Origin of the sequence: Flavobacterium soyae, from assembly GCF_021245985.1 — a bacterium.
Lineage (GTDB): Bacteria > Bacteroidota > Bacteroidia > Flavobacteriales > Flavobacteriaceae > Flavobacterium > Flavobacterium soyae.
This window is the reverse complement of record NZ_JAJQXA010000005.1, coordinates 173,014-288,356: the sequence shown is the minus strand read 5'-3', so window position 1 is coordinate 288,356 and position 115,343 is coordinate 173,014. Positions and strand designations below refer to the sequence as shown.

Annotated in this window: 84 protein-coding genes, 1 tRNA gene and 2 pseudogenes (1 of these 87 running past the window's edge); 50 read left to right on the top strand and 37 right to left on the bottom strand. The window is 34.7% G+C overall.

What is annotated here, in order from left to right; translation table 11 throughout:
- Positions 1 to 57: 57 nt before the first annotated feature.
- The 6 genes from LUU93_RS08925 to LUU93_RS08900 all read left to right on the top strand — a co-directional run bounded on the left by LUU93_RS08925 (position 58) and on the right by LUU93_RS08900 (position 4,722).
- On the top strand, positions 58 to 261 hold the full coding sequence (locus LUU93_RS08925; RefSeq protein ID WP_232680482.1) for a hypothetical protein: 204 nt from the start codon (positions 58 to 60) through the stop codon (positions 259 to 261).
- 95 nt (positions 262 to 356) lie between these two features.
- Positions 357 to 878: an alginate export family protein gene (locus LUU93_RS08920; RefSeq protein ID WP_232680480.1), complete on the top strand. Its 522-nt coding sequence runs from the start codon at positions 357 to 359 to the stop codon at positions 876 to 878.
- Between the two features lie 136 nt (positions 879 to 1,014).
- Complete coding sequence (locus tag LUU93_RS08915; protein ID WP_232680478.1) at positions 1,015 to 1,578, top strand: 2'-5' RNA ligase family protein; 564 nt, start codon at positions 1,015 to 1,017, stop codon at positions 1,576 to 1,578.
- 136 nt (positions 1,579 to 1,714) lie between these two features.
- Positions 1,715 to 2,638: a helix-turn-helix domain-containing protein gene (locus LUU93_RS08910; protein WP_232680476.1), complete on the top strand. Its 924-nt coding sequence runs from the start codon at positions 1,715 to 1,717 to the stop codon at positions 2,636 to 2,638.
- 310 nt (positions 2,639 to 2,948) lie between these two features.
- Complete coding sequence (locus LUU93_RS08905; protein WP_232680474.1) at positions 2,949 to 3,671, top strand: SDR family oxidoreductase; 723 nt, start codon at positions 2,949 to 2,951, stop codon at positions 3,669 to 3,671.
- Between the two features lie 286 nt (positions 3,672 to 3,957).
- On the top strand, positions 3,958 to 4,722 hold the full coding sequence (locus LUU93_RS08900) for an SDR family oxidoreductase (protein ID WP_232680472.1): 765 nt from the start codon (positions 3,958 to 3,960) through the stop codon (positions 4,720 to 4,722).
- An 89-nt stretch (positions 4,723 to 4,811) separates the two neighbouring features.
- Here LUU93_RS08900 and LUU93_RS08895 read toward each other — a convergent pair whose 3' ends face one another.
- From LUU93_RS08895 to LUU93_RS08880, 4 genes are all read right to left on the bottom strand, one after another.
- The gene (locus tag LUU93_RS08895; protein ID WP_232680469.1) at positions 4,812 to 5,336 is read right to left on the bottom strand and encodes a hypothetical protein; all 525 of its coding nucleotides are present in this window, start codon (positions 5,334 to 5,336) and stop codon (positions 4,812 to 4,814) included.
- A gap of 175 nt (positions 5,337 to 5,511) precedes the next feature.
- Positions 5,512 to 5,970, bottom strand: a complete 459-nt coding sequence (locus tag LUU93_RS08890; protein WP_232680467.1) for a PepSY-like domain-containing protein — start codon at positions 5,968 to 5,970, stop codon at positions 5,512 to 5,514.
- Positions 5,971 to 6,058: 88 nt separating this feature from the next.
- Complete coding sequence (locus LUU93_RS08885; RefSeq protein WP_232680465.1) at positions 6,059 to 6,757, bottom strand: LytR/AlgR family response regulator transcription factor; 699 nt, start codon at positions 6,755 to 6,757, stop codon at positions 6,059 to 6,061.
- Positions 6,757 to 7,794, bottom strand: coding sequence for a sensor histidine kinase (locus LUU93_RS08880; RefSeq protein ID WP_232680463.1), 1,038 nt, complete (start codon positions 7,792 to 7,794; stop codon positions 6,757 to 6,759). Before LUU93_RS08880 ends, LUU93_RS08885 begins: the two co-directional genes overlap by 1 nt.
- A gap of 162 nt (positions 7,795 to 7,956) precedes the next feature.
- On the opposite strand from LUU93_RS08880, the gene LUU93_RS08875 reads away from it, so the two are divergent.
- The 7 genes from LUU93_RS08875 to LUU93_RS08845 all read left to right on the top strand — a co-directional run bounded on the left by LUU93_RS08875 (position 7,957) and on the right by LUU93_RS08845 (position 17,685).
- Positions 7,957 to 9,342: a TolC family protein gene (locus tag LUU93_RS08875; protein ID WP_232680461.1), complete on the top strand. Its 1,386-nt coding sequence runs from the start codon at positions 7,957 to 7,959 to the stop codon at positions 9,340 to 9,342.
- A gap of 12 nt (positions 9,343 to 9,354) precedes the next feature.
- Positions 9,355 to 12,645 (top strand): efflux RND transporter permease subunit, encoded by a 3,291-nt coding sequence (locus tag LUU93_RS08870; protein ID WP_232680459.1) that lies wholly within the window; start codon positions 9,355 to 9,357, stop codon positions 12,643 to 12,645.
- A 112-nt stretch (positions 12,646 to 12,757) separates the two neighbouring features.
- Entirely contained in the window at positions 12,758 to 13,843 is a 1,086-nt protein-coding gene (locus LUU93_RS08865; RefSeq protein WP_232680458.1) for an efflux RND transporter periplasmic adaptor subunit, read from the top strand.
- A gap of 268 nt (positions 13,844 to 14,111) precedes the next feature.
- Entirely contained in the window at positions 14,112 to 15,992 is a 1,881-nt protein-coding gene (locus LUU93_RS08860) for an SIR2 family NAD-dependent protein deacylase (protein ID WP_232680456.1), read from the top strand.
- A gap of 59 nt (positions 15,993 to 16,051) precedes the next feature.
- Positions 16,052 to 16,744: a hypothetical protein gene (locus tag LUU93_RS08855; protein WP_232680454.1), complete on the top strand. Its 693-nt coding sequence runs from the start codon at positions 16,052 to 16,054 to the stop codon at positions 16,742 to 16,744.
- Positions 16,745 to 17,021: 277 nt separating this feature from the next.
- Entirely contained in the window at positions 17,022 to 17,189 is a 168-nt protein-coding gene (locus LUU93_RS08850) for a hypothetical protein (RefSeq protein WP_017495593.1), read from the top strand.
- 76 nt (positions 17,190 to 17,265) lie between these two features.
- Positions 17,266 to 17,685 (top strand): DUF4359 domain-containing protein, encoded by a 420-nt coding sequence (locus LUU93_RS08845; RefSeq protein ID WP_232680450.1) that lies wholly within the window; start codon positions 17,266 to 17,268, stop codon positions 17,683 to 17,685.
- 91 nt (positions 17,686 to 17,776) lie between these two features.
- Here LUU93_RS08845 and LUU93_RS08840 read toward each other — a convergent pair whose 3' ends face one another.
- Entirely contained in the window at positions 17,777 to 18,010 is a 234-nt protein-coding gene (locus LUU93_RS08840) for a hypothetical protein (RefSeq protein ID WP_232680448.1), read from the bottom strand.
- Between the two features lie 290 nt (positions 18,011 to 18,300).
- Between LUU93_RS08840 and LUU93_RS08835 the strand changes: the two genes are divergently transcribed.
- From LUU93_RS08835 to LUU93_RS08740, 20 genes and pseudogenes are all read left to right on the top strand, one after another.
- Positions 18,301 to 18,897, top strand: coding sequence for a hypothetical protein (locus LUU93_RS08835; RefSeq protein ID WP_232680447.1), 597 nt, complete (start codon positions 18,301 to 18,303; stop codon positions 18,895 to 18,897).
- On the top strand, positions 18,897 to 19,490 hold the full coding sequence (locus tag LUU93_RS08830; RefSeq protein ID WP_232680446.1) for a hypothetical protein: 594 nt from the start codon (positions 18,897 to 18,899) through the stop codon (positions 19,488 to 19,490). The genes LUU93_RS08835 and LUU93_RS08830 overlap by 1 nt, the downstream gene beginning before the upstream one ends.
- A gap of 126 nt (positions 19,491 to 19,616) precedes the next feature.
- Positions 19,617 to 19,958 carry a hypothetical protein gene (locus tag LUU93_RS08825; RefSeq protein ID WP_232680445.1) on the top strand — a complete coding sequence of 114 codons (342 nt, stop codon included), beginning with the start codon at positions 19,617 to 19,619 and terminating at the stop codon, positions 19,956 to 19,958.
- Positions 19,959 to 20,675: 717 nt separating this feature from the next.
- Positions 20,676 to 21,269 (top strand): TetR/AcrR family transcriptional regulator, encoded by a 594-nt coding sequence (locus tag LUU93_RS08820; protein WP_232680444.1) that lies wholly within the window; start codon positions 20,676 to 20,678, stop codon positions 21,267 to 21,269.
- 246 nt (positions 21,270 to 21,515) lie between these two features.
- A complete protein-coding gene (locus LUU93_RS08815; RefSeq protein ID WP_232680443.1) occupies positions 21,516 to 22,733 on the top strand; it encodes an efflux RND transporter periplasmic adaptor subunit in 1,218 nt (405 codons plus the stop codon).
- Between the two features lie 12 nt (positions 22,734 to 22,745).
- Positions 22,746 to 25,913 carry an efflux RND transporter permease subunit gene (locus tag LUU93_RS08810; RefSeq protein ID WP_232680442.1) on the top strand — a complete coding sequence of 1,056 codons (3,168 nt, stop codon included), beginning with the start codon at positions 22,746 to 22,748 and terminating at the stop codon, positions 25,911 to 25,913.
- A gap of 122 nt (positions 25,914 to 26,035) precedes the next feature.
- Positions 26,036 to 27,454 carry a TolC family protein gene (locus LUU93_RS08805; protein WP_232680441.1) on the top strand — a complete coding sequence of 473 codons (1,419 nt, stop codon included), beginning with the start codon at positions 26,036 to 26,038 and terminating at the stop codon, positions 27,452 to 27,454.
- Between the two features lie 256 nt (positions 27,455 to 27,710).
- Positions 27,711 to 28,316, top strand: a complete 606-nt coding sequence (locus LUU93_RS08800) for a Crp/Fnr family transcriptional regulator (protein ID WP_232680438.1) — start codon at positions 27,711 to 27,713, stop codon at positions 28,314 to 28,316.
- 71 nt (positions 28,317 to 28,387) lie between these two features.
- A complete protein-coding gene (locus LUU93_RS08795) occupies positions 28,388 to 29,146 on the top strand; it encodes a GNAT family N-acetyltransferase (RefSeq protein WP_232680436.1) in 759 nt (252 codons plus the stop codon).
- Between the two features lie 403 nt (positions 29,147 to 29,549).
- Positions 29,550 to 29,930, top strand: a complete 381-nt coding sequence (locus LUU93_RS08790; RefSeq protein ID WP_232680434.1) for a DoxX family protein — start codon at positions 29,550 to 29,552, stop codon at positions 29,928 to 29,930.
- A gap of 20 nt (positions 29,931 to 29,950) precedes the next feature.
- Complete coding sequence (locus LUU93_RS08785; RefSeq protein ID WP_232680427.1) at positions 29,951 to 30,160, top strand: hypothetical protein; 210 nt, start codon at positions 29,951 to 29,953, stop codon at positions 30,158 to 30,160.
- 79 nt (positions 30,161 to 30,239) lie between these two features.
- Positions 30,240 to 30,614 (top strand): VOC family protein, encoded by a 375-nt coding sequence (locus LUU93_RS08780; protein WP_232680425.1) that lies wholly within the window; start codon positions 30,240 to 30,242, stop codon positions 30,612 to 30,614.
- Between the two features lie 19 nt (positions 30,615 to 30,633).
- Positions 30,634 to 31,143 (top strand): DinB family protein, encoded by a 510-nt coding sequence (locus LUU93_RS08775; protein ID WP_232680423.1) that lies wholly within the window; start codon positions 30,634 to 30,636, stop codon positions 31,141 to 31,143.
- A 4-nt stretch (positions 31,144 to 31,147) separates the two neighbouring features.
- Entirely contained in the window at positions 31,148 to 31,615 is a 468-nt protein-coding gene (locus LUU93_RS08770; protein ID WP_232680421.1) for a DUF1440 domain-containing protein, read from the top strand.
- 441 nt (positions 31,616 to 32,056) lie between these two features.
- Positions 32,057 to 32,215, top strand: a pseudogene (locus LUU93_RS08765) (glycoside hydrolase family 130 protein); the annotation flags it as partial.
- Positions 32,196 to 34,466 (top strand): glycosyltransferase, encoded by a 2,271-nt coding sequence (locus tag LUU93_RS08760; protein ID WP_232680420.1) that lies wholly within the window; start codon positions 32,196 to 32,198, stop codon positions 34,464 to 34,466. The pseudogene LUU93_RS08765 and the gene LUU93_RS08760, both read left to right, overlap by 20 nt.
- Positions 34,467 to 34,744: 278 nt before the next feature.
- Positions 34,745 to 35,503: an MlaE family ABC transporter permease gene (locus tag LUU93_RS08755; protein WP_232680419.1), complete on the top strand. Its 759-nt coding sequence runs from the start codon at positions 34,745 to 34,747 to the stop codon at positions 35,501 to 35,503.
- Position 35,504: 1 nt separating this feature from the next.
- Positions 35,505 to 36,284, top strand: coding sequence for an ABC transporter ATP-binding protein (locus LUU93_RS08750; RefSeq protein ID WP_232680417.1), 780 nt, complete (start codon positions 35,505 to 35,507; stop codon positions 36,282 to 36,284).
- 23 nt (positions 36,285 to 36,307) lie between these two features.
- Positions 36,308 to 37,042 carry an MlaD family protein gene (locus LUU93_RS08745; protein ID WP_232680414.1) on the top strand — a complete coding sequence of 245 codons (735 nt, stop codon included), beginning with the start codon at positions 36,308 to 36,310 and terminating at the stop codon, positions 37,040 to 37,042.
- 90 nt (positions 37,043 to 37,132) lie between these two features.
- Positions 37,133 to 38,332, top strand: coding sequence for an NAD(P)/FAD-dependent oxidoreductase (locus LUU93_RS08740; RefSeq protein WP_232680412.1), 1,200 nt, complete (start codon positions 37,133 to 37,135; stop codon positions 38,330 to 38,332).
- A gap of 83 nt (positions 38,333 to 38,415) precedes the next feature.
- Here LUU93_RS08740 and LUU93_RS08735 read toward each other — a convergent pair whose 3' ends face one another.
- From LUU93_RS08735 to LUU93_RS08725, 3 genes are all read right to left on the bottom strand, one after another.
- On the bottom strand, positions 38,416 to 38,739 hold the full coding sequence (locus LUU93_RS08735) for a cupin domain-containing protein (protein WP_232680410.1): 324 nt from the start codon (positions 38,737 to 38,739) through the stop codon (positions 38,416 to 38,418).
- The gene (locus LUU93_RS08730) at positions 38,740 to 39,693 is read right to left on the bottom strand and encodes a bifunctional helix-turn-helix transcriptional regulator/GNAT family N-acetyltransferase (RefSeq protein ID WP_232680409.1); all 954 of its coding nucleotides are present in this window, start codon (positions 39,691 to 39,693) and stop codon (positions 38,740 to 38,742) included.
- Between the two features lie 447 nt (positions 39,694 to 40,140).
- Positions 40,141 to 41,157: a helix-turn-helix domain-containing protein gene (locus LUU93_RS08725; RefSeq protein WP_232680407.1), complete on the bottom strand. Its 1,017-nt coding sequence runs from the start codon at positions 41,155 to 41,157 to the stop codon at positions 40,141 to 40,143.
- A 184-nt stretch (positions 41,158 to 41,341) separates the two neighbouring features.
- Here LUU93_RS08725 and LUU93_RS08720 point away from each other — a divergent pair, with 184 nt between their 5' ends.
- The 3 genes from LUU93_RS08720 to LUU93_RS08710 all read left to right on the top strand — a co-directional run bounded on the left by LUU93_RS08720 (position 41,342) and on the right by LUU93_RS08710 (position 44,403).
- Positions 41,342 to 41,824, top strand: coding sequence for a DNA-deoxyinosine glycosylase (locus tag LUU93_RS08720; RefSeq protein ID WP_232680404.1), 483 nt, complete (start codon positions 41,342 to 41,344; stop codon positions 41,822 to 41,824).
- A 304-nt stretch (positions 41,825 to 42,128) separates the two neighbouring features.
- Positions 42,129 to 42,563, top strand: coding sequence for a DUF6526 family protein (locus LUU93_RS08715; protein WP_232680402.1), 435 nt, complete (start codon positions 42,129 to 42,131; stop codon positions 42,561 to 42,563).
- Positions 42,564 to 43,488: 925 nt separating this feature from the next.
- The gene (locus LUU93_RS08710) at positions 43,489 to 44,403 is read left to right on the top strand and encodes a hypothetical protein (protein ID WP_232680400.1); all 915 of its coding nucleotides are present in this window, start codon (positions 43,489 to 43,491) and stop codon (positions 44,401 to 44,403) included.
- Positions 44,404 to 44,766: 363 nt separating this feature from the next.
- Here the strand turns inward: LUU93_RS08710 and LUU93_RS08705 are convergent, their stop codons facing one another.
- The 6 genes from LUU93_RS08705 to LUU93_RS08680 all read right to left on the bottom strand — a co-directional run bounded on the left by LUU93_RS08705 (position 44,767) and on the right by LUU93_RS08680 (position 54,806).
- Complete coding sequence (locus tag LUU93_RS08705) at positions 44,767 to 46,797, bottom strand: glycoside hydrolase family 97 protein (RefSeq protein ID WP_232680398.1); 2,031 nt, start codon at positions 46,795 to 46,797, stop codon at positions 44,767 to 44,769.
- Between the two features lie 25 nt (positions 46,798 to 46,822).
- Entirely contained in the window at positions 46,823 to 48,067 is a 1,245-nt protein-coding gene (locus LUU93_RS08700) for a glycoside hydrolase family 99 protein (protein ID WP_232680396.1), read from the bottom strand.
- A 468-nt stretch (positions 48,068 to 48,535) separates the two neighbouring features.
- Positions 48,536 to 50,050 carry a RagB/SusD family nutrient uptake outer membrane protein gene (locus LUU93_RS08695; RefSeq protein WP_232680394.1) on the bottom strand — a complete coding sequence of 505 codons (1,515 nt, stop codon included), beginning with the start codon at positions 50,048 to 50,050 and terminating at the stop codon, positions 48,536 to 48,538.
- 24 nt (positions 50,051 to 50,074) lie between these two features.
- Positions 50,075 to 53,074: a SusC/RagA family TonB-linked outer membrane protein gene (locus tag LUU93_RS08690; protein WP_232680392.1), complete on the bottom strand. Its 3,000-nt coding sequence runs from the start codon at positions 53,072 to 53,074 to the stop codon at positions 50,075 to 50,077.
- Between the two features lie 120 nt (positions 53,075 to 53,194).
- A complete protein-coding gene (locus LUU93_RS08685; RefSeq protein WP_232680390.1) occupies positions 53,195 to 54,277 on the bottom strand; it encodes an antibiotic biosynthesis monooxygenase family protein in 1,083 nt (360 codons plus the stop codon).
- Positions 54,278 to 54,284: 7 nt separating this feature from the next.
- Positions 54,285 to 54,806 (bottom strand): DUF5004 domain-containing protein, encoded by a 522-nt coding sequence (locus LUU93_RS08680; protein WP_232680388.1) that lies wholly within the window; start codon positions 54,804 to 54,806, stop codon positions 54,285 to 54,287.
- A 474-nt stretch (positions 54,807 to 55,280) separates the two neighbouring features.
- On the opposite strand from LUU93_RS08680, the gene susR reads away from it, so the two are divergent.
- Complete coding sequence (gene susR / locus LUU93_RS08675; protein WP_232680386.1) at positions 55,281 to 56,879, top strand: SusR family glycan utilization regulator; 1,599 nt, start codon at positions 55,281 to 55,283, stop codon at positions 56,877 to 56,879.
- Between the two features lie 270 nt (positions 56,880 to 57,149).
- Here the strand turns inward: susR and LUU93_RS08670 are convergent, their stop codons facing one another.
- The 9 genes from LUU93_RS08670 to LUU93_RS08630 form a co-directional block, all read right to left on the bottom strand.
- Positions 57,150 to 58,373, bottom strand: coding sequence for a sterol desaturase family protein (locus tag LUU93_RS08670; RefSeq protein WP_232680384.1), 1,224 nt, complete (start codon positions 58,371 to 58,373; stop codon positions 57,150 to 57,152).
- 143 nt (positions 58,374 to 58,516) lie between these two features.
- Positions 58,517 to 59,803: a Glu/Leu/Phe/Val family dehydrogenase gene (locus LUU93_RS08665; RefSeq protein WP_232680379.1), complete on the bottom strand. Its 1,287-nt coding sequence runs from the start codon at positions 59,801 to 59,803 to the stop codon at positions 58,517 to 58,519.
- A 439-nt stretch (positions 59,804 to 60,242) separates the two neighbouring features.
- A complete protein-coding gene (locus LUU93_RS08660) occupies positions 60,243 to 61,094 on the bottom strand; it encodes an EamA family transporter (protein ID WP_232680377.1) in 852 nt (283 codons plus the stop codon).
- 173 nt (positions 61,095 to 61,267) lie between these two features.
- Positions 61,268 to 62,731 carry an AAA family ATPase gene (locus LUU93_RS08655; RefSeq protein ID WP_232680375.1) on the bottom strand — a complete coding sequence of 488 codons (1,464 nt, stop codon included), beginning with the start codon at positions 62,729 to 62,731 and terminating at the stop codon, positions 61,268 to 61,270.
- A 162-nt stretch (positions 62,732 to 62,893) separates the two neighbouring features.
- Positions 62,894 to 64,012 (bottom strand): vWA domain-containing protein, encoded by a 1,119-nt coding sequence (locus LUU93_RS08650; protein ID WP_232680373.1) that lies wholly within the window; start codon positions 64,010 to 64,012, stop codon positions 62,894 to 62,896.
- A 106-nt stretch (positions 64,013 to 64,118) separates the two neighbouring features.
- Entirely contained in the window at positions 64,119 to 64,499 is a 381-nt protein-coding gene (locus tag LUU93_RS08645; protein WP_232680371.1) for a YchJ family protein, read from the bottom strand.
- Positions 64,486 to 64,722 (bottom strand): hypothetical protein, encoded by a 237-nt coding sequence (locus tag LUU93_RS08640; protein WP_232680368.1) that lies wholly within the window; start codon positions 64,720 to 64,722, stop codon positions 64,486 to 64,488. Before LUU93_RS08640 ends, LUU93_RS08645 begins: the two co-directional genes overlap by 14 nt.
- 106 nt (positions 64,723 to 64,828) lie before the next feature.
- A complete protein-coding gene (locus LUU93_RS08635) occupies positions 64,829 to 64,969 on the bottom strand; it encodes a hypothetical protein (RefSeq protein ID WP_232680366.1) in 141 nt (46 codons plus the stop codon).
- Positions 64,969 to 65,511, bottom strand: a complete 543-nt coding sequence (locus LUU93_RS08630) for a hypothetical protein (protein ID WP_232680364.1) — start codon at positions 65,509 to 65,511, stop codon at positions 64,969 to 64,971. The genes LUU93_RS08635 and LUU93_RS08630 overlap by 1 nt, the downstream gene beginning before the upstream one ends.
- An 85-nt stretch (positions 65,512 to 65,596) precedes the next feature.
- Here LUU93_RS08630 and LUU93_RS08625 point away from each other — a divergent pair, with 85 nt between their 5' ends.
- From LUU93_RS08625 to LUU93_RS08605, 5 genes and pseudogenes are all read left to right on the top strand, one after another.
- Positions 65,597 to 65,842 carry a hypothetical protein gene (locus LUU93_RS08625; protein WP_232680362.1) on the top strand — a complete coding sequence of 82 codons (246 nt, stop codon included), beginning with the start codon at positions 65,597 to 65,599 and terminating at the stop codon, positions 65,840 to 65,842.
- A 336-nt stretch (positions 65,843 to 66,178) separates the two neighbouring features.
- Positions 66,179 to 66,619 carry a KTSC domain-containing protein gene (locus tag LUU93_RS08620; RefSeq protein WP_232680361.1) on the top strand — a complete coding sequence of 147 codons (441 nt, stop codon included), beginning with the start codon at positions 66,179 to 66,181 and terminating at the stop codon, positions 66,617 to 66,619.
- A gap of 259 nt (positions 66,620 to 66,878) precedes the next feature.
- A complete protein-coding gene (locus LUU93_RS08615; protein ID WP_232680359.1) occupies positions 66,879 to 67,640 on the top strand; it encodes a DUF4369 domain-containing protein in 762 nt (253 codons plus the stop codon).
- 18 nt (positions 67,641 to 67,658) lie between these two features.
- Positions 67,659 to 68,045 (top strand): annotated as a pseudogene (locus tag LUU93_RS08610) (peroxiredoxin family protein); the annotation flags it as partial.
- Between the two features lie 186 nt (positions 68,046 to 68,231).
- Positions 68,232 to 68,312, top strand: a tRNA-Tyr gene (locus LUU93_RS08605).
- 366 nt (positions 68,313 to 68,678) lie between these two features.
- Here LUU93_RS08605 and LUU93_RS08600 read toward each other — a convergent pair.
- The 3 genes from LUU93_RS08600 to LUU93_RS08590 form a co-directional block, all read right to left on the bottom strand.
- Entirely contained in the window at positions 68,679 to 70,202 is a 1,524-nt protein-coding gene (locus LUU93_RS08600) for a DUF1254 domain-containing protein (RefSeq protein WP_232680357.1), read from the bottom strand.
- A gap of 36 nt (positions 70,203 to 70,238) precedes the next feature.
- Positions 70,239 to 70,604 carry a DUF1214 domain-containing protein gene (locus LUU93_RS08595; protein ID WP_232680355.1) on the bottom strand — a complete coding sequence of 122 codons (366 nt, stop codon included), beginning with the start codon at positions 70,602 to 70,604 and terminating at the stop codon, positions 70,239 to 70,241.
- A 150-nt stretch (positions 70,605 to 70,754) separates the two neighbouring features.
- Entirely contained in the window at positions 70,755 to 71,357 is a 603-nt protein-coding gene (locus LUU93_RS08590; protein ID WP_232680353.1) for a DUF1254 domain-containing protein, read from the bottom strand.
- Positions 71,358 to 71,767: 410 nt separating this feature from the next.
- On the opposite strand from LUU93_RS08590, the gene LUU93_RS08585 reads away from it, so the two are divergent.
- Positions 71,768 to 72,691: a hypothetical protein gene (locus LUU93_RS08585; RefSeq protein ID WP_232680351.1), complete on the top strand. Its 924-nt coding sequence runs from the start codon at positions 71,768 to 71,770 to the stop codon at positions 72,689 to 72,691.
- Positions 72,692 to 73,230: 539 nt separating this feature from the next.
- Positions 73,231 to 77,514 carry a T9SS type A sorting domain-containing protein gene (locus LUU93_RS08580; protein ID WP_232680348.1) on the top strand — a complete coding sequence of 1,428 codons (4,284 nt, stop codon included), beginning with the start codon at positions 73,231 to 73,233 and terminating at the stop codon, positions 77,512 to 77,514.
- A 219-nt stretch (positions 77,515 to 77,733) separates the two neighbouring features.
- On the opposite strand, the gene LUU93_RS08575 is transcribed toward LUU93_RS08580, so the two are convergent.
- Positions 77,734 to 78,933, bottom strand: coding sequence for an FAD-dependent oxidoreductase (locus tag LUU93_RS08575; RefSeq protein WP_232680346.1), 1,200 nt, complete (start codon positions 78,931 to 78,933; stop codon positions 77,734 to 77,736).
- 167 nt (positions 78,934 to 79,100) lie between these two features.
- On the opposite strand from LUU93_RS08575, the gene LUU93_RS08570 reads away from it, so the two are divergent.
- Positions 79,101 to 80,075 (top strand): helix-turn-helix domain-containing protein, encoded by a 975-nt coding sequence (locus LUU93_RS08570; RefSeq protein ID WP_232680344.1) that lies wholly within the window; start codon positions 79,101 to 79,103, stop codon positions 80,073 to 80,075.
- Positions 80,076 to 80,329: 254 nt separating this feature from the next.
- Here the strand turns inward: LUU93_RS08570 and LUU93_RS08565 are convergent, their stop codons facing one another.
- The gene (locus LUU93_RS08565; RefSeq protein WP_232680342.1) at positions 80,330 to 82,768 is read right to left on the bottom strand and encodes a glycoside hydrolase family 31 protein; all 2,439 of its coding nucleotides are present in this window, start codon (positions 82,766 to 82,768) and stop codon (positions 80,330 to 80,332) included.
- Positions 82,769 to 82,922: 154 nt separating this feature from the next.
- Entirely contained in the window at positions 82,923 to 86,939 is a 4,017-nt protein-coding gene (locus tag LUU93_RS08560) for a hybrid sensor histidine kinase/response regulator transcription factor (RefSeq protein WP_232680339.1), read from the bottom strand.
- A gap of 361 nt (positions 86,940 to 87,300) precedes the next feature.
- Here LUU93_RS08560 and LUU93_RS08555 point away from each other — a divergent pair, with 361 nt between their 5' ends.
- The 5 genes from LUU93_RS08555 to LUU93_RS08535 all read left to right on the top strand — a co-directional run bounded on the left by LUU93_RS08555 (position 87,301) and on the right by LUU93_RS08535 (position 103,386).
- Complete coding sequence (locus tag LUU93_RS08555; RefSeq protein ID WP_232680337.1) at positions 87,301 to 88,923, top strand: alpha/beta hydrolase family protein; 1,623 nt, start codon at positions 87,301 to 87,303, stop codon at positions 88,921 to 88,923.
- Positions 88,924 to 88,937: 14 nt separating this feature from the next.
- On the top strand, positions 88,938 to 92,450 hold the full coding sequence (locus LUU93_RS08550) for an alginate lyase family protein (protein WP_232680335.1): 3,513 nt from the start codon (positions 88,938 to 88,940) through the stop codon (positions 92,448 to 92,450).
- Between the two features lie 131 nt (positions 92,451 to 92,581).
- Entirely contained in the window at positions 92,582 to 94,015 is a 1,434-nt protein-coding gene (locus LUU93_RS08545; RefSeq protein ID WP_232680333.1) for a glycosyl hydrolase family 28 protein, read from the top strand.
- A gap of 620 nt (positions 94,016 to 94,635) precedes the next feature.
- Positions 94,636 to 100,899: a LamG-like jellyroll fold domain-containing protein gene (locus tag LUU93_RS08540; RefSeq protein ID WP_232680331.1), complete on the top strand. Its 6,264-nt coding sequence runs from the start codon at positions 94,636 to 94,638 to the stop codon at positions 100,897 to 100,899.
- Between the two features lie 345 nt (positions 100,900 to 101,244).
- Positions 101,245 to 103,386, top strand: a complete 2,142-nt coding sequence (locus LUU93_RS08535; RefSeq protein WP_232680329.1) for a beta-galactosidase — start codon at positions 101,245 to 101,247, stop codon at positions 103,384 to 103,386.
- A 197-nt stretch (positions 103,387 to 103,583) separates the two neighbouring features.
- Here the strand turns inward: LUU93_RS08535 and LUU93_RS08530 are convergent, their stop codons facing one another.
- From LUU93_RS08530 to LUU93_RS08495, 8 genes are all read right to left on the bottom strand, one after another.
- A complete protein-coding gene (locus LUU93_RS08530; protein ID WP_232680327.1) occupies positions 103,584 to 105,182 on the bottom strand; it encodes a glycoside hydrolase family 43 protein in 1,599 nt (532 codons plus the stop codon).
- A gap of 17 nt (positions 105,183 to 105,199) precedes the next feature.
- Positions 105,200 to 106,516, bottom strand: a complete 1,317-nt coding sequence (locus LUU93_RS08525; RefSeq protein WP_232680325.1) for a sugar porter family MFS transporter — start codon at positions 106,514 to 106,516, stop codon at positions 105,200 to 105,202.
- Positions 106,517 to 106,581: 65 nt separating this feature from the next.
- Positions 106,582 to 107,826: a glycoside hydrolase family 88 protein gene (locus LUU93_RS08520; protein ID WP_232680323.1), complete on the bottom strand. Its 1,245-nt coding sequence runs from the start codon at positions 107,824 to 107,826 to the stop codon at positions 106,582 to 106,584.
- 47 nt (positions 107,827 to 107,873) lie between these two features.
- Positions 107,874 to 109,532, bottom strand: coding sequence for a glycoside hydrolase family 43 protein (locus LUU93_RS08515; RefSeq protein ID WP_232680321.1), 1,659 nt, complete (start codon positions 109,530 to 109,532; stop codon positions 107,874 to 107,876).
- 3 nt (positions 109,533 to 109,535) lie between these two features.
- Positions 109,536 to 110,735, bottom strand: a complete 1,200-nt coding sequence (locus tag LUU93_RS08510) for a BT3233 family polysaccharide utilization protein (RefSeq protein ID WP_232680319.1) — start codon at positions 110,733 to 110,735, stop codon at positions 109,536 to 109,538.
- 138 nt (positions 110,736 to 110,873) lie between these two features.
- The gene (locus tag LUU93_RS08505; RefSeq protein WP_232680317.1) at positions 110,874 to 112,010 is read right to left on the bottom strand and encodes a serine hydrolase domain-containing protein; all 1,137 of its coding nucleotides are present in this window, start codon (positions 112,008 to 112,010) and stop codon (positions 110,874 to 110,876) included.
- Positions 112,007 to 114,817, bottom strand: a complete 2,811-nt coding sequence (locus LUU93_RS08500; RefSeq protein WP_232680315.1) for an endo-acting ulvan lysase-like protein — start codon at positions 114,815 to 114,817, stop codon at positions 112,007 to 112,009. The genes LUU93_RS08505 and LUU93_RS08500 overlap by 4 nt, the downstream gene beginning before the upstream one ends.
- 102 nt (positions 114,818 to 114,919) lie before the next feature.
- Positions 114,920 to 115,343, bottom strand: partial view of a glycoside hydrolase family 97 protein gene (locus LUU93_RS08495; protein ID WP_232680313.1) — the end only. 1,499 nt of this gene lie beyond the right edge of the window; only the last 424 of its 1,923 coding nucleotides appear in the window; the start codon falls outside the window, past its right edge; its stop codon occupies positions 114,920 to 114,922.

The window sequence follows — 115,343 nt, the reverse complement described above, 5'->3', positions numbered from 1 at the left end:
TTACCAAAAAAACTAATATGAAAAATACATCCCGATTATTGATCATTTTTTCTGCAAATGCACAACAAAAAACAGTTTCCCAAAAGCTGCGATGAAACCTCTGGCGGCGACAGCTATTTATCGTCAAGATACTTACTAAATGCCAATATTCATTTAGAAAGATTCAGAACTTTTATTGAATTCCAAAGCAGTTTAGCAAATAGTAAAATTGATCCGAGTCCGGTTGATGAAAACGAACTCAATTTTCATCAGGCATATTAGATGTTGATTTTATTCAAACTAAAAATCAGCAGTTAACTTTATTTATTCAAAATATCGATTTGTATTATTTAGGTTTATGAAAAATCACGCCGTTTTTGATAACGCTATTGGCGAAGAAACCAGACATTCTACTAGGAACAAGAATTTGGAAAACAAAAGGAAACTGGAAATATGATTTTGAAGGATTGTACCAATTCGGAAAAATCAATACTCAAAATATTTCCGCGTGGACACTTTCATCTAACACATCGTATACTTTTGAAAATGTAAAATTCAATCCAGGAATTGGTTTAAAAACCGAATTCATTTCCGGAGATAAAAACAGTAATGGCAATAAATTACAGGCTTTTAATCCGTTGTATCAAAAAGGCGCTTATTTCGGTTTAGCCGGCTTAATTGGCCCATCAAACTTAATTGACATTCACCTGTCAATTGCTTTAGATTTAACCGAAAAATTAGGCTTCCAAATTGATTATGATGTTTTCCGGAGAAGTTCTATTCACGGCAGTTTATATGCCCCCAACATGCAGCTTTCATATTCTGGGGACAACACAACCGAACGTTTTATAGGAACTCAATTAATTGCAAATTTTGATTACAATGTAAATCCTTTTTAAACCGTTTCTGTTGAAGGATCCTGGTTTGATGCAGATGCATTTTTAAAAGAAACCGGATCTGGAAAAGATTATTTTTATAACCGCTTTGACAGCACAATTTAAACTCTAAATTTGTGTAACTCAAAATCCAAATATCATGGAGAAAAAGTATTCTGCTGCCATTTATCCTTCACAAGATGTCATTGATTCTATCAAAACGATGAAGAATTATTTAAAAAGCAAAATTGATTGGTACAACAGCAGTAATTCTGTTGGGCATATTACAATTTGCGAATTCACAATTACCGAATCTGAAATTGATAAATACAAACAAAAGCTTTTTAAAGTTTGCGATACTTTTACTCCTTTCCAAGTTCATTTAGATCATTTTGGTTCGTATGACAATGCCGGAGCATTTTATATAGCTCCAAATGAAGAATCAAAAAATAACCTGAAACCCATTATGAAAAAGATTCAGGAATCTTTAAAACCTTTAAAACTTAAAAAGAGTGACGATCCGCATATGTCGATTGGAAGGAAATTAACGCCTGAAAATCTTAAAATAGCATCACAGCTTTTCACTACAATCGATATTGATTTTTCATGCAAGGAAATTGTACTTCGAGAACTTGATCCTGTTAAAAAACAGTTTTTTGTAATTGATACTTTTTTATTTGGAAGTAATCCTGAGCCAGAGTTTGTTCAGGGGACTTTATTTTAACCGCAAAGTTCGCAAGGTTTTTTCGCAAGGTTCGCAAAGAAATAAAATAGCGTGCTTTGCGTAAATCTTTACGCTCTTTGCGGTTAAACTCACGAAGCTTATTTTTTCGTATATTTGAATTTTACAATTCGCACATATGAAATCCCTAGATTCATTTTACCAGGATATTACCGAAGGCTCAACGATTGAACCTAATTCACTACTGCCAAATGACATTCAAAAAGAGATTGGTCATTTTAATGTTTTTGATATAAAAGAACTTCTGGAACGACTTCAGGGAAAATCAGTTATGCCTTATGACAGAAGAGCTTATTACAAAATAAGTTTAATAAGAGGTCATAACAGAGCCGAATATGCTGATAAAATAATCGAAATAGAAAAACAAGGATTGTTATTTGCTACACCAAAAATCCCATACAATTACGTTCCGCAAGACACCAGCCAATCTGGACAGTTTTGCGTTTTTACAAGTGAATTTTTATCAAAAGCCAAAAGCGGAATCGACTTAGACGAACTTCCTATTTTTGCCTCAGACGGTTATCCTATTTTTCAATTATCAGATGAAGAAGTCGAAGAAGTTACATTGATTTTCAATAAAATACAAAAAGAAATTAATTCCGATTATATCTATAAATATGATTTAATCAGAAATTATGTGGCTGAACTAATTCACTTCGGGCAAAAATTACAGCCTATAACTGCTCTATATTCTAAACATAATTCTGCTGCGAGAGTTTCCTCTTTATTTGCAGAATTATTAGAAAGACAATTCCCAATAGAATCTCCGCATCAGCGATTAGAATTAAGAACCGCAAAGGATTTTGCTGCGAGATTATCTGTTCACGTCAATCATTTAAATAAGGTATTAAAGGAAAATACCGGAAAAACCACAACAGAATTAATCAGCACAAGATTAACAAACGAAGCAAAAATCCTTTTAAAACAAACGGATTGGAATATTTCTGAAATCGCTTATTCTCTTGGTTTTGAGGAATTAGCACATTTTTCTAACTTTTTTAAAAAACAAACTACTTTAACGCCGCTGGCTTTTAGATTGTAGAATTATTTTAGATTGCAGAGTTTAGATTTTAGATTGTCGCAAAGCTTGTCCTCCTGAGCGAAGTCGAAGGATCTCATGCTGAGTCCATACAGTACGTCCTACTTTGCGTGTCCTTCGACTTCGCTCAGGATGACATAAAATGAGAATTTTTATTTAAGCGAGTAATAATCAGAATTGGAATTTGGAATTTTAAAAAATTGGAATTTCATTTACATCTGATTTGAATTTCGCAAACATCGGTTTGATATTTACAATTCCCCAACACTACTTCACTCCTACCTTTGTCTTATCAATTTAAAAGATCGAAAAGATGAATTTATCAAACAACAAAATTTTAATAACAGGCGGTGCAAGCGGAATTGGACTTGGACTTACTGAAAGATTTATTCAGGAAAATAATACTGTAATTATCTGCGGCAGAAGAGAATCTGTTTTAAATGAAGCAAAAGCAAAATTTCCTTCCGTAATCACAAAAGTATGTGACTTATCTTTAGAAGAAGAGAGAATCGCACTTTATAAATGGATTACAGAAAATCATCCTGATTTAAACGTATTAATTAACAACGCGGGAATTCAAAAATGGGTTTCTGTTACAGATGCTGATTTCTACAAAAGCATGAAGGCAGAAATCAACACTAATATTGAAGCGCCGCTGCATTTAACTTCCCTATTTATTGAATTGAAATCTTTAACAACAGTAATGAATGTAACTTCTGGACTGGCATTTTCGCCTTTTGCAAAAGTTCCGGTTTATTCGGCTACAAAAGCATTTTTTAGATCGTTTACGCTTTCTCTTCGTCATTTATTAAAAGCTAAAAATATCGAAGTAATCGAAATTATTCCACCTGCATTGAATACAGACCTTGGCGGAGTTGGTTTACACGATGCACATCCAAGCGTAAGCAGTTTTATCGAATCTATTTTTGAACAATTAAAAGATGGAAAACCGGAACTTACTTTTGGAACCAGCGAAACGAGATTAAACGCAAGCGCAGAAGATTTGAGAAATCATTTTAATGCAATGCACTCTTAATTAATTTTTATTTAAACACATAGAAACATAGTTATTGTAAACGCATAAAAGGCATTTCATTTTATCTAAACAAACAGAGAAATAGCAACAAGAAATTATAAAGACAACTAAACACATCGCTATGAGTTAGAAACTAGTTTCTTTTTATAATCTTTTCAAATCAAAATAAAACCTATGTTTCTATGTGTTTAAAAAAAATCATACTGTGCGGGATCTTCGACTTCGCTCAGACTGACAGAAAAAAACAATTCACAATTAATAATTAACAATTTACAATTAAATAAATATGGCAGTAAATACAAAAATAGCTCTGGTTACAGGAGGAAGCAGAGGTTTAGGGAAAAATATGGCAATTGCAATTGCAAAAAAAGGACTTGACGTTATCATTACTTATAACAGCAAAAAAGAAGAAGCAGACGCAGTTGTAAAAGAAATTGAAAGTTTAGGTCAAAAAGCGGCATCACTTCAATTGAATGTAGGAGATTCTCATACTTTTGATAGCTTTTTTGAAAGTATTTCTTCGACTTTAAAAAGCATTTTCAATACTGATAAATTTGATTTTTTAGTAAACAATGCCGGAATTGGAATTCATAATTCATTCGCAGGAACTACTGAAGCAGAGTTTGACCAATTGACTAATATTCAATTTAAAGGCCCGTTTTTCTTAACTCAAAAAGCTTTGAACGTAATGAACGACGGCGGCGGAATTGTAAATATTTCAACTGGTTTAGCCAGATTTTCATTTCCAGGTTATGCCGCTTATGCTTCTATGAAAGGTGCAATCGAGACGTTAACAAAATATCAGGCAAAAGAATTAGGCGAAAGAAAAATCAGGGCAAATGTTGTTGCTCCGGGTGCGATTGAAACTGATTTTGGCGGAGGCGTTGTTCGTGATAACGAACAATTAAACAAAAACTTAGCCTCAATTACAGCTTTAGGAAGAGTTGGTTTACCAGACGATATTGGCGGTGTTGTTGCCTTTTTATGCACAGAAGATGCACGCTGGGTAAATGCGCAGCGTATTGAAGCTTCTGGCGGAATGAATTTGTAAATCTTATTTACGTTAAGAATTAAACCCGACAGTCCCCGAAACCTCGGGATAAAAACCTGTCGGGTTTGCTGTTGTAAACGAGTATTTTTTTAGCCTATTTGAATTGTTTTAATTAAGTTCCCATCTGTATCAAAAATGAGATTATAATTTTTTCCATCTTTTACAGCTTTCACCTCATAAGTTGTTTTGTTTTTAGCATCAACAACAGAATAAGCTTCTCTTACAGGTGCAGCGGGTGCTGCTTTAGTTTTAGTTTTTGACTTACTTTTTGATTTTGAACTTGATTTTGCGGTTGATTTAGCAGGGTAATTAGCATCCAGATAAGCCAGTACTGCTTGTGGTAATTTAGCGCTTGAGATCTGTTCTTTGTAAGCTTTAAAATTTGCATCACTATCATAAACTGCATATGCCTGTGTTTTGCCTGTGGTTGTAAATTTTGCTGCAAAATAAATATCATTTTCATTCTTGCCATATTCCATAGACCAAATTGGTTTTTTCTGTGGATATTGTTTTTCAAATGCCTTTACTATATTTTCTGAAGGAAGCAGGATACTTTGCTGCCCTATTAAAAAATTAAAGCATAGTAAGGTTTTAAATAATAAAAGTTTTTTCATAGTAATATTTATAAAATTAAACATAATGTAAATAAAGTAGTAAAATTACTACATTTATAATTAACTAAAAAATTAAATTATTAGAATATTTTCTAATAGAAAAAACAAAACCCAACAAGCTTTAAACTTGTCGGGTTTGCCGTTTTAAATATAATTGAATTAGTAAGTGTACTTTTTAATTTTTTTCGATGATTACATCAAAACCTCCATTTTGATCGAAAACAACATCATAAAATCTGGAGTCTTTTTCAATACCCACTTCATAAGTGGTTTTATTTTTATCATTTACTATCACAGCGATTTCCTTAATCGCTTTTGGTGCGTAATTTTTCTTTAAATAACTCTGTGCTTTTTGAGGTAATTGACTTAGCGGAATTTGCAATTCATATGCTTTTAAAATCCCTAAATTATCATAAACCGCAAGAGCTTTGGTATTCTTGTCTGTATTAAATTTTGCTTCGTACCTAATTTCGTCATTGTCATCGCCAACATAATCTATAGACCAGACAGCAGCTTTATTGGGGTATTCTTTTTCAAAAGTAAATCGTACTTTTTCCGGTGGTGTTACTACTTCATTTTGAGCACTTAAATAACTGCAGTAAAATAAAACCAGCAGTAATAATACTTTTTTCATGATCTTGACTATTAAATTAAAACCTAAATAACGTATTAAAATTATTACTTTTAAAATGAAATCCAAATATTTTTTAATAAAAAAAATGCTACTTTTTTAATCTGTCCGTCAATTCCCTTTTGTAGGTTATTCCAACAGGCAGTTTTTCATTTTTAATCATTACAAAATCTTTTTCTGTTGCTTCAATTTTGTCCAGCGATACAATAAAAGATTTATGAATTCGGATAAAATTCTTTTCCGGCAGGCATTTTTCGAGCTCAGTTGTTGTAATTGAAGCCAGATAAATTCGTTTTGCAGTATGCAGTTTCACATAGTTTCCAAAACTCTGTGCATACAAAAGCTGGTCTAATTCAATATCAATAAAATAACCGTCGACTTTAACACTTACTTTGTTTACCACTATTTCTTCTTCTTTTGTTTTTACATTTTCTGTAGAGAAAAAACGGTCAACAGCTTTTAAAAATCTGGGGAAATAAATAGGTTTCAGTAAATAATCAATTACGCCGTAATCGTAACTTTCGAGTGCAAATTCAGAATAAGCTGTCGTTAAAATTGTTTTAGGATGATTGGGAATAATCTTTAATAATTCCATTCCTGAAATCTCAGGCATATTAATATCCAAAAACATCAAATCGACTTTATTTTCCCTGAGATAATCCATTGCTTCAATGCCATTATATCCCTGAAAAACCAATTCTAACTGCGGATTTTGTTTTATATAATTAGCTAAAACATAATGCGCTGCCGGCTCATCATCAACAATAATGCATTTTTTAGGATCTCTCATTATGCAAATCTTTTCAACTGCAGTTTTAAATCAACAATATAAGTGTTTTTGTTCTCCTGAATGTCGAGTGTATAGTTTTTCCCGAAAATCAAATTCAGTCTTTCAATCGTATTTTTTAAACCAATTTTAGTCGAAACAACATCGGTTTGCTTTGTTGGAATTGAATTCACTACATGAAGATGCAGCTGTCCGTCTTCTACCGTAATAAAAATCTGGACGAAGCATTTTTCAATTGCGCAGGTTCCGTGTTTAAAAGCATTTTCAATAAAAGCAATTAAAAGCATCGGCGAAATTTTATATGCATTTTCATTGTCAACTTTAGAATCCAAAGTAATATCACAGCGATACCCAACACGCTCTTTTTCCAGCTGTACATAACTGTTTATAAACTCTAATTCGTCTTCTAAAGATACGCATTGTTTGCTGTTACTTTCTAATTGATAACGCATTAACTGCGAAACCTTCATAATTAAGTCCGGTGTTCTGTCCGGAAATTCCAGACTAATTCCGTAAAGCGTATTAAAAGTGTTAAATAAGAAATGCGGGTTCAATTGTCCTTTTAACGAATTCAACTGCATTTGGTTAAATAACAAAGCTTCTTCGGTACGTTTTCTGTGTATTCTGTAGAATTTAAAAACAATAATCGGGCTTAAAATACAAACCAAAGTTCCCAAAACGCTGGCTAATTGGTACAAATAACTTCTTTGATGGGAGTTTTGATACAAATGACAGCTGCTAAACATATCCAGCATTGTAATCTCATATAAAACAATCGAGAAAACAAGAACTCCAAAAAGCGTTAATACCAGGTAAGTAAAAGGACGACGGGTTTTAAATAATATTGGGAAAAGAAAGAAACGATTGAATTGTGCGTGCATGTACAAAATGCAATAAAAGAAAATACCCATTAAAACAGATGTTATAGAACTAAATAACATCCAGTCGTTTTTTAAAGTATATATGGTAAAGGAAAACGCGACGACGGCAATTTCCTGCCACCATTTGTTATCCAGAATATTATCAAATTTTATGCTCATTTTTTAAACTTAAATAGTTCACAAAGTACGGACAAATATTTAATTATCATTTCTAAAAAATGACCAATTGAATTGGTCATTTACTATTGCAGTACATCACTTAACATGACTTTTATCAGTACAAGAGAAATAAATTTGTGCTATAATTTCACACTTGAGTTTATGTATTTCAAAAAAATTACCTTATTATTTTTCTTGATTTTTGCATCAATCGGTTACTCTCAAACCCTTTCTTTAAAAGAAGCAGTAAAAACTGGGCTTGAAAATTACGGTTCGATCAGGGCAAAAAACAATTACACCAATGCATCAAAAGAGACTCTAAAACAATCTCGACGTGATTACCTGCCTAACCTAAATTTATCGGCACAGCAGGATTACGGAACTGTAAATGGTCAAAACGGACCGCTTTATGGATTTGGAGGTCTTGGAGTTGCTTCATCAGGATTACCGCTGCCGGAACAAAACTGGAATTCGGCTTTTGGCGCACTTTATCTGGTCAACATGAACTGGGATTTTTTCACTTTTGGAAAAACGCAGGAAAAAATCAATTTGTCTAAAATTGATGTTCAGGCCAAAGAAAAAGATTTACAACAGGAAAAATTCCAACAGGAAATCAAAATTTCTGCTGCTTATTTAAATCTATTGGCGAGTCAAAGATTGTTGATTTCTCAGCAAAAAAACCTGGATCGTGCAGAGGTTTTCAAAAAGACAGCTGTTGCGAGAGTTAAAAACGGATTATTGGCCGGCGTAGATTCTACATTGGCTACAGCCGAAGTTTCTAAAGCTAAAATTGCTTTAAACCTTGCGAAGAATTTCGTTAAAGAACAAAACAATAAACTGGTCGATTTAATGGGCGTTGCGCCTCAGGATTTTGTTACCGATACTCTTTTTGTAACTCAGATTCCGAAAGAATTAATTAAAGGAAATACAGCTGCAGATAGTCTGCATCCTTTATTGCAATTCTATAAAACGAAAATCGATTACAGCAATCAGCAGGTTAAATTATACAAACGTTTTTATTACCCAACAATGAGTGCTTTTGGAGTTTTACAAACCAGAGCTTCGGGATTTGAAAATAGTTATGCCACAGACCAGCATGCTTTTAGCAGAAATTACTGGGATGGCGTAAATCCGGATCGTACCAATTATTTGGTTGGAGTTGGAATCACTTGGAATTTAACCACACCTTTTAGATCAAGCAAACAAGTAAGCGCCCAGAAATTTGTTTCTCAAGCTTTACAGGAAGAATATAATCAGGCAGACAGAGAATTGAAATCGCAGCTGACTTTTGCCGAAGATAAGATCAAAATTACGCTTGATAATTATGCCGAAGCACCTATTCAGGTTGATGCGGCAAAAAGAGCTTACATTCAAAAATCGACTTTATACAAAAATGGTTTAACTGATTTAACCGATTTGACCCAAACGATTTACACTTTAAACCGTGCCGAAATCGATCGTGATATTGTGAACAATAATGTATGGCAGTCGTTTTTGCTGAAAGTTGCTGCAACGGGCAATTTTGACTTATTTATAAATGAATTTTAATTATAACGTCTAATGAATTTAATACGTTTTGCACTCCGCAAACCCATTTCCATATTAGTATTGGTTGCGGGTCTATTTTTCTTCGGAATTGGTGCCATCAAAGACATTAAGGTAGATATTCTGCCAAAAATGAATTTGCCGGTTATTTATATTGCGCATCCGTTTGGAGGTTATACGCCAGACCAGATGGAGGCTTATTTTGCTAAAAACTACGTGAATGTTTTACCTTTCTCGAATGGTATAAAATCGGTAGAAACCAAAAATATTCAGGGGTTAATGATTATGAAATTAACCTATTATGAAGGTACAAATATGGCTCAGGCTGCTGCCGAGTTAAGTGCGCTTTCAAACAGAATTCAGGCGGTTTTTCCACCAGGAACACAACCTCCGTTTATCATTCGTTTTGATGCTTCTTCACTGCCAATTGGTCAATTGGTTTTGAGCAGTAAAATTAGGTCAAATAACGAATTACAGGATTTAGCCAACGTTTATGTTCGTGCTTCGTTTACTTCGATTCCCGGTTTGTTATCGCCGGCTCCCTTTGGCGGAAGCCCAAGAACAATTGAGGTTAACGTAGACCCTGATTTATTGCGTTCGCATAATATGACGCCGGATCAAGTTGTTGAAGCGATTCGTTTAAACAACCAAACGGCTCCATCAGGAAACGTTCGTATGGGCGACAAAAACTATATTACGCCAACTAATAATACAATTAAAGAAGTGAAGGATTTTGAACAGATTCCGTTATTTAAAGGCGGTGTTCAAAATCTAAAATTAGGCGATGTTGCTTCTGTAAAAGACGGTGCCGATATTACAGCAGGTTACGCTTTAGTAAACGGAAAACGTTCGGTTTATATCAGCATTGCAAAAGCGGGAGACGCTTCGACCTGGGATGTGGTTCAGAAATTAAAAGCCGAACTTCCTAAAATTCAAAGTACACTTCCTGAAGATGTAAACATTACGTATGAATTTGACCAGTCAGTTTATGTAATCAATTCGGTTAAAAGTTTAATTACTGAGGGAATTATTGGTGCGGTTTTAACGGGATTAATGGTTTTATTATTCCTGGGAGATAAACGTGCGGCATTAATTGTAATCTTAACGATTCCAATTTCTATTATTTCAGGAGTTTTATTCTTGAAATTATTCGGGCAAACGATCAACTTAATGTCTTTATCCGGATTGGCTCTTGCCATTGGTATTTTGGTGGATGAAAGTACGGTTACGATCGAAAATATTCACCAGCACCTCGACATGGGAAAACCAAAGGCACTCGCCATTTGGGATGCGTGTCAGGAAATTGCTCTGCCTAAATTATTGATCTTGCTTTGTATCCTGGCTGTGTTTGCGCCGGCATTTACTATGGTTGGTATTCCGGGAGCGCTGTTTCTTCCTTTGGCTTTAGCAATTGGGTTTTCGATGGTTATTTCGTTTTTATTGTCTCAGACTTTTGTTCCTGTAATGGCAAACTGGATAATGAAAGGACATGAAAAACACGAACATGGCCCAGAAATTACAGATGATGAAGCTGAATTTAGAGACTGCGGGTTAACTCCGGAATCTGAAAAAGATTTAATCAGCCAGAAAAAAGTAATGGTTGAAAGAGAAGATTTTAATAATGACGGAAAATTGAGTCTTTTTGAAAGATTCAGGGTTCGTTTTATGAGAACTTTAGACCGTTTGTTTCCATACAAAAAAGCGACAAGTATTATATATCTGGTTTCTGCTACTGCTTTAGCCATTGTATTTATTGGTTTTATTGGAAAAGATGTATTCCCAAAAACCAATTCAAGTCAGTTTCAGTTAAGGCTTCGTGCTCCAGACGGAACACGTTTAGAAAGAACAGAAGAACAGGCTATAATCGTTTTAAAAGAATTGAAAAAAATGGTTGGTCAGGAACATATCGGAATATCTTCTGTTTATGTGGGTCAGCACCCTTCTCTATTCTCGATTAATCCGATTTATTTATTCATGGCGGGTTCGCATGAAGCTGTTTTCCAAGTAAGTTTAAAGGAATATCATGTTGATATGGATGAGTTTAAAGATGATTTTAGAGCAAGACTGAAAAAAGTACTGCCCAATACTAAAGTTTCTTTTGAACCAATCGAATTGACAGATAAAGTTTTAAGCCAGGGTTCTCCTACTCCAATCGAAATTCGAATTGCAGGAAAAGACAAAAAACGAAATGAATTATACGCCAATCAAATTATTGATAAACTAAAAGCGATTTCGTATTTCAGAGATGTACAAATTGGTCAGCCAATTCATTATCCGGCAATGAATATTGATATTGACAGAACCCGTGCGGCAGAATTAGGCGTTGATATGAATGATATTTCACGTTCGCTTATTGCTTCGACTTCATCATCAAGATATACCGAAAAAAATACGTGGGTCGATGAAAAAGCGGGATTATCATATAACGTTCAGGTTCAGGTTCCTTTGAATAAAATGAAAAGCAAAACTGATATTGGAGAAATTCCGGTATTAAGAAACTCGATTCGTCCGGTTTTGAGTGACGTTGCAAAAATTACACCCACATTTGTAAGTGGTGAAAATGACAATTTAGGGGCTATGCCTTACATTACTGTTACGGCAAACATCAACCAGACCGATTTAGGTACGGCTACAAAAGATGTGGGCAAAACAATTAGTTCTTTAGGCGAATTACCTCGTGGTTTGTTCATTTCGCCAATTGGGTTAAGTACTGTATTGAGCGAAACATTAAGTAGTTTACAAACAGGATTATTGGTTGCCGTTTTTGTAATCTTCTTAATGTTAGCCGCTAATTTCCAGTCGTTCAAAGTTTCATTGGTAATTTTAACGACGGTTCCTGCGGTTGTTTTAGGAGCTTTATTAATGCTTACGCTTACAGGTTCTACGTTAAATTTACAATCGTATATGGGAATCATTATGTCGGTTGGGGTTTCGATTGCCAATGCCGTTTTGCTGGTCACGAATGCCGAACAATTGCGTAAACGAAACGGGAATGCGTTAGAATCTGCGCGCGAAGCTGCGGCGCTGCGTCTTCGTCCTATTATCATGACATCTGTGGCGATGATTGCGGGAATGTTACCTATGGCAATTGGACACGGTGAAGGCGGCGATCAGGTTTCTCCGTTAGGAAGAGCGGTTATTGGCGGATTATTATTTTCTACTTTTGCCGTATTATTAATTCTTCCTCAGATTTTTGCCTGGGCACAAGAAAAAACATCGACACAATCTGTTTCTTTAGATCCTGAAGACGAAGAAAGCATCCATTATATCTCATCAATAAGTAAGTCGAAAGTTATAAAGTCGTAAAGTTATAAAGTCGTAAAGTTGAAAGTCGAAAGTTACAATCGTCGCGAAAACACTTCGATAAACTTTTATACTTTCCGTATACTTATAAAACATATTTATATAAAACCAAAAAATGAAAAATAATATAAAATCAATCGCAATATTGTTTACAGCTTTAGTGGCACTAAGCAGCTGTGAAAAGAAAAAAGAAGAAACTGCGAAAGCAGAAATCGAACCTAAAGTTGAAACTTTCCTTTTAGCGAAAGAAAAATTAACAACAGAATTGCGTTTACCAGCCGAATTAACTGGTTTTCAACAAGTAGATTTGTATGCAAAAGTGAGCAGTTTCGTAAAAACATTAAAAGTTGATATTGGTTCTAAAGTAAAAAAAGGACAGCTTTTAGTGGTTTTAGAAGCTCCTGAAATCAGTTCGCAGCTGGCTGCAGCCGAATCGAGATTAAAATCGATGGAAGCGATTTATGCCACCAGCAAAAGCACTTACAACCGTTTGTATGAAACAAGTAAAGTTGAAGGAACGATTTCTAAAAATGATTTAGAAATGGCAAGCGGAAAAAAGAATTCTGATTATGCACAATACCAAGCCGCAATTGCAGCTCATAAAGAAGTTTCGATTATAAGAGGTTATTTGGAGATTCGCGCTCCGTTTGATGGCGTTGTGGCGGCAAGAAACGTGAATTTAGGAACATTTGTTGGTCCGGCAGGAAAAGGTTCAGATTTGCCTTTATTGACGATTCAACAGCAAGATAAGTTACGTTTGGCGGTTTCTATTCCGGAATTGTATACAGGATATTTACACGAAGGCGACGAAATGAGTTTTAATGTAAAATCATTGCCTGAAACTTTTAAAGCTAAAATTACCAGAATGTCTGGTGCTTTAGATTTAAAATTACGTTCTGAGCGTGTTGAAATGGATGTTGTGAATACCAAAAAAGACTTATTACCTGGAATGGTTGCCGAAGTTTTATTGCCGCTTAATGCGAAAGACAGCACATTTGTGGTTCCGAAATCGGCAGTAGTGAATTCTGCTGAAGGTTTATTTGTAATTAGAGTTGTGAACCATAAAGCAAATAGAGTTGACATTAAAAAAGGAAGAGAAATCGACGATAAAATCGAAATTTTCGGAGATTTAAGCCTTAAAGATAAACTGGTAAAAATTGCCAGCGAAGAAACTAAGGAAGGCGATATCATAAACGAATAACCTGCGTTTAGTCTTCAATTTAGTGATTACCAAAAACTGTACGCATTCTTGAATGCGGCATTTTAAAATTGTTACTGATTTTAAAATGCAAATCTAAAATTTGCCTTGAAGGACGGTACTTGATATAGTGCCGTCCTTTTTTTGTTTAGTCTTCTCTTTTTCATCTTTTAATTTTGAGATGTATTTTCTGTGAGTTTTATATATAAATATAATCTTATTAATGGAATATTATTTTTAAATTGGTCAAGTATCTTAAACTTAAAAGTAAATGGCAAAAGAGAGGATTTTTGAACTTATCAGAAATGAAGAAGTTGTATTATTTGTAGGAGCTGGAATGTCTATGTATGCTGGCTGTCCATCTGGAGCAAAACTTGCAGAAATTTTACATAATGGTCTCACAGAAGAATTAAAAAAAGACATTACATTAAATTATGATCTATCAAAATTAGCTGAAGAAATTTGTAATATAAAAGGAGGAAATAAAAATTATTTATTTTCAACTTTAAAAAAAGAGTTTCAAAAAATTCCTCTATCAACCGAAACTCATCAATTATTAGCCAGAATTCCACACTTTAAAAATATTATAACTACTAATTATGACACATTGATTGAATCGACAAATAATAATATTGAAGTCATTCGAAAAAGTGCTGATTACACAATTGTTGATCCTAAAAAACAATTACTTTTTAAAATACATTCTGATCTATCTGATACAGAAAACATCATCTTAACAACTACTGACTATAATAACTATTTTTCTAAATCTAAGGAAGATAGTGTGTTTTGGAATGCAATAAAAGATAGACTTGCATCGAATCATATATTATTTATTGGATATGGAATGGAAGATTCTAATATCAATGTTTTACTCGATAAAATTATACAAGAATTGGGTCATAATAGAAAAGAAATTTTCTTTGTATCACCATCTATACCTCCAGCTAAATTAAAATATTTTCAAAGAATAGGAATTGAATATATTGAATCAACGGGTGAAAATTTTATCAATGAGATATATGAAGATTTAAGATTAAATTATTTTCCAAATTTAACAAAAGGAGTTGGTGTTGCTGGAACAGCTTTGGATTTTGCAAATGCAAATCAAATTAATGTTACGTTAAGTCAAAAAGATAAAAGGATAGAAATTGGAGATATAAAATCTACGAACGAAATTAGTGATCATAAAATTGAAGTTAAATTTGAGATGCCAACAAGTGAAGAATCAATGAATATTCTGGCTTCAATTAAAGGTAAAAATTTTGAAGATGTATATTTAGACAAAAACTCTTTAAAAGAATTTAATATGTTCTTTAAAGGTTTTCGCTTTAAAACTGAAGAAGACATTCAAAATCTTATAATAAAGAAACTACCTGTTTTTGATTTTAATATGCATATTATTTTTGAAGATGGTTTTGAAATTGATAACTATCCTTTCAAATTGTTTGTTATTTCTCCAAGTGAAAATGAGGGGCATTTAAAAATTCAACTTGAAGATTTTACAGTTATTATAAAAATTGAATTTCAAACAGAAAAAGATTCAACAAAATATAATTTAGAAATTTTTCCTAGCGAACAGATAAGATCAACTAATTCCGGTTTTAAATTCTATGAAATGCTCTATAAAATTATTTCTGGTCAGAAGTTCAAAATTTATAAGGAAAATGAAATCTTTTACAATTACATACCGAAAATCAAATTTGAAGACGATGCATTAGATGCTAAATTGTTACTTAAATATTTTGAAGATCTTAAGAAAATAGAAAAACATTTTAATTTAAAATTTTCAAAAATTAACCTTGAAAAAAAATTTGAAAAACTGATTAAAAATATATTAGCGTATATTGATAAAACATCGTTTTCAGAGCATTTTTTGGGTGAATCTTTTGGTATTGAAGGTCAAAAAAATTTTGAACAGTTAATTAGTATTGATGAAGGGAATTTATTTCTGACATGGGCTAGTAATAAAAAAACAATAATTGATTTATATGATAAACAATTTGATTTGGGCTATTTACACACTTCTATACATGATGGCTACATTGAAAATTTAAAAGATTTACAATTATCTAAAACAAAAAATATATTATTAAAAAGTAGAAGTGAATTAATTCATTTTAGATATGCCGACGATAAGAATATCATATAGCATAAATAAAGAATTAAAACATTAAAATTGAATTACTACAACAGAAACTTTTAAATAATATGTTAAAAATTGGTGAATATCTAATAATACGAGATTTTATAAAACATAAATCTTTATTATTAATGGATCATGAAAAGAAAAATCATGCAAAAACTGGTATAGCAATAAATAATTATGCAACAATTGAAATTGCTGGACGGACATACTATTTAGTTCCAACAAACATGTTTAAAGCAATTATAGAAAGAAATCTTAGAATTGCAAGTACCAAATTTCCAAAAAAATTTGGAACAGGTGATGCTAAAGATGTAATTGAAGCTATATATGATTTAGAACCTTGGTTTGATTTGGAAAGATTTATTGAAACTTTGCGAACGGAACAATTTTGTTATGCAATTGAAGTAATTAATGGCAAAATAAATGAAAAACTTCTTAGGATAGATTTATATCGTGATATAAAAGCTAACAAAAATGGTGGTTTTGATTTCATAGGTGGAATATTTCATTGCTACAAACATTTTAGTTTTGAAGGTAAACCATTATCAACAAGCAAAGAAATTAATGATATTGAGCATCCTAAAGAGCTTCTATTTAAAATAATTAAAACCTTTTTTTTAGGAAACATTACTATTGTTGATGAATTAACTTCTTATTCTGAAATTGAAATAAATGAAAAAGAAAAACTAAGATTAGTATTTTATTACGAAAAAAATACAGAAGTATTTTTTGTAAAAACAGCTCATAGAATATAAGAAATGTTATAAATTTTCTTATTACAATATTGTAAATTACTTCAGAAAATTATTTTATAGAGATATGAATAAAAAACGACACAAATTACCACCCGATAGCGCGGATTTGCAATCCGTGCCCGCAAAGTAAGGAATGCATTTTACTTGAACTCAAAAACGGCGAATAATCTAACTAAAATTAAATTATCTTATAAAATAATTTAAAAAAGGTTTTCCGTAATAATTAGATAATGATTGGTTTTAAGTTTACCAATTATTAACCCTTAATTATTAAATTATGGCATTACCATTAGGAACAACTGGCAAGACCGGTGAAACATGTCCTGAATCAGGAGTGTGGGAGGCACAATCATCTCCATCAACAACTATACCTTTAGCAAAAGGTAATCAATTTCCTCCTTACAACAACAAAGCTGTAACATGGAAGTTAATCCGATATGCTTAACAGCTTATTGTTTATTTTTAAGACTTCCAGAAATGGAAGTCTTATTTACTGGAAAATGAAAACCAAATAAAATATTATGAAAAAATCGAAAATTATACTTATAGTTTTTGCTGTTATCATTTTGGCAGCAGTTTTAACTAATCCAAGTAGTGAAGAACATAAACAAGCTGTAAAATCAGTAATAAATCAAGTTGTTCAGAATTCTATCTCAGAAAATGGTTCTGATATGGAAAAATTAGGAATTTTGTTTGGAAGTTCTTTGGCAGAAAAGTTAATTGAGAATTCTGTAACTAGAGACAATTATATACTATTTTCAATTACTAAAATTACATGGCAAGGCAAAAGTAAAAGTATTGGATATGGTCTATTTGGAAATGTTTTTCTTTCTGAAAAAGTAAATAAAGCATTTAATAATGATGAAATAAACAGCTATGAAAATACTTTAGAAGCAGTTGATACTATGGCTGTCAGTGTAGACACAATAGCTACAGAATAGCCCAATAACGCGGATTTGCAATCCGTGCCAACAAAGTAGTGAACAAAGAACTAAAACCTCGATTTTTTCAAATCGAGGTTTTTTTTAAAATTTATTCCTTCTCCAAATAAGGATTCAAAACCTCAGCCAATTCATTCAGCCAAAAAAAGCTGTTTTCTAAATTATCAATTCCGTTTTGAAGAGTTTCATGTTCTCGCATAACGCCTAAAGCAAGGATATAATTTACCTGCCTTATTGCTTTGGCCATTTCTTGCGGATCAATTTTAGTGTTGAAGAAATTTAGAAGTCTTGTTTCAGCTTCTTTTGAAAATGTGTTTGTACTCATAATTGTCGTAATATTTAGGAATATAAAAACCCTTGCATGTTAGTGCTCCTAAACGCTTACGACAGCGTTTTACGGTCGTTTCCGATACCGTACACATAATACAAGGGCAAATCTTTATCAATTTCAAAGTCGTAATATTTAGGAAAAACAAATATATGAAAATTTTACATTTTTAATATTTTTCCTACAATAAAATAACACACTTATTCAAATATAATAAATTATATAAGAGTTGCCCATTATATGATTTTGGGTTAATATTACATCAGCTAAAAACCATAAAATACCTTATGAAAAAAATTATTGCTTTACTATTTCTTGTAGTTCTTTCTTCATGCGATCAGAATCATTCGAATGAAAAATTTGAAAAGAAAACAGTCGAAAATAAATATTCAATATCTGTCCCGGAAAATCTTGGTGTTACGACAGAATTGAATGATGAAGCTTCTTTACAATTACAGAATCAGTTTGACGAATTTTATGTTATTGTAATAGATGAATTAAAAACTGATTTTGTAAATGCTATTGAAAATAATTTATTAAACACAACACCAGATCTCGATGGGTATTACAATGCTACTTTGAATAATTTAAAAAAATCCGGTTTAAAAGATTTTAAGCTCTACGATGTACAGAAAAAGAAAATTAATTCCTCAAGTGCTATTGTTTTTTCAGTATCTGGAATCACTGACGGTTTTAACGTTTTTTATCGATTTGCAATTGTACAGGGAAAAGACCGATACTATCAAATCATGTCATGGACAGAAGCCAGTAAAGAAAAACAATATACCGAAAGAATGAATAGAATTCTAGATTCTTTTAATGTAGAAGAAGCTGGTTATTCCAAAAGTAAAAACCGTTTGGCTAAAGACAGAACGAAAAAATAATGAGAGAAAACATTCTATTACTTCTTCAAATAATAACGGTAGACTTTTTTACAGCCTTTGGTTTATATTCAATTCTATATTTAATTGTTTCAATTTTTATAAAGAAACCTATTCTGTACAAAATAGATGAAGAAGCTGTTAAATTTATTTCTTTGGCTGGCGTAATTTATTTTGCTGTCTGGATAATTGGATTTTTTGTTTTTTATGCAGAAAGTAATCCAGAAGAAAAAAGCGATATGCTAAACAGAATGTTCGGAAAATATTGGATTGGATATTGGACACAGCCTATTTTATGGTTTGCTCTTACACAATTACTGCGGTTTAAAAAAGTCAGCAAAAATGCTTTATTGAGAATCGTATTCAGCTTTTTACTTATTGTTTCAATTGAACAATTTATTATTTTTATTACTAGTTTCCATCGTGATTATTTGCCAAGCTCGTGGACAATGTATCGTGATTTGGATATTTATCCTTCTAACTTTTTCCTTGCTCTTTTAATGAAAATAGTATTCTTTTTGTTTTTTGTTGGAATATATTATCTGGCAAAAAATCAAATAAAAATATTTGCCAAAACTAAGAGAATTGAGAATTAAAAATACTTTTTCTGTTGATACTCAAAAAAAACCTTATTTTATCATAATAAAAACTTTTAAGGGTATAGTAAGTAAAAACCACAGTCTTATATTTACAATACTACACCAAAATTTAAAAGATTTTATATGCCCAATACACAAAAATTAACCGAATTATTGTCAAAAAAATTCAATTCAAATATCTCTATTCATGGTAGTTTCCTAAAAAGTAAATTTACTTCTATACTTGATGTTAATAACGGAACTAACTTTATTACTTCAGAAAAACATATTTATTCCTTCAAAGATCACGAGCGCAATCGCTGGCTTACTGTTGTAAATTCATTTCACGCAAATGGAAAAGAATATTTTCCAAATATTGGCGATCACTATACTTTAGAAAGCGGTGCAAAATATAGTTTTACAACCAAAGACGAAATTATAGAAATGGCAATTGCATATTTCAGTAAACATATGTCGATAAGCTGATTTTACTTAAAAGCTCTAAAAATTGTCGATTATGATGGCGGGCCTTCGACTTTGCTCAGCCTGACAACATTGTGGCGTTTTTTTTTAGCGTGCTGTTTGTCATTTCGACGTAAGGAGAAATCGCACTAGTAACTCGACAAAGATTAGCCATTTAGATTGCGGAATTTATACATTTTTAAACTGGACTGAAGTCCAGCCCTACAATATGGGTCATTCCTTCGGAATTTTCTTTTAATGGAATTTTAATCAATTCTTATTATGCAATCTTTTACCTCGTTGTTTGTCATTTTGATTTCTATGAAAAAGAGCCAGCGGCTCGATCAATATTGTAGGGCTGGACTTCAGTCCAGTTGATATTAAGAACGGATTTCAATCCGGTTTACACATAATTATATCATTTGTATTTTTGTTTTCTAATGAAAAAATATACCTTCTCGCCTAGCCCTGATCGGAACGGCATCCTTTTGTGGTGGTCCCGATAGCTATCGGGACAAAAAAGATATAGTGAGGAGCGGGACAAATGGTCTTAAAAACACAAATTTATCTGCTACTTAAAAAAATTACAGGATTACAAACATCAATAAAATAAGGACTTCGCAAGCATTTTTAGATCAATCTATAACACGATAAGAAAATATTATGACAAAATTATTTCATAATTAGAAAAACCGCCATACATTTGCCTAACAGTGTTAAACAATTTAATACTCGAATATAATGGCTAGCAAAGATCGAATTTTAAGACAAAAAGAAGAAACAAGAAATAACATTCTTGGTGCTGCTTATGATATCGTAAAAGATGAAGGCTGGAATGGTTTGAGTATGCGTAAAATTGCCGACAGAATCGAATATACTGCTCCTATTATTTATGAATACTTTTCGAATAAGGAAGCAATACTTGAAGAATTGACAGGTAAAGGTTTTATTAAACTGACTAAAGAACTGCAAATTGCGATAGATAAGTTTGAAAAACCGGAAGATCAATTAGAAGCCATGTGGATGACTTACTGGGACTTCGCTTTTACAAATACTGAAATGTACCAGCTAATGTTTGGTGTTCAAATGACCTGCTGCGCACAGCGATGTTCGGCTCAGGAGGGACCTTACAGATTATTTACTCAGGTAATTGCTGAAGTAATGAAAGACAGCAATCCGAGTGAAGATATCATTAAACAAAAATATTTTACTTTCTTTTCTGTTATTCATGGTTTAATCGCCATCAATATCATTAACAAAAGTGATATTTTAGAAACAATAAATGCTCAAATTTTGAAAGATGCCATTGGCGGTATCATCAAATCAATACAATAGATTTTTTTTCAATTTTTACTTAACAGTGTAAAATAATTTAATTGGATAATATAAAATCCTTTTTTTTATAACCTTAACTTAACACTGTTAGAAAATTTAATAGAGTAATAAAAACTCTTTTTTTAGACTTTTGCTTAACGCTGTTAAATATTTTAATAATGATTTAGAATAGAATTGAAAAAGCTTAAAGTATGAAAGTCTGCGCACATTTACTTAACAATGTTAGATAATTTAATTTAATTAGATATGAATCCCGAGAATTCCAGAATACCTAAAAATTTAATCCGAGAAAATGTTCAACCAATTAAAACCACTATGAAAATGAAAAATGTAATTATAACCAGTTTTATTCTGGCCCTAGTATTAAGCAGCTGTGGCGACAAAAATCAGGCACCTACTGCTCCACCACCTCCGGTTTTACCTGTGTTGGCTATAACAAGTGCAAATACAACTACTGATGCTGAATATCCAGCTGCTATACAAGGAACTGTAGATGTTGAAATTCGTCCGCAGGTAAGCGGAAACCTTGACAGAATTTTTGTTGACGAAGGTGCTTATGTAAGCAAAGGACAAACTTTATTTAAAATAAACGAACGTCCATACCGTGAGCAGTTAAACAATGCTTTAGCAAGTCTTCACGCAGCTGAAGCGGCTTTAATCAACGCTAATTTAGAAGTAGATAAATTGACTCCTTTAGTACAAAACAAAGTAGTTTCTGATTATCAGTTAAAAACAGCTAAAGCTTCTCAAAAAATTGCTGCTGCAAATATCGAACAGGCAAAAGCAATGGTAGGTTCTGCTAAAATTAATTTAGGATACACTAATGTTACAGCTCCAGTGAGCGGATACATTGGAAGACTTCCTAAAAAACAAGGAAGTTTAGTTTCTGCTTCTGATGTTGAAGCTTTAACCACTTTATCAGACGTTCACGAAGTATTTGCTTATTTCTCTTTGGGTGAAACTGATTTCATCAACTTTAAAGAGCAATATAAAGGAAGTTCTCTTGGTGACAAAATCAAAAAATTACCTCCGGTTACTTTGATTTTGGCTGATAACAACGTTTATCCTCAAACGGGAAAAATCGATATGGTTGACGGTCAGTTTGATAAAACTACTGGAGCTATCACGATTAGAGCAACTTTCCCAAATGCAAACGGAACATTACGTTCTGGAAACACAGGAAGAATCCGTTTAGGATTAAACCACGACGATGCGATTTTAGTTCCACAGTCGGCTACAGTTGAAATGCAGGATAAAGTATTTGTTTTCAGCGTAGGTAAAGACAACAAAGTAACTAAAACGCCTATCACTATTGTGGGTAAAAGCGGTACTAATTATTTAATTAAAGAAGGTGTAAAAACTGGTGACCAAATCGTGTTAAGCGGTATTGACAAACTTCAGGATGGACAAGCGATTCAGCCGGAAAAATCAACTAAAGTTGCCGAAGTAACTAATAAAAAATAATTCTAAAAAACAATGTTCAAAATATTTATACAAAGACCAGTACTTGCAACCGTAATCTCCATTTTACTGGTGATTCTTGGAGTACTTGGTTTAACTAAACTGCCTTTACAACAGTTTCCTGATATTGCGCCGCCATCGGTTTTGGTAACGGCGGTATATCCGGGAGCAAACGCAGAAACGGTTTTACGTTCTGTGGCACCTTCTATCGAAGAATCTATAAATGGTGTAGAAAACATGACTTATATGAGTTCTACAGCCAGTAACGACGGTACTTTAGCCATTACAGTTTTCTTTAAACTGGGAACTGATGCCGACCAAGCTGCGGTAAACGTACAAAACCGTGTTGCGCAGGCAACGAGCCAGCTTCCTGCCGAGGTTGTACAGCAAGGTATTGTTACTGCGAAACAACAAAACAGTTTCATCATGGCAATTGGTATGTACACCGATGATGAAGCAAAATACGATCAGACTTTTGTTGCCAACTATGCACAGATTAATATTATTCCAGAACTAAAACGTATTCCGGGTGTAGGTTCTGCCAGTATTTTTGGTGGTGTAAAAGATTACTCTATGCGTGTTTGGTTAAATCCAACGCAAATGTCAACTTACAAAGTAACGCCTAGCGAAGTTATGGGCGCTATTCAGGACAAAAGTTTGGAAGCGGCTCCGGGTAAATTTGGAGAGCGAAGCAAAGAGGTTTTTGAATACGTTATTAAATACAAAGGGAAATTAACTAAACCTGAGGATTATGAAAATATTGCTATACGTTCTAATGCAGATGGCTCAGTACTTCGCTTAAAAGATGTAGCGAGAGTTGAACTTGGTGCTTACTCTTATAACAGTTTAACTCGTTTAAATGGTAAAAAAGGAATTGTAATTGGGGTTATTCAGTTAGCTGGATCTAACTCAAATGATATTCAGATTGCCATTAACAAAATGATGGAAAAGGCTTCTAAAGATTTTCCTAAAGGCATAAAACACAATATTTTCTATAGTACAAAAGTATCTCTTGACCAATCTATTGAGCAAGTTGAGCATACATTACTAGAAGCTTTTATACTTGTATTTATTGTGGTATTTATCTTCTTGCAAGATTTTAGATCAACATTAATCCCGGCTATTGCTGTACCTGTAGCAATTTTAGGAACGTTCTTCTTCATGCAGTTATTCGGATTTTCGATCAACCTTTTAACACTTTTCGCATTAATTCTGGCGATTGGTATTGTGGTCGATGATGCCATTGTGGTAGTCGAAGCGGTGCATGCGAAAATGGAGCATAAACGCTTGTCTCCAAAAATCGCAACCCATGAAGCAATGCACGAAATAACGGGTGCTATTATCTCGATTACGCTGGTAATGGCTGCTGTATTCCTGCCGGTTGGTTTTATGGAAGGCTCAACAGGAGTTTTCTATCGTCAGTTTGCCTTTACTATGGCAATTGCAATTGTAATTTCGGCAGTAAATGCCTTAACATTAAGTCCGGCGCTTGCGGCATTATTCTTAAAAGATAATCACGGAGCACACGATCACGATGCGCCTCATGAGAAAAAAGGATTCAAAGAGAAATTCTTCAGCGCTTTTAACAGCAGTTTTGAATCGTTGACAAATCGTTATGTGGGCGGACTTAAATTCTTAATCAGAAGAAAATGGTTGAGTTTGGGTGGATTAGCTTTAATTACTGTAGCAACTGTTATAATGGTAAAAACAACTCCTGCAGGATTTATTCCAACAGAAGATCAAGGATTTATTGCGATTGCAGTAAATACACCATCTGGAACATCATTAGACGGAACTCAAAAAGTAATGACCGAAGCTGAGAATACTTTAAAAGCATTAGACGCTTCTCGATTTGTAACCGCAATTTCAGGTTTTAACTTATTGACCAACTCTACAAGTCCATCTTCTGCGGTTGTATTCGTATTGCTTAAACCAAACGAAGAACGCGGCGAAGTAAAAAACATTGACGAAATCATGAATCAGGTTCGCGGCAAACTGGGTGCTATTTCTGGCGGAAGTTTCTTCGTATTCAGTTTCCCAACTGTTCCCGGATTTAGTAACGTTGAGGCTTTAGATTTAGTACTGCAAGATAAAACGGGAGGAAAACTGGATAAATTCAGTGGAATTTCTCAAAACTTTATCGGAGAATTAATGAAACGTCCGGAAATTGCAGTTGCCTTTACGAGTTTCAAGGCAGATTATCCGCAATTGCAATTGGAAGTTAATGATGAGAAAGCAAATCAATTAGGCGTAAATGTAAAAGACATTCTGCAGACTATGCAGGCTTATTTTGGTAGCGCGCAGGCATCTGACTTCAACAGGTTTGGTAAATATTACCGTGTAGTTGTTCAGGCCGATATTGAAGACAGAGCTGATCCAACAGCAATTGACCGTGTATTTGTGAAAAACAGAACAGGCGAAATGGTGCCAATAAATACTTTAGTAAAACTAACCCGTATTTATGGTTCAGAAACCGCATCACGATACAATTTATTTAACTCAATTTCTATTAATGCCATTCCAAAACCAGGATTTAGTTCAGGAGATGCCATTAAAGCAATTGAAGAAGTAGCAGCACAACAATTACCTGCAGGTTACGGGTTTGAATTCTCGGGCCAGACTCGTGAGGAGATATCATCCGGAGGACAATCCGCAACAATATTCTTACTGTGTTTGATATTCGTTTATTTCTTACTTGCTGCACAGTACGAAAGTTACATTTTGCCTTTGGCAGTAATCTTATCAATCCCTGCAGGTATTTTTGGAGTATTCGTAGCTATTGGTTTAACTGGAATTGAGAACAACATTTATGTACAAGTTGCCCTTGTCATGCTGATTGGACTTCTCGCCAAAAATGCCATTCTGATTGTCGAATTTGCCGTACAGAAAAGAAAATCGGGACAAGCGTTAATTAGAGCTTCAATCGATGCTGCAAAATTACGTTTACGACCAATTATCATGACGTCTCTTGCCTTTATTGTTGGTTTAGTACCAATGATGAGCGCAAAAGGACCATCAGCTCAAGGTAACCACTCAATTAGTATTGGTGCTGCCGGAGGTATGATTTCAGGAGTAATTCTAGGTTTGTTTATCATTCCTGTTTTATTCATCATCTTCCAGCATTTACAAGAAAAGGTTTCTGGAAAACCAGTTGCCGTAATCCATAATGAAGAAAAAGAATAAATGGAAAACTATATAACCACAGCTTTAGTAGCCATCATAATTGGCATCGCTTATATATCGTACAGAATCTCAAAAGATCTTGAAACTAAAGATACTTGTACAGAAATTTAATAAAAGAAAGAATGAAAAATCATATAACCAAAATCGTGACCTTCGCCATTCTGATCACGACCTTAATATCCTGTAAAGTTTCGAAGGATATTGAAACTCCAAAAGATGCATTTCCTGAGAATTTCAGGAATGCATCAACTTCGAGTGATACAACAAGTATTGCTGATGTGGAGTGGAAAAACTTCTTTACCGAAAAAGATATTATCAAATTGATCGACAGCGCCGTTGCGAGAAACAACGATTTGCAGATTGCCGAAAAGAACATTGAAATTGCACAATACAGATTTACACAATCAAAATGGGGAAATGTACCTCAGGTTAATTTATTTGTAAATGCAAGTACAAGCAATCCGTCAGACAATAGTTTTACAGGATTGAACTTAAATCAGGCCATTGGTGCGAAACATATTGACGATTATTCTGCCGGAGCTTCACTTTCGTGGGAAGCCGATATCTGGGGAAAAATCAGAAATCAGAAAAAAGGTGCTTATGCAGGATATTTACAATCTGCAGAAGTTAAAAAAGCATTGCAGACCAATATTGTTGCCAATGTTTCAAGAGGATATTACAACCTTTTAATGCTGGATGCACAATTAGAAATTGCCAGACAAAATCTAAAACTAAACGATAGTACAACCAATATTATCAAATTAAAATACGATGCTGGTCAGGTAACTACATTAGCGATTCAACAATCTGAAGCACAGAAATTAAACTCAGCGCAATTGATTCCATTATTGGAACAAAACATCGCGATACAGGAAAATGCTTTAAGTGTTTTAACAGGTTCTTTTCCGAATTCTAAAGAAAGAACAATTAAGTTAAGTGCTATTGAAGTAAAAAACAATACAGCAATTGGAATTCCGTCTGCCTTAGTAAGCAGAAGACCTGATGTAAAAAGTGCTGAATTAGCTCTTAAGGCCGCAAACGCAAATGTCGGTATCACAAAAGCAGATCTATATCCAACATTAAGAATTACGGCTCAAGGCGGAGTAAACTCTTTCGAAACCAGCAATTGGTTCAACATTCCGGCTTCATTATTCGGAACTGTTGCAGGAGGTTTAACACAGCCTCTTTTGAACAACAAAAGAGTGAGGACACAATATAATATCGCTGTTGCAGAAAGAGAAAAAGCGGTTTTAAGTTTTAGACAATCTGTTTTGGTTGCCGTAAGCGAAGTTTCTGATGCTTTAGTTAAAGTAGAAAAATTACAGCAGCAGGAAACTTTCTTAAAAGAAAAAGTAAAAACATTACAGCAAGCAATTAAAAACGCCAATCTATTATTCAAAAATGGTATGGCAGAATATCTTGAAGTTTTAACCGCTCAGGCAAATTTATTGCAAAGCGAACTAGAACTTGCTGATGTAAAAAGACAACAACTTACAGCCAATACTGAATTGTACCGCGCTCTGGGCGGAGGCTGGAAATAATACCCATTACCCAGTTAATTATTTATTTTTTGAGATGAAAACGCTGTGAGACCTTTGGTTTCATGGCGTTTTTTGTTTTTTTAAAAAATTTGCCGCGAAGACGCTAAGGCACGAAGTTTTTTTGTTTGCCACGAATTTCACAAATTTTCGCAAATTTCTTTTCTCTCAAATTATAAAAATAATTCGTGAAAATTTGTGAAATTCGTGGCTGTAAACTTTGTCCCTTAGCGCCTTTCTGGCAAAACCAAACGAATCTATGACTTTCAACAAAGAAACATACCTCAACAATCTAAAATTATATTTCGAAAGTTACGCTCCTATTTCTGAAAAGTCATGGAAATTGATTGAAAACTTGACACATTTCCAGACAATCAAAAAAGGAGAAATAGTACTAGAAAATGGGGAAATCTGCAAAAATCTTTATTTTATTGCAAAAGGAATTCTACGAACTTATATCACAGATGAACAAGGAAATTTCTACAACAAAAACCTTTTTCTCGAAAACAAACTTGCATGCTCTAAAGTTTCAGCAATGCTGCAAACTCCTTCCAGCTTTACGATCGAAGCTTTAGAAGATTGTATTTTAATCAATCTTAATTACAAGAAATATATACAGTTGATTAACGAAAATGATAATCTTAAAAACTTCTATATTGCATATTTGGAAAAAAACTGGATCATTGAAAAAGAACAAAAAGAGATTGCTCTGGTTATGCAAAATGCAACTGAAAGATATTTAAGTTTACTAGAGAAAAATCCAAATATAGCAGATCGAATTCCACTATTACATATTGCATCACATTTAGGCATTACGCCAACACAGTTAAGCCGAATCAGAAAAAATCTGGAAAAAGATTTGTAAATCAACATATGTAAAGGTTTTTCTAAAAGACCAGATTTATCTTTGCTTTATAATTCAAACCCGTTATTATAATGAACAATATAAACCTCATCAGTATAAACCTCATCAAAGACAACATTGATAATCTTACCACTCTTTGGAAAACCGTTGCTTCACCTCTCCATTCCTATCATGCAACTGATTTTTTAGAATTCAGTCAGATCAAAAATTCGGGCTGGCCAAACCGTTTATGGTTTCGAAAAGATATTACCGAAGAAAACCTTCCGCAGATTCTTGAAACTATTGAAAACAATCCGGGCTTAGTTGTACCGTATTGGGATATTTTCGGAAGTAATTCAAATATTTTTTTTGAGAACAACGGGTTTGCTATTCGAAATCAGCTTGTGGCAATGGCTTTGAAACTGGATAAAAAAATCACGTTTCAAAACAATCTGACATTTAAAAGAGTTTTAAATGAAGAAGATGCCAAAACCTGGTCTGATATTTATCCGTTATCTTTTAATTATATAATAAGCAAAGAAACGCTGGTTCATAACTATGAAAATGTAAAGTTCTATCTGGTTCACTTTGAAGAAAAATCAATTGGAACGCTTACTCTTTTTCAAACCGGTAAAATAATGGGAATTCATGGCGTTGGCGTTATTCCACAAATGCGCAAAAGAGGTTTTGCCGAAGAGATCATGAAATTTGCAATCAACCAAGCCATTGATGCTGATTGTGAATATGCACAATTACAAGCTTCAGCTTTAGGGAAAGGAATTTATACGAGATTAGGATTTGAAGATTTATTTTTGATTAAGAATTACTTTTTGAATACAAATTCCAATTAAAAAATTCTAAATTCCAATTAATTTGCTTTACATGTGTCATGCTGAGCGAAGTCGAAGCACTCTCATCGTACAAAAGGTCTTCGACTTCGCTCAGACTGACAGTTGCTATTAAAGCTTATGGGTAAGCACATTTTATATCATTTCGACTGAAAGGAGAAATTGCGCTAGAATTTCCACAAAGTGAGTCGCCAATCTTTGTAGAGTTACTTGTGCGATCCTTCCTTCGTCAGGATGACAAACTGCATGTTCTTCTTTCCAAAAAATCTAAAATCAACCCTCTAAAATCTAAAATCAAGAAATGTCCCAAATGCCCCTAAAATAGTCGTAAATAAGTATTTCATGAAAAAATTAAGAATAGTACATTTGTAATACATTAACTAATAACTATTTAAAAATATACCACATGAAAAAAGCAAAAATTATTTTTTGGATTACAACAATTATTATTTTTTTATTTGAAGGTGTTATGCCTGCTTTGACTTCGCAGACCGAATTGGCAAAAGAAGGAATCAGACATTTAGGTTATCCTGAATATTTTGGAAATGCACTGGTAATTTTCAAAATTCTGGGGGTTTTAGTATTAGTGATTCCGCAAGTTCCTAAAAATGTAAAAGAATGGGCTTACGCAGGATTTGGTTTCGATTTTATATTTGCTTCAATCAGTCATTTTGCAATTGACGGGGTTAATTTTCAAAGTTTCTTTCCGTTAATCTTTTTAGTGATTTTAGCGATTTCTTATATCTATTATCATAAAATAGAGCGCTATAAAAATATTGCTCTGTAAACTTATAAACTCTGGAAACGATGATAGAAGTTTTCAAAACAAATGTTCAGGAAGTCGAGCAGTCTATAATGATTGTAGGGAAACTTCTTGAACATTTCCCAAACAGCGCTATCAATTTTGATCTCGAAGATTGTGATAAAATTCTGCGAATTAATGCTTCTGCAATTTCAAACCACAAAATAATTGAGGTTCTAAATTTACATGGTTTTTACTGCGAAGTACTTTTGTAAAATCTTAATTTACTGATTTACAAAATATTAAAATAAAAATTTGTAATTTTAAAATCCTAAATTTAAAAATTACAAAAAAATGAATATACCAGCAGAACATCAAACCATAATGCCGTATTTAATTTTACAGGGTGCATCAAAATTTATTGACTTTACCAAAAAAGTCTTTGGCGCATCAGAGACCAATACGAAATCAATACGTGAAGACGGAACTATTATGCATGCCGAAATTACCTTAAATGGAAGCACCATAATGATTACCGATGAAATTACAGACTGGGCAAAGCAAACCTCAAACTTATTTGTATATGTACCCAATGCCGATGAAACCTATAAAAAAGCATTAGAAAATGGGGCCGTTTCTTTAATGGGATTAAGTGATCAGGATTACGGCAGAACTTGCGGCGTAACAGATCCGTTTGGAAATGTTTGGTGGATTACTTCGGTAAACTAAATCTTAAAAATCAATAAATATGAAGGCAGACGTTCAAAAAGATATTGTTGAAACGTTCAAAAAATTAAATGAAATACTTTTCAAATTTTCTGAAAACGAGTTAAATCAAATCCCATTTCAAGGAAGCTGGACACCAGGACAAGTCGTTCAGCATATTATTTTGGCCAGTTCCGGGTTTCCTCAATTATTTGCAGGAAAAACAGAAAAAACGTCTAGAAAGCCTGATGAAAAAATTAAAGACATTGAAGGGCTTTTTTTAAACTTCAATATAAAAATGGATGTGCCGGTATTTCTAAAACCAAAGGAAAAAGAATACAGCAAAAATGAACTTAACCTGGAATTACTGAAAATAGAATCTGAGTTATTAGATTGTGCCGAAAAATATGATTTAACATTAACCTGTTTAGATTTTCAGGTACCAGGTTTTGATAAATTTACAATGTATGAATGGATTGATTTTGCATTAGTTCATACACAAAGACATACTCACCAATTAAATACTATTTTTCAATACATAACTAAACTTTAAATTAATGAGATCTAAATCTACAACTATTTTATGCTCAGGTTTACTGGCAGGAACTTTAGATATTCTGGCCGCAATTTTAATTTACTCCGTTATATTGCATAAAACAACAGCCGAGAAAATTTTACAGTCTATTGCGAGCGGGGTTTTTAAACAGCAGGCTTATACAGGCGGCGCACAAATGGTTTTTTATGGTTTATTATTACATTATTTTATAGCGTTGGTTTTTGCTTATTTTTATTATAAAATATATCCGCATGTTCCGCTTTTAAAAAAGAATATTTTTCTTTCGGGATTTGTGTATGGAATTTTTGTCTGGATTGTAATGAATCTTATTGTGCTTCCAATTGTTTTTCCGAAACTTCCATCAAAAGAATTTGATCTTCCACTAATAATTTCAATTTTAATTTTGATTTTCTGCATCGGTTTACCAATTGCTTACGTAACTAAAAACTTCTATCATAAACATTTATAACCTAAAACCTGAAACTTAAAACAAAATCAACAATAGGGACTTCAACGTAACATAATACCATAATTTAAGTTAGAAATATAATTATTTTCTGCCTCTCAAAGCCTCTCTTTACTTACAAAAAACATTAATTAAAATACTGTATTTTTTACCACAATAATCTAAAAATCATAATTTTATCTGCCAATTTTAGAATTTCAGCCTGATCGTTATACAATTTCCATATAAATGCTTTAGAGTTAATTTTTTGATCGATTGAGTTAATTCCCGTTCTGTTCCCAAGGTAATTTTAATACAAATTAATCGGCAGCACATTTTATATGACTTACCCAATGTGTACGACAGTTTAAATTTATACAGACCTGCTGCAGCTTCAAAAGATTTGATTTCACTTAAAAAGAAAGAAATTATTATGCAGCTGGATATAATAAAAGACATGGTTATCTAAATTATATAGTTTTTCCAACCGGAACAAACATTTTTGATCGCCAATTATATACTTATTACGGTGCTGCCGATGATCAGACTGCGGTGGCTGCTTTAGATCTTAACGACTTATTAACTGAGCTAAAACAGAATCCCAATGAAGACGATATCAAATAAATCAAAAATAGTTTTTCTTTCTACATTTCCTCCAACACAATGTGGAATCGCAACTTATACTCAGGATACAATTAAAGGGATTACCAATGTTTTTGGTAAATCTATCACTTGCGAAATTTGTGAATTGGTCGATAAGCCAAAAGCAGATCCAACGCAGGCTTTTACTTTAAATACCAGGGAAAAAGCAGAATATGCAAAAGCTGCTGAAGAAATTAATAAAGATAAAAACGTAAAATTGATTCATATTCAACATGAATTTGGTTTATTTGGCGGAAATTACGGAGATCACTTACTCGATTTTTTAAATGCAATTAAAAAGCCCTTAACTTATACTTTTCACAGCGTTATTCCGAACCCGAATAATGAATTAAAGACTTTTGTAAAATTACTTTTAAGCTACAGCAATTCTGTTTTTGTAATGACAAATCAATCGAAAGAAATTTTGATAAAAGATTATGATATTGATGAAGATATAATTACAACTGTACCACACGGAACGCATATTGTAATTTATGAAACTCCAAAGCAGGCAAAAGTAAAATTTGATATTCAAAACAAAATCGTATTGTCAACTTTTGGGCTTTTGGGCGAAGGAAAAAATATCGAAACCGGTTTACAGGCTTTGGCAAAAATCGTTAAAAAAGAACCGGATGTATTGTATTTGGTTATTGGCAAAACGCATCCAAATTTAATTAAAGACGGTATTGATGCTTATCGTAATAAACTGGAAGCACTTGTAGATGAATTAAATTTACATAACAATGTTCGTTTCATCAATCGATATTTAGATATTGAGGAACTTTTAGAATATTTAAAAGCAACCGATATTTATCTATTCACTTCAAAAGATCCAAATCAGGCAGTAAGCGGCACTTTTGCTTATGCAATGAGCTGCGCATGTCCAATAGTAGCATCAAAAATTCCGCATACCAGAGAAGTTTTGACCCCGGACAGCGGTATTTTAGTCGATATTGGAAATGCAGACCAGTTTGCTAAAGCTGCTTTAAAACTAATTGCCAATGAAAATTTAAGACGTGAAATGGGAATCAATGCCTTTACCAAAATGAGGGCATCATCTTGGGAAAATGCGGGATTAATACATATGGATACTTATAAAAAATTAATTAAAAATCCATCAGATATTAAATACAGTTATCCCGACATTCAATTAAGACATATTAAAAGATTAACAACAGAACTTGGAATTATTCAGTTTAGCAAAATTTCAGTTCCTGATCTTGATTCAGGTTATACTTTAGATGATAATGCACGTGCGCTTATCGCATTTTGTATGCATTATAAATTAACGAGAGATAAAGACGATCTTCCGTATATTTTAATTTATTTGGATTTTATTGAGAGATGTCAAAAACCAAAAGGAAATTTCATCAATTATGTCGACAAGGAAAACCGTGAACATGTTGAACAAAATGCCGAAGTTAATCTTGAAGATTCAAACGCAAGGGCCATTTGGGCTTTAGGAACTGTAATTGCAAATGCTGATATTCTTCCTGAAAATATTTCTAAAAAAGCAACAAAATGCTTTCTGAATTCATTAAAATGGATAGAAAATATTCAGTCGCCGCGCGCTATAGGTTTTGCTACAAAAGGCCTGTATTTGTATCACTATGCAATTCCTAATTTATATGTTGCAGCAATCATCAATAAATTAAATGCAAAATTACTGGCAAACTACGAAGATACAGCTTCTGAAGACTGGCAGTGGTTTGAAAATTATTTAACGTATGGAAATGGAATTCTGCCAGAATCAATGTTATACGCTTATTTAATTACTAATAAAGCAGTTTATAAAAAAGCAGCTTTAGACTCATTAGATTTCTTAATGTCAAAAACATTTGTTGACGGAAATTTCAAAGCCATTTCAAATCAAAGCTGGTATCATAAAGGTTCTGAACCGCAGCAATATGGAGAACAGCCAATTGATGTAACCTATACAATCCAGACTTTAAATGCTTTTTATAATGCATTTAAAACCCCAGAATATAAACATAAAATGAAAATTGCATTTAACTGGTTTTTAGGTAAAAATCATTTAAATCAAATTATGTATAATCCTGTAAGCGGAGGCGGTTATGACGGTCTTGAAAAAGAAACTATAAATTTAAATCAAGGCGCAGAATCAACTGTATGCTACTTAACGGCAAGATTATTAATGGAAAAATTTGCCCTTTCAGAGTTAAAGATTATTCCTTTAATAAAATCCAAAACCGGAGTAGCAATCAACTTATAGAAAAAATTTCGATTTTTTAGCAATAGACTGACCAAAATTCTATTAAACCCAGAAAATCTCTTTCTCAATGAAAGGGATTTTTTGTTTTTAAGGAATTTTTTCCTTAACGCATTATTTATGCAAATATTGTAATTCTATGTAAATTATATAAGGCTCAAAAAAAGTTGTGTAAAATATTTTAACAAGTATTGAGGTAACTTTCATGTATGATTTAAAAAGTGCAAAAAACTGTTAAATAATTGATTATATAAACCATACCTAACATAAAATAAAACATTTTGATTCTCAGCTTAAAAAATACATTCGCACAAATTGGAGATGCAGCATTGTTTGCCAAGAGGTTTTTTAAGGAGGTATTTATTCCTCCTTATGAGGTAAAAGAATTTTTGAAACAATGTTATGTCATCGGTTATAAATCATTGCCTTTAGTAACAATTACAGGTTTTATTATGGGGTTGGTACTAACGCTTCAATCACGCCCGACATTGGTAAAATTTGGTGCCGAAAGCTGGCTTCCGGGAATGGTGGCGCTTTCATTAATAAGAGAAATTGCTCCGGTTATTACTGCCTTGATCTGTGCCGGAAAAATTTCGTCAGGAATTGGTGCCGAATTAGGTTCTATGAAAGTAACAGAACAAATTGATGCTATGGAAGTTTCTGCCATCAATCCATATAATTATTTGGTTGTAACCAGAATTTTGGCCTGTACATTAATGGTTCCCATTTTAGTGTTTTATGCAGATGCTATTGGAATAATTGGCGGTTATGTTGGAATAAATATTCATGGCGATGTTAATTTCTATCGCTACTTAACGCAGATTATTCAGTCATTAGATTTTTTAGATGTAATTCCGGCTGCGATAAAAACTTTCTTCTTTGGATATTTCATCGGAATGATTGGATGTTATAAAGGATTTAATGCCGAAAACGGAACCGAAAGTGTGGGACGCGCTGCAAACTCTGCCGTAGTTACAGCCTCTTTAAGCATATTTATTATTGATATGGTCGCAGTACAAATAACCGATTTATTTTTTTAAGATGATTGAGGAAGAAAAAAATACCGAAACAAAATCAAAAAATAAAAAACAGACTCCAATTATCGAGATCAGGGATCTGCACAAAACTTTTGGCAAAGACAATACGGTTTTAAAAGGCGTAAATCTTATGGTAAATAAAGGCGAAGATTTAGTTATTTTAGGACGTTCGGGCTCCGGAAAATCAGTAATGATAAAATGTATCGTTGGTTTAATTGAACCCGACAAAGGCGAAATAAAAGTTTTTGATGAAAATGTGCTCAATCTTTCTAAAAAAGAATTAAATAAGATAAGAGTCAAAATTGGATTTTTATTTCAAAGCGGTGCTTTATACGATTCAATGTCGGTTAGAGAAAATCTTGCTTTTACATTACGCGCGCACAAAAGAGAATTAACCGAAGATGTAGTAGAAAATGAAGTTATTGAAGCGCTCGAAAGTGTTGGTTTGGGCGGCGCAATCGACAAAATGCCCTCTGAATTATCCGGCGGAATGAGAAAAAGAATTGGTTTAGCAAGAACCCTGATTATAAACCCCGAAATCATTTTGTATGATGAACCTACTACAGGTTTAGATACGATTACTTCAAGAGAAATCAGTGAATTGATTCTGGATATAAAACACAAACAAAAAACATCATCGATCATTATTACGCATGATATGGCTTGCGCCAAAATGACCGCAGACCGGATTATCGTTCTAAAAGACGGCATAATTCACGCCGAAGGAACTTACGAAGAATTAGAAAAAGATGAAGACGAATGGGTACGCTCATTTTTTGATTAATGTAAAATGAAATATTAGAAATCATGGAAAAGCAATCTGAATATACTTGGAAACTAGGAATGTTTGTAACAGTTGGGCTGCTGCTTTTTATAATGGCCATTTATTTTATTGGAAAACAAAAAAATCTGTTTGGCTCAACATTCTATATCTCATCAAGATTTAAAACAGTAAGTGGTTTAGAAGTTGGAAACAACGTCCGCTTTTCGGGTATCAACATTGGTACAGTCGAAGAAATCAGATTAATAAATGATTCTTCGGTAGTAGTATCGATGGTTATTAAAGATAAAGTACGTGAATTTATAAAAACAGATGCCCGCGCAAGCATTGGTTCTGATGGGTTAATGGGAGATAAAGTGCTTATGATTTCTCCAGGAATGAAATCTCAAAAATCTATTGAAAACAATGGTGCAATTGCTTCTGTCGACGGAATAGAAATAAACGATATAATGAAAAGCGTAAAGAAAAGTGTTGATAATATTGGTATTATTTCTAATGAGCTGGCCATTTTCAGCCATAGCATGAATAACGGAAATGGAGCTTTGGCAAGATTAGTCCGTGATGATAAAATGGCAAACAGCGTTTCGAATACGCTTTCAAATCTAGAAGCCGGGACAAAAGGTTTCAGCGAAAATATGGAAGCGGCAAAAAGTAATTTCTTGTTTAGAGGCTACTTCAAGAAAAAAGAAAAAGAAAAAGAAAAAAAAGAAGAACAGCAGGAAAAAGCCAAAGAAGAAAAAACAGAAAAGACGAAAGCATAAGAACAGATTCTGCTGCCAAAGTGCATTCACAGCATGAATACAAAGATAAAACAGAACCTAACATCGTGCAGAACGAAATACAGCTAAAAAATGAAATTACGCTCTACAGAAACTTTCTGGCCTCTTAAAAATGCCATGAATACCAGTTATCCTTCAATTGACTCTGATATTAAAACTGAAATTTTGATTATTGGCGGAGGAATAACAGGGGCTTTAATAGCTTATAAATTAATTACGCAGGGAAAAAAAATAGTATTGACTGATCGTCGTGATGTATGCAATGGAAGTACAGCAGCAAGTACAGCACTGCTTCAATATGAAATTGATGTTTCACTGCACGAACTGATCAATCTTCGAGGCGAAAAATGTGCTGTAGACAGTTACAAAAATGGAAAAAAAGCCATTTTTGAACTTCGAAATATAATTGACACAATAGATAGTGACTGTGGGTTTGAATTTAAAAAAAGCATTTATTTTACATCCTACAAAAAAGATATTCCGTTTTTAAAGAATGAATTCGAGGCTCGAAAACAAAACGGTTTTGATGTTACCTGGCTGAATAAACATGATCTGGAAAAAATGGGTTTAAATGCTATTGCAGCAATCGAATCTAAAACAGCTGCTGTTATGGACCCGTTTAAACTGGCAAACGATTTATTGTATTACTGCTGTCAAAACGGCATGCAGGTTTTTGACCGAACCAATATTACTTCTGTCCAGACTCAAAAAAGAAAATGCATTGCACATACCGAAAATAAATTTACCATAACCGCAGATCACGTTATATATTGCAGCGGCTATGAAAGTACAGAAACTATTGAAGAAAAAATTGTTGATTTAAAAAGTACTTATGCACTTGCATCTGAAGTTGTTCCTGAATTACCTGCTATCTTAAAAAATGCTGTTATTTGGGATACTTCTTCTCCGTATTATTATTACCGCGCAACATCAGATAATCGAATTATTATGGGCGGAGGCGACGAAGAATTTAGAGATGCAAAAAAACGCGACAAACTAATTCCGAAAAAAGAAACCTCTTTGATGAGACAGTTTAAAAGACGATTTCCTGATGTAAAATTTAAACTGGATTATTCCTGGGCCGGAACTTTTGGCGAAACTAAAGACGGACTTCCCTATTTCGGAAAGCCAAATCCTAAAAAGAATGAACATTATGTTTTAGCTTTCGGCGGAAACGGAATCACTTTCAGCGTCATCGGAATGAACTCCATTGTAGATTCTATAAAAAATAAAAAAAATCAGGATTTGGAGTATTATCGATTTGGGAGATGAGAAAAAGTTTTGAGATGCTAAGGTTCTAAGTTACTAAGTTTTTTTCTTAGTATCTTAGTTACTCAGAACCTTAGCAGCTTTATCTACAAATAATCCTCTCTTATTGGTGTAAAAACATCTACTACTTCCCCAGCTTCAAGAATTTCAATAGAATGCTCAATATTTGCCGGAATTGAATAGGTATCTCCTTCATTTAATAAAAACTCTTTTCCATCAAATTTCAGTTTATAACTACCAGAAATAACGTAACCGCTTTGTTCATTTGGATGCTGATGAAACGGTACTGAATCAGTTGATTTGTACAGCATTTTGGTCACCATTGAATCTTTACCTATTGATAAAACCACAAAATCAACGCCTAAGAATTGTCTTGAAACAGCATTCTCTTTTTTTACAATATTTTTCATTTATTTTATTTTTAATTCCATTTGGATGTTGCAGCGTTTGTATGGGGTTTCTAAGCCAAAGACTTTCTCAAAACCAAGTTTATAATACAAGTTTATAGCAGGTTTTAAGATTGTGTTGCTTTCCAGATATATCTTTTTTGCTCCTAATTCTTTTGCTTTTGCAGCAATTGCCCGGCCTAATAACCAGCCGATATTTTTACCTTGTGCTTTTGGCGAAACGGCCATTTTTGCCATTTCAAAGTCATAGTCTGGGTTATCCATTTTGATAAGCGCACAAACACCAACGGGTTCATTTTCATACAAAGCCACAAGGATTTTTCCGCCTTTATTCAAAATATATTCTTCAGGATTATCGAGCGCTTTATAGTCAGCTTCTTCCATTTCAAAATAAGTCGAAATCCATTCTACATTCAATGCTTTAAAGGCTTCCTGATATTCAGGTTTGTATTCTACAATTTTTACGTCTTTGCTTTCGCGGATTTTTTTCTGGTCGCTTACTCTTTTAAACATAGATTTTTGCTCCAATAAAAATTCCCATTCTTCAAGTGCAGCCCAAAGATTATGCTTAGATTCAGCAATTAAACCATCTATAGCAACGTCAATATCTTTTAATTGCTGTTTAATATTTTTCGCCAGCAAGAGTCCTTTTTCCGTTAATACAACATTGTTTTTACGCTTATCATCTGTTTTCAAACTTTCCTGAACTATTCCGGCAGCAATCATCTCCTGAATAATCTTGCTTACAGAAGGCTGAGAATGTCCAATTTCATTTGCTATTTCCGTAATAGTCAATTCCCTTTCTTCTGCAAGGGTATAAAATACAGGAAACCATTTTGGTACAAAATCTGCACCATACAATTCATAAATTTTAGAAGCATCATCTGTTATAACAGCAGTCATTAAACGCAAGCGGCTTCCTAAAGCTGCTTTGCCTACTTTGTCAAAAAATTCCATATTATAATTAATTATATAACTAGTTATGCAAATGTATGAAAAAATCTTTTTTTGCAAAAAGTTTTTTTAAGTGACAAAGTTGCAAAGGTTCTAAGATGCTAAGTTTTTTTTAGTATGTGGGAGACTTAATAGTATTTATATATTGGAATTTTAATAGCTGGTGACTTATTTTCTTTTGGTTTAATACTTGAAAACTTAGTAATTAAAAACCTTAGTATCTTAGAAACTTAGAGCCTCAGCACCTTTAAAAAAAAACTAAGATTCTAAGTTTGGAGCCTCTAATTTGAATTTAGAACCTCAGCGACTCAGAACCTTAGCGTTTTTGTATATATCTTGCTTAATAGCTAACGGCATTATTTTTTTTAGAGGTTCAGAGTGACAAAGCTGCAAAGTGACAAAGTTTTAAAACCTTTGTTACTTTGTCACTCTGAACCTTTGTCCCTTTAACTACACAGCCAACGGACTCAAATTGAATTTATACTCTTTTGGACTGCAGTTGAATTTTTGTTTAAAGATTTTAGAGAAATAGCTTCTGCTTGTAAAACCAATACAATACACAATTTCAGAAATATTTAAATCTGAAGTTCTAATCAGGATTTCGGCTTTTAGAACCCGCATATGCGTGATATAATCGTTTACGGTTCTGTTATGAACCATTTTAAAACCTTCCTGAAGTTTATTTGGAGACAAGCCGGATTTTTTACTTAAAGATTTAATAGTAAAAGCCTCTTCTGGATTTGCTTTTATGGTTTCTGAAAGTTCTTTTATTTCTTTCATTTCTCTTGATGTTAAACAATTTACTTCTTTAGAAAAAGCATTTAAATCATCTGTATGCTGTTGGATTTCCATTGCCAGAACAATTTTCAAAATACCTTCTTTTAATAAATTCCTAACAATTCCGGTTTGGGTTACGGCATTTAATTGTTCTATTTTTTCACCTATTTTTAAGTTATAAGAACCGGCATAAAAGAATTCTTCGTTAAGATTTTCCTGAAAAAATGTTTCTCTCACCATTTGGCTTAAAGAACCTGCACGACAAGGTTCTGCCTGGGTTCCTACAATTATTAAAGTAATTTTTGTCTTTTTATCTTTTTCAAAATACAAAACATTATCCTGGTTTAATTTTGAAGCAGCAATTGCAGTTTGAAATGTTTTTAATTTTCGCTCCTCACCATGAATTCCAAAACTATGCGAAAGATTTCCTTTAGAACAATAGGCAAAATATAATGGCGATGTAATTCCGTTAATAATATTTAGTTTTAAATCGACTAAAAAAGTCATATCAAACTGAACGTACGAAATATTATCATTAAATGAAGCACCGCTAATAGTTCCTTTTGCAAAATTATTATTTACTTCAAGTGCATATTCATCGACATCAAAAGTTACTTTTCCGTCGAAATTTTTATTCAATTCTTCAAATATGTTTTGAATTTTCTCTGTATATATAGTAACTATTTTCATTTTGTTTTCGATTTAAATTCTGTAATTTTAAATGAAATTCTTAAACCCGCATTATTACGTTTAAAAAGCAGGTTCAAAGTTCGCTCAATCACAAACCAAAAATGTTATATAATTTTCTGCAATTGTTTTATAATTACTTCTCAATATAATTTTAACTCAAATAAAATATTTCTTAATCCAATAAATGAAAAGCTGCTCTTTCTCCCCTATAAGCTCAAAAGATTCTAACATACTGGTTTTAGGCACAATGCCCGGAACAAAATCTTTAGAATTAAATCAATATTACGGACACAATCAAAATAATTTCTGGAAGTTCTTATTTACTATTTTTAAGGAAGAATTCTCAAACGATTACGAAACCAAAAAAGCACTTTTGCTTAAAAACAAAATTGCCCTTTGGGATGTTTTACAATATTGCGATAGAGTTGGAAGTTTAGACAGCGCCATTAAAAATGAAATCGCAAATGATTTTGAGACGTTTTTAAAACAGCACCCAAAAATAAATACCATTTTATTTAACGGACAAAAGGCTGCCGCATTTTTTAAAAAGTATGTTCATTTAAAGAAGGATTATAATCTTATTACACTTCCGTCAACAAGTCCGGCAAACGCTGGTATATCTTTTCAATCAAAATTAGACCAATGGAAGATTATCAGTACGTTTTAAAATTAATTGATTAATTGTTGGCTAAAAAAACTAAATAGTTGGAATAATATAACTTTTGAACTTTAAAATATAACACGAAATTTCGTAACCTGCTATAATTTTACAACCAAGAAATCAAGGCCAGAGTTTAGAAGGATTGACGAAGAAGAGGCTTTTTTAAATTATAGATATTACTAAGACAAACTTTTTACAAGTTTTGATTATAAAGAGAACATTGGTTATGTTAGTTTATTTTTGAGAAAAAAGCTATTCTAAATTATTTAGGGTAGCTTTCTTTTTTACTTTTAACATAAAGATTCCAATTATGAAAATCCAAACCTATTATAATCATATTCGATATTACACTCCGCACCATTTTGTGTATTATCCGGTTTTAACACTGTTTCTTGCATTTAGCATTTACTTTGCTTTTACAACAAATGATTGTTTAATATGGTCTTTTATAAGTGTTGTTTTTTTATTTCTTTTTTTTCTGGCTTATATGCTGCGTCAGCATTATGCACTTATTTTACAAAACCGTATTGTACGCCTTGAACTCCGCTATCGTTACTTTACACTTACCGGAAAAAAACTTGAAGAATTTGAACACAAATTAACAGATGATCAGATATTTGCTTTACGGTTTGCTCCAGATGATGAAATCCTGCCTTTATTAGAAGATGCACTAAAAAACAACCTCAGCGGCGATGCTATAAAAAAAGCAGTCGTACACTGGCGTGCAGATTATAATAGAGTTTAAGGGAGATTTTAGATTTCAGAGTTTAGATTTTAGATTCTCTTGATTAAGCTATTTTTCATTTCGGTTTTGAAAACCTTGCAGGAACGTCAATGAATTAAATTATTTTAAAAGCCTTATAACATTTATAACTTTTTACCTTTCACATAATTAAATAAGGAATATAAAACAAAAACAGACCTGACCAAACTATTGCCACTATAATAAAAATATAGACAAAATATTCAGGTGTAGATAATTATGTTGTAGAAATAGCAATCGAGCGTCAGAAATTTTTCGTTCAGGGCTTTTCTTTCAAAGTAGTTTTCGATTCCTTCTAAACGCCTTTCCTGATTCTTGGCATACATAAAAACATCTGCAGTTAAAGTCTTTGGCTTGATAAGAGTTTCAATATTATATTTTTTGAATAAAGTATCCAGTTTTTGAAACTGTTTTGTCAGCGGATCTTGCTTGAATTTTATACAACAAATTATATCGTTTTATACCCGATGCATATTGCTGTTTTTCAATTGGCTCACCATTAACAGTAAACCACTTATAAAAAAGTGCGAAATAAAAACATCGTCATAAAACTTAAACCTTTAAAACTCAGAGCAAATATCAATTTTCTTAATTCCTTCAAAAGTAAAATAGCCATATAAAAATAAGCTAAATGAATTACTTCTAAAATTATAAAAAGATAACGAGGTGTTTTTTAAAGTTTTGTTCATGTTTTTGGGGTTATATTCAAATCATAGAAAAATGATTACAAATCCTGAAATGTTTATTGATAACAAAAAAATAAAATTTTGAGCAAATCAAGAGCCAAAATACCTAGAACCACGTTTTTCAAACAATCCTTAAATAATAATTTAAAAATTAAAAATAGATTATTATTTTTGCTAACTTTACTTGTTAATTAAAACACAACAACCTAAAAATCAATAAAATGAAAAAATTGTTTTACTCTTTAATAATTTTAATGGCCTGGCTTTATGGCAATGCACAAAGTGCTGCACCAAATCAAGAGGAAAACACCTCATTATCAACAGAAAATAATTCAAAAAAAGATCAGAGTAATATTCCTGAAGATCTTCCGTGGCATGGAAGAAGATTTAAAGCTACTGCCGGTGTATTCTTTCCATCAAACAATACTGAGGTTGAAGTTAACGGATCAGCTGGAAGAATTGGAACCGATATTGATTTTGAAAAAGATTTAGGCTTTGAAACTAATACGGTTTCCTTTTTTGGTGCTTTTGAATGGCGTGCCTCACGAAGATCCCGTTTTAATCTTGAATATTTTTATTTAAAAAGATCATCAGAAAAAACACTGCAAAAAGAAATCGAATTTAAAGACCATACTTATCCGGTCGATGCCCAGGTTTCGGCATTTATGAATAACGAAATGGTCCGATTTGCTTATGGATATGCTATAGTTTCTAAACCAAAATATGAACTGGGCTTATTAATTGGTGCACACGTACTTCTTGCTGATGTAGGTTTAAGACTGGAAGGAGTTACGGCTCAGGCAGAATATCATGACACAGTAGGCTTTACTGCTCCTTTACCTGATGTTGGGATTTGGGGTGAGTTTGTCCTTGGGAAAAAAGTGGGACTGTATGCAAATGTAAATTATTTTGCCCTTCAAATTGACGATATCGACGGTCGAATTATTAGTTATAATTTATCGGTTTTGTATAATGTTTATAAAAATTTAAGTTTAACGGCAGGTTATACAGGTTTAAATTTCAGACTTGATGTAACCAGACCAAAAATCGATGGTTTCTTTAAATGGGGTTATAATGGGCCTACTTTAGCTGCAACTTACAGCTTTGGAAATCACGTGAAGTTTTACAAACACTAAATTTAATTATGAATTATAAATTGTGAATTATTTTCAATCTTGGCGGGTATTTTTTTTAACGCAAAGCACGCAAAGGTTTTACGCAAAGGACGCTAAGTTTTTTTGATATAGATTGCATCTACAATGCACAAAGTTCGCAAAGCTTTATAGACACAAAGCTTTGCGAACTTTGCAGTTTTATAAAAAACTAATTTATCAAAAAAACTTTGCGCACTTTGCGTTAAAAAAATTATGCATTAAAAAAAAACGCAATACATTTAAATGAACTTATACAACTTATATGGTTTAAGAAAAAAAAACCGACACCTTTTTCAAGATATCGGGTTCATCCACTCAAACTTAACTCAAAATACTCTAAACTTCTTATTTCCCGATTGGAGTAAATTTTATAGCTGTTCCTCCGCCAGCAGCCAATTTGATATTTAAAACAGTTTCGTTATTTACCTTTTGTTTTGAAATTGCAACCGGATAAGGATTTGTTTTATAGTTTGCTCCTGCTCCATCGGCATAAATTTCGGCTTCGTATTCTTTACCTTTATCTAAGAAAGATAATGTTACTTTAAGATCTCTGGCGTCTTTATTTGTAATCGAACCTAAATACCAGTTTTTTTCGTCCCAGTCCTTACGAACGATTGTAGTGTATTCTCCAATTTTAGAATCTAAAACTTTAGTATCTGACCACGTACACGGAACATCTTTTATAAACTGAAATTCTGGTTTGTCAACATAATTCTCTGGTAAATCTGAAGCCATTTGCAGCGGACTGAAAATGATAACATACAATGCCAGCTGATTTGCCAAAGTTGTTTGAACTCTTGCACCAGAAGGTGTTTTATAATCAAAATTGAAATTCCCCGGTGTGTAATCAAACGGGCCTGAAAGCATTCTTGTAAATGGTAATGTTGTTAAATGCTGAGGCGTATTTCCGCCGTCTACAGACCACGCATTGTATTCCTGACCTCTTCCTCCTTCCTGTGACATAAAATTTGGATACGTACGCTGAATTCCGGTTCCTTTTATTGGTTCGTGATTGTCGATCATGATGTGATATTTGGCAGCAGTTTCGATTACTTTTCTGTAATGACGAGACGCATACTGGCTGTCGTGCCATTCTTTTTTATCCAAATATTTGTTTACATAACCTGTTTTAACTGAGTTTACACCCATTTTTTGATACAATTTAAAGGCATCTTCAAGCTGGCCTTCATAATGTTTAGAAGCACCAGCAGTTTCATGATGACCTATTAATCGAACATTTTTCATAGCAGCATATTTTGTAATTTCTTCCAGATTAAAATCAGGATAAGCTTTTACAAAACTAAAGGCGCTACCATCGGCAGTCCAGTCGCCGTCCCAGCCCTCGTTCCAGCCTTCTACCAGAACGCCGTCAAAATTGTTTTTCGCAGCAAAATCAATATATTCTTTTGTATTTTTTGTTGTAGCACCGTGTTTTGGGCCTTGTCCCCAAGTGAATTTCTCTAAGTGCATTCCCCACCAAATTCCGATGTATTTAGAAGGCGTAATCCACGAGAGATCTTCGATTTTTGAAGGCTCGTTCAAATTCAGCATAATAGTCGAAGTCGCAACATCACCCGGAGTTTTCCCAACAACAACTGTTCTCCAAGGTGTTTTAAAAGGTGTTTCGGCATATACTTTTACACCATCTGCCCAAGGCACTAAATCACTTTTGTATTGTTTATCACTTGTTTTTAAAAGTGTCATCGAAGCAAAATCAGTTAAGTTGGCTTCGTGAATCGCCACGTATAAATTCTCTTTTGTTTCAAAAGTTGCCGGAGTATTTATAGTATCTGTTTTGCTGATTGGCGTTTTGCGGTATTCACTTTCGTAATAACTGTTTTCACGGTGCACCGGAATCCACCAAACATCATTATTTGATTTAAAAGTAAACTGCGTGATTTCGTTTGAAATTTTTACTTTTCCTAAATGAGGCTGTTTTGGAAATTCATATCTAAATCCTACGCCATCATCAAAAACTCTGAAAATAATATCAACTAAACGCTCTTCTCCTTTTGCTTCTTTTAAGTGAACAATCAATTCGTTGTGGTGATCACGAACTTTTTTGAATTCTCCCCACGGCTGCTCCCAAGTTTCATCGGTAGCTTTTTCTTCAGTCGAAACCACTTCAAAACCTTCAGTCATTTTTTGAATTCCCTGAAATTCAAATCCCATTAACGAAGGTTCTATAACCGATTTTCCGTTTGAAGTAAAACTGTATTGAGGCTGACCTGAAACAGTTAATTCAAAAACTAATTCGGTTACTTTTCCCGGCGAATTAATTTTGTATGTTTTTTTAGTACCAGCACTGCAGGCGTAAATTAATATTGACGCTAAAGCAATTATACAGTATCTATATCTATATCTTATGTTTTTCATTATTTAATTGTATTAATTACAACTCTTATTTTATTTCGTTTATTAACTGTTTTGCTTTTGCGGGCTGCATGGAAACAAAATAATTAAAAGCCTGATCCAGTTTATTCTGAGCATCAGCATTGCCTTTCTTTTCTACTCGCAGGTTGTACATTTTGCTTATATCCGGAAATACCGAATCGGTATTTTTTACTCCTGCAAATGCTTTTACTTTTTCGATGTACGTGTAACCAAATTCAACTGTTGGTTCAAACATGGTTCCTTCTCCAAAGTCGTTCCACGTAATTAACTGCAGGTAGTTTAAATTGGCATTTTTAGCCATAGAAAGTGTTTCGTCCAGCGTTACGCCATTATTGTGTTCAATTGTCCATCCTATTGCTGCTCCGCCTCCGCCTTCGGCATAAAAATCTTTAAAACCAGGATAAGCACTTCCAATTGCTACAGAAAGTTTTGGTTTTGTATTGGTATAAAAATTTGTTAGATATGTACTGTTTTTATAAACCCAAGCATATTCTCCAGATGCATTTGCTCCGGCTTCTACAGATTGATCCCAAAGGGTTAAAAAAGTCGGTTTTGTCGTTATACTATTGAAAACGTTTGTCCATTCGGCAGGCGTTTGCAATACAATTGGCCCAAAATTTAACAACAATGGTTTTCCGTTTACTTTGATGTAGTTTGCATCATCAAAATAATTTTTCTCCATATAAGCTAAATCTGTTTTTGCTGCACTGGTTACAGAAATTGCTTTTCCGGCATTGACAACATTTGTCGTAACTCTGTCTTCATAAACAATGGCATATTCCAAGCCCACTTTATCCAGCATGGCAATAAGCTGTTCTGTGTTTTCTTTTACCATTCTGTAATCGTTGACATCGTAAGTTCCGTACCAGTCGATCAAAACACCATCAATTCCTGAATATTTCATCAATAATAAATGATTTTCAATCACATTTTTATCTCCCGAATGATATGGACCAATAAGAGGATAATAATAAGAAGCAATTTCCCTGCGGTTGTTTGCACCTATAGTATTCGGATTTTTGTTTGCCATTGTCCAGTGATATCCCCATTTTTTATCGGCACTGCTTTCATTGGTTTCAAACCAGGGCATATAGTGTACATAAATTTTGGTGCTGTTTGTTTTTTCAACTGCAACGGGTTTAAGTACTTCTGGTTTTACTGGTTCATTGGGACTTTTGTCATCGCTGCTGCATCCGGAAACGATTACAATGTTCAGTATCCCAAAAAACAATAATGTGATATATCTTTTCATATTGATTTAATTTTTATTTTTTGCCACAGATTAAAAGGATTAAAATGATTTTTTTTATTGTATTTTATTTGCTCACTATCTGTGATTGAATTATTTCACGCAGATTTAAATAGATTTAAGCAGATTGTGCAGATTTTTTATACATTAAAATCAGATCTGCTTTAATCTGCAAAATCTGTGTGAAACATTTTTTTTATCTTTTTAATCATTTAATCTGCGACAATTTTCTTTCTTATAAACATTTGCCCACACTATTGTGAATAAATTATTTCACGCAGATTTTAATAGATTTAGGCAGATTGTGCAGATTTTTTATACATTAAAATCAGATCTGCTTTAATCTGCATAATCTGCGTGAAACATTTTTTTTTAAATCTTTTTAATCCTTTTAATCTGTGGCAAAAATTATTCTTATAAATATGTCAGCCTTCCACGACTAACCAACATGGAAGACTGACATTTTTGAACCTAATTCAAAGGATACCCAGGATTTTGTTTCAGGTTTTTATTTGTTGTTAAAACGGTACTTGGAATAGGGAAAATTGCTTTGTAAGCTTCTGTTGTTCCTTTTTCCCACCATGGCAGGAAGAAAGTTCCAAAACGAATGTTATCTGTTCTTCTTCTTCCTTCAAAAGTAAATTCCTTAAGCAATTCTTTATCTATAAAGTTAAGATCAATTGTTGCCGGCATTTCTTCTCCTGCACGTGCTGTAACTTGTTGTACAAATGGTTTTGCTAAATCTGCAGATCCTAAACGAACGTAACATTCTGCCTGCATCATTAAAATTTCGGCATAACGAATTACAACTAAATCGTGATCACGTTCCCAGGTTTCTCCGGCTTTCATTTCGTATTTTCCTAAACGAACTCCTTCATTTTCTTTTGCATCAGCAACACTTGTAACTTCTTCTGTATACGTTAATGGTTCTCCATTATCCATTGTAATTACAGTTCCTGTTGCTAAGTTGATCTGATCTCCGGCAACCATACATTTTTTTCTTTTGTCTGTATCGGCAAATTCAGAATAAACTCCCGGCTGTGCGCACATTCCGTTTGCACTCCAAGGATAATCTCCAACTGGAGAAATTGTCAATTTATGAAGGTAATGGCAAGACATTGAACTCATGTAATTTCCAACTGTTCCTGCTTTTGAATCGTAAGGGATTGCGAAAATAATTTCAGGAGATTTCTCATTTTGAGTTGCAAAATTGGCAAAGAAATCAGGAGCTAATGTGTAACCCGAAATTTTTTGACACATGTCGATACAATCCTGCCAGCGCTCTGTTCCTATAAAAGCTTTTGAGTTTAAATATAATCTTGCTAAAAGAGCATAAGCCACATTTTTTGTCATTTTTGAATACACTACATTTCCAGTTAAATGCGGAATTGCGTCTGTTAATTCTTTTTCAACAAAATCATAAACTTGTTTTCTTGTTGAATTTGTTGGAAGTGCTGTATCTGCAAAGTCTACAACGATTGGCACATTTCCGAATAAGTCTAAAAGATTGTAATAGTAATACGCTCTTAACGCTTTTAATTCTGCATAAATTGGTGCTTTTGCATTAGCTGTCAATGACGATTTATCGATTTGATAAATGATGGAGTTGATTTTTGCAATTCCGGTATAGTTGTAACGCCAGGCCGAAAGAATCATACGGTTGTCTGCTTTCCAGGTATGTCTTTTTGCATCCTGATATTGTCCGCCATCGTACCAGTTTGTTCCTCTGGTAGGAATTACAGCTTCATCAGAAACCGTTTCGTTCAAAAAGAATACGTATTCGCAGGTTGGATAATTGTTTGAAATTCCATCTGCAAAACCTCTTAACGAAGAATACGCCCCGCCCACTAATGCATCAATTTCTTTTGGAGTATTTCCAAAATTTCCATCTTCTACTCTATCATATAATTGCTCATCCAGATCGGTACATGATGATATCGTAAAAAGCATGCTTACTAATATTGCTGCTGTTATTTTGATTTTCATTTTTTATATTTTTGAGTTAATCGCTTAGTTATTCAGCGTGAAATTTAATCCAACAGAGATTGTAGTCGGTCTTGGATAATTGTTGTACTTATCGATACCAGGCGCTGCTAATCCTGTTTGGTCAACACCATCCTGTGCATTTAAACCAATCTCCGGATCTACTCCTTTGTATTTTGTAAATACTGCAAGATTTTCTCCCATGATGTACATTCTCAATTTTGAATTTTTGAAGCCTAATGGCATTGTGTATCCAACAGAAAGAGTTTGTAATCTAAAGAAAGACGCATCTTCGATCCAGTAATCTGAATATTTAGGAGAAGAAGTGATTCCGCTTCCTAAGAAATCATCCGGCACATTGTAAGATGGTAATCTTGTTGGATCGTTCAGCATCATGTTTGTAGCATTCAACGCTTTTTGTCCAAACATTCCGTAACCTGTAATTCCAAGATCAAAATTTCCGTAAGTAAAATTCATTCCAATACCCATAGTCAAATCTGGCTGAATATTTCCTAAATCTGTTTTATCAGCATCAACTAAAGCACTTTCTGCCACAACATTTCCTCCTGCATTGTAGTACTGAATTTTTCCATTTTCATCAAGACCAGCATTTCTGAATCCCCAAAAAGTTCCCACTGGATATCCTTCTGCAATAACCTGAGAATATTGACCAGACATACCTGCTAAACCGTGTAATGAACCGCTGTAGATTACATCAGTTTTGTAAGTTGGGTTTGATAATTTTTCGATTTTTTGAACGTTGTGTCCAAGTGTTAAATTAGCATTCCATGTAAATTTATCTCCTCTTACAATATCAGCATTCAAAGTAAGTTCAACTCCTTTGTTTGACATTTCTCCCACGTTTGCAAGCATTGTTCCTACTAAATATGGTGGCTGAGGAACTTCATAAGTATACAATAAATCGTCTGTGTTTTTTTGGTACCATTCAAATGAACCTGTGATTCTGTCAAAAAGACCAAAATCAATACCCACGTTGATTTGTCTTGTAGATTCCCATTTTAAATCAGGATTTGGGTTTTGTTTTGGAGAATAAGCTAAACTCCAGGTTCCTGTAACCGGATCGTAGTAACTATCGTTTCCAACTCCTAAAATTGAAAGTGATTTGTATTCACCAATTCCGTCCTGGTTACCTGTAACTCCGTAACCAACTCTTAATTTCAAAGATCCTAACCAGTCTTTTGTACCGCTCATAAAATCTTCGTTAGAAATTTTCCATGCTGCAGATGCAGATGGGAAAGTTCCCCATTTATTGTTTTCTCCAAAACGGCTTGAACCATCACGTCTTACAGTTGCAGTAAGCAGATATTTTCCGTCATAATTGTAGTTTGCACGAGCGTAGAAAGAAACTAAATTTGATTTTCCTTTATAAGAATAAACATCTCCTAAACGATAGTTGTAACCTGCTCCTAAATTATTATAACCAAAAGCATCACTCACAAATCCGCTTCTTTGTGCTCCAAAACCTTGGTAAATATTTTCTAAATAAGAATAACCTGCCAATGCACTAACGCTGTGTTTTCCAAATACTTTAGAATAATTTACATAAAGTTCGCCTTGTGCGTTTGTATATTCTGCGTATGTTCTTTGCGCATATCCAGCCTCAGTTCTACCTTCCATAATAGCGTAAGTTGGTTTGTAAGTTCCACCTGCTACTGCATTATGTTCTAACGAAATATTAGCAACTGCCTGAAAATCGTTTAAGAATTTAACCTCAGTTTTAAAGTATCCTAAAAGTCTGTGTCTTTCGTTATCAACCGTTCTGTTAGTTAAAATCTCAACAGGGTTTTCGTAGATATTTCCTCCTACAGATGTAAAGTTTCCATTAGCATCATAAACCGGAATTGTTGGGTTTAAGTTGTAAGCACGTTCAAAAATTCTGTAATCAATAGGATGCCATTTGTCGATATTAGCAAATAAACCCATATCAAATTTTACATCTTTATTGTCTCCAAGATATTGGTAAGCACTAACGTTTCCGCTGATTCTTTCTAAACCAGATTTTTTAATAACGCCTTCGTTGTTTAAGTAAGCTATTGAAGCTCTAAAACCACTGTCAACTTTTCCAGAATTAATACTTAAAGTATGAGATTGTGAAATAGCTGTTTGTTCGATTGCTTTTTGCCAGTTTGTATTTCCGCCGTAATCAACAGCATCCATATTTCCGGTTTGACGAACATAACCTCTCCATTGGTTTGCCGATAAAAGGTCTAAATTATCAGCAGCATAACCTACACTTGATAAACCGCTGTATACTACAGAAACTCCTTTTGTTCCAGATTTTGTTGTAATAATGATAACTCCGTTTGCTCCTCTTGAACCATAAATAGCTGTTGCCGAAGCATCTTTAAGAACATCAATCGATTTAATATCTGCCGGCTGAACCACGTTGATATCGACACCAGCAATTCCGTCAACTACAATAAGCGGACTGTTGCTTGCTGTTAATGAAGTTCCTCCACGTAAACGAAGTGTTGCACCCGCAGCAGGATCTCCCGAAGGACGAATGATATTTAAACCGGCAACTTTTCCCTGCAAAACCTGTTCTGTCGAAGAAATTGTTCCTTTTACTAAATTATCTGCCGTTACCGTTGAAATAGCTCCGGTTAAATCAGATTTCTTTTGTGTTCCGTATCCTACAGAAACTACCTGAACCTCTGCCAATTGATAACCGTCATTTTGTAAACGAACTTCTAATTTTGAAGAAGCGGCTGTTATCTGCACTTTTTGAGTAGTTGACCCGATGAAAGAAACTTCGATTGAACCTCCTACGGCTACCTCTAAGCTAAATTTTCCGTCAAAATCTGTTGTTGTAGCATTTCTTGTTCCAGACTCTATTATCGATGCTCCCGGTAAAACAGTGCCTGTATTGTCATAAACGGTACCCGTTACCAGCTTTTTTCCCTGAGCAAACATTCCTGCCGAAAGAAAAAGCATGAAAATCATGAATACCAGCGATTTAGTAGTCCACATTTGATGCAGGACTATTCTTTTATTTTTACTATTCATATGTAGTTATTTATTGTTTTTCTATCAGTCATATGTAATTCGCATATCCATTATTTGTTCAACGACTAATTTTAGGATTATGCTCATTTCATTAGAATGATGTTTTAATTTGATAGTGAATTATTTGTCTAAGGTTTTAAGCGGAATCGTCGTATCTGAAATTGTTTTGTCTTTGTTGTCTTTAACTAAAACATGAATTTCACTTAAAACAGGAGAATCCTTAAGTTCTGTAACCAAATTGACAAATCCTTTTATCTCTGCAGTTCCTCCGCTAAACTCACCAGAAATTGTTTTTGCACCAGCCGTAATCGTGTAAAGTAATTTGTTTACTCCCGGCTCGTTGTTTTTTCTGTAGATACCTAAGAAATCTTTCTGGCTGATTTGTAAAGGAAAAAATCCAAATATTGGTGCCGGCGGCGGCTCATAAGCTCCTGCATATAAAACCTGATCCGGAATTGTTCCTGCCCAGTCGTCTTTTACCATAAGGAAAACTAAATTTTCCATCACGTAACCGTCAGGTGCATTGTAGTATGTTTTTGGAACAAGATCCATTTTGTAGAATCCGTTTCCTAAATCTTTTAGTTTGGTTTTTGCTGCAATGTCCGGTAACCATGATTGGTATTCTTGTTTAATATCCCAGTTGTTCAATCCGCTGTGAATGTGAACGCTTGTTGCGCCCGCAAATCCCGGAGCTAAATTGGCATTAAATAAAATACTTACGCCTTTATCAATTGTTGGTTTTGTTGGATAAGCTCTGATCAGCTCATTCGCCGTGTAAAAAGAAGAGAAATCAGTATATGGCATATTCGCCACGTCGCTTTGTTTAGATCCAGTTTTGTCTTTTAAACGAAACCAAAATCCTGCACTTGCTGCAATTTCAGCCGGGGTTTTAGAAAAATATACTGTTGGAGTTAAAGTAAAACTCCACACTTTATTTCCTTCATAGTGCAATTTTGCGAAATCAGATGAATTCTCCCAATTTCCCGCATCTGGTTCAGATGGTGACCAAATCCAGATGTATAAATCCTGATTTTCTGCAAACGTAGTTCCGGCAAGGTCAAAGTACCATGTAACTTGCTCATCATATTTGTAAACAACCGGAAATGATGACATAGGTCCCACAGCTCCCGCGTTTTCTTGTGCCTTTGTAAATGTTGGAGCCATCAAAAGGGCAAGTAAAATTGTATATAGAAATTTTTTCATATTACTTTTAATTAATAGCATTTAATTTAAATACATAAGTCACAAACGGAGTTCCTCCTGAAGAATGCACTAACTGAAATTCCATTTCGTCATTGTTTCCAGGAACTGATGTTACTCTAAGTTCATCTGTTTTTTGAGTTTTAGCAGCGTCGCTGTACAAGTAGATTTTTACTGCGCTTGCATTGGTCTGCTGGAAATCTGAGCTTAATTCCCAATAGCCTTTTGGAGCAAATAAAGGAGGAACATTGCCCGTCACTTCATAACTTGTAGGTTTGTTTTTTTCGTCTACGCTAAAATTGATTTTAAAATCTTCGTAGTTAAAAAAAGTACTCAAGTTTTCCTCGCTTGGTTCGATCTTATTTGCCTTAGCAAATTCGTCAACCATTTTTAGATTTGTTAATCCCCAATTTCCGTTTACTTTTTCATAAATCGTAATCGGATCTACATAGCTTCCGTCTTCTGTATTGTCGCAGCTAATTGCAAAAAAACACATAAACAGAGCTAACCAGTAATAACTTTTACTTCTCATAAATTTTGGTTTTTGTTAGTTTTTGATCCCTTTAAAAAGGACAGTACGAAGCTAGATGTTAAATAAATTTTAAAAAAAACATCTGTGAAAAATCAAGATATAATTCAATCTCTTTTTATATTAAACAATTGAATTACAACACATTAAAAACAAACCTGAAACATAAAAATCAAGGTCTTGTTTAGATATAAACCACCTGTAGAATAATGGTAAATATGACAATATGAAAATTTTATACGAATATTTTTCAACTATACACACATATAACTGCTTTTTATTGTATAATTGCAAATTACTAGAGTACTTTTAACATTTTAATACCTTTTAAAGACTCACACTAAGGTATTTCGAAAAAAAATCTGAAGAAGCAGCTCTCCAATTTCCAAAACTGTTAGTCATCAGTATTTAATTAATTTTGCTTTAAACGAATTCACTCAACCATAAATTATCTTACCCTAAAACCACAACCAAACCATGCAAAAAATATTTGTACTGTATTTTTTCATTGCGGGTTTTTCTCTAACTGCGAAAGAGACAAATCCAATTCTTGAAGAATTAGATAATGTACTGCTGAAAAAAGAAGTTTACTTAAAACAGAAATATCGTAAAATTGAAGCTTTAAAAAAGAATGTTTCAAAATTTACTGTCAGCCAAAATAACGAGCAATTATACAATACCTATATGTCATTGTTTGAAGAATATAAATCATTCAAATATGACTCAGCTTATTATTATTTAGAAGAAGCTAAAATTAAAGCCATAGTTTTAAAAGATCCTAAATATTTGGCTAAAAGCCGAATTAAAGAAGGTTTTGTACTGCTTTCTTCGGGACTTTTTAAAGAAGCTATTGATACGCTGAATGTTATTGACGATCAAAAACTCGATCAAAAAAACAAATTCGAATATTACAATATAAAAGCGCGTGCCTATTATGATTTAGCCGATTATAACCGCGATCAGCGTTTTAATATTCATTATGTACAGCAGGGAAATCATTTTCTTAAAAAGGCTTTAGAATTAATTGGAACGAATTCTAATGAATATTGGGCCGCCGAAAGTTTAAAACGTTTAAAACAACAAGACTGGCGCGGTGCCGAATTTGCTTTCAGCTACTGGATTAATAACTATGATTTACCGCCTGATTATTACGGAATTGCAACTTCTAGTCTCGGCTATATTTATTCGGAAAGAGGCTATACTAAAAAAGCAATTTATTATCTCGCACTCGCTGCTATTGCCGATGTTAAAAATGCGACAAAAGAAACTGTCGCGCTCAGAAATCTGGCCAACGAACTCTTTAAAATGGGTTATCTGGACAAAGCCAACGAGTATATTAATATTGCCATGGATGACGCCACTTTTTACAACGCCAGACATCGCAAAATTGAAATCTCGTCGATATTACCTATTATTGAAAAAGCGCAGTTAAACAATGTAAAAGACAAAAATGATAAACTGGAAAAGATTATTATTCTTTTGACGATCCTGACGCTGATTATTATTTTGTTCTCTATTATTATTTTCAAACAATTAAAAGAGAAAAATAAGGCAAGAAAAATAATGGCTTCATCTTACGCTCAGCTTCAGGAAATGAACATAAGACTGAGCGAGGCAAATGCAATTAAAGAGGAATACATTACTTATTTTATTAAGGCAACTTCGGCTTTTATTAATAAGATTGATCATATCCAGAAAAGTACGCTTCATAAAATCATTACCAAGAAAACAGATGAAGTTATTGCCAGCTTAAAACGCTATAATGTAAAGGAAGAAAGAGAAAATCTTTTCCATCAGTTTGATGAAATCTTCTTAAAATTATTCCCAACTTTCGTGACTGATTTTAATCATTTATTTCCGAACGATCATAAATGTATTGTGAAGAAAGGCGAGCTTTTAAACACGGAACTCCGCATTTTTGCTTTATACCGATTAGGAATACAAGACAGCAGTCAAATGGCTGAATTTCTGGAACTTTCTGTAGCTACCATTTATACGTATAAAACCAGAATTAAAAGTAAATCAGACTTTAAAGATACTTTTGAAGAGAAAATAATGGCCATTAAAACGATTTAATTTTTAGCCACAGATTTCACAGATTAACACAGATTAAAAAATCATTTAAATCCTTTTAATCTGTGGCAAAAAAATGCAGCATTCCTGCAAGGTTTTCAAAACCTTGTAGGTTTCTATATCGATTCCTAAACTTGATAAATTATACCTACAAGGTTTTGGAAATCTTGCAGGAAATAAAACCGCCACGACCCGAGCGATAGCGAATTGGTGAAGCAATTCACTAATTTGTATTTAAATAATTCGTGGATTCGTGGCGGTTTTTCTTTTATTTTACTCTGCAGATTCTAGCTGCAAAATCATATTTTGATAATATTTACTAAGCGAGAATAATTGCTCTGCAAAAATCATAATGACCAGCGGAACGAAGAAAAATATGGTTAGATCTCTTTCGTATAAAAAATACGTCGTTATTATAAAAATACGGGTATATTCTAGATAATAAATCCATTTTCGCTGTTCTAAAATAGCGCCGCAGTTTATTAAAGTGATAATTATAATCGACAATACAAAAATTTTATCATACGCCTCTAAATGATCAAAATAATACGTAAAAACGGTTAGCAGTAAAGTACAGATTCCTAATTGAATATAAAGGTAATTTCTAAAACGAAGTCTTTGGTGCGGATTGCTTTTATCTTGTAGAAAACGCTTTTCCAAAGTAGGACGAATATCCTGATCCATATGCGCAGGGCTGCCGAATACGGCTTTCCATCTTGCTTTAAATCCTTTTGAGCGACGCCACAATTCGTATATTTCAAAATAATAATGAAAATGCTGCCAAAGGAAACTATAACTTTTTAGCGGATGTGTTAATCCGTATTTTGGTTTTTCTTCTTCTTCCTGGAAAGTTCCAAAAAGGCGATCCCAAAACGTAAACATATCGCCGTAATTTTTATCAAGGTATTTTTCGTCAGATGCGTGATGAACACCATGAACAGAAGGTGTTACAAAAATATATTCGAGCCATTTTATTTTTCCTACGAGCTGTGTGTGCGTAAAAAAAGAATATGCTCCGTGAACAATAAGCATGGTAATTACCATTGTGGGATGAAACCCAACAAAAGGAAGGATACACCAAAATCCTGTTCTGATAATGGCCTGAAAAGTGGTAATTCTGGCGGCGGCCGTAAAATTAAATTCTTCACTATGATGATGTACAATGTGTGCTGCCCAGAAAAAATTGACTTCATGTCCTAATCTGTGATACCAATACCAGACAAAATCTGTGGCAAGAATTAAGGCAATCCAGACTAAAAAATTACTCGGAACATCAAAAATCCGATAATCATCATAAATCAAATAGTACAATTGGTAAAAGCTTGCGGCAACAAACAAATTAATCAATCGCTCTGCAATTCCAATACTAATATTAGAAACAGAACTTTCATAATTAAAAATTTCAGGTCTCTTTTTTCGTTGTGCCAGCTTATATTCCAGAAATAAAAACAGAAAGAAAGCGGGCATTGCAAATGCAAGAAAATTAATGTTTTTCATTTTTAAAAATTACTTTTTATCGATTTTAAGAAACTAAACAACAATTAATTAAACTAAAAAAGATATTTTCATCAAACAATATCTGATACAAATATATTGATATTAATCGATGAAAATAGTCTTAAATTTCTCTTATAAAAAATCTAGTTTTGTTTGTATTTATCGGCTTCCAGAGCTATTTCTTTAACAAATTGCGTGTCTGCCACTTTTTTCAAAGCGATAATATAAGCTGCAATTCGCGGCGTTACACTATGTTTGGCAGCAACTCTAAATACAGTTTCAAAACCTTTTTCTAATATATCTTCTAAACGTTTATTAATTTGATGTATTCTCCAGAATTCTAACAATGAATTTTGAAGCCACTCAAAATAAGAAACCGTTACACCTCCGGCATTTGCTAAAATATCCGGAACTACTAAAACATTATTCTCGTGTAAAATTTTATCAGCATCTGAAGATACCGGGCCATTTGCAGCTTCAATAATTATTTTGGCACGAATATCTTTGGCATTCTTTTGTGTAATAACATCTTCTTTTGCAGCCGGAATCAAAACATCAACATCTAAAAGCAATAAATCTTCGTGTTTGATCGCAACTGAATTTGGATAACCTTTAATAGTTTTATTATTCAGATTGTAATACAAAATCAACTCTGGAATATTAATTCCTTCAGGATTGAAAAACGCTTCAGAAACATCGCTTACGGCAACAATCTTAACTCCTTTTTCATATAAAAACAAAGCCGAATGCAAACCGACATTTCCAAATCCCTGAATGGCAGCAGTAGATCTTGCCGGTCTTATTTTTAATTTTTCAAGTGCAAGCAAAGTAATAATGCTTACTCCTCTTCCGGTTGCTTCTACTCTTCCTAATGATCCTCCAGAATGTAAATGTTTTCCCGTTACAACAGCATGAATTGTTTTGCCGTGAACTAATGAAAATTCATCCATTAACCAGCCCATTTCGTCTGGACCTGTTCCCATATCCGGCGCAGGAACATCTTTTTCGGGCCCAAAAATATCAGCTAACGCTTTTGTATAAGCTCTTGTAATCCTTTCTAATTCTGTTTTAGAAAGTGTTCTCGGATCGCAGATAATTCCACCTTTTGCTCCTCCAAACGGAATTCCCGTTACGGCAGATTTCCACGTCATCCAGGCTGCCAATGCTTTTACTTCATCAAGATTAACAGCATTATCATAACGAATTCCGCCTTTTGACGGGCCTAAAGCTGTATTGTGAATTACGCGGTATCCTTCAAAGTTTTGCTCGGTTCCATTATCTAATGTTATAGAAAAATTAACCACAATTTGTTTTTCCGGACGCTGCAGCTTCAATCTTATAGATTCATCTAATTTAAGAATATCGGCTGCTATATTAAACCTGTCAATCATAGATTGAAAGGGGTTCTGTTTTATAATTTCTGCACTCATAGTGTTTATTTTTATTTTTTTGGTTTATCGATTTGGACTTAATAAAATGTTTCTCTGAATAAAATCAGCAGCTGCACATGCAACAAGGAATTTTCATCTGGCAGCAATGCATCATACTATTTATGTTTCTATTCGATCTCATTTTATTTTTATTTAATAGTTCCTAAAAAAAGCCTTTCATGGTGCATGAAAGGCTAAAAAAAAATAACTAACAAGTACTTTCTCTATTAACGCCGTTTCATCGCATTGTTTGACATGCAGCACATCGTCAAGCTGCACACAAACGGGATGATATTTAGACTATAGTTTTTCATTGTCATTGCAAATCTATAAAATATTATTTATAAATTCTATAGAATTAGTAGAATTTATTTAAAAAAAACACAAACTTAATATTAAACCCCTTGTAAATTAATAATTTAAGAAATTAAAAAAAGTACTAAAATTGTGATTTTACGATAAAAACAATGGCGATTAAGGCCAAAACAAGCCCCAAAATATTGATTTTAGATAGTTTTTCTTTGAAGAAAAGCATTCCAACAAGACTTCCTAAAACAATTACGCCCATATTCATTCCTGCAAAAACTGTTGATGGATTTTCGGCGAAAGCTTTATGAGCTTTTAGATAAAATAATATATTTCCGAAGTTGAAGATCCCGACTAAACCTCCAAAAAGAATGTTCTTGTAATTCAGTTTTACCTTTTTTATAGCAGCATCATAAACCACAACAAGCAAAGAAACGGCCAATGCAATATCAAAAACTATAAACAATGAAGTAGTATAAGGCAAAGCTGTAAAAAGTGCGATTTGTTTAAAAAGTATATCGATAATCCCGAAACCTATAAATACAGCTGCCGGATAAATCCATTTGTTTTGATCGTTTCCTGATTGCTTTTTTAAGATGAATAACAACGCAATAAATCCTATTATCAACCCAATAACTTTATACGAATTGAATTCTTCTTTAAAAATCAGCCAGGCTGCAATTATCGGAATAAAGAGCGATAAACGCTGTGCAGCATCTGTTTTTGCAATTCCCATATGTTTTATGGAAGTGAATAAAAACAGAAAAACAATAGGCAGTAAAATACCAACTGCTGCATAAATATTCCAAGGCGCATCAGTATGAACTACATTTAAATCCGGGCTGAAAGTAAAATAGCAAAGGGATATTGCCGTTACATAATTGAAAGCTATAATTTGAATTGGATTTGCATTGTATTTACGGGTTATTTTGAAGATAACACCAACCGTTACACTGCATAAAATACTTAAAACAAGAAACAACATGGGATTAAATTTTAAGTACAAAAATAGGTTTTAAAATATCTGATTTAATATAAATCTTAGTCAAAGTTTAAAACTTTGACTAAGATCATTAAACATAAGAAACCCGACAGATTTATCCCGAGGCTTCGGGATAAATCTGTCGGGTTTAAAAGTTATAATTATCAATTGATAATTTACAATTTACTAATATAGCTTCCGTACATATCTTTAAACTGATGTCCTTGTGCAAAACGATCTTTGCTTAATTTTTTGTATTCAACTAAAGCCCATAAAATAAACTCTTTTACAAAATATCCATCTTTTTGATCTAATTGCGGCTGGTATTTTTTTAATAAAATATCTAAAGGAGTGACTTCGTCTAATGTTGCCTGATATTCAGCATCTGAAGCATCATCTAATAATTCAAAACCACTTTCTGCAAAAAACCATTCGATCAAATCAGAATAAGGTGTTTTTTCTCCCGGTTTTTCTAATTTTTCAATCTTCGGAAAAAATGCCGGAAATAAAGTCCTGATTGCTGAACCAATTAAATACTGCGCAACAACTGCTGCTCCCTCCTGCTCTCCTTCATAAACCAGTTCTACTTTTCCTGTAATTGCCGGGATGATTCCCATAAAATCAGACAAACGAAGATTTGTTTTATCAACCCCTGCTTTTAAAGCACGGCGTTCTGCAGTACTTATTAAATTTTCAAAAGCTGTAATACTCATTCTGGCACTTACACCACTTTTATTATCGATATATTCGCTTTCGCGGGCTTCAAAACTAATTTGCTCTAAAATATCTTTGGCCAAATTTGGAACATAAACGATATCGCTTTGGTCTTCATCCAGTTTTGCTTCCTGTTGTGTAATTGTTCTTGCAATTTCAACCGTTTCAGGATAATGCGTTAAAATCTGAGAACCAATCCTATCTTTAAGAGGCGTTACAATACTTCCTCTGTTGGTATAATCTTCCGGATTTGCGGTAAAAATAAACTGCATATCAAGAGGCATTCTCAATTTAAATCCGCGAATTTGAATATCGCCTTCCTGCAGGATATTAAACAATGCAACCTGAATTCTGGCTTGTAAATCTGGTAATTCGTTAATGACAAAAATACTTCTGTTTGCTCTCGGAATCATTCCGAAATGAATTACCCGGTCATCTGCATAAGATAATTTTAAATTTGCTGCTTTAATTGGGTCGACATCGCCAATTAAATCGGCTACAGTAACATCTGGTGTTGCTAATTTCTCGAAGAAACGTTCGTTTCTGTGTAACCAGGAAATTGGGGTTTCATCTACTTTTTCTTCGATTAAATCTTTTGCAAATCGTGAAATTGGATTCAAAGGATCGTCATTGATTTCTGAACCCGTTACAAATGGAATATATTCATCTAACAATTCAATCATTTTACGCGCTAAACGCGTTTTTGCCTGTCCGCGAAGTCCTAACAAATTGATATTGTGACGAGAAAGAATCGCGCGTTCCAATTCTGGAATTACGGTATTTTCGAATCCGTGAACGCCTTCAAAAACCGGTTTTCCTGATTTTATTTTTTCACGAAGGTTATTTCGCAATTCGTCCTTTATACTTATGCTTTTATATCCTGCAGCTTTTAACTGCCCTAATGTTTTTATATTGTTAATTTCCATTTTATGAAATATCTTATTTTGTTTATTGTTTTTTTTAACGGCAAATATTGTGTTGCTACTTTGGGTTAGACGCACTGCTGTGCGTCTCTACGATATACTTTGTCTATAAATTAATTTGCAAAAACCTTTGTCCCTTTGAACCTTTGCAACTTTGAACCTAAATCAACGAACCCTCTTCTTCCTATTCGTTTCATAATCTTCAAAAATCATTTCACCAAGACCTTTTAATCCGGTATAAAATGCTTTTCCCTGATTTGCTTCTGTAAAATGATTCACAAATCGCTGTAAATACGGATCGTTTGCAATCATAAAAGTCGTAATCGGAATGTGTAATTTTCTGGCTTGCTGCGCCTGCGTATAACATTTGTCTACAATATATTCGTCGAGGCCGTTACTGTTCATATAATAAGAACCATCGCGCTCACGCACACAGCTTGGCTTTCCGTCGGTAATCATGAAAATCTGCTTGTTGGTATTTCGTTTTCGACGTAAAATATCCATCGCCAACTGCAATCCGGCAACCGTATTAGTGTGATACGGACCAACTTGTAAATATGGTAAATCTTTAATTGGAATTGTCCAGGCATCGTTTCCAAAAACCAAAATATCTAGTGTATCTTTTGGATAACGGGTTGTAATTAATTCGGCCAAAGCCATTGCCACTTTTTTGGCGGGAGTGATTCGGTCTTCGCCATACAAAATCATACTGTGGCTAATGTCTATCATCAAAACGGTGCTCATTTGTGCTTTGTACTGCGTTTCTTCGACAATTAAATCATTTTCTGTCAGCATGAAACTTTCAACACCATTATTGATTTGGGCATTTCGGAGACTTTCGGTCAGTGAAATACGTTCTAAACTATCGCCAAAATTAAATTCGCGAAATTCTCCTGTATGTTCATCGCCATTCCCTGCATATTTTGTTTTGTGATTTCCGTTTCCGGAGCGCTTTAGATTTCCAAAAATCTGGTCTAACGCCTGCTGGCGAATTGCGCGCTCTGTTTTTGCAGTTATTCCAAAACCATTTGTACCGTCTTCTTTGACTTCGTCTTTTATGTAACCTTTCTTTTTTAAATCTTCGATAAAATCATCGATTGTGTAGTTCTCATCAGTTAGTTTATATTCTACATCTAACTCCCGAAGCCAGCTGATTGCTTCGTCAAAATCGCCCGAAGTATGGGTGATTAGCTCTTTGAAAATACCAAAAAGTTTTTCAAACGGAGACTGAAATGGGGCTTCGTACGACTTAAAATAAAAACCTTTTTTAAATTCGTTTTTCATAATTCTAAAATTAAGCCTTTTTAGAATTATGAAAATAGAAACGTTTATTAATTTTTAGTTAAAATATCAAAACAAAATAACCCAAAATCAATACAAATTGTGTAGTTTATTCAAACTTTCCGTCGACATAAAACCACGCATTATTTTCTAATTTAAAAGTTGAAAATTCGTAATGTATCTGGGGTTTATTGTTTGAATCTAAAAAATAAGCTTTAAACTCCACTGTATTTTCTGTAAAACTCAGGATTTCTAATTTCTGCCATTTATTGGCCGCTGCCCATTTTAGAATTTCGGCTTTCGAATAATATTTTCTTTCAGAAATATAAGTCGTTTCTAAAAGATAATCGCCATTATGAGTGGCATAAGCCGAATATCTGGAACGCATTAAAGCCAAAGCCGTGGGTGCTTTTTGATTGTTTTCGAGATACAATCCACAGCAATTTTCAAACGATAATCCTGTATCACAAAAGCATTTATTCGCCGCCATCTACCTCTTCTTCTCCATTAATTTTTACATGAAGCTGGTTTAGCAAAACCTGATATCTGCTTATTTCCCTTACTTCTTCATCTTCTTCAGCAAAATCAATCATTTCATCTAACACCTCACTTACATCTAATAATTTATTATTTGCTTCTCTGGAATCTCCTGCAGCAATCAAATCAATAATTTCCTGTACACTTGCTTTTAAAGTTTCGAATTTTGTATTCATATATGTTTGTTTTTTATTTCAGGTTTCAGGTTTCACGTTTCACGTTTCAGGTTTCACGTTCCGTTGTAACTTGAAACTTGAAACTAAAAAAACTTGAAACTATTTTCTACTCTTTATTTTCGTTGAATTTTTTCACAATTTCTTTGAGTTTTTCTTTGCGTGAAACTTCGGCTTGTTTTTTCTTCGCCTGAGCTTTGTGCAATTTGTCATTGTGAGTTTTAATATTTCGTTCGTTGTTGCGTCCCATTATATTTCTCTTTTTATTTCTTCTAAACTCCTTTCAGTAAAAATCAATTCGTTGATAATCTGCTTTCTTAAATCAGCTATATCATCATAATCAAAATATTTCGCCCACGAAGTTAATTGCTGCAGGTTTCTAACTTGTTTTAAGCGTTTTGTTGTTTCAAAACTTGTTCTCAATATCGCTTTTCCGTCATAATTCGGGTTCTTTTTATGCTGATAATTTGCCAGATTCTTTTCAAAATCTGCTTCTATATAATAAAGTTTCTCTTCTGTATTATCAGGATAAAACTCATCCCAGGCTGCAAAACCAATTTTTGTTTTCGATTCGGTTTCAGGTTCACGGGCAATTAAACGCCATTTACTGTTTGCCAGTCTTCCCCAATGATTGGAGACGCGGTACATTCCGGCTTCGGTATAATAATAGGTACTTCCTGCCTTGCTTTCAAATTGTTTTTTTAAACCTTCTATTTCATTTGGAAGCACTTCATTAAAAACACAAAAGGTATTCTTGAAAGAATTTGGATGTGGCTTAAAATTTTTCTGCATATGCAAATATACTCAGATTGTCGCGAACTCCCTAAAACAAACCTAAATTGATTAACTTTGCCTTTTTAATTTTAAACAAAAAACTATGTCTAAAGATTCACAAGGAAAAATGCCTCAAAAAGGAGTTTTTACCGGCATTATCGAAAAAGATGAAAACAACAATTATTTCTGTGGTGAATATCTTTTAGATTATAAAATCGTACATTCAAACTTTAACGTTGGCGACTGGATTACAATTAAATCTGTAATTGAAAATCCAAGTGATATCAGCTACGATAAATATCCAAAGAAATCTAAAAACTTCGATAAGGCTAATCATAAGCCGGAATAATATTTTTGTTTCAGGTTTCAGGCTGAAATGATTTTTTTAACACAAAGTACACTAAGATTTTTTTTTTCAAAGACTGCGCTTATAAAGTTCGCAAAGCTTTATCAATACAAAGCTTTGCGAACTTAGCGTTTTTATAAAAATCATACATATAAAAAATCCTTGCGCACTTTGCAGTTAAATTAATTTCATAATTAACGATTTCATAAAACAACTTTCCTTAATATTTTTTGGATGAAAACTGAAAAGTTAAAAAAAAGTGTACCTTTGCAAAAAATTTGTCGTTTTGAAGTAAAAACACTCATTTCGAACTAATAGACAAGAAGTTACCTTTTATTTATGAAAAAAATAGTTGAATACCGTAAATTACTAAACGTAGAGAAAACTGCAGAGTTAAAAGATTTAAAAACAATTTATCGTAATGCGATGAAAGAAGCGCATCCTGATAAATTTCAAGGTGACGACGCTGGTTTAAAAGCTGCGGAAGAAAAAAGTAAATCTATTATTGAAGCTTATCACTTTTTAGTAAGCATTCACCCTGATACTATCAAACTTAATTTACCTGAATACACAGAAACAATAACAGCTTGTACTATTACAGATTATAAATTTGTAGAAGGTCGTTTGATTATTGATTTTTCTAACGGAAGTGTTTACGAATACATCAGCGTTCCTAAAGCAACTTACGTAAAAATGGTAAATGCTGATTCTCCCGGAAGATTTGCAAAAAGACACATTTTGAACTCTTTTACATGGAGAAAGAAAACAAATCAAGAATAAATTTATTCGAAAATAATTCAAAAAGCACTCTTCTTACAGAGTGCTTTTTTTATGGCTTACAATTAAAAAAATTCTATATTAGCATTCAAAACAATAAATAAATAACAGTTTTAAATCAAATCAACGCTTCAAAACCCTTGATTACAGGACATTTAGACACAAAAAAACTATAACAAAATTTTAGGTTACAAAATTCTATATGTTTTATAATTTTAGATACTTTTGTTGTACAAATCAATTAACTAATTAATTTTTTATAATGAAAAAAATACTTTTTTTACTTACAGCTTCTGCAGCTATCATTTCATGCAGTAAAGTTAAAGACGGAGAATACCTAATTACAGGTACTGCAAAAGGAATTGAAAACGGAAAAACGATTATTCTGCAAGGTCAGGATCCTGCAACAAGAATGACAATTGCGTTAGATACTGTAAAAGTTGAAAATGGAAAATTTGAAATTAAAGGAAAAGTTAAAGAACCGGCTTTTCATACATTAATTCTTCAAGGTGCTAACGGACCAATCCCATTTATCTTAGAAACTGGAGAAATCAATATCGAAATTGACAAAGACAGTATCCATAAATCTAAAATTTCCGGAACTTACAATAATGATGAGTATGTAAAATTCAATGATGACCTTACAAAAACTCAAAAAAGTTTAATTGATTTCCAGAAAAAGAATACTACAAAGATGCAAGATGCCCAAAAAGCTCATGATACTGCAACTGTTAATGGCTTAATGAAACAATACATGGAAATTCAGACAGAAGTTCAGGCTAATACTAAAAAGAAATATTTAGCTTACGCTGAAGGTCATCCAAAATCTTATATCTCTGCATTGATTATTCAAAGTATGATTAATGATCCAAGCAATGATATCAAAAAAACTGAGACTTTATACAACGCTTTAGACGAATCTGTAAAAAATACTACTCCTGGTAAAGAAATCAAAACCAGACTAGGTCAAGCAAAAATGCCTGCGGTTGGTGCATCAGCTCCTCCAGTTGGCAGCGCTAAATGAAGAGCAGATTTTTCAGCACCAAATCCACAAGGAAAAGTAGTTTCGCTTAAAGAAAGTTTAGGCAAAGTAACTATCGTTGATTTTTGGGCTTCATGGTGCGGACCATGTAGAAAAGAAAATCCAAATGTTGTAGCTATTTACAAAGAATTACATTCAAAAGGATTAAATATTGTTGGAGTTTCTTTAGATAAGGATGCTGAACACTGGAAAGAAGCCATCGCAGCAGATGGTTTAACCTGGACACATGTTTCAAACCTTAAATTTTGGGACGAACCAATTGCGAAACAATATAATGTGGAATCTATTCCTGCAACTTTTATTCTTGATGCATCAGGAAAAGTGGTTGCTCAAGACTTAAGAGGTGCGGAATTGAAAGCAAAAATCGTAGAACTTTTGGCTAAATAACATCAATATTTAGAAAAAATAAAAAAATCTCCTTAGTGGAGATTTTTTTATTTTATTCAATACCAACCAATTAAAAATTAATTAAAAAATAACTTTAAATTAAGTTCAATTTTTGTTTGCAAACATGAAAAACGTTACTATATTTGCAACCGCTTAGAACAACAAAGCGCAATAGTGCTGAGATCTGGGGAGATACTCAAGCGGCCAACGAGGGCAGACTGTAAATCTGCTGTGTGAACTTCGCAGGTTCGAATCCTGCTCTCCCCACAAAAGGGTAAAAGAAGTGAAAACAAAAGTTTCTCAATCTTTTCAAAAAACGTGGTAAAACCTGCAAATCCTGGGATTCGCAGGTTTTTTTCTTTTATACTGCTTTTCAAATTTTTTAAAACTACTCAAAATCTCTGTGGCAAAATTGTAGAAAAATATCCATGGAGGGATACCTTTTTTGCCATAAAAACTAAAGTTTTTTATCCAGTTATCAATTTAAAAATTGATTTCGGCAGTTTTATGGCAAGATTACTGCTCCACGGTATTTCAAAGTAAAATTTAAGTAATTGCAATATATTTCAGTATTCAATTTAAGTATATTAAACCTTTCTAGGATTCTAATATGCCAAATGCGTATATCTAATTCTATTTCATTTCAATGATATCATCGAGTTTCCATGTTTTATCAAAGAAAGGATCAAGAGGTCCATAGAAACGCATTAAAACAAAATATCCTTTGCCTTTGACAGTCTTTATCCAGTTTTTTTCTTGCCCTTTTGGCAACTCGGGCCCAAAATAAACATCTATTGAACCGTCAGAATTACTCTTAGGTCCTGTATATTGGCTTACTGTTGGAAAAGGTCTGCCATTACGAATCATCGAACGGCTTTCTGAGTCATAAGCCACAACAGACCAAAAGTTTTTTACAGGAATATTGGAAGGGATATGCAGTTTATAATTTTTGCTTCCATCTAAGAATTCTCCATCGGCTGCTCTTGGCGTACATAAATACTGTGACCCTCCGCCTACAATCTTCAACACCATTGCAGGTGACATTCCAATTGCAATATAAGCAAATGCCGCACGTCTGTCCGTATTTACATAACCTTGTGAATCCCAAGTCGCACTTCCGCCAACAAAAGCCCACTCCCACCTTCTATCCGTATAAACTAATCTTTCAGGTTCATCAGAGGCAAAACTTTTAACTCTTGCCAAAGCAGAAGCCGTTTGTGCCGCATCATTTAATAAGCTTTTGCGATTAGCATCCAGTTTAAAGGGCTTTCCTTTTTCAATCCCTATGGAAGCCAGTAAAAACTTTTCGTTTGTCTGTAATTTATTATCAGGTTCCGTTTGAATAATTTCATTTAAATCGGTAAAAAAACTGCTGTTATCTGAAAAAATAGTATTAATCGCTTTTCCTGACCCGTTTGTAAACTCCATTACAGGAGGATTTGATACTTTTGATAATGGATAGATTTTTGCAGTTTTCATTAGAGCTACTGCCTTATCTGTTTTACCATCCTGCTGAAACCCCCGCACCCCAAAAACTACTTTATACGTTGTAGATTTTAAAACCATGTAACCAGCCGGAATAGTTCCTTTATAATCTGGCGGTAATAAAATATATTTTCCGCCTTTTCCCTTATCCATCCCCGTTGGTCCTATATTGGCTATTTCACTCTGCCAAATATCACTGAATCCTCCAAGCATCATGGCAGGTACTTCTACTACTACTGCACCGTCCCGTTTCAAATCTATCGAAGCTAACCCGTAAACCGTTTCACTATTACCTGTCAGTAAAAGCGTTTCTGCATCCATTAAAGTTTCCCAAATCACCAGTTGATTAGTTTTTCCGGCCCCTGCATTTGCAACACCTTTCCAAACTGCATACCATGAAACACCATGAATCTGATCAAGATACACTTCAATTGCCCGGTTATAAACCAAAGCTTCATTCAATTTTTTTACAGATTCTGACGTAGGATAACCATTTTTGAATTCGAAGTCTCCTAATCGTGACCTTACAGTTTCTGTACCAATCCAGCCATTGGAATTATTGCCAGATCCTTTAATATTTGCAGGCTCCGTATTTGAAGTGTTATCTTCTTTTTTAGAATTAGTACATCCTATTATAGATAATAAGACCAAAATTAATATTGATTTTTTCATAGCACAAAGATTAATTGTTTAATATATGGATAAAATTCACAATTCTTTGATCTCTCCAGACTGCCATTTTTTATCAAACAAAGACTGCAGCGGTCCGTATAGACGAAGTATAACAAACCAGTTTTTACCTGGTATAATCTGTATCCAGTTATTATCTTTTCCTTTAGGTGATTTTGGTCCAAAATAAACATCAACGGAAATGTCCGCATTAATTTCAATTTCTTTGTTCTGGTTTCCAAGACTTGGAAACTGCTGATCGGTCTGAAGCATAGAGCGGGGCTGCAGATCATAAACAACAAAGTACCAAAAATCTTTTGCCGGTATTCCGGCAGGAAGATGAATTTTATAATTTTTACTGCCATCTAATATCAGTTTTTTAGAATCTATGAAAACACCCCGCATATTGTGATCCCAATCTTGCTTTGGCAATAGACATTGCAGGGGTAATTCCTGTCGCTGCAAAGAAAAACATGCTGCGTGCTTCAATTAATCTTACATCATTATGTTCAAAAAGATAACTGTTTCCTATAAATGGATTTTCCCAAGCACTGTCTAGAAACAGATAATTCCAATAATTAAATGAGTAATAAGTAAAATATCCTTTGGGTATATCTCCTTTATAATCCGGAGGAACAAAAAGAAACTTCCCTCCTTTCCCTTATCAAGACCGGCATTACCGATATCGGCAACATAATAAAACCAGTAGTCATTTAGAAAATCCAACACATTCGGCGGCGTTTCAATTACTATTGGCCCATCTTTCAAATCCAGCCATCCAACAAGATAAACAGATTTAGAGTTGGCAGTAAAAAATAATGTTTTTGAATCCATTCTATCTTCAAAGACAACAACAGACTGGTTATTTACACCGAGACTTTTCTGTCCCTCCCGCATAGCATACAGCGAAGCAGCCGGTATAGCGGTTAAAAAAGACTGAACGCTGCGCTGGAAGTCCAATTTATCATAAATTTTCTCCACTGTCTGATCTTCAGTAAAACCATCATTGAAATTTAGTGTTCCAAGTCGGGTATCAATTTTGTCAGGAATAATTATCGATTTAGGGATTTCTGTCTTATACTTATGTCCATATACAGTGAATCCTATAAATGCTAAAATGACATAACCAATTAGTTTACTGCAGGCTTTAAAATTCATAATAATAAGATCTTTTAAAGTTAATATCTCAAAATTACCTATATATAAGATTATCGCCAGTCAAAAACTGGTTGCAGATTATAATCTGCAACAAAGTTCTTTTTGAAGTTTTCTTTAAGTTTCTACATTTTTCAAAAAAAAAAAATACTTATTTACCATTTCAAAAAGAACTATATTACTCATTTAAAAACGAATTAATAGTATCATAAATTAATCTTTTAAGTTTTGCGAGAAATCGTTTTGAGAAATGGAGACCTAGAAAAACAAAGACCTGCCAGATATTCAAATTAGAAATGCAACAAATATAAGCTTTGTCTAATTTGGGTTTGAATTTGGAAAGTTCCTAATTGTGACCTAACTTGGCAGTAAGAAGTTAATTAATAATTTTTAACGTTAAAAACAAAATGAGCATGAAACAACTGAAATCATTTATTCTGCCAATGATAATATCAGTTCTTGTTTCTTCTTGCTCAACTGTTTTGAACAGCACAAAAATTGATTATTTAACAAGCAATTACTGCCAGCCGACCATTGATTATGATTATTCTAAACTTGAAATGCCTAACAATAAAATACAAAAACAAGATAGTATTTTAAGTGCCAATTTATCCAAACATGATATCTTAATCAGCAATGCTATTGGTATTGAAACTTATTTAGCAGAATATCTTCAAATAAAAAATGATACCTTAAAAAAATTAGTTTTAAAACAAAAAATTACTGACCGCTTAATGCTTACCAGTATAGAAATAAATGCATTGGCTTCAGAATTAGACTGCAATGGTGAACGTATAAATAAATTAGCCGATTTTGTTAATGCTGTCAATAATAAAAAGAATAAAAATCTTACTGTAGCTTCAGTCACTATAGGTGCACTGACTACTGTAGCAACCGTTTTAATAAAAAATAATAATTCCAGTAATGCAGTTGGTGTGAGCGGTGGATTATTAAGTGCCGGATTAGGGGCGCTTACAATTTCTCCTAAAGGAAAAAAAATAAATTTAAAACTTCAAAGAAACCTTCTGAAAAACATTTGGTACAATGACAATTCTAACATGACATATCCAAACTCTATATGGACTATTATAAACGAGAAACAATTTAGTAATTCCGGAAAAAATGACTTACAGGAAAGCATAAAAAATCGATGGTTACAATACAATTTTGATGGAAAAATAGATTCTAAAACCGAAAAACTTTTTTTTGATGACGGTGGAATTTATACTGCAGATGATTTGTATTCGAGAGCTAATATGTTAAATGAGCTTCAAGCTACCATTCGTTCTCTGGAACAAGATTTAAAAAGTTTATCGTTAAGACTGAATGTCTTTTAATATCTGCAAAAATTTGAAGCAGATAAATTCATTTTTACCTAATTACAATAAATTTAAAGACAGTGATAAGTTAAGTGATATCATGCTTCACAAAGTAAATTATGATTTTTAATAAGGTTTAAAATCTTTTTAAACTAAAAAAGAAAGCTCTCAAATTTGAGAGCTTTCTTTTTGTATTTTTGAAACCAAACCGGTTTGCGTTTTTAGCATATTTGGTTTTTCCTATTATATATTAACCCCCATTATTTACCATTTATGAAAAAAAATATTCATCAGTTTCGTTCCGACTAGTTCACCACAACAGATCAATCTGGTTAAAAGGCTGCTCTTCTTAGTACTTACTATACTGAGAAGCAGAGTCCTGCGATTTCCTATTTGTTTACGATCGCAGACGGCTCGATTCCTTTTGTACCTCCCCTTGTTTTCTTACCCCAAAAAAACCTATTTACTTAACCTGGCCTGCTCGTTCCTCGTGGTCTTCTGCAGCCCCTTATAGAAGAACCGGATAATAAAGAACGACGGCAGCTAATTTTAAATTAATGAAAAAATTTAATCTGATTTTATTATTCGGAATTCTCTACCTGACCCTTGGTATAATACCCAGTGCCTCGGCCCAAAAAAAATTCGTACACCCGGGAATCCCCTTCACCCAGGCAGATTTGAATCAATTAAAGGCAAATATCACTAAAGAGCCATGGCTTTCTGGTTACAATGCCTTAAAGAATGATCCAAAATCCAAACTTTCATACAATCCTCAAGGTCCTTTCCCAACCGTCAGTCGAGCCCCTAATTTAAATAATATTCAATGGAAAAGCGATATGCAGGCTATCCATAACCTGACCTTCATGTACGTATTTACAGGAGATCCGGCCTATGCCAAGAAAGCAACAGACCTGCTAAATGCCTGGGCAGTAACCAATACTTCCTGGCAAGGTAATGAAAACATGCTCGATATTGGCGATTATGTACCATATTTCGTTACGGCAGCAGATATTTTAAAAAGTACCTATCCGGGATGGACTGAAACGAATACTACTAATGTAAGAAACTATTTTGCAAATGTAATTTACCCTACATCATGGGTACCCAACCCATTGAGAGACTGTAATAAAGGGGCTATCCAGCTGATGATTGGTTTAAGTGTTGCTGCCTTTCTGGATGATGAAACTAAATGGAATCAGTCTATTGAAGTCTATCGTATGGACGCCGGGGCCGCACTGCGTAACAGTACTCCCTCGGGACAGGTAGGAGATACAGGCCGTGATGACCACTGGTTTGTACAAGCCTTTTCACTGGCCTGGGGTGCAGAAGTTGCCTATAAACAGGGCGTGGATATGTTTGCGGAAATGGATAACCGTCTTTTGGCAATTGGTGAATTATACAATCATTATGCAATAGATCCATCCGGTCTTACTTATATTCCTTACGGTGGATATTCCGTATACTGGTCTCAAGGCTGGGGTATACCAAGCGGAGCCCGTAAGCAGCATCCTTTTAATAATATTATTCAGGGTGCATACTCAGTTAGAAAGGGAATGCCAACTCCCTATACGGATAAAATGCGTACTCTAACTGGAGAAAACGGATGGTCCTTTTTATATTTAAAATCCTCGGATAATTCAACAGCCACAGCAATGTCCCCGATAGTTTATCCGTCGCAAAACGTTGTTTCTGCACCCTATTTAACAAATATCGACATTGGAAATCCCGGAATTAAAGGCAGTGCAGCTTACAATGCCGGAATCTGGACAGTAAAAGGGGCCGGATATGCTCCTTCAAATTCAAACAACTTTACCTTTTGTCCTGTGAAAGGCAACGCTGCCATTGTCGCTAAAATCGAAAGTAACAGCGTCGCTGGGGCTATAAGCGGTCTTATGATTAGAGAGTCCCTGGCTGCCGGCTCAAAATTTGCTGCCATAAATTTTAATCCATCAGGTCCTGTCAATCTGAGCAGCTCCGGTGCAAGTGCATCAAACAGCGGGTATACTCATTACGCTGTCAATTCTGCATGGTGGTTGAAATTAGAGCGCGTTGGTAATAGAATATTTGCCTATCATTCACATGACGGGGTCACATGGACAAATATCGCCCTGTTTATTATGACACTTCCAGAAGATGCTTATATCGGGTTCTATACCTCATCCAAGAATGCATCTGTATTGAACACTGCAGTATTTAGCAACGTTGCAATCAATAACAATTTTGCTGCCGGATCACCTGATATTACAAGCAATAAATTTGCATCCGGAGTGGTAGGAACCCCTTTTAGCTATATCATCATTCCAGCAGCAGGTCCGGCAGCTTACACAGCATCGGGGCTTCCTGCAGGGCTTAGTCTGGACGCTGTTACAGGAATCATATCCGGTACTCCCACAACAAGAGGAACATCTGTTGTAATTGTAGAAGCTTCCAACGGAAAGGGAATCTCCAAAACAGCGGTAATTATTGATATTACCACTAATAAGGCTCCGGGTGCGGTAACTAAATTAACTGCTGCCGCTTTCAACTCCAGTATAAAACTCGAATGGCCGGGTGGTCCAAATATCACATCATATACTGTAAGCCGCGCATCAGCCAGCGGTGGGCCTTATACTGTAATACAAAATAACCTTACTAATAATTTTTTTACAGACCCTTCTCCTGCGTATGAAATAAATAATTATTACATAGTAACTGCATACAACGGAAATCTGGCAAGCAGTATTTCAAATGAAGTTTTTGCATCAATACCACCAGAAGTTCCCTCACAGCCAGCCATAACCAGCGCAAATGGACAGGTTACCCTTACCTGGAAAGCTGCTGTGGGAGCTAAAGAATATAATATAAAGCGCGCTGTAACTATGGGCGGTCCTTATACTGTAATTGGAACCGTTCCTGCTACAAACTACACTGATAAAGCCCTTGTAAACGGTGTTGGATATTATTATGTAATATCATCCGTGGGTGCAACTAAGGAGAGCGAAAACTCTGACGAAGCCTTTGGTGCAGCCGGTTCTAGTATTAGAACATGGAGCTCTAACCCTTCTTCGCAAAATTGGAACCAGAATGCTAACTGGGCTGAAGCCGTAATACCTTCAAGCCCTGCCGTCTTAAACTTCAATACTTCAACTAACACAAATCTTTATAACGACATCATAAACCTTGAAATTTCCAGAATCCTTTTTGAACCAGATGCTTATCCTTATACCATAGAAGGAAACAGCATAAGTTTAAAAAACGATATTGTAAATAATTCTTTAAATTCCCAGTCGTTAACCAATGCAGTAACTATCAATTCGCAGGCCATTATAAATCCTCATACGGACGATCTTAGACTCTCAGGAATAATCTCCGGCACTGGGGGCTTGGTTAAAACCGGAGAAAAGTTCCTGTTTATTTCTGGCATTAATACTTACGAGGGAAACACAGTAATAAACGGGCCTTCAGGAGGCTGGCCGCCGCAGCGTGCTGTCGCAATAGCAGGCCATGGAACTGGATTAGAGGGGAAGCCCGATTCCGGCCCTTTAGGAAAAGGAAAAATCATTCTCAATGGAGGTACACTTCTATCAGAGGGCGGAGATGCCACTCTGTACAATGATATAGAAGTTACCGATGGAGTTAGAAGCTATATGTATGAAACCAGTTATGCTATCAATCTTAGAGGCAGGCTGATTGGTAAAGGCACCCTTGAACATGATGGAAATACCTATGCCGGACTGCATTTATTTGGTGATAACAGCCTATTTGCCGGAACATTCTTTTCCAAACAAAGAAGCGGCAATCAGAGGGTCAGATTTGAGGTGCCGCAGTCAGGAAGCGCCAACGCGGTATGGCATCTGGATGCCAATGGTGTTGACTGTCACAGTATCCAATTTAAAACAGGCACACTGCATTTTGGTGCACTGACAGGAAGAGGATATCTGAGAAATAATGCTGGAGGTTCACCTTATATCAGTATTGGAGCCCTGAATACCGATTCTTATTTCGGAGGGACATTTGCCAATTCTTTAAATGTGGAAAAAGTAGGGACAGGAAAATTAGTTTTCACCGGAAATCATGCTTATTGGGGTATTACAACTGTCAAAAAGGGTAAATTTCAATTAAATAATGATCCTGCAACCGGAGCTTTTATAAGTCCGATAACGGTGGTAGAAGGGGCTTTAGGAGGAACAGGTGTGAGCCAGTCCTCTGCTGTTATTGGATCAGGAAGCGGATCTGGAGCCAAACTTGAACCAGGAAATGATGCTATAGGTACCCTGGCACTCTCTTCTCTGACTTTAAATGCAGATGCCGTATACAGTGTCGAACTAGATTTAAAAACCGAAGCTTCAGATAAAATGATAACTGGCAGTGTAATTCTCGCAGATAGTCCTTCCTTGGAAATTATTGGAAATACCGGCACACTGCTCTATGGCACAACATATACAATTATCGACAATAAAGGAGACGGAACTGTAACTGGAATATTTAAGAACCTCCCGGAAATGTCCCTGCTGAGGGTTGGAGACTATAGTTTCCGTATTACCTACAAAGGAGGTACAGGAAATGATGTCCAATTGCTGGACAGTCGTATTTTTGCGGGAAACGCTGACGAAACTACTGATGCAGAAGACGAAATTATTGTTTATCCTAATCCTGCAGCTATCATGTTGATGGTGAAAGTTAATACAGTGAAAAACAATACTATTCTTGAATTATACAATTCTTTAGGAATGAAAGTTAAGTCTCAGCCTTTGACAAGTAAAACAGAAACAATTCCATGTGAAAATTTGTCTGCTGGAATCTATTTCCTGAAGGTTATCAGTGCAAATAAAACTATCGTGAAAAAAATTATACGAGAATAAAAATTTTTTAAATTCTTTAGCCGCCATGTGCAGCTTCAACTGCCCCCAAATAATTCTATTTGGGGGCAGTTTTATAGAAAGATAAATCAAAAAGTCAAGTACGATTATGAATTAAGATTTCGGCAATAAACTAAGATTAATCCTGAAATATAAAAAAACTGCCGGTAATTGACTGTAGAATTCGTAACATGGGGTCTAATCTTATTTTATGTAATTGTATTAACCATTATTTTTATGCGAATAAGTCCAGCCATAAATCCAGTCAAGCTGCTGGATTTGTCTGCCGATAAAGAAACCAATTAAGCGGTCACGGAACCACGCTGCTATTGGATTCGTTTTTGTTTTAGTATCTCCTACTTTTCTAGCGCTTTTTATTATTTTTTCTACTCTGGGCTGGCGCTCGGACTGAAAAATCTGAAATGCAGTTCCGTAGTCTTTATGTGATTTTAATAACTCAGCAATTACAACCGTGTCTTCTAATGCTAATGAGGCTCCCTGCCCAATATGCGGAGAAATACCATGTGCAGCATCTCCAATAAGGCAAACTCTGCCTTTATGCCAATGCAAAATTTTGGGTACATCATAAATAGGATAGGCAATAATCTCATGACTGTTTTTGATTATTTTGGAAAATAAGGGATCATCATTTTTATGAACATCTGCTAAATGATCCTGAATTTCAGTTTTCAATGTTTTCTCTATTTCCTGCGGCTTTGGCTGCTGTTCTCTAAAATAATTATTGAACCACCAAACTTCGCCCTTATCAGAAACCGAATAGGCAAAAAATCCCCTTTCACCAAAGGTCATTCGTATTGAGTCCAGCGTTTTTGAAAGCTCTGGAATCTTTGCATAACCGCCTGTAGAAATGAGTTTTGTATATTGAATTGCTGAAACCTCTGGAAATAATTGATTCCTAACCTCAGAAAACATTCCGTCGCAGCCAATCATAATATCACCGGTAACTGCAGCTCCATCAGCAAAATAGGCTATTACCTGCTCATTTGTTTCACGATAGCTGACAAATTTTTTATTGTATTCTATTTTTATGCCGGCATCAGTTGCTGCTATCCGGGCATATTTATTGAGGTTTGCCCGTTTTAACTGAAGTGTTTCTACACCATATTGCTGTTTCTGATAAGTTGTATCCAGTTTTGCTATTTGTTTTCCTTTAGAATTGAAAAATTTCATTGAACCGGGAGTATAATCTTCTTTGAGCCTCATCAAATCAACAAATTCTTTCAATACATTCAAGCCATTAGGAGTAAGTCCCAAAAAAGCTCCCTCTTTTGTATTGTCTTCTGATCTCGATTCAAATACTTCAGACTCAAAACCTATTTTTTTCAACTGCAGAGCCAGTATTGGCCCTGCAACACCGGCACCAATTATGATTACTTTTTTACTCTCTTTTATTGCTGTCATTTGTCTTAATTTTTTAAAGTTTACTATTTTGGGTAATCATCAGTATATGGATTTTTTTCTAACTTTGATTTTATTTATTCCTTACATAATGGCACGATACAAAATTATTGCATTACCAAAAGGCAAACTTGCAAAAAGAGGAATTAGACTAGTAAATCAGGGAGCAAATGGGATTTGAGTTAAGAAATGATCAAAAGGCATTTAAAATGGCCTTTGATGAAAATGGCTCTGGCAATCATGATTTTAAAGAAGATGACTTTAAAATAAACATCCCTTTTGGACAATTAACGGCCAAACAATGGCTTTTTGATGATATCAAGATTCTTTATTCTGAAACTTATCTTGATAAACCAGCCGAATTGGATTGGAAGGGAGATACGGAATTAGTAACCATGCACTTTAATCTGCAGGGGAAAACTTCAATAAAACAGGATGGGATGAGCAATTCCTTTGAGTTGAATGGGAATCAGCATAATTTATTCTATGGCACCGCAGCTGAAGGTAAAATGAAGTTTGATGAATTGCGGATGAAATCATTTATGGTTCAATTTACAAAGGATTCTTTTTTGACGATATCAAAAGACGGGAATGAATCCCTTAAGCAGTTTGCGGACAAAATAGTCTCGGGAACACCTGTAACTTTTTCAAATTCTAATCTAAATATTGATCTGCCTATACAGACCTGTATCAATTCGATTTTGAGCTGTGATTATTCGGATGGACTAAAGAGGTTATTTCTTCTTTCAAAAACGATTGAACTACTTGTTTTGCAAGCTGAATCATTTAATAACTTTCAAAATTCAAAATCTGAGTATATAAAACACGATTACGACAAAGAAAGAATTGTATTTGCCCGTGATTATTTAGTTAAGAATATAGAGTCACCGCCTACGCTGATAGAATTGGCAAAAATAGCAGGGATAAATGAATATAAATTAAAACGGGGGTTCAAGGAAATGTTTAATCAAACCGCTTTTTCTTATTTATCTGACTTACGTTTAGATCTGGCAAAAAATGATTTGCTTGAAGGCAAAAAACAAGCTACTGAAATAGCATTTGAACTGGGCTACTGTTCATTGCAGCACTTTAGTAATTCATTCAAGAAGAAGTTTGGCATTACGCCAAGCCAGACGAGACGTTGAGGATAAAGAACAGCCAGACAAAATGTACTAAATGAAATACAAAATAAGCAGCCCTTACAGAACTTAGCATCCTTTGTGTAAAAATCGTTATCATTGACCCTGAACTCAGGAAACATTTTAAACATAGTAAAGAGTTATAAAAAAAGCGCAAAAGTCAGGGACATTTGCGCTTTTTTAAGGAAATAGTTCTTGGAACAAAGAAAAAAATATAATTGTATTTTTTCAATCTGCTTCACTCATCTTTAGGTATAGTATTAAAACTCCTCTTCTACTTTTTTACCATTATAATTGATAACCTTTTCCGAACCATTCGGCATTACAATAGTAAATTTTCTGCTGGTTAACATTCCATTATATTGACCTTTTCTATTTGAAATGGTTAATCTTTTTGATGTTTCATTCCATAAAAATTCAATTTCAGAATAAGCTCCCTTCTCATAATTATAATTATCAAACTCATCCTCATAAAGCACAAAAGAACCATCTTTACCCGGATATACTTTTATCTCCAGATTGTCCCATTTTTTCTCGGCTGCAAATTGCACTTTAGGACCAAACGGAATAATTGCCCCTTCTTTTACATAAAGCGGAATCATGTCAATGGTTGTTTTTGTTATAATTTCCTGACCTCCTTTAATTTTTTCATTTGTCCAGAAGTCGTACCAATTTGTACCAGCCGGCAGATATACATTTCTTGATTTTTTTGTTGTAAAATCTACAGTAATTTTTTCTGTATTTTTTTTATCCCCTTGTTTATCCCAGCCTGTTGCTTCATTAACTTTTACTATTTTCTCCGGAGTGTATTGCGCCTCTACAATTGGAGCTGCCAATATAGATTTACCAAACATAAACTCATCTTTAATATCCCATCCTTTTTTATCAGCTGGAAAATCCATAAACAAGGCACGCATAAAACTGGATTGTTTGCTGGTAACTTCCCATGATGTTGAATAAATATAAGGCAGAAGTGTATAACGCAGATTGATGATTTTATCTATTGCATCATAAATTGGCTCTCCTTTTTTGCCAAAATTATAAATCTCCCTTGGAACATCTGTTCCGTGAGAACGCATCATTGCATTAAAAGCACCAAATTGAATCCAGCGTACGTAAAGTTCCTGATAAAGCGGGTTTTTAGTACCTGATCCTTCATTCCATGCTTGTATATAAGCCCCCGCAAAAAAACCTCCTATATCTGAATTCCAATGCGGTATCCCCGTAAGGGTAAAATTCAAACCGGCAGGAATCTGATTGCGAAGGGTTTCCCAGCTTGAACCTGTATCACCAGACCATGTATTGGCTCCGTAGCGCTGCTGCCCAGCAAAAGCAGATCGGGTTAAAATAAATACACGTTTGTCTGCTGTAGTTTTACGCTGATGGTCGTAAACTCCGCCCACGGTCATTAAAGGATATGCATTTCGTACTTTTCTAAAAGATCCCAGATATGTTTTTGTATCATAATCTTCTGGTTTTATCTGAAGATGATCCGGTTCTGTCGAATCCATCCACCAGCCGTCAATTCCTACAGAAAGTAATCCCTTATTGGCATATTTCCAGTAAATATCCCTGGCTTCAGGATTATAAGCGTCATATACTCTCACTCCCGACGGATAATCCATATTTGGCGGCCAGATTTCTGAGCCGGATTCGGGCCATGTTTTTATATTAAATAACATTCCTTTTTGATCCATTTCCTTATAAGGTTTTGTCAATGGACCAAAAGAAGACCAAATCGAAATAATCATATGTGCATTAAGGTTATGAACATCGTCAACCATTTTTTTAGGATTTGAAAAGTCAGGATTCAAAAAATCCATCGCATTCCATAAATAATTGTTGCCCCAATATTGCCAGTCTTGTATTATTCCGTCAATTGGCACCGATAGCTCACGATACTTTTTAACGACATCGACCAATTCATTCTGACTTTTGTATCGCTCTTTACTCTGCCAAAAACCATATGTCCACAATGGAAACATTGGCACTTTACCAGTCAATTCCCTTATTTTACCAATAACCCCATCTGCATTACCTCCATACATGAAATAATAATCAACACCATCTCCTACAATCGATTTAAATGAAGTTTCACTGGCATCATCTGTAAATTCTGTTGGAGAATAATTATCCCAATAAAGTCCGTACCCTTTTATTGATTGAAAAAAAGTCACGGCATCTTCTACATTTCCCTGCTCTAAATGATATTTTTGATTTCTTTGGTTTAAATCTCCTCTTTGATGCTGTCCCAAGCCGTAAATAGGTTCGTCTTTATCTAAGATAAAAGATTGTGTGACCGTAAAAGTTTTGACTCCTGTATCATCAAAAGGTTCAAATTTTGTTCCTTCAGGTTTTTCTTTTAATAATTCCTTTTTAGAGGCTGCAAATGCAACATTTCCTGAAACAGTATTTACACTAACAGTTAATTGGTCTGATTCTAAAACGATAATATTGTCAGCCGTTTTGACACTAAAACCAGTTTTTGCAGGCTTTAAAACCACCGACAGACTTTCTTTTAAAAAAGTTTTTCCAGCAGGAAATTTAATAACCCTGACAATAGATGGACTGTAAAATTGTATTTCTATACTATTGCCATTTGCAGTAGTCTTAATTCCCTGAGTGGTTTTCTGGAAATTCTGCCCATTACTATGAATGCAAAAAAGCAGCACAGTACATAAGGAGTAAATAATTTTCATTTCAATTGAGTTAAATAGTTTATAGTAGGATAAAAATAGCTTTTGTCCTTTTTAAAGCCTTTAAATTATGTTGAAACAATTATAACTCATGTTGAAATCAAATTGTAAAAAACTACAAGACACAAATAATCAACACCTTAACAGATAATTAATTTTATCCTGTTGAAACATTTTCCTCCCTGCTTTGGCTTGGTGTTTTGCCAAAAGCTTCATGAAAGCATTTCGTAAAATAAGAAATACTATTAAAACCGACCTGATCAGATATATCTGCGATTGTGAGTTTTTTATCCAATAATAATTCGGCTGCTTTTTTAAGCCGGATAGTACGAATAAAATTTGTTGGAGAATGATCTGTAAGCGCCATAAGTTTTCGATACAAACCGGTACGGTCCATATTCATGTCCTCACTGAACTTTTCTACGGTATATTCAGAATTAGACAAATTATCAAAAACACATTGAAAAGCACGTTTTAAAAATTCCTGATCAATGGGATTATCCGTCAATGCATCAATTTTTACTTCTTTTTCTTTAATGAACATTTTTCGTCTCGTATCGTTCAGCTCCAATAATTTATTAATTCGAAGTACCAGCAGATTAATATCAAATGGTTTTATCATATAAGCATCAACTCCTGCCTCATAGCCTTCAAATCGAGCTTCATCAGAGGCCCTGCCGGTAAGCATAATAATAGGAATATGACTTATGGCAATCGTATTTCGAACGGATTGGCTTAATTGCGGGCCGTCCATTTTGGGCATCATCATATCTGTTATAATAAGATCAGGAACATGCTTCATTGCTTTCGTTAAACCGTCTTCTCCATTATTGGCAGTGATTACATCATAATACTTTTTCAATTCATCAAACAAATAACCTCTAAAAATAGTGTGGTCTTCAACAATAAGTATGCTTTTTCTTGTTGATTCTTCTCCTGCTTCAAAAGGTAGTAATTCAGCTTTTTTCTGAACCGATAACAGTACCTTAAAACAAGTTCCCTGTCCTGGATTACTTACTGCGCTGACTGATCCGCCATGCATTTCTGCATAATATTTTACCATGTACAGCCCTATTCCACTTCCGCTTGAAATCCCTTTTTGATTGTCTGCCTGATAAAAACGATTAAAAATATGATCTATTTCTGTTTTAGAAATTCCAATACCAGAATCTTCAACTAAAATTGTCAGCACTTTATTTTTACTGTCAATTACGGCTGAAAATTTAACTTTACCCCCTAAGCCTGTAAATTTAAAAGCGTTAGAAAGCAGGTTAATTATTATTCTGGTAATTTTTTGCCTGTCCAGGTACAAATCATCGTTTTGCTGGTCTATATTCCAGGTAAAAGAAATTCCTTTTTCCTCTGCAATTGGTACATACGCAGTACACAATTCCGTCAGGAATGAAAGATTATCATAAAAATTACGGTGCAGTATTTCTTCTCCTGTATCTATCTTTTTAAAATCAAGCAGCTGATTGACAGTGTCCAGCAAAAGGTCACTATTAGAACTAATCCGTAGGAGTTCTTTTTTTATTTTTTGATCTTCGACTTTTGCAAGCAGCGATTTTAAAGGTGTTATAATAAGTGTGAGCGGCGTACGCAATTCATGGCTCATATTGGTTATGAAATCTGATTTTGCTCTTTCTATAGCATAATCCTGCTGTTTTTTGCGGATTAAAATATTACGCTTTACAAGAGCTTTAGAAATTAAAGCAATACCAATACATAATAATACAAAATAGAGTATTTTGGCAAAAGCTGTATTCCATATAGGCGGTTCGATGATAATTAAAAGATTTTTTTCCCTGCCCGGCCAATGTATGCCATCAGAACTGGCTTGCACCTTAAAAATATAATGACCGGGAGTTATATTTGTATAACCAGCCTCGCCTATTCCGGATGTGAAATTTTCACTGCGCCAATTTTGGTCAACATCCTCCAATTTGTATCTGTAATAAGTCTGTGATGGGTTTTTATAATTAAGTCCGGAAAACCCAATACTAAAAAAGTTTTGATCGTACTTGAGCCTTAAAGTATCTGTTGACGATATTGCATTATTTAAAACAATATTTCCATCTATTTTCTCATCAATTATCACATTTTTTCCAAACAATTTGAAATTAAATAATATTGGATTAAGAACAAACTGATTGTCTTTAGAATCATTTTTCTGCAGATTATTCATACCGTCTATTCCGCCAATAAACAATCCATTTTTTGAAGAAATAAATGTAGCACGATCAGTAAATGGATATTCCAAAACTCCAGTATATTTATCGTGATTTATGATTCTAAAAGTAAGTCCGCTTGCTGTTCTTTTTTTTATAATATGGCTTACACCGCGTGAAGTTGTAACCCAAAATGAACGATCTTTATCTTCAACTATTGCTTTAATACTGTTGTTTACTAAACCTTTATCTGTATTTATTTCATATAACTTTTGATTTTTATTGTCCCAAACCGTCAGGCCGTTATAAGTTCCTACCCATAAATTTTGTTCAGAATCAGATAAAAGACAGCTGTATTTATGGTTCTTTTGGCTGAACATCGGCATTTTTTTATGCTCCTTTTCTAAAGGCATACTAATTTTATCGCCTGCAGCATTCATTATAAAAGGACCATTTGACGAAATACCAATCAATTTCTGATTCCATTCAGTCATTTGAAATACATTCACAGGAGAATTAATCAAAGGCAAAAGACCGAAAGACTGCAGTGATTTATTCCACTTTAAAATCCCAGTGCCTGTACAAACATATATATCACCTTGTTTGGTTTCATATACAAAACCAGCAGATTGTTTTGTATGCTGTTTTATAAAACCATCACATCCATACATATATAGGCCTTTATTGGTCGAAATCCATATTTGACCTGTAGAATCTTTGTGAAGGGAATGACAGTATAAATCTGGAATTAATACCTTGAATGATTTAGTTCGGTTAAGGGGAAGTTCAGCAGCATACAAAGCTTCATTAGTGCCAATAAGTAATTTATTATCAACAGTCTCTTCAAAACAATTTACCTGAAATTCCTCATTACTTTTTAAATTAAAATTGCTTTTTTGATAATATTTGAAACGGGAGCGGTCCGGATGCTGATAATAAATTCCTTTATTTAATGTTCCTGCCCAAAGTCCTCCCTGACGATCAAATAAAACAGTACTCACTTCGGTTTTTATTTTATGACCATCTGTCAGGGTCAGCTCAGGATAAAAAGTACCAACGGTATTTCCTGATTTAAAGTACCAAAGCCCTTGACTGCAGCTCATAAAAAAATCCCCATTATTATTGGCAGCGAAAGTATTCAGCCAATACGTATCGGCCTGTAATACCACTACTGATTGTCTTGTTTCAGTATCATATCGAACCAGCTGCCCCTTACTTATTCCAGCTCTTATTACATATATATAATTACCTACAGCCGCTGCGTGATTCCATTGTGTAAAACTACCTGATGCATCCTTGACAATGAATTCCTTATAAAGTTCTTTTGCCGATGAGCGGTCAAAACAACGAATTAATCCTGATTTGTATATTAAATAGACTTTCTTTTTGTGAAGAACCAGATCGTAAAGTATTTCATCAGCACCACCCTTTAAATCAATACTGTTTAAAAAAGTAATCACTTTTTTTGATCCTTGCTCATAGCAAAGCAGTCTGCCTGAATTATTTACAATCCAGATGTCTTTTTTTTCATCAACGAATAAATTAACTGGTGTACCTTTAAAACCTAATGAACTTAAGATTTTAAGCGGATTTACTTCACTTTTTTCTTTGGAGATATTAATCAAACTGATTTTCCCTCTGTATTTAAACCAGATACGATTGTTTTCTAAATAACTGTGATGAAAGCCCGTATATGATATAAGTGGAGCTGAATTGTCATCTTCAATTTCTATTGTCTTAAAACCTGAACCATCATACAAATTGAACATTCCTTCAGTAAAAACACCAATCCTGCCATCATGCAATTCAATAAAACTGCGGATTTTCTCTTCATTAAGCTGCTGTCTGTCTTCAATTGGAGAAAATATAAAGTCTTGCGAAAAAACGTCATGCCCATAAGAAAAAAAGACTAAGCTGATAAAAACCTGCACACGCAAAGACAAATTGAAAATACAATTTTCATTTTTTAAAATGCGTACGAAAAATTTAAATAATAATCTTTTCATTAATTTTCTGTTCCTTCTTATTAAAAAACATTTGAATATTGAGACGTAAATATACTTCCTAAATTATTAATCTAATTTACAGCTTGTAATGAAATTTAAATTATTTTTAAAAGTCTAGTGACAAAAAAACACCATATTTTATTGATTATAAATATTTTATAAAACATAATAAATAAAAAAGCAGCTGCTATACTTTAAGACGTTTAAAAAAATTAACATAGCATTAACAAACAGAACAGAACGCATTGCTTCAAATTAAAATTTACTTTTGAAATGTTAACTTAAATGGTTTAACAAAAGCTGTATATATGAAAGAGTTAAACTTTCTCTTTCGAATAAGCCTCCAAAAATTGAATTGAGTATGAAAATCAGGATAAATAGACTGGGTTTGTTAAAAGTATTATTGTATTCATTGATATGCACCCCTGCTATGGCACAATATCAGTGGTCAGTTCCACTTACAAGTGCTGTTTCTAATGAAACTAAAGGACATCCTGAAGCTTTTTTATGGATTCCTGAAAACTGCAGACAAGTACGGGCCGCTATAATTGGTCAGCACAATATGACCGAAGAAACCATATTCGAGCACCCAAAATTCCGTCAGGAAATGTCAAAATTAGGTATTGCCATTATTTGGGTAACTCCCGGATTTGATATGACATTTGATTTTAATAAATCGGCTGGCAGGGATTTTGAATCCCTTATAAATGACCTTGCCAGTGTATCTGGTTACTCTGAACTTAAATATGCGCCCGCAATACCTATCGGGCATTCGGCTTTTGCTAGTTATCCATGGAATTTCGCGGCATGGAACCCTCAAAGAACCCTCGCTGTTTTATCCATTCACGGCGATGCTCCGCTGACCAATCTTACCGGAAGCGGCAGGCCAAATCCAGATTGGGACAATCGAAACATCGATGGCGTTCCAGGTTTAATGGTCGAAGGAGAATACGAATGGTGGGAAGACAGGGTGCAGCCTGCCCTCAATTTCAAACAACGTTTCCCTCAGGCTGCAGTTTCATTTCTATGCGATGCAGGGCATGGACATTTTGATATTTCAGATGAATTGATTGATTATTTAAATTTGTTTATTAAAAAAGCCGTGCAGTACCGCTTACCATTAAAATCACCGCTGAACGAACCCGTAAAACTAATTGCGGTAGATCCGCTTAAAGGTTTCCTTAAAGAAAGATGGAAAAAAGACCTTAAGCCTGCTTATGCTTCTGCACCCTACAATCAATATAAAGGAGATAAAAATGAGGCTTTTTGGTATTTTGACAAAGAAACTGCCGATGCCGCAGAAGCTTTTTATGCCAAAGCAAGAGGTAAAAAAGAGCAGTATCTTGGTTTTGTTCAAAATGGAAATTTACTTGCTTTCAATCAAAAATCTCATGCGCGCATTCAAGGAAAATTTACACCGCAAACTGATGGATTAACCTTTACTCTTAAAGCCATTTTTACTGACTCTTTAAGAAATAAAACCACGACAGATCATGCTCAAAATAAAATAAAAATCAGCCGGATTTGCGGTCCTGTAGAGCAGATTAATGACACTACTTTTACTGTACGTTTCTACCGAATGGGGCTCCATAATGAGAAACGCACCGGCGATATCTGGCTTATTGCAAGTAACCCGGGAGATAAAAAATACAAAAGCAGTGTACAGCAATTCAATATGAAAATCCCTCTGCAAAACAAAGATGGAGCCGAGCAGCACATCAGCTTCCCTTCTATTTCAAATGTAAAAAAAGGGACTAAGTCCTTTTCTTTAAATGCTGTTTCAGACAGCCAAATGCCTGTCTATTTTTATATTAAAGAAGGCTCCGCTATAATAAAAGATGGGAAATTAGTTTTTACTAAAATACCGCCGCGCTCTCAATTCCCTATTAAAGTAACAGTCGCTGCCTGGCAGTATGGACGGGATAGCGAACCTAAAATAAAATCTGCAGAGCCTGTTGAGCAAACTTTTTACATTTTAAATTAATCCCCCCTTTTCCCATGCCACTCAAGAAAAAAATTATTACCATACTCCTGTTCATTCTATTTTTAGCTGAGGCTCTCTCTGCACAGCAAAAAATAGTCGCTTCAATTGGTGACCCCGCTTTTAAAGATTGGAAAGGGGCTGCAAATATTAAATCAGGCATTGCCACAGTTGGGATTAATCAAACTATTACTTACCAATATCCTGAAGGAAAACAATATCATATAGGTTTTAGAAATATTAGAGAGGATGTCTCGGATTGGAGTGCATTTTCAGGAATTGAATTTGAGGTTTTCTTAAAAGAAGAAAAAAACCTCCAGATCGATATTTCCTTAAAGGTACCAAAGAAAGATGCCAGACAATTGATTGAAGAAACTCACGCAAACACAAGTATTACAGGAAAAGGATGGCATACGGTATATCTTTCCTGGAATACTCTGGATATCAGCGAAGCTCAACGCTTAGGAGTTTTACGTACTATTAAAGAAGTAAATATAACACCTAAATCTTCCATAAAGGGAGAAGTTCAAATTAAGAATGTTCAGCTTAAAAAAGCACAACATACTGCTCTTTTATCTCAAATTAAAGGTAAAGCAGTAAAAAGAGGGCAAAATGCTCTATATGAGGTTCAGGTTGTCAATACAACAAACCAGACACAAGCTGTTCAATTGTCGTTTCAGCGCTATGGATGGGAATCCATGTCTGCAGCCATTAACCCTTCTACTCTGGAACTGAAACCCGGTGAGAGTAAAATTTGTAAAATGCAGGTGTCGGTTCCGCTGACAATGCCTGAAGGCAGCCGTGAAAAACAAATCCTGCGTGTGACTGCCAACGGAAAAGAAGATACTCCGCTTACTTTTATTACCGCATCTGCCCTCTCAGCTCCTAATATTCTGCATACTGCTGCACGCTGGCAGGAAATTAAAAACAATGTCGATAAGTATCAGTGGGCAAAAAAAGCCCAGCAGGAATACGAAGATATAGCCCGAAGATGGGTGGTTCCCGAAGTGGCAGCTAAACTTACCAATGACAACCCTAACCTGGGCATGCAATTATTTCAAACTCAGGAAGAATTTAATCTTATGGCTGCCGGAATTTCCTATCAGTTAACCGGAAAAGAAGAATACGCTCAGAAAATAGCTTTGTTTTTACGCCGTCTTTCTGATCCTCAAAAAGGCTACCCAAGTACTTTTAGAGGATGTCATCAGTCTTTTGTTCAGGAGGGGCATTTCTTTCAGCACATTGTAATGGCTTACGATATGATTCGCCCAGCCAAGGTACTCAGCGAAACTGATACCCAAAATCTGGAAAAAACACTTCGCTTGTTTATTGAAACTGTCGATAAAGGTCAAGGCAGTGGAGCCATCAACAATTGGTTATTGAGCGAAATTACAGGTGCGATGTATTGTGCCTTAGCCCTGCAGGACTGGGATTTAGTTGAGAAAATATTCAATGGCCCGCAGGGAGTTGTTGATCATTTAAAACAAGGTGTAATGAGTGACGGCTGGTGGTACGAATGTACTATTAGTTATAATGTCTGGTGCGCAAGTGAGTTTTCTCAAATTGCTTTAGCCTTGGAGCCGTGGGGACTTGATTTTAAAAACACACGCTATCCTATTGGAACTTCCAAATACTATTCTTTAATGCCTGAATTCAAAGAACCTGGATTATACGGAATGAACTTCGAGAAATGGGGAACGGTAACTAAAAACAGTATCAGTATAAAAGATATGTGGGATGCCATACCTTCATTTGCAGATTATCGCGGCGTAATGTTTGGGGTGAATGATGCTCAGGAAAATATGGTATCTGGACAGCCTTACGAACTTGCTTATTATCTCTACAAAGACCCCGAATATGCATCGATAGTCAATCGTGGAAATAAACGAGACTTGCTTTATGGTTTTGGAGAGCTGCCTCAAACACCTTCGGCACTTCAGACTAAGTCGGCTTTTGCTGATAATATGGGAATCGTTTTACTTCGCTCACAGGCACAGAATCGTCCGGCCAGAGAGCAATTGCAGGCAGCCATTCATTATGGAACCTTTGGAGGATATCATGGTCACTTCGACCGAACCAACCTGCTCCATCTCTCTCGCTATGGAAGAAGTTTCTATAATCCTGAAATGATATGGTACGGATATCCTTCTTATATGTATAAATTCTATGTACAAACCTCTATGTCAAAAAACATGGTTGTGGTAGATCAGAAAATGCAGGAACCTGTGGAGAGTTTTAAAACTTTATTCCACACTGGGAAATTAATGCAGGCGGCTGTTACCGAAACCAATGCACGATGGTCAAATCCTCCCTACGGAGGCATGCAGTATGACTGGGCGGGAGGTATCAGCTTTGCTGAGAAAGCTTTTCAGGAAGGAAGATCAATAGAAATACCAAAAAATGCACCTGCATACGGCGCCGTAACAGATTATACAGAACCTGTACTGCAGCGTCGTTTAATGATTATGACGGATGATTATGTTCTATTGGCCGATTATATTAAAGCTGAAAAAGAACATACTTTTGACTGGCTTTTTCAAATGAAAGGCTTCTCTGATTTAACAGCCGGTACAAAAACATTTCTTCGTCATGACAACCAAATGAATAGTGATCCTTTAGGAAGCGCCCAATTTATAACAGATTGTAACTGGTGGCAGACAAAAGGAGCAGCAAAAGCTTCTTTTGAAACCTGCTGGGGCAAAGATTGTGACAATACCGGTACCCTAGCGCCAAATAGTGAAGAAGGTGAACTTAAAATTAATGTTACCTCAGCCTGGCCATTAGAAAACGAAATCATGGCGGCCTCAGCCCCTGAAGCTTTAGACATACAAAAACAATTATCGTACAAAATAAGTGTCGATGGTAAAATACTCACAGAGGCTAAAACAGGAGCTTGGATTCTGGGTCAGGCAAACATTGATTTAACATTAAAAGATGCAAAAGAACTTACCTTAGAAACAAGCTTTACAGGAAGTAAAAAATCAAATATTTTTTGGGCAAATGCACGAGTGGTACTTGCCGATGGAAAAGAAATTAAGGTTTCTGAACTCCCGATGGTTCTCAATAATATTATTCCAAATGAATATAAAGGAAAAGATTATTATGGAGGCCCTGTTAAAATTGGCGGACAGGAATATACAGATAATATTGCTTCAATGACAGGGAACCAAGAGAAACCTGCCACAATCAAAATAGATTTAAGCGGATTAAAAGCTGTAGGTTTCAAAGCTGTATTAGGCTGTGATTTCCCTCTTGGTAATGAAACTCCACGCAGAAAAACCTATGCCGTACGTGCCAAAGGCAAAACAGCCCGATATTTAAACATCATAGAGCCTTTTGAAAAACAATCTGTTATAAAAGAAATCCAGGCCCTTGATGCCGATCATTTGAAAATCACCCTCATTGACGGGCGTGTACAAGAGATCACTATTAATAATTTTGAAGGTGAGAAAGGAGCCGCTCAAATAGGAATAAAAGAATCAAAAAACGGAAAAATAATTCGTGAAGAACAAACCATCAAAAACAATTAAAAATAGAACTTAAACAAATCGCAGTAATAAGAGGACTAATAAATAATTTGTTCTCTTCTTTGTTTGTTTAATTACCTGAATTACTATGTATTGAAAACACTAACAAAAACCAATTTTTTAAAATTAACCATATGAAAAAAACATTTATAATTTTTCTCTTAAGCTGTATGAGTTTTTCCCTCAATGCACAAGAGCTCATCACATTTCCAGCATCAGACAGCATTCCTCATAATAATGATTTCTCGGTAAAAGTACGTATCGCCGGAGGGCAGTGGCAGGAATTATACGAATATGAAGCCTTGGTAGACATGCACAATGTAACTAAAAGCTCTATGGTTAATTTTGATTTTAAAGGAACTGTCGAATTCTCTGTTACTTATAACCGCGGTAAGGTACAATCTGCCCGCATTCGCCCGCTGTCTTATGGTTTTGAGCCAAAAATAAAAGGCAATACTATTACATTCTCACTAAGCAAACCTGCCAATCTTTCTCTTGAGGTCAATGGGGATATTTTTCATAATCTGCAAATTTTTACTAATTCACCCGAAACTTTCAAACCAGATTCTAAGGATCCTAATGTTATTTATTTTGCTGCCGGGCTTCATAAAGTAAAAGATAATGTATTAAATGTTCCTAGTGGTAAAACCGTTTATCTCGCACCAGGTGCAGTTCTAAAGGCTTCTATACATTGTGAAAACGTTAAGGATATACGCATTTGCGGACGCGGAATTATTTATAAGGCCAATGATGGTGTAGGTGTAAATTTTTCAGATAATATAATCATTGAAGATCTTGTTTTTCTTAACCCCGATCATTATACGGTATCAAGCGGGCAATCTACAAATCTTACCATCAAAAATATTAGATCTTTTAGTGCCAAAGGCTGGGGAGATGGAATTGACTTGTTTAGTAATAACAATGTTGTTATTGACGGTGTTTTTATGAGAAACTCTGATGACTGTATCGCTATTTACGGACATCGCTGGAAATTCTACGGAGACTGTAAAAATATAGTAGTCAAAAATGCAGCGCTTTGGGCCGATGTCGCACATCCGATTTTAATTGGAACACATGGAAATCCTGAACCTGGCAAATCTGAAACGTTAGAAAACATAAAATTTGAGAATATAGATATCCTTAATCATGATGAATCTCAAATTAATTATCAAGGCTGTATGAGTATCAATGTCTCTGATGAGAATTTAGCCCGAAACATTTATTTTGAAAATATTCGGGTAGAAGATTTTGAACAAGGGCAGTTACTGAATCTGCGTGTTACCTACAATAAAAAATATGCAAAAGCACCGGGTCGTGGAATAGAAAATGTATTTTTTAAAAATATAACCTATACGGGTAAAAATGCAAATATTTCCATCATTGAAGGATATTCTCCCGAGAGAAGCATTAAAAATATTGTTTTTGAAGGCTTAAAAATAAACGGAACTGAAATTTCTGATCAATCTATTAAAAAAGGATATAAACAATTATCTGACTTTGCACGATTCTACGAAGGCTTATACATTGAAGGCCTTGTTTACAAATCTTTAAACGAAACGTCAAAATAACCTTTTTCAATCCTTCGGATTTGTAAAAAACTAAAGCGGTGAAAGATATATTTTATTGATTATCTTCTTCATATTAAAAAAAACAGGAATTCTTAAAAAGGGTTCCTGTTTTTTTTATCCAATTGTGTCCTGGCAAAAACTTACGTTTTTCAACTTCAAAGACAATTAAAACCCAGCAATAAACAGTATAAAAAATCACTATATACGTTTTTTATTACTAAATAATAATTAAAAAATACCATTACATCAGTATAGTTCAGAACAGTTGTGTGAATATAAAACAATAATTTTACTACAAACTTCAAAAAAAACTCATTGATTAACAATACTTTAAAACATATTCATGTAGAGTTAAAATAGTTCGGCCGACATATTATATTGAATCGATTTGTAAAACATAATAACCACTTAATAAATCGCATATGATGAAATGAAAATACGAAAAATACAGTTTCTCTTAGAGGTTTTTAAAATCAAAACCACTTCAAAAAATTAAATAAATTCAATTAATAGAAATTGAGTTTAGTTCAATAAAAGATACAATAACCACCTTAAGTTTTTTTATAAAAATAACTAAGACTTAGGAGTATCTATTTCTATAACTAACTAATCTGTAAACAATGAAAAAAAACTATCTTATTTTTATGTATGTTTTTTCGCTGCTGGCTCTTATGTTTACCCAGCGCACTGCAGCACAAAAAACTTTTGTACATCCGGGTATTCCTTTTACCCAATATGATTTAGATCAGCTTAAGATCAATATTACCCAGGAACCCTGGCTTACAGGATATAATGCCCTAAAAGCTGATTCAAGATCTAAACTCAGCTATTCAATGCAGGGTCCTTTTGCTACGGTAACACGTGCTCCTGATTTAAACAATAATGCATGGAAAAGTGATATGATAGCTGTACACAATTTGACTTTTATGTATGTCTTTACCGGCGATGCAGCTTATGCAGCAAAAGCTACCCAGATATTAGATGCCTGGGCTGTCACTAACACAACCTGGGGCGGTGGTGAAAATATGCTAGATATAGGTGATTATGCACCTTACTTTGTAACAGGAGCTGATATTTTAAAAAGTACATACCCGGGATGGACAGCTGCTAATACGACCCACGTAAATAATTATTTTGCCAATGTGCTTTATCCGGCTTCCTGGGTACCTTATCCACTTAGAGATCATAATAAAGGAGCTATACAGCTGCAAATTGCCTTAAGTATTGCGGCTTTCTTAGACGATGAAACAAAATGGAATCAAGCCATTGAAGTCTATAGAATGGATGCCGGAGGAGGTTTCCGCAACAGTCTGCCTAACGGAGAAGTTGGAGATACCGGTAGAGATGATCACTGGTTTGGGCAAATCTGGGCACTTTCATGGGGTGCAGAGGTTGCCTTTAAACAAGGTGTTGATATGTTTGCCGAACTGGATAACCGCTTATTGCAAATGGGAGAATTATACAACCATTATCGAATAGATCCAAGCGGACTAACATTCATTCCTTTGGGCGGCTATTCTACTTATTATACAGCATTTGCTAATTTATCGGCAAACGGACTGCACCAGCATCCTTTTAATAATATTATAAAAGGTGCTTATTCCCTTCGAAAAAACATACCAAATCCTTATACCGAACAAATGCGAACAATGGTAGGTGAAGGTGCATGGTCTTTTTTATATTTAAAATCATCTGATAATTCAACAGCAACAGCAATGACGCCGATAATTTATCCCTCAGATAATGGAGTACCTGTTAATTATCTCACCAACACCGACATTGGTAATCCCGGAATGATTGGAAGTGTAAGTTATAATGCCGGAACCTGGACTGCCAAAGGATCGGGAACTGCGGCTTCAAATGCTAATAATTTCACTTTTAAACCTATTAAAGGCGATGCATCTATTGTAGTAAAAATTGAAAGCAGCTCTGTCAGCAATGCTGTTTCGGGGCTTATGATCCGCGAATCCTTAGCTTCAAATTCTAATTACGTGTCTTTAAATCTTTCCTCAACAAACGGAATTACTTCAAGCGCATCAGGTCAAACTGCACAAACTGCCGGTGCTCACTGGCAGCCAAGAGCACCATGGTGGCTCAAATTAGAACGTGTGGGCAACAGAATATTTACCTTTCATTCTCATGACGGGATAAACTGGTCTAATAATGCATTATACATTATGACAATACCTGCAGATGCCTATATTGGGTTTTACACTATTTCTAATAGCACTACAGTATTAAATACTGCGACATTTACAAATGTTGCAATTAATAATACATTCCCTGTTGGTTCTCCTGAAATAAACAGTGCTGTTTCAGCAAGCACCACCCTGGGGACACCATTTAATTTTAATGTCACAGCCAATGGCACCCCAACTAATTTTGCCGCTGCTGGTTTACCGGCCGGTCTTAGTATTAATGCTTCTACCGGGGTTATTTCCGGCACACCAACTGCTATAGGCAAAAGCACTGTACTCTTAACAGCCGCAAATGCAAATGGCAGTGCTAAATCTTCCTTAATTATTGATGTTATCTCTAATGAAAATCCTGTGGCAATTAGCACTTTGGCTGCAAATTCTCTTAATTCAACTATAAAACTCACCTGGTCCGCAGCCGCAAATGCCACGAGTTATAATGTTAAGCGTTCATTAACCGCTGGAGGACCCTATACTACAATTCAAACAGGTATAAGCGGCACATCATTTATTGATCCAAACCCTGCTTATGAAGTCAATAATTACTATGTGGTAACAGCTTTAATTGGTACAAATGAGAGTGCCGCATCTAATGAAGTTTTTGCATCTATACCTCCAGCGGTACCACCCAATCTTACGGCAGTGAATCAATCCGGACAAATTACTTTGAACTGGACTTTAGCAGACGGAGCCTCAACTTATAAAATAAAACGTGCGGCAATTAGTGGAGGCCCTTATACAGAAATTGCATCAGTTTCAACAAATTCTTATACTGATACTGCCCTTACCAACGGAACAGCTTACTATTATGTTGTTTCTTCAAAAGGAACTACTCTGGAAAGCGCTAATTCAATCGAAGTATTTGGCAACCCCGGAACAAACAGCTTGACATGGAAGAATATCCCTGTCAGCAATGTATTTAATTTATCCGAGAACTGGGAAGAAAATACCACACCAGCCAGTCCCGCCATTTTAACGTTTAAAAGAACAGATAGCGGCACCTCTTTAACTAATGACATCTCAGACCTTACTGTTTCAAGAATCCTTTTCGACACAGATGCTTCGAACTTTACAATTACAGGTAATAGTATTGCTCTTAAAAGTGATCTTGTAAACAATTCGGCACAAGCTCAGACACTCAACACTCCTATTACCTTAAACGGACAACTTAGTGTCAATACAAAATCAGGCAGTATAGCACTTGGCGGAGTTATAAGCGGCACAGGCGGTATTGTTAAAACTGGTACTTCTGCCCTTATCATGTCTGGTGCCAATACCTATTCCGGCAACACCATTGTCCGCGGGGCTTCAGTTTATGCATGGGGATCAACAGACGGTATTCAAATTATTGGAAATGGAACTGGTACTCCGAGCAATCCTTTATCCGGCCCTTTAGGAAAAGGTAAAATTATTATGGAAGGCGGAGCCTTATACAGCTCCTTAGCTACTACCACGGCTGCAACACTTTATAACGATATAGAAGTACCCGCAGGTAAAAGCGGATACTTTTATGAACGTTCAGCAAGTATAAATTTATACGGAAAACTAACTGGAGGCGGAACAATCTATAATGATGGATCTGATAATTTTTCAGCAATAAACCTTTATGGAAATAACAGCTCGTTTACAGGTACATTCATCACTAAACTCAGAAGCGGTCAGCATCGTTTGGGATTCATGGTTCCTGAGGCAGGAAGCGCAAATGCATACTGGCTTTTAGATGCAGTGGGAGTAGATTGTCATCGAATTATGTTTAGCTCGGGAGTACTTGAATTTGGTGCTTTATCCGGCAGAGGAGGATTTCGTCAAAATGTTGCCGGTACACCTATTATTAGAATCGGGGCATTAAATGCAAATACTAATTTTGGCGGATCATTTGCAAATGCAAGCGGAACATTATCTATTGAAAAAATTGGTACAGGAACACAAATCTTCTCAGGAAACAGTACCCATACGGGAACAACTACAATCCTAAACGGAACTTTTTTATTAAATAACGGTTCAAATGGTTCTTACTCGAGTCCAATTGTTGTAAAAAATGGCGCTTTTGGAGGCAGTGGAAAAAGCACCGGAACCCTTACAGTTGGCAGCAGCACTGATACAAGCAGTCAAGCTTTTCTTGTACCGGGAACCGATGGAACAATAGCTGCATTCACAACCACTAACACCATCCTTAATGCTAATGCAACCTACAAGGCAGATATTAGCAGTACCGGAAGTGTTTCTGATAATCTTATTGTTACAAAAATTACCCTGAACCAGCCTACATTAATACTAAATGATATTGCTGCAGGTTCATTGCCTTTGGGTACAGCTTTTACAATTATTGATAATACAGGAACCGACCCCGTATCAGGAACATTTAAAAATTTACCTGAGATGTCACTGATAAGTATTGCCGGACATGATTTCCGTATTACTTACAAAGGAGGAACCGGTAATGATATTAAACTAGTAGACGATCGTACACAACCATTAGTGATTACAAGTCCGGAAACTGCTATTACTCTGGTTGGAAAACCATACTCTTACACCATCACGGGTATAAAATCTCCAACTAACTTTAATAGTACAGGTCTTCCTGCTGGTTTAAGCATTGATACCTCAACAGGTATAATATCAGGAACACCTTCAGAATCTGGTATTTTCCCTATTACTTTAACTGCTTCAAATGCTTCTACAACTGCTACCGCTGCATTAAAATTAACAGTGCAGAGTAATATTGTTGGCGGAGTAATAGTGAGTTCCGGAGATGCTAAAAACATCATAGAATGGGAACCTGTTATGGATTTAAATTATAATATTAAAAGATCTAATACCAGCGGCGGCCCTTACACAACTATTGGTAACAGCACAACTGCAAAATTTACCGATACAACTGTCACAAATGGAAACACATATTATTATATTGTTTCTTCTGTAGATAACAATGTTGAAAACCCAGCAAGTGATCAAGTGACGGCATTACCAAATATTGGACAAATTAGCTATTTGAAATTTGATGAACAAAACGGCACTCGTTTAATTGACAGCTGGGGAGCCCAGCACGGAACTCTTACTCCTGCTGCTGCACGAAATACCGGTAAGTATGAACAAGGTGCAAAATTTGACGGTACAGCCAATTCTTATGCGACTCTACCGGCAGATGTCGTAAGTACATTATCTGATTTTACAATATCTTCATGGGTAAAAATGGATGCTTTGGCTAATTGGATGCGTGTATTTGATTTTGGAACAGGAACATCAAAATATTTATTCTTATCTGTTCAGACAGGAAGTGCCGGATCAGTACGTTATGCTATTAAAAACGGAGGCGGCGAGCAGGGTATTACCTATAATTTTGCTATTCCGCTTAATACCTGGACCCATTTTGCCATTACTCAATCTGGTAATACCTGCAGTATGTATATTAACGGAACACTCGTTTCAACCAATACCGGGGTGAATATAAAACCTAGTACAATTGGCAGTACCAATCAAAATTATCTGGGCAAATCACAATGGAATGATCCAATGTTTAACGGTACAATTGACGAGTTCAAGATTTACAGCAGGGCATTAACTGCTTCTGAAATTGCTGAGGCTTCTAAACTGAGCCAAACTATTGCTCTTAGTCCAACTTCTGAAAAAGAATTAGGCGAAACTGATTATGATCCCGCTAAAGCCAGCTCAAACCTGCCCGTAAATTATACCAGTTCAAACACAGCGGTGGCAAGTATTGTTGAAGGGAAAATTCATCTTCTTGCAGCGGGAACTACTACAATTACTGTTTCGCAAGCTGGAAATGAAAACTACAATGCAGCCAAGAGTGTAAACCAGGAACTTACTGTTAACAAAGTATATTATATTGATGCTGATCACGATGGTTTTGGATCATCAACAACAGTCTTGTTACCTGTTAATGAAGCTCCTGAAGGTTATTCTACAAATAACTTAGATTGTGACGACACTAAAATTCTATATACAGATAATGATGGAGATGGTTTAGGAGCCAGAGATTCTGCCCCTTGCGGAGTAGAGAATAACAATGATTGTGATGATACTAATCCTATTGAATTAACATCTTCAATACCTGATATTTTCGCAATTGACAATACACAAGAAAAAAATACCCTTTATATTGGTTATGGCCCTTCTTCGCTTTCCATAAAAGCTATCCCTGCCGGTGGAACAGCACCTTATTCTTATGCATGGAGCAACAGCAATACACAGCAGACTATTACTGTTTCGGCAGCTGGGACATATACTGTAGTAATAACCGATGCCAAAGGCTGTCAAACCTCTGCTTCTATTGATATTAATACTGTAAATGTACAATGCGGAATATTAAATAATAAAGTCTCAGTATGTCATAACAATATAGAGATTTGCCTTAGCCCAAACGCTGTTCAGGCACATTTGCAGCATGGGGACAAATTAGGAAGTTGTAACAATACTCCAATATGTACTATTTTTGAAAAAGTAACGATTCATCCAAACCCTGTTACCACTACTTTGAATGTTGAAGTAAATGAGGTATACAGCGGTGCAGTTCTTGAATTATACAATATTATAGGCTGGAAAGTCGCATCTGAACCTTTAACAAACACTACCCAGCAAGTATCTATGACAGGACTCGCTAAAGGTGTTTATTTCTTACATGTCAAAAATGGAAAACATTATACTATAAAAAGTATTCTTAAAAAGTAATTAAATTGAATTAGAATGAAAGCCGTCTCAAAAAAAATAGACGGCTTTTTTTATAAGTAATACCACTTTTGTCTATTATCGAACTTTCACTCACAACCATTGTCAGCCTGGGTTTGAAATGGAAAAAACTGCCTTAAATTTGCTGCTGGCTCAGATAGAAAATAAATAAGACCGGCAAGATCTGCAGATTTTTTACTTATCATCACAAATTCTTCAAAAAGACTGAACCGAAACAATTTAACCAAATAACAGTTATTCTTTAAATATTGAGTTTTAACAAACAGTTCAGAATAGTAATTGTTCAATTAAAATATACTTTTGGAATACACATAATTTTAATTTATCATGCAACAGATAAATCAGATCTTAAAAATATTTTACGACAGTCTTATTCAAAGCAATAAGACAGCTGCAGTTATAATGCTGCTGCTCTCACAAATGTCTTTCTCTCAGAACCCGGAAGCTTTTTTTAATAAAAAAGACCTGATGCTTGTAGGAAGCTATTACTACCCTGAACAATGGCCTGAAGCAGACTGGGAAAGGGATATCAAAAAAATGTCAGAGTTAGGTTTCGAATTTACTCATTATGGTGAATTTGCCTGGTCGACAATGGAACCCGAGGAAGGAAAATACAATTTTGAATGGCTGGATAAAGCTGTTGCCCTTGCGGAAAAGTATCATCTTAAAGTGGTATTATGCACTCCAACTCCGACTCCTCCGGTATGGCTTACACAAAAACACCCCGATATACTGATGGTCAATGCAGAAGGGCGCACCATTCAGCATGGAGCCAGACAGCAGGCATCCTGGTCCAGCAAAACCTATGAGCAATACTGGTCCAAAATTGTAACACTGCTGGCCAAACGCTATGGCAGCAATAAAACTGTCTGGGGATGGCAGATTGACAATGAACCTTCTCATTATGGCGCTTCTTTTGATTATAGCGAAAATGCACAAATCTCTTACAGAGAATGGCTGAGAAGTAAATATAAAAACATTGAAAACTTAAATAAAGTCTGGGGAAATGCTTTTTGGAGTCAGGCCTATAATAATTTTGAGCAGATACGAATTCCTAATCAGAAAGAACTCGTACAACAGGCCAATCCGCATGCCATTTTAGATTTTAAACGTTTTACTGCCGATGAAGCTGCGAGGTTTATTATCTCACAGAAAAATATATTACGAAAATATATTAAACCCGCACAATGGGTAACCACCAATTTGATGCCACTGCATTCAGCCGTAGATCCGCTGAGAATGAAAGAGCTCGATTTCCAGACTTATACCAAATATCTCGCAGAAGGTTATGACTTAGGACAAGGAGTACAGGGTTTTCGTATGGGATCAGCAGCCAGTATTGGATTCTCTAATGATTTTTTCAGACCGATTAACGGCGTGAGCGGTGTAATGGAACTTCAGCCAGGGCAGGTAAACTGGGGATTGTTTAACCCTCAGACAATGCCCGGAGCCGTACGAATGTGGATGTATCATGTGATGTCAGGAGGCAATAAATTTGTATGCAATTACCGCTTCAGACAGCCGTTATCGGGAGGAGAACAATATCACTACGGTATAATGAAAACAGACGGCATCACAGTAAGCCGTTCCGGAAATGAATACATTAAGGTAATCAAAGAACTAAAAGAGCTGCGTACAGCATATAAACCTGAAGTAAAAACGCCCGAAGCACTTCTGAAAAGAAAAACGGCAGTTTTATACAATCCTGATAACCGATGGGAAATGGAATATCAGCCGCAGACCAATCAATGGGATTATATGGCACACGCTGGCCGTTACTATAAAGCACTTAAATCATTTGGCGCACCGGTAGATGTGATTGACGAAAGCAAAGATTTCTCTGATTATCCTTTTTTGATAGCACCTGCATATCAGCTTCTGGATGAAAAGCTTACAGCAAGATGGAAAACTTATGTTGAGAATGGAGGGCACCTGGTTCTTACTTGCCGCACAGGCCAGAAAGACAGGGAAGCGCATCTCTGGGAAGCTGTATTTCAAAAACCAATACTGGAATTAATTGGTGCTGAGGAAATCTATTTTGACCTCCTGCCTGTTTCTTTAATGGGAAAAATTAAAATGGATAATAACTTTTATGACTGGAACAATTGGGGCGATATTATAACCCCAAAGAATAATACTGCAGTCTGGGCAGAATATGACGATCAGTTTTATAAAGATAAAGCGGCTGTACTGCACCGACAGCTTGGCAAAGGAACTGTGACTTATATAGGAGCTGATACAGATGATGGAAAACTGGAAAGGCAGATACTTAACAAGATATTCAAAAAAGCCGAAGTACCTGTTCTTTCACTACCGGAAGGTGTACTGGCAGAATACAGTAACGGGTTTTGGTTTGGACTAAACTATTCTTCTGAAAATCAAGAAATCCCTGTACCTGAAAAGGCAAAAATATTGATTGGACAAAAAAATCTTAAACCCGCAGAGGTTGTTATCTGGCAGGAACAGTAATAGAATAAATCTAAAAGAAATAAGCCCGATATTGTATCGGGCTTATTTCTTTTAGATTTAATTATAAATTCGTCCAAAATTTTGAATGCATTATAAAATCATTGATGGAATAAAGAACGGTCTTAAATATATTAAATACTCAAAAAACTTAAACACTATTCTATCCCTTTATTCTTTTCCTTATCCAATAAAATTTATTATTTCTCTAAACGATAATTAAAATAATCTATATCTAAGTATCCTGTATCTGAATCATTATTGTATGTATAAATACCTATTCTATCACCGCGATATGAACCCCACATAAGTTGATAAGGATCACCAAATGGAATAAATTCTGATCCATCTGTACTGTAATAAAATTGGCTTATTCCGTCTAGTCCCCATATTGATTTTAACCACAAATTATTGCTCAAAATAGTATCGCCCGATACAACTGAGTTTTTAGTTTTATATTCTATTTTTTTTACCACACCATCATACACTACACCTAAAGATGCATAGTCAGGAGAACCAAAATGGGTTAATCCTGATTTTTGGCCTTTAGTCATTCCTTGTAAATCTAACTTAACAATAACTTCATTAAACGAAGTTCTAAAAGAACGCTGCGTTATGGTATTACCTGCTTTTACTATATTATTTTCCTCTAAAGGCCGAAAAGCTTTTAATCTAAGCCATCCCTTACGTTCTGTTAATGACCATTTATCAGCTCTGGGCTGATAATTCCATTCCCATTGTTGAGTAAGTTTTGTTGTATTGAAATCGTCACTTGTTTGCGGCTTTATCTTTTTCTTTCCCGAAACAGGTTTCTTTCCTGACCAAACCATTGAACCAATCTGATTACTATCCGGATTTCCTAAAATTGGCCATCCATCTATCCACAAAACGGGCAGTAAACTCATATTTCTGCCGGACCAGTCACCAGTACCGTGATGCGTCAAAAAATACCAATCTCCGTTTTGAGTTTGAACAATCCCTCCCTGATTGGGTTCATTATATTCCTTTTGAGCATAACTTAACTGCTTTGGTCCTTCATATGGGCCGTAAATACTCTTAGATCGTTCCATCATTACTACCCTTCCACTGTCTTTAACCTCAGAAAAAAAGTGATAATAAGTATCCTTAATTTTAAATAGCTTGTTGGCCTCGCTCCCTTTAGACTGATATAATATCTTATCTGATTCTTTAATCAAATTTTTACCATCAGAAGTCATTTTAAACAGATGTATTTTATATCCATCGGCAAAGTTGGTTCCTATAAAATAACCTTGTCCGTCATTATCCCAAAACGGGCAGCCATCATCCCATCCTTTTGCTGCGAGAACCTGAGTAACCGGCTCCCATGGACCTTCTGCTTTTGGCGCCGTTGTCATAAAATAGCCTTGATCGGGATCGCCAAAATAAATCCAAAATTTACTCTGATGATAACGAATAGCTCCAGCCCAAATACCTCTGCCATAAGTATTCATCTTATCCCAATTCATCTCTGGTGAAATTTTTGTAATATCATTCACGGCATGGCTGATGATACTCCAATTCACTAAATCCTGAGAATGTAAAATAACAAAACCGGGAGAATATTGAAAAGTTGAAGAAACTGCATAGTAATCCTTCCCAACCCTTATACAGTCCAAATCACTATAATCAGCCGGAATTATTGGATTCTTATACGTTCCATCGTTTTGATCTCCCCAAGTCTGCCAATCTCCCCATTTTACTTTTTCCTGCGAAAAAGCACCATTAATTCTAAACAGAAATAAACAGATGAAAAGTATAAATTTTAATCTTTTAAACATCAGCTTTTATTTTTCTGTTACTGTTTAAAAACCGTTTCCTGCAGTTCTTCCAAAGATTTTCCTTTGGTTTCCGGCATCATAAAAATGACAAAAAGCAACTGGAACACCATCATTACAGCAAAGATCAAAAACACAACCCCTGCTCCAATTGTAGAGAATAAAAATGGAATCATCGAAGGAATAATTGCTGCCAAAACCCAGTGTGTTGAGGAACCAAATGCCTGTCCGCTGGCACGTAAGTGATTCGGGAAAATTTCAGAAATAAACACCCAAATTACAGCTCCCTGCCCGATAGCATGTGAAGCAATAAACATAAAAAGAAAAATAGGCACTGCCATTCCTTCCCACTTAAGAAAGAAAGCTGCAGAGACTAGTCCCAAAGAAATAATATATCCCACAGATCCAATATACATCAATACTTTTCGTCCGAGAACATCAATAAGGAAAACCCCAAAAAGTGTAAACACAAGATTAGTCAGACCGATACCTACACTGCTCATAAGTGCGGCGCTCTCTTCTAAACCTGCTTCCGCAAAAATTCTTGGCGCATAGTACAAAAAGGCATTAATTCCTGAAAATTGATTAAATACTGCAATTAAAAAGGCTAAAAGCAGTGGGAATCTGTATTTCTTCAAAAAAATAGTTTCTCCTTTTTGATCTTCATTTTCACCAACATGCATCTCCAGCATCAAATCTTCCATTTTAGCTGATGGGTCAATTTTCTGCAGGACTGTTTTTGCTTCATCAAGTCTTGATTTAGAAAGCAGCCATCTTGGACTTTCCGGAATACCAAAAACAATTATAGTATAGAAAAATGCCGGAAAAGCCATTACTCCAATCATCCATCTCCATGCATTTTCACCAGCATCTCTCAGGAGATAATTAGATAAAAATGCTATCAAAATACCTAGCACTATATTAAATTGATACAGCGATACTAAACGCCCTCTGTCTTTTGCAGGTGCAATTTCTGATACATAAGCAGGTGCTGCAATTGTTGAGGCGCCAATTCCTAATCCTCCTAAAAAACGGAAAAAAGCAAAAGTCCAAGGGTCGTTAGCCAGTGAAGAACCTATGGCCGAACCTAAAAATAAAACTCCTATCCAGATAAGGGTCTTTTTCCTGCCGATTGTATTGGTTGGAATCCCGCCAAAAATTGCTCCTATTACTGTACCCCATAATGCCATTGCCATTACTACAGATCCATGAAAAACATCTGAAGTATGCCAAAGCTCCTGTAATTTTGTGTCAGCACCCGAAATCACTACAGTATCAAAACCAAAAAGAAAACCTGCGAGGGCGGCCGTGATTGACCATAAAAATATTTTATTCATAATTATTATTTGATTAGTTTAATTATCAACTGTATTGTGATTCATACTGCTGATACTATTTGTGGTTATTTTTTCAACGTAATTTCTTTAGCCGGAAAAAGAGGTGTAAACAAATCCTTCCCGGCCTTAAGTTTCTTTAAACGGAGCAGTGCTTCTATATAATAATAATCGGCATAAATAATAGAATAATCAATTTCGCTTTTATTAGGATAATGACCCGTTGAATGAAGCAGGAATGCCGGGTTTTTATTACCGCTTTTATATCTTTTCGTTGACAATTCCTTCAGCATGCCTTCAGCTTTACTTAAATATTCTTTTGCAAGCTCCTTATCGGCAGTATAAGTAGAAAGTTCGATTAAGCCTGATGCTGTTAAGGCTGCTGCAGAAGCATCTCGGGGTTCTTTTGTAATATTTGGGACATCAAAATCCCAATAAGGAATTAAATCTTTTGGCAGACGATCCAGATATACTTTTGTCACCTTATGAGCAAAATCTAAAAATTTAGGGTCTTTGGTTTCTCTGTAAACCATGGTATAACCGTAAATAGCCCAGCCCTGTCCTCTGGCCCACATACTTTCATCAGAATACCCCTGATGCGTAACTGCTTTTATCTTCTTCCCGGTCACAGTATCGTAAACTACTACATGATAAACAGAATTGTCAGCCCTAAACTGATTCTCCATAGTTACCTCAGCATGTTTAACTGCCATATTATATAATGATCTGCCGCCGCCGTTTTTTGATGCTTCAAACAACATTTCCAAATTAATCATATTGTCTATAATGGTATTATGAGGCCAGTTCATTTTCTCACGCATACCAGGCCAGGACAAGATTGTGCCTGCTTTAGGATTGTATAATTTAGACAATGTATCAGAAGCTTTTACGAAAATATCTTTATATTCTTTGTTACCGGTTAGCCTGTAGCCGTTTCCAAAACTGCAGTACATTTGAAAACCAAGGTCATGATCTGTTGCGGTACGCATTGCCAAAGGGGTTAAAAAACGGCTGTATTTATCTGCCTTTTCTTTCCATTTAACATCTCCTGTATATTCATAAAGATACCACAAGATCCCTGGCCAGAAACCACTCGTCCAATCCTCATATCCTACAAAACGCCATTGCTTAGATCCCGGGGCTATATTTCTGGGAATAGCTAAAGTATCTGGCATAACGGCAAGAGTTTTATTGGCTTGAGCAACGCAATAATCTAAATTTTTATCTATATCAAAATTCTTCTTCTCATCTCTTTGAAAACTGACCATTGCAATTATTACTGCAAAAAAAAGGATCTTCTTAGTTATTTTCATTTATTACAATTTTTAATTTTATTCTTTTCTTATACTTTAATTCTAATTTATTTCGAAACTTTAAACCAGTCAAAATCAGCATAACTGCCCATTCTTACATTGGCTTCACTCATTGAAAACAACCCCATTTTGGCACTGATCCATAAATCTTTCTGTGCTTTAAAACCTTCGCCTATTGGCATAAATTTTTTACCGTCTTCACTATAACTGAACAAACACGCAGCATCTGGAGCTGCAACTTCCATTCTTAAAAAAATCTCGTTTTTTTGAAGCTTTTTCTTTTCAATTACTTTCTCTTTCGAACCCTTTATCGCTTCATTGCAAATCACCTGCTTTACCCAAAAGCTTCCCTCTTCATAAGTGATTCCCGCATAAGCGTAAGATTGTCCCATCATCAGGATACCAGCTGTTTTTCCCCCGGCATCCCATTCAATATTAAGTTTCACTTTAGTGGTTGTTGTGAAATTCTCTGCCGGTAATTTTTGTAATAATAAATTTGGAGCATCCCATAAATTTGGAAGCTGCTTTTTACTAATGCAAAACAGTCTTAAATAATCAGTTCCCGGAATCTGGGCACTCCATGTAATTGAAGGATTACCATACCACTGCCATTGGATGCCGGGTTTTCCATCGTTGAAATCGTCTGATTCCTGAGGTGTAACAATAGGATATGTTTTTCCTACTGCCGGTTTTTTATAACTTAAAATAGGTTCCCCAACGCCATTACCGTCAAGATCCCTGCCCATAAGCGGCCATCCGTTTGTCCATTTAATTTCCTGCAGATGAAGAACTCTTCCATAAACTCCTTTATCCTGAAAATGCATAAACCACGAATCTCCATTTTGAATAGTGACCCATGCACCCTGATGAGGCCCGTTTATCTTGGTGCTTCCTTGTTCTAAAACTATTTTTTCTTCATAAGGGCCATATATATTTTTTGACCTTAAAACCAGCTGCCATCCTGTTTCGACTCCGCCTGCCGGAGCAAACACATAATAATAACCGTCTTTTTTATAAAGTTTAGGCCCCTCAACTGTATGGTGTTTATCATGTCCGTCAAATATGTGCCTGCCTTGATCAACTACTGCTGTTCCTTCATTGTTCATCTCATTGATCGTGAGCAGACTGTTTATGCCCGCTCTGCTTCCTGCCCATCCGTGAATTAAATAGGTTTTATCTCCATCCCATAATGGACACGGATCGATTATCCCTTTTCCTTCCATTACCAAAACCGGTGTTTCCCAGGCTCCTGCCGGATTCTTTGTTTTAACCATATAAACCCCAAAATCAGGGTCTCCCCAATAGATGTAGAATTCTTTTTTATGATATCGAATTGACGGCGCCCATACTCCTTTACTGTGCTGGGGAATATCAAAAACTTTTTCAGGAACAATTTTGTTAACTGCATAATTGATAATAGTCCAGTTCACTAAGTCCTTCGAATGAAGGATAGGCAGTCCCGGCGCACAGTTAAAACTACTTGCGGTCATATAAAAATCATCGTCAACCCTAATAACATCAGGATCAGAATAATCTGCATGCAGTATGGGATTGGTAAATGTACCGTCACCCTGATCAGACTTCCATACCTCTGACACATAAGCTGCTTTGTCAGGTATTGCTGCATTTTTAATATTCTGGCTTATAGAAATACTATTATTAAGTACCAAAATAAAAAGGGCAGAAACTATTTTTTTATTTATCATCCTTTAATGAATTTCAACTAATAATGGACTCTGAACTAATTGTGCTTGTTTTTCTAATAATGCATCCCACTCTTCAACTGAATTTACCTGACCGCTTTTGAGCCATGCAAACCCTGCATAATAAACTAATGTGCTATTTTTAGGTTCTGTAACAATTAGGATCTGGCTTTGGTCAACAGCTTTAGAATGATAGTCGAATGCTTTTTTGACAGCTTTTGGATCCATGACAATTCCTTCTCCTACATAAGAATCATCCATAGGTTCCCAATGACGGAAAATTCCTTTTTTGGCGTCGATACTTACTTTTCCTTTTTCCTGATGCAGCGTAATACCCAACGTATAATTTGGGATTTCAGAAGCTGAACTGATTTTATTTTCGAATCTTGAGAAATTAGACCCTAAATCAAGCGAAATTCTTTTGACCTCTTTAACGCCATATTTACTCCACGCTGGGTATTCTAATTCAAAAACTGTTCGTAAAGGTCCTTTGGCAATTACTCTATATTTTTGAAAATTTTTAGACGTATACAAACTGTCTTTTTCCCAAATTCCTGTTCCACCTGTACCTCTGCTGTACCCAACATGATAAGGATCATAACCTTCTCCGTGGTCAATGTGATAATATCCTGCAGCTGTAACATTTTTAGTATACCAGGAATCAATTATAGAATAGTTTACTTTTTTTAGCCAAATATCAATACCGCTTGAGAGCGTGCCTCCTTCTTTTCTTTCATCTACCAAACGCTGTGCTTCAGGGCCATAGGTTCTAAAAGCGACTTTATCATTCTCCCATGCAAAATCATCGATTCGCTCGGGAACAAAACGGGCATAAGTGGTGAGAGCAGCTGTTGGTCTTTTTAGAGCTTCTTTGGCATCAATAAAAACGGTATAGATTACTTTAGACAAAGCTGGAACTGCTGCCTGAAACAATAATTCGTCCGGAGTTCCGTCAAGATTATTATCAAGCAATTGCGTCACTAATAATTCTCCTTTTTCATTTTTCACCAATACATCATTATAATTTTTAAGAGAAGAAAAAGCTTTCGACTTTTTAAGATCTATTGAAACTATTTCTCCAATCCTGTCAAAGCCTAATTTGTTTTCAATAATTATTTTTTTATCCAAGTTTTGATGACCTTCAAAACTGGAAAACAGGCCAATGATTCCTAAAAAAAAGATGCTGTTTTTAAAATTTAATTTCATGCTGTATATTATTACCATTATATTTAATTGCTCTTTGTGCCACTCAAAGTTTCTATATTTGACATATGACGATTGTTTTTTAAAATGACCTTATGATCCTCTGATTTTTTTTCGCCATATAAAATCAGAACCGGACAGTTAATTTTCTTTGGATCGACGATCTAATACAATATCTCTGGTCATTGAAGCCATTACAGGACTTGACAGAAAAGATGAAAACCCATCTTTAGCGGCAGCCTCCGGATTAACATGCGCCAATAAAAAACCGTATATCTTATTTTTTTTATCTATCCACGGATAAGCTCCTGCCCAGCTTGGACTGCTGATTAAAATGGCTTCTTTATTTTCATTAATCTCTTCTCTCCATTCTCCCAATCCATAAATACTTTTATGATCCAGAGTGCGAACCTGCACTACATATTCGTTGTCTTTTACAAAGGCATCTTTAACCTGATCTGCCTGCATTTCTTCAATAGCTTTTTCGCTGAGTATTCTATTGTTTCTGAAAACACCATTATTTGAAATCATTTCTAAAAAATGAGCATAATCCTCTAGTGTACATCTGGCTCCTCCGGCAAGCATTGGGTTATGACCACTGGTTGAATCTACCGGTGTAAAATGCGTATTTTTCATCCCCAATGGCTGGGCTATTTCTTCTTGAAATATCTTTTCAAAATCTTTGCCTGCAGCCAATTCTGCCATTCTTCCCGCTGCCTGCATGGCAAGTCCGCCATAATGAAATTCAGTTCCAGGTGCAGTATCACAAGGCAGTCCAGCAATATGTTTTACCGCTTCTTCTAATGTCTGATAATCATCTCCATGATTTCCTTCGGGCTGATAATCCGGATACCCCGAAGTATGAGATAATAATTCTCTCAATGTGGCCTGCCCTTTTATATCTGTAAACTCTGGAAGCCATTTCACTACTTTATCATCCCAGGACAATTTTCCTTTATCTACTAATCTGGCAATAGCGGCCGCAGCAAGCCATTTACCGGCTGAGGCTATATAAACTTGTGTTTCTGGTTTATAATTCCCAAAATAATTTTGGTAGATAATCTGGTTATCTTTTGCAATTATGATACTCATCCCCGGGTAATAACCTTTTTCAATCCAGGAATTTATTTTTCCCTCAATAGGATGAAAATCATAACCTGAATTAGCTGTTTGCAAATTTGAAACAGCTTTTTGGGCATTATAAGTGGATTTACATTCAATTAACAGCATCATCAAACTAATGCCAACTCCGAGAATTATTGTGCGATTATTACTCATTTCTCTTGCCTCATTAGCGTTATATAGGTATACTTTTTATTCTCCGGCAATTCAAAAACAAAAACTTTCTTTTGATTTACTTTCTTAATTACCCCTTCAATTTCCTTTTGACCATCAGACAATATCAATTTTGGTTTTCCTTTAGCAGTCTGCAATGGAATTTGAAGTTCTACAGGACCATTAGCTGTATATCCCCATTGATTTTCAATAAAGCTGAAACCTGCAGTTGTATTGCTATTTGCTTTTAAAATATAACCATCACTTTCAATAGAGGTTCCATCTGCTAAAAAAAATGATTTTAACTGCTGTTTCTCTTTTGATATTATCCCGTATGTACCGATAACTTTCATTGTATTATACTCGAAAGGAACAGTTGATTTGGTATTGGAGAAAATAAAATTTTCTTGTCCGCTTTTTGTTTTAACTTGTATTCCTACCAGCTCATCACTGCCAAAATAATCTACTTTATCAATGGCGCTAACCTTGTTAAGAGAAGGCTCATATACTGCCACAAATGGTTTAGTCCACGCTTGTCCATCTTGTCTGACCACTAGTGTAGGGATAGGAAGACTTGCTGACTCTTTAGAGAGAATACCGTCACCAATTGCTGTAGACACAGGAGACAACACAGAGAACACTTCTCTGTTTTCATAACCTTTCATCCAGAGATTCATTGAGACCGTTTTGTCTTTCATCTCGAGATTGAATTGTCCTTTAAAATTTTGATTGGTTTGAATCGATTTTTTATCATACATATAATCGTAGGCCATTAAATCGCCATCGCCAAAAGCTAATTTGCTTGTAGGCTTTAGCTCTAATGCATTTTCTTTATCATCTAAAAGAGTAAGGCTTTGTCCTAGATTATGATAAAAATATTCGTGTTTTACATTGTTCCCTGTATTTTGTTTAGAACGGAAAATATCAATATAATATCCTGCGCCTTTGTCTGTATTCAAAATTCCCATTACTCTGCGCTGATCAGAATTGGTTTCAGGTTCTAAAAAAGTAACATCAGAGAAAGTAATTCCCGGAAAATTATCTTTATTGACACCGCTCTGCGGATAGAACGCAACAGGAGTAAAAGCATGATTGCTTTTCATTTCCGGATATTTCGATTTACCGTTTACAGCTACTGTATTATGTGCTGGAAACTGAGTGTAATACTCTGCATATTCTATAGAAAAATAACTTGATCCGTGTCCCATTTCAGGAGCCAGCGGTAATCCGTAGCCGTATAATTCCATGGCAATTCCATTAGAATGCATATGGTTTCCCAATGACCCAATCTGGCTGATCATTAAATCTTTATCAGCCCCAAAATCCCTTTGAACCAGCCAGGAAGTATTAGGAGCGTAAAATAAAGGGGAAACAAATTCAGATTGGCTTGTACCCTTAATATTAGCATCTATTTGAGTCGATTCTTTTGAGAATAAATCTTCTAATTGTTTTCCGAAGAATTTCCCGCTATAGATTTCTTTATCAAAAAGGCTTTTAAGCATCTTGGTAAAATAAACCTCATCTTCTTTTTTACCATACTTTTGGGCGTTTTCAATCATATACAATGTTGCTTCTGATGAAAGCTTTTTATAATGACCGTCTCCAAAAGATACCATATAACCATTAGGGTACAAATATTGTGGAAATGATTTTACTGCCTGCGATAAAACCGGAATCTCTTTTAGTAAGTCAATATCAAAACTACGGTCATAAAATGCTGCAAAATGAATAAAATCATTCAGGACATTTTGTGAATACCCGGGACTCTCATTCCAAATACCTGTTTTTGCATCATAGCCATAATCAATTAATTTATTCATTGACCACTGACGCGTTGAAGTCTGATTCATGATTTGATCCAGATAATAAGGCCCGCCTTTTTTGTTCTCATAATTTGAATTGTCTTCTAAAACCATTGCTATTTTAGAAATATGAGCCGCCTGTAATAAATTCCAATTATTGAAACTTACACCATTTTTGATAATCTGATCGGCCCACTTTTGCAGAGCAGCAGCATAAAGAGGTAATTTTTCAGGGTGTTTCTCTTTGATGTAATCATAGGTAAAATCATAACACTGGGATATTTCTCCCAATATATGTTCCTGAATAACTTCAAATGAAGTATAGCCAACAAGGGTTTGATGGTGGCCATGACTAAGGTCGATGGGTTCTTTGCGATAATAAATTCCCTGTAAATAAGTATCTAAAACATCATAGGCAAATTTTGCATAAATTTCATCACCAGTGTACCAGTATAAAAAGGCGGCATCACGTGATAAACCCAGTATCTGCCTGTTAATTCCTTCTACAATTTTTCCTGTTTTTGAAATTCCTGTCCATTCCCACGCATCGGGACGATCTTTATGCTGAAGATACAATCCTCTGGGATCATCCATATAAGGTATAATATCTTCTAATTTAGGCTGCTTATAATCTGTACTGTGATCTCTTGTCCCCGGAAACTTTACTGTTGCAACCGGAGCCTGGCCATCGGCTCCTGCATAGGTTCCTCCTTTAATGTAAACCTGTGTCGATTTCGTTTTCCAATACATTTGAAGTCTTGACACCAGCCAGGTATTGTCTTTTTTATAAAGTGCCAGATAAGGATCTACTCTTTGTTTGGTTTTATCTATAATATCCTGAGCCCATGGCTTATCTGTGGCTAGTTTTTTTACTTTTTCAACAGACATATCTTTCCCAAATACTCTTGGATGTTCTTTGCCCATTGTATTGGGTACAGATAATCCTTGTGCGTTTAACTGCCCAATACTTAGAACTAATAATACTATCAATTTTAATAAATTCTTCATTCTGCCAATCTCTTTTGAAAATATTTTTATAAATAAAAAAGCAAATGCCTTAAACCTAAATGGCCGCAGTAACTAAAAATTTTAATTTTTACTTACCTGTTTTTAGTTTTTAATTTCGCTGATCCAAATCGCAGCTCCTCCGGAGGCTTTTAGGTTTAATTTTAATTTTGATCCTTTTTTAATCACTATATCCTTTAAAGCAACCTGTGTTTTTGTTTTAACTTTTTCATCATCACTGTATACTCTTGCTTTGTATTTTTTATTTCCCTCAAGAAAATCAAAATTTAGTTCAAGTGTTCTGGCATCATTATTTGTTATGCTTCCTATAAACCATTCATTGCCTGATTTTCTTGCTGTAGTGATATATTTTCCTATTTCTCCATTTAAGATTTTTGTATCATCCCAAACTGTTGGTACTTTATCAAAAAATTCAATTTCGGGTTCACCATTATAATTGGCCGCGGTATCATACCAAAACAATGTTTGCAGCGGGCTGTACATCACTACCGATAAGGCTAATTGGTGT

Coding starts and splice junctions, on each gene's coding strand:
- LUU93_RS08925 (WP_232680482.1), top strand. CDS start 58: ATGCACAACAAAAAACAGTTTCCCAAAAGCTGCGATGAAACCTCTGGC.
- LUU93_RS08915 (WP_232680478.1), top strand. CDS start 1,015: ATGGAGAAAAAGTATTCTGCTGCCATTTATCCTTCACAAGATGTCATT.
- LUU93_RS08910 (WP_232680476.1), top strand. CDS start 1,715: ATGAAATCCCTAGATTCATTTTACCAGGATATTACCGAAGGCTCAACG.
- LUU93_RS08905 (WP_232680474.1), top strand. CDS start 2,949: ATGAATTTATCAAACAACAAAATTTTAATAACAGGCGGTGCAAGCGGA.
- LUU93_RS08900 (WP_232680472.1), top strand. CDS start 3,958: ATGGCAGTAAATACAAAAATAGCTCTGGTTACAGGAGGAAGCAGAGGT.
- LUU93_RS08895 (WP_232680469.1), bottom strand. CDS start 5,336: ATGAAAAAACTTTTATTATTTAAAACCTTACTATGCTTTAATTTTTTA.
- LUU93_RS08890 (WP_232680467.1), bottom strand. CDS start 5,970: ATGAAAAAAGTATTATTACTGCTGGTTTTATTTTACTGCAGTTATTTA.
- LUU93_RS08885 (WP_232680465.1), bottom strand. CDS start 6,757: ATGAGAGATCCTAAAAAATGCATTATTGTTGATGATGAGCCGGCAGCG.
- LUU93_RS08880 (WP_232680463.1), bottom strand. CDS start 7,794: ATGAGCATAAAATTTGATAATATTCTGGATAACAAATGGTGGCAGGAA.
- LUU93_RS08875 (WP_232680461.1), top strand. CDS start 7,957: ATGTATTTCAAAAAAATTACCTTATTATTTTTCTTGATTTTTGCATCA.
- LUU93_RS08870 (WP_232680459.1), top strand. CDS start 9,355: ATGAATTTAATACGTTTTGCACTCCGCAAACCCATTTCCATATTAGTA.
- LUU93_RS08865 (WP_232680458.1), top strand. CDS start 12,758: ATGAAAAATAATATAAAATCAATCGCAATATTGTTTACAGCTTTAGTG.
- LUU93_RS08860 (WP_232680456.1), top strand. CDS start 14,112: ATGGCAAAAGAGAGGATTTTTGAACTTATCAGAAATGAAGAAGTTGTA.
- LUU93_RS08855 (WP_232680454.1), top strand. CDS start 16,052: ATGTTAAAAATTGGTGAATATCTAATAATACGAGATTTTATAAAACAT.
- LUU93_RS08850 (WP_017495593.1), top strand. CDS start 17,022: ATGGCATTACCATTAGGAACAACTGGCAAGACCGGTGAAACATGTCCT.
- LUU93_RS08845 (WP_232680450.1), top strand. CDS start 17,266: ATGAAAAAATCGAAAATTATACTTATAGTTTTTGCTGTTATCATTTTG.
- LUU93_RS08840 (WP_232680448.1), bottom strand. CDS start 18,010: ATGAGTACAAACACATTTTCAAAAGAAGCTGAAACAAGACTTCTAAAT.
- LUU93_RS08835 (WP_232680447.1), top strand. CDS start 18,301: ATGAAAAAAATTATTGCTTTACTATTTCTTGTAGTTCTTTCTTCATGC.
- LUU93_RS08830 (WP_232680446.1), top strand. CDS start 18,897: ATGAGAGAAAACATTCTATTACTTCTTCAAATAATAACGGTAGACTTT.
- LUU93_RS08825 (WP_232680445.1), top strand. CDS start 19,617: ATGCCCAATACACAAAAATTAACCGAATTATTGTCAAAAAAATTCAAT.
- LUU93_RS08820 (WP_232680444.1), top strand. CDS start 20,676: ATGGCTAGCAAAGATCGAATTTTAAGACAAAAAGAAGAAACAAGAAAT.
- LUU93_RS08815 (WP_232680443.1), top strand. CDS start 21,516: ATGAATCCCGAGAATTCCAGAATACCTAAAAATTTAATCCGAGAAAAT.
- LUU93_RS08810 (WP_232680442.1), top strand. CDS start 22,746: ATGTTCAAAATATTTATACAAAGACCAGTACTTGCAACCGTAATCTCC.
- LUU93_RS08805 (WP_232680441.1), top strand. CDS start 26,036: ATGAAAAATCATATAACCAAAATCGTGACCTTCGCCATTCTGATCACG.
- LUU93_RS08800 (WP_232680438.1), top strand. CDS start 27,711: ATGACTTTCAACAAAGAAACATACCTCAACAATCTAAAATTATATTTC.
- LUU93_RS08795 (WP_232680436.1), top strand. CDS start 28,388: ATGAACAATATAAACCTCATCAGTATAAACCTCATCAAAGACAACATT.
- LUU93_RS08790 (WP_232680434.1), top strand. CDS start 29,550: ATGAAAAAAGCAAAAATTATTTTTTGGATTACAACAATTATTATTTTT.
- LUU93_RS08785 (WP_232680427.1), top strand. CDS start 29,951: ATGATAGAAGTTTTCAAAACAAATGTTCAGGAAGTCGAGCAGTCTATA.
- LUU93_RS08780 (WP_232680425.1), top strand. CDS start 30,240: ATGAATATACCAGCAGAACATCAAACCATAATGCCGTATTTAATTTTA.
- LUU93_RS08775 (WP_232680423.1), top strand. CDS start 30,634: ATGAAGGCAGACGTTCAAAAAGATATTGTTGAAACGTTCAAAAAATTA.
- LUU93_RS08770 (WP_232680421.1), top strand. CDS start 31,148: ATGAGATCTAAATCTACAACTATTTTATGCTCAGGTTTACTGGCAGGA.
- LUU93_RS08760 (WP_232680420.1), top strand. CDS start 32,196: ATGAAGACGATATCAAATAAATCAAAAATAGTTTTTCTTTCTACATTT.
- LUU93_RS08750 (WP_232680417.1), top strand. CDS start 35,505: ATGATTGAGGAAGAAAAAAATACCGAAACAAAATCAAAAAATAAAAAA.
- LUU93_RS08745 (WP_232680414.1), top strand. CDS start 36,308: ATGGAAAAGCAATCTGAATATACTTGGAAACTAGGAATGTTTGTAACA.
- LUU93_RS08740 (WP_232680412.1), top strand. CDS start 37,133: ATGAAATTACGCTCTACAGAAACTTTCTGGCCTCTTAAAAATGCCATG.
- LUU93_RS08735 (WP_232680410.1), bottom strand. CDS start 38,739: ATGAAAAATATTGTAAAAAAAGAGAATGCTGTTTCAAGACAATTCTTA.
- LUU93_RS08730 (WP_232680409.1), bottom strand. CDS start 39,693: ATGGAATTTTTTGACAAAGTAGGCAAAGCAGCTTTAGGAAGCCGCTTG.
- LUU93_RS08725 (WP_232680407.1), bottom strand. CDS start 41,157: ATGAAAATAGTTACTATATATACAGAGAAAATTCAAAACATATTTGAA.
- LUU93_RS08720 (WP_232680404.1), top strand. CDS start 41,342: ATGAAAAGCTGCTCTTTCTCCCCTATAAGCTCAAAAGATTCTAACATA.
- LUU93_RS08715 (WP_232680402.1), top strand. CDS start 42,129: ATGAAAATCCAAACCTATTATAATCATATTCGATATTACACTCCGCAC.
- LUU93_RS08710 (WP_232680400.1), top strand. CDS start 43,489: ATGAAAAAATTGTTTTACTCTTTAATAATTTTAATGGCCTGGCTTTAT.
- LUU93_RS08705 (WP_232680398.1), bottom strand. CDS start 46,797: ATGAAAAACATAAGATATAGATATAGATACTGTATAATTGCTTTAGCG.
- LUU93_RS08700 (WP_232680396.1), bottom strand. CDS start 48,067: ATGAAAAGATATATCACATTATTGTTTTTTGGGATACTGAACATTGTA.
- LUU93_RS08695 (WP_232680394.1), bottom strand. CDS start 50,050: ATGAAAATCAAAATAACAGCAGCAATATTAGTAAGCATGCTTTTTACG.
- LUU93_RS08690 (WP_232680392.1), bottom strand. CDS start 53,074: ATGAATAGTAAAAATAAAAGAATAGTCCTGCATCAAATGTGGACTACT.
- LUU93_RS08685 (WP_232680390.1), bottom strand. CDS start 54,277: ATGAAAAAATTTCTATATACAATTTTACTTGCCCTTTTGATGGCTCCA.
- LUU93_RS08680 (WP_232680388.1), bottom strand. CDS start 54,806: ATGAGAAGTAAAAGTTATTACTGGTTAGCTCTGTTTATGTGTTTTTTT.
- susR (WP_232680386.1), top strand. CDS start 55,281: ATGCAAAAAATATTTGTACTGTATTTTTTCATTGCGGGTTTTTCTCTA.
- LUU93_RS08670 (WP_232680384.1), bottom strand. CDS start 58,373: ATGAAAAACATTAATTTTCTTGCATTTGCAATGCCCGCTTTCTTTCTG.
- LUU93_RS08665 (WP_232680379.1), bottom strand. CDS start 59,803: ATGAGTGCAGAAATTATAAAACAGAACCCCTTTCAATCTATGATTGAC.
- LUU93_RS08660 (WP_232680377.1), bottom strand. CDS start 61,094: ATGTTGTTTCTTGTTTTAAGTATTTTATGCAGTGTAACGGTTGGTGTT.
- LUU93_RS08655 (WP_232680375.1), bottom strand. CDS start 62,731: ATGGAAATTAACAATATAAAAACATTAGGGCAGTTAAAAGCTGCAGGA.
- LUU93_RS08650 (WP_232680373.1), bottom strand. CDS start 64,012: ATGAAAAACGAATTTAAAAAAGGTTTTTATTTTAAGTCGTACGAAGCC.
- LUU93_RS08645 (WP_232680371.1), bottom strand. CDS start 64,499: ATGGCGGCGAATAAATGCTTTTGTGATACAGGATTATCGTTTGAAAAT.
- LUU93_RS08640 (WP_232680368.1), bottom strand. CDS start 64,722: ATGAATACAAAATTCGAAACTTTAAAAGCAAGTGTACAGGAAATTATT.
- LUU93_RS08635 (WP_232680366.1), bottom strand. CDS start 64,969: ATGGGACGCAACAACGAACGAAATATTAAAACTCACAATGACAAATTG.
- LUU93_RS08630 (WP_232680364.1), bottom strand. CDS start 65,511: ATGCAGAAAAATTTTAAGCCACATCCAAATTCTTTCAAGAATACCTTT.
- LUU93_RS08625 (WP_232680362.1), top strand. CDS start 65,597: ATGTCTAAAGATTCACAAGGAAAAATGCCTCAAAAAGGAGTTTTTACC.
- LUU93_RS08620 (WP_232680361.1), top strand. CDS start 66,179: ATGAAAAAAATAGTTGAATACCGTAAATTACTAAACGTAGAGAAAACT.
- LUU93_RS08615 (WP_232680359.1), top strand. CDS start 66,879: ATGAAAAAAATACTTTTTTTACTTACAGCTTCTGCAGCTATCATTTCA.
- LUU93_RS08600 (WP_232680357.1), bottom strand. CDS start 70,202: ATGAAAAAATCAATATTAATTTTGGTCTTATTATCTATAATAGGATGT.
- LUU93_RS08595 (WP_232680355.1), bottom strand. CDS start 70,604: ATGCGGGGTGTTTTCATAGATTCTAAAAAACTGATATTAGATGGCAGT.
- LUU93_RS08590 (WP_232680353.1), bottom strand. CDS start 71,357: ATGAATTTTAAAGCCTGCAGTAAACTAATTGGTTATGTCATTTTAGCA.
- LUU93_RS08585 (WP_232680351.1), top strand. CDS start 71,768: ATGAAACAACTGAAATCATTTATTCTGCCAATGATAATATCAGTTCTT.
- LUU93_RS08580 (WP_232680348.1), top strand. CDS start 73,231: ATGAAAAAATTTAATCTGATTTTATTATTCGGAATTCTCTACCTGACC.
- LUU93_RS08575 (WP_232680346.1), bottom strand. CDS start 78,933: ATGACAGCAATAAAAGAGAGTAAAAAAGTAATCATAATTGGTGCCGGT.
- LUU93_RS08570 (WP_232680344.1), top strand. CDS start 79,101: ATGGGATTTGAGTTAAGAAATGATCAAAAGGCATTTAAAATGGCCTTT.
- LUU93_RS08565 (WP_232680342.1), bottom strand. CDS start 82,768: ATGAAAATTATTTACTCCTTATGTACTGTGCTGCTTTTTTGCATTCAT.
- LUU93_RS08560 (WP_232680339.1), bottom strand. CDS start 86,939: ATGAAAAGATTATTATTTAAATTTTTCGTACGCATTTTAAAAAATGAA.
- LUU93_RS08555 (WP_232680337.1), top strand. CDS start 87,301: ATGAAAATCAGGATAAATAGACTGGGTTTGTTAAAAGTATTATTGTAT.
- LUU93_RS08550 (WP_232680335.1), top strand. CDS start 88,938: ATGCCACTCAAGAAAAAAATTATTACCATACTCCTGTTCATTCTATTT.
- LUU93_RS08545 (WP_232680333.1), top strand. CDS start 92,582: ATGAAAAAAACATTTATAATTTTTCTCTTAAGCTGTATGAGTTTTTCC.
- LUU93_RS08540 (WP_232680331.1), top strand. CDS start 94,636: ATGAAAAAAAACTATCTTATTTTTATGTATGTTTTTTCGCTGCTGGCT.
- LUU93_RS08535 (WP_232680329.1), top strand. CDS start 101,245: ATGCAACAGATAAATCAGATCTTAAAAATATTTTACGACAGTCTTATT.
- LUU93_RS08530 (WP_232680327.1), bottom strand. CDS start 105,182: ATGTTTAAAAGATTAAAATTTATACTTTTCATCTGTTTATTTCTGTTT.
- LUU93_RS08525 (WP_232680325.1), bottom strand. CDS start 106,516: ATGAATAAAATATTTTTATGGTCAATCACGGCCGCCCTCGCAGGTTTT.
- LUU93_RS08520 (WP_232680323.1), bottom strand. CDS start 107,826: ATGAAAATAACTAAGAAGATCCTTTTTTTTGCAGTAATAATTGCAATG.
- LUU93_RS08515 (WP_232680321.1), bottom strand. CDS start 109,532: ATGATAAATAAAAAAATAGTTTCTGCCCTTTTTATTTTGGTACTTAAT.
- LUU93_RS08510 (WP_232680319.1), bottom strand. CDS start 110,735: ATGAAATTAAATTTTAAAAACAGCATCTTTTTTTTAGGAATCATTGGC.
- LUU93_RS08505 (WP_232680317.1), bottom strand. CDS start 112,010: ATGAGTAATAATCGCACAATAATTCTCGGAGTTGGCATTAGTTTGATG.
- LUU93_RS08500 (WP_232680315.1), bottom strand. CDS start 114,817: ATGAAGAATTTATTAAAATTGATAGTATTATTAGTTCTAAGTATTGGG.